Consider the following 114,511-nt stretch of genomic DNA (forward strand, 5'->3'; position numbering starts at 1 on the left):
GGTGATTGGTTTGTATTTATGAACTAGCTGAATTAGCTAGAAATATCCTTGTTGTAAGAAAGGTATTATAATTCCTTACTAATAATATTGATATACATTTGCTCAATAAAAAGCGAATTTTTTGGTATTTTTTACCGTTTATCATCAAATATTTTCCTTTTGTCTTTATTTTTTAGAGAGAAATGACATTTTTCTATTATGTCTAGTCGATGAGCAGTTAAACGTAACAGCTCAAATTTAGCCAACAAAAATTGCTTATAGAGTTTTATGATGGAGATATTTACTAGACTTATCAGTCTTAAAGATGATATATAGTTGTAAGATGAAAAATGTTGTCACTTCTAAATTTGCCATATAAGCACAAATTCAGTCAGCTTTTTTAATCCCATTTGTCTCTATACAGAACCTTGTATAGGGGCGATTTCAGTTTTACGTCAGCGTTCGTAATCCTCTTATCCGTTGTGATATGACGTGACGCTGACGTAAGTAAATATGATCCCCAGTTTTATCCTAAGGAAGAGATGTATGAGTATCAGTCAGGCCATCGAAAAAATCGAAGCACGTTATGCGCATCAGCCAGAGTTTATTCAAGCAGTAAAAGAGGTGGCGATTACGATTCAACCTTTATACGATGCTCATCCTGAATATAGTGCATTGAAAGTATTTGAGCGTTTGGTGGAGCCTGATCGGGTATTTGGTTTTCGTGTTAATTGGGAGGATGATAAAGGCGACGTACAAGTCAATCGTGGCTGGCGTGTGCAGTTCTGTAATGCTTTAGGCCCTTATAAAGGTGGTCTTAGATTTCATCCTACCGTCAATCAGTCGGTACTAAAGTTCTTAGGCTTTGAGCAAATTTTCAAAAATGCGCTAACTGGCTTGCCTATTGGTGGCGGTAAAGGCGGGTCAGATTTTGATCCTAAAGGCAAAACAGATAGCGAGATTCGCCGTTTTTGCTACGCCTTTATGCGTGAGCTACATCATTACGTGAGCAAAGACATGGATGTGCCTGCTGGTGACATCGGCGTCGGTGGTCGAGAAGTCAGCTACATGTTTGCGATGTATAAAAATTTAACACGCGAATCAACAGGTGTTATCACTGGTAAAGGCGTGGGCTTCGGTGGTAGCTTGATGCGTACAGAAGCGACCGGCTATGGTGCGGTATATTTCTTAGAAAATATGCTTCTCGCCCAAAATGACACGCTCAAAGGCAAAAAGGTGCTGATATCAGGGGCAGGTAATGTCTCATTACATGCTGCTGAAAAAGTGAATGCACTTGGTGGTATGGCAATAACGGTTTCTGATTCACAAGGGACTTTGCACGATGAAAAAGGCCTTAATCAAGAAAAAATAGATTGGCTCAAAAAGCAAAAACAGCATAATAAACCATTGGCAGAGTATGTTGACGTCTATGGTGGAGAGTGGTTTGCTAAACAAAAACCGTGGCAGTTTAAAGCTGATATTGCGATTCCATGCGCCACTCAAAACGAAGTCAATGAAGCTGATGCCAAGCTATTGGTTGAAAATGGTGTCAAGTACGTGGTCGAAGGCGCTAATATGCCGCTCACTGCTGAAGCGATTGATTATATCCGTTTGCACCGAGTCCATTATGCACCTGGCAAAGCAGCCAATGCTGGCGGGGTTGCAGTATCTGCGCTTGAAATGTCGCAAAACTCTGTCCGTCAATATCAAACCTTTGAGCAAGTCGACGAGCGTCTAAAAGGTATTATGAAAGATATCCACGACAGTGCTGCGAACGCTTCAGAACAATATGGTCAAACTGACAATGGTTATGTCGATTATATGGCTGGTGCCAATATGGTTGGCTTCAAACGTGTGGCTGATGCGTTGGTCGCTTTTGGTATTTTGAACTAGTCTTACTTATAAGTGGTAAACAAGCCTTAGTGGTTGGTTAATATGGACAAATAGCGAAGCCCCAATCACTGAATGGTTGGGGCTTTTTTAATGGAGATAAATCAAGATGAGTTATAGTCAGTTCAGAATAATATCGATATATTACTCGTTATAGTCAAAGAACTCTAAAATGGGTACAAGGCAGCCGACTGTAGATTGTACAAGTAGTACACCTAAGGAGGGTAACGCCGTAGCGGTTTAGTAGTTCACCGACTATAGATGCGACTGGTATAAATTTTCCTTGCTTGCTGCTATCACAGAGGCTACGAAAAATTCATCCCAGCCGCACTATCTCTGTTTTAAAGTAAACTCACTCTAGCTATACCATCTCGCGCCATTTCCCTTGAATCATAATGCCTTGGATAGGATTTAGTCCCATCTGATAGGCCAAATCAGCAGGACGGGCAATATCCCATAGCGCTAAGTCAGCATCACAGCCCACTTCTATTTTACCTTTATTAGGTAGCCCTAACGCCTGTGCTGCATAAACGGTTGAGCCTGCTAATACTTCTTCAGGTGTCAGATAAAATAACGTACAGCCCATATTCATCGTTAATAAAAGCGACGTTAACGGTGAGGTGCCAGGATTACAGTCAGTTGAAATTGCTATAGGAACTTGGTGCTTACGTAATGCCTCAATCGGCGGCAACTTGGTGTCACGTAGCGTATAAAACGCCCCTGGCAATATCACAGCAACGGTATTGCTAGCCGCCATTTTTTTAATATCTTCTTCTGATAAGTGCTCTAGATGGTCGCTCGATAGTCCTTTATATTCAGCAACCAAAGCACTTCCACCTATATCAGATAGCTGCTCAGAGTGCAGTTTGACGGGAAGATCTAATGAACGCGCTACCTCAAAAACACGCCTAATTTGCTCAGTATTAAAGGCGATGTTTTCGCAAAATCCGTCGACTGCATCAACCAAGCCTTCTGCATGAAGAATAGGTAGCCATTCGCAAACTTGCTCGATATAGTCATCCGAGCGGTCCTGCATGTGAGACTTGTATTCGGGCGGCAAGGCATGCGCTGCTAAATAAGTGGTGCTCACATGAATGTCATATTTTTTGCCCAGTTGGCGAGCGACCGTGAGCATTTTGCGTTCAGTGTCTAAGTCCAAGCCATAGCCAGACTTGATTTCGATACTGGTGACGCCTTCTTTCATGAGCGCGAGTAAACGTTTTTCACTTTGTGCAAATAGCGATTCAATACTGGCGGCGCGGGTGGCACTAACTGTCGCGACGATACCGCCGCCTTGTGCCGCGATGTCTTGATAGCTAGCGCCTTGTAAACGCGCTTCGAATTCGTTGCTACGGTTACCACCATAGACGATATGCGTATGACAGTCGATGAGTCCGGGAGTTATCCATTTGCCATCGACGTCTGTAATTTGATATTTTTGATAATGCGGCAAATGAGCAGTAATTTGCTCCTGTGCACCAATCCAAGAAATTTTGTCACTTTTAATACCGATAGCCGCGTTAAGTAACTGGCCATATGGGATGCTATCAGCGTGCTCATTTGTATCACCACCTGCATCAATACCAAAACCATGCTGCGCTGAAAACGTCGCAATATTTGCATTGATAATAACGTGATCAAACGATGTCATAGTGGACTCGTTTAGTGCCTGCTCTACAGGACTTTTCGATACGGAGTTTTTTGATGTATGCATAATATGCTCCTGATTGTTGTGAAGTCAGCGATCTTTGTTGGTAAGATCTAGGCGCTAAGTAAGTGCTGCTCTACAATGGTGGCTAGTAAGCGAGCAGCAACTTTGCAGCTACGACTGTCAATATCAAAAGTAGGGTTAATCTCAGCAATGTCTGCCATTTTCACTTTGCCTGATGCCATGATGGTTTTGACCATGCGCTCAACGAAACCCAACTCAATGCCAAAGGCGGCAGGTGCGCTCACACCCGGAACGACACTAGATGGCAAGCAGTCCATATCGATGGTTAAGTACACGATATCGACCTGACCTACAAAGCTTTTGACCCGCTCAGCAAGTGTATCCCAAGGCTGATAATGACAGTCTTCATCACTAATAACCTGTACGCCCAATTGTTCAGCGCGATCAAAAAGCGCCGCCGTATTAGAAAAGCGACTGACGCCAATACAGCAATAATGAAAGGACTGACCATGTGTGTCAAGATGCTCGGCAATTTGGCGAAACGGCGTCCCAGAGGTCGCAACATCCGACTGACGAATATCAAGATGGGCATCAAAATTAATAATCCCGATAGTAGGTGTGACATTGGCATTTTTCGTATTTTCTAAGGCCTGCCACAACCCTAAAAAGCTACCATAAGAAATGGCATGACCGCCACCAAGTCCGATGGGTAGACCACATTGCTTGACGATAGTGCTCACTGCATCGGCATATTTGATCTGAGCTTGCTCAAGGGTGCTCTCGGCAAAGCCATCATTATCATCACAATGAATGTCACCAGCATCACCCAATAAGGTTGATAATTGACCGTCAAAACGTTGTTGTAAATCAGCGATGACTGGCAGCGTAGCAAAAGCTCGACGAATCAGTGGCGGTGCTGCTCTTGCTCCTACGCGCCCTTGGTTGCGTCTGACGCCTTGATCACAGGCAAAGCCAATTAGCCCAATATTTTGATTCTCGTATGGCTGAGCAAGCTGATACCAATAGCGAGCACGTGCAGTCTCAAACGGCTCAGCGCGCCCTGTCCACTGAGTCATATCAGCAGGTGTATGGCTAATGCGTGTGGTATTCGGTGCTGTTGTTATCGCTATTGTCATCGCTGCTCTCCGCACATTAATCTTTATTTAGACTCGTACCAGTCGCTGCGTAGTGACTGCCAATGTTCAGCAAGTGTACCGTCTAATACCAACTGCTTAGCTGCTTCGATATCAGGGGCTAGGTAGCGGTCTTTATCATAAAAAGTCACTTGCTCACGTAGTTTTCGATGCGCCACAGTCAACGGCTCTGATGTCTCTAATCCGCGATGAAAATCAATCCCTTGACCGGCAGCCAATAGCTCAATACCGATGATAGTGGCAGTATTCTGTGCCATCTCATATAGGCGTCTTGCGCAATAGGTCGCCATTGATACATGGTCTTCTTGATTGGCAGAAGTTGGGATACTGTCGACACTGCCTGGGTGAGCGATAGATTTATTCTCTGATGCCAGTGCGGCTGCGGTTACATGGGCGATCATAAAGCCTGAGTTCACCCCAGCGTTATCAACCAAGAATGGTGGCAGACCACCTGACAAAGTCGCATCAATTAGCAAGGCCACACGGCGCTCAGACATAGATCCAATCTCGGCGATTGCCAAGGCTAAAATATCAGCGGCAAAAGCAACTGGCTCAGCATGGAAGTTACCACCTGATATGGCGACAGGGCCATCCTCGTTATTAAAGATAAGTGGGTTGTCGGTCACCGCATTGGATTCGATTAATAAGGTTTTGCCTGCTTGATTGATGATATCAAGACAGGCACCCATGACCTGTGGCTGGCAGCGTAGGCAGTAAGGGTCTTGCACTCTGTCATCTTGCTCACCGTCATGTGAGGCGCGAATAGCACTGCCTTTGATTAATTGACGATGTGCTTTAGCGATTTCGATTTGACCATGATGACCACGTACTTCATGAATACGCGCATCAAATGGTGAATCTGATCCTTTAGCCGCATCAATTGATAGTGAGCCTACAATGGTGGCGGTCTCAAGTAAGTCACGCGCTAAGAAATAACCACGTAATGCTAGCGCAGTTGAGACTTGCGTACCGTTGATAAGTGCAAGGCCTTCTTTAGCTGCAAGAGTAATAGGTACAAGTCCATGCTGTGCTAAGGCATCAGCAGCAGGCACTTTTTTACCCGCAACAAAGACATCACCTTCACCCACCATCGCAAGTGTCATATGTGATAATGGCGCTAAGTCACCAGAGGCACCAACTGAACCTTTGGCTGGGATATTTGGTGTGATTTGGTTGTTGATTAAGGCAAGTAGACTATCTACTACCTCGCGACGTACGCCAGAGACACCTTGAGCCAAACTGGCAACTTTCATCACCATAATCAGTCGCACGACGCTATCTGGTAACGCTTCACCAGTGCCCACAGAGTGAGAAACGATTAGGTTGCGTTGAAGTAGTTCAAGTTGGTCGTCACTGATACGCGTCTTTGCTAAGAGGCCAAAACCAGTATTGATACCATAAGCGCTTTTATCTCGCGCAATGATGGTGCGCACATCTTCGTGTGAGGCATCTATTGCCTCATAAGCGCTCTCAGGTAGTGTAAATATGACAGGCTGCTCATAGATATCACGTAGCATCTCAAAGCTAAGCTGGCGAGGGTGTAGGGTTAGTTGTTTGATGTCGTTCATAGGGGTAATCCTAGTGTGGTAAGCCATATAGTCATTCCACTATAAAAGTATTACAGCATTAACCTCGCTTGAAGTATTTGATATACATCTACACTCGGTTGCCTTGTACTACTTTTAAATTGAATCAACTATATGGGTTATATTATTTTTGATTCGTATCTTTTTTAAAATGAAGTTGTTGAAAGGTTTTTAATCAACGAAATATCTATTATTGAGTTTGAATTTTTAGCCAATCCAGTTGAAATACATAGCCAACTGCCCAAAAGCAGCAGCCAACAAAATACTGAGTACCACACGCTCGAACCAAATAATGACCATTTTGCCAACAGAGACAGGAATCTCGGTCGCAAGCACACACGGAATCATGGCTGAGAAGAACAGCACACTGCTAATGGAAATGACCCCTGCGACATAGCGTGTCAATATGTCTGCCTCACTCAGTAGTAATGCTGGCAAGAACATCTCAGCCAATCCCGCTGACATTCCTTTGGCCGCGACAAGCGGTTCTGGTAGGCCGCCAAGCCATGTAAAGGGATAAAGCAGCAAGCCCAACGCATCGAACACGGGCGTATATTTTGCTAACAGCAATCCTGTTAAGCCGACAGCGATGATAGACGGCACGATAGCAGCGGCCATCGTTAGACCGTCGCGAAAGTTAGACCATAAGATTTGTTTGAGGTCAGTGGCACGGCGCGAAGTGGACAAGCCTAAATCAAATGCTGCTGCTAACCGTGTACCACCTTTATGATCTAAAGCGGGACGTTCGACGCTATCATCAAAAAGGCTGATGGGCGGAATACGAGCGGTAATCGCAGTGACAATAAAGGTAATTACTAGCGTAGACCAAAAGAACACATTCCAGAACTCCATCAGACCAAGCGTTTTGGCAACAATGACCATAAACGCCGCTGATACAGTCGAAAATCCAGTCGCAATAATAATGGCTTCACGCGCTGAATATTGCTTTTGCAAGTACACACGATTGGTGATGAGCAAACCAATCGAGTAGCTACCGACAAAAGAAGCCACGGCATCAATCGCTGATGAGCCTGGGGTTTTCCAAATAGGTTTCATAATTGGCTGCATGAGCACACCGACCATTTCTAGTAAGCCAAAACCAACCAAGAATGCCAATATTAACGCCCCAATCGGTACAATCATACCGACTGGTAAGGCCAACTTTTCAAACAAAAACGGCAGCATATCCTTTTCCATCATAAAGGCAGGCGCTATGTCAGCCACATACATCACTGCCAACATCAGACCGATGATCTTGAAAGTCGTCATAATCATATGAGTGATATTTTTGCGCCATGAGCCATCGATAAACGGCTTACTCACACCATAGATCATGAGTAGAAACAGTAATGTCACGGACAAGGTATGCTGCTGAGTGACCAGATAGGTTGCGCCATGATCGAACAAAATCGTGCTTTTTTCACCAATGGTAAATGGCACAAAAAACATGACCAAACCGATCGCACTGAATACGATAAGCTGTATTAAAGCAATAGGGGTGGATAGCAGTTTTTTGGACGATGTTGTTGCATTTTCATCGTTCAGACTGGATATCGTATTTTGCTCAATCATATTATCCTCCTTGATAAAATGTCGATTATGTCCTTATACCTAGCTACAGCGTATGAGGACAAGGGACAAACTATTTGATCATTGGCAGGTTTAGACCATAGTCTTTCGCTGTTTTAATCGCCAGCTCATAACCTGCATCGGCATGACGCATAACGCCAGATCCGCAGTCATTGACCAGTACTCGTGCTAAGCGTTTGGCTGCGGCATCAGTACCATCCGCGACGATGACCATGCCGGAGTGCTGCGAGTAGCCCATGCCAACGCCGCCGCCATGATGCAGTGATACCCAAGTTGCACCGCCTGCCACATTCAGCATGCCGTTTAATAGTGCCCAGTCAGATACCGCATCTGAGCCATCTTTCATGCTTTCTGTTTCGCGGTTTGGACTGGCAACAGAACCCGTATCCAAGTGATCACGACCAATGACGATCGGGCCTTTTAGCTCACCATTCTTGACCATTTCATTAAATGCCAAACCTGCTCTATCACGCTCACCAAGCCCTAGCCAGCAGATACGGGCAGGCAAGCCTTGAAACTGAATGCGCTCTTTTGCCATGTCTAACCAGCGATGGATATGTTTGTTTTCAGGGAACAGCTCTTTGATTTTTTGATCGGTCTTATAGATATCTTCTGGATCACCTGACAACGCTACCCAGCGGAATGGGCCTTTACCTTGGCAAAACAGCGGACGAATATAAGCGGGGACAAAACCTGGGAAGTTAAAGGCATCTTTGACGCCTTCATCGAAAGCGACCTGACGGATGTTGTTGCCATAATCGGTCGTTGGAATATCCATTGCTTGTAGATCTAGCATCGCCTGTACGTGTACGGCACAAGATTTAGCGGCTGCTTTGGTCAGTGCTGCATGTTGCTCTGAATCTTCTTGCGCAGCTTTCCATTCTTCTACTGTCCAGCCACTTGGCAGATAGCCATTAATCAAATCATGCGCCGAGGTTTGATCGGTGACCAAATCAGGCTTCATGCCGCCAGCGTTCGCACGCTTGACCATTTCAGGCAACATATCTGCGGCATTACCAAGTAGGGCGATAGAAACGGCTTCACCCGCATCGGTATGTTGTTTGATTAACTCGTAAGCATGGTCAAGGTTATCTGCTTGTTTATCAACATAACCAGTGCGCAAACGGAAATCAATACTAGACTGCTGACACTCGATGTTTAATGAAGTGGCCCCTGCAAAAGTAGCGGCTAGTGGCTGCGCGCCGCCCATACCGCCAAGACCAGCGGTCAGAATCCAACGACCCGCCCAGCTGCCATCATAGTGCTGACGACCTGCTTCAACGAAAGTCTCGTAAGTACCTTGGACGATGCCTTGCGTGCCGATATAAATCCAGCTACCAGCTGTCATTTGGCCATACATCATTAAGTCTTTGCGATCCAGCTCGTTGAAGTGCTCCCACGTTGCCCAGCGCGGCACAAGGTTTGAATTGGCAATCAACACGCGTGGTGCATTTTCATGCGTTTGAAACACGCCCACAGGTTTGCCTGATTGCACCAATAATGTCTCGTCATCCTCTAATTCTTTTAATGACTCTAAGATTTGATCATAGCTTTCCCAGTTACGGGCTGCACGTCCGATACCACCGTATACGACTAGGCTTTTTGGATTTTCCGCCACATCAGGATGCAAGTTGTTTTGCAGCATACGATAAGGGGCTTCGGTCAGCCAGCTTTTGCAATGTAGGGTGCTGCCAGTCGGCGCAGAGATTTCGCGGCTTTCGTCACGGCGGGTCAGCTTAGTCTCTTTGTTGGTTCCATGGTCAGTCGTCATGATCATATCCTTGTGATAGCGAATAGGGCGATACAGTAATCAAAGTAAGTGTTTTACAGTCAGGCTATAAACGCAGCAAAATATCGAGTAGATAAAGCAGATTGTTTATGCTGCTGTAAAGTTGTATATACAAATTATCAAAGATACTTTTTTCATGCAAGAAGTTTTTATAAATAACTCAATTATTTTTGTGCGCATTTTGGTAGATAGGTAGGTGTCATGTGGTTTTGCTGACGTTCATGAGGGTATCTCGTGATATTATGACGCTATTCTCATTGGTGAAACTGACGGTTAAAGGCGAACATGACAAAAATGATTCCGGCGTATCAACGTATAAAAAACGCCATATTAGACAACATTCATTCTGGTAAATGGCAAGCGGGTAACGCGATTTCGACAGAAATGGCACTGGCAGCAGAGTTTGGTGTGTCGCGAATGACGGTCAACCGCGCGCTAAAAGAGCTGAGCGAAGAGCGGGTATTAGAGCGTCGGCAGGGGTCGGGAACGTTTGTCGCGCAGCAGCAGTTCAATCATACCTTTGTAGAAGTGCGTAATATTGCACAGGATTTAAAATCTGCCAATCGCGATTATCAGGCACAAGTAATAAGTAAGCGCACGCTAACTGCCGCTATGTTGGACGATGAATTACGGCGTAAATTTGGTATTGATAAGGATGATGACCGTAATGAACACGAAGTAGCTGTTTTATACGAGGTAAAAATCATTCATTTTGCAGATGGTCAGCCTATACAGTTCGAAGAACGTTGGGTCGATGCCAAAAAAGTACCAGCGTTCATTGAGCAAGATTTTAGTGTGGTCAATACCAGTGACTATTTGATTGCCAAAAGTCCACTAGAGCGCGGCAACTATACTATTCGGGCCTTAGCGGCACTTGATGAAGTAGCAAGTGCACTACAAATTGCCCCGCAGTCACCGACACTCGTACTGCGTCGCCAGACCTATTCGGCAGGCCAAGTCGTTACTTTTGTAAAAATGTGGCATGCTGGTGATCGCTATCAGTTTTCAGGTGAATTATAGCCAGTACCTTACGTATACTCACTGATTGTGTACGTTTTTTCTGTCTAAAGTGAGATACTATATCCATAAGCTGGTATTTAATGAGCAGCAATTACTATTTATTGAATAGTAATAGGATTTGCACAAGCGTTAAAAATTCAAAAATAAACTAGAAATAGCATTGAAAAATCGCCTAAATAACCTCAAATTGGGCAGTCAAAGCCGAATATTGCAGGACAGTTTATACTGTTCTCTTGTGCCGGCTTTCCCTATTTATTAGCTTTATGCGTTTTCACTTTATTCATTCACTCTTATAAGGACGTCTTATGAAACGTCGTACTCTTTTAGCCCTTGCTGCCAGCACTATGTTCCTTGCCGCTTGTGGTCAATCTACTACCAACGAAGCCGATACCACGGCAACTGACAGCGCTGCAACAGGCGGTTCTGATTTGCTACAACGCATTAATAATGGCGGCACCATCAACGTCGGTACAGAGGGTACTTATCCTCCGTTCACGTATCATGATGAGAGTGGCAAACTAACGGGTTATGACGTCGAAGTGACGCGCGCAGTGGCGGAAAAACTGGGCGTAGAAGTTGAATTCAAAGAAACCCAGTGGGATGCGATGCTGGCAGGTTTGGATTCAAAACGCTTTGATATGGTGGCCAACCAAGTCAGCTTGACGACGCCTGAGCGCTTAGCTAAGTACGATAAGGCTCAAGCTTATAGTTGGTCGGGCGCGGTTGTATTGGCACCAACGGACGATAATCGTTATAGCTCGTGGGAAGGTCTAAAAGGTCTACGTACGGCGCAATCACTCAGCAGTAACTATGGTGAACTTGCAGAGCGTTACGGTGCAGAGATTGTCCCTGTGGATGGCATGGCACAAGCAATCCAGTTGGTCAAACAAGACCGTGCTGACTTTACGATGAATGATAACCTTGCAATATTAGATTATCTAAAAAAATTCCCAGACAGCGCGCTTGAGATTAAATTGGTTGCTCCTGCTAGTGAGCAGACTGGTTCAGGATTAGTCTTGATTAAAGGCGATGATGCTGTTGTAGCAAAATTAAATGAAGCAATGGCTGAGCTACAAGCTGATGGTACGTTGACCAAGCTTAGTCAAGATTTCTTCGGTGCTGATATAAGTCAACAAAAATAATGCTAGCTTCTATAACCTCATGGATAGCTGAATTGCTGGCATTGTTGCCATTCATGGATCCGGATCGGGCGCAGATTGTCATCAATTCATTTTGGCCGATGCTCAAAGGCGGTATCTATTATTCGATACCGCTAGCATTGATCTCATTTGCGATTGGTATGGCGATTGCGTTGACAGTGGCGCTGATTCGTATCATTCCGCGTGCCAGCTGGTTCCATGAGATTGTCTACAGGCTTGCTCGTATTTATGTATCCGCGATTCGCGGTACGCCGATGCTGGTACAGTTGTTTATCATCTTTTACGGACTGCCTAGTGTTGGACTGAAGCTTGATCCGTTTCCTTCCGCGATTATTGCCTTTTCGCTGAATATTGGTGCTTATGCATCAGAGACGGTGCGCGCCTCTATTTTGTCCATCCCAAAAGGACAGTGGGAAGCAGGATCGACCGTTGGCTTGACGTATCTACAGACTTTCCGCCATGTTATTTTACCGCAAGCACTACGAGTGTCGGTGCCGCCGTTGTCTAATACCTTTATCAGTTTGGTAAAAGACACGTCGCTTGCATCATTGGTGCTCGTCACTGAGCTGTTTAAACAAGCGCAGATTATCACGGCTCGTAACTATGAGTTTATGCTGGTCTACACAGAGGCAGCAGTGATTTATTGGGGTATTTGTTTATTCTTGACCTTTATCCAAGGCAAGCTTGAAACTAGGCTTGATCGTTACGTGGCGAAATAGCGCCAGATAGCGATAGGTTAGTATGACATTGCTTACTGACCTATTGCAGGATAGCTTTAGCATCATCAGTACAACAGGAACCTTTATGATTCAAGTCACCAATATTCACAAGGCCTTTGGCGGCAATCAAGTGCTCAAAGGCATTGATTTGACCATCGAAAAAGGCAAAGTGGTCGTGATATTAGGACCATCTGGGTCAGGTAAAACGACTTTTTTACGTTGTCTTAATGCGTTGGAAATTCCAGATCAAGGCGTGATTGCCTTTGACGATGACAGTCTTACGGTCGATTTTGCCACTAAACCTAAGAAAAAAACCTTGCTCGCACTGCAACGTAAGTCAGGTATGGTTTTTCAGTCTTATAATTTGTTTCCACATAAGACAGCCATTGAGAATTTAATGCTTGGACCGACTGTGGTGCAAGGACAAAGTAAAGCGCAAGCCCGCGAGCAGGCGGTGGTCTTGCTGGAGAAAGTTGGTCTGTCAGATAAAGCCGATCTGTATCCGTTTCAGCTATCTGGTGGTCAACAGCAGCGTATTGGTATTGCTCGTGCGCTGGCTATCGAACCGTCATTACTGTTATTCGATGAGCCAACGTCCGCGCTTGATCCAGAGCTGGTTCAAGATGTATTAGAAACCATGAAGCAGCTGGCCTCTGAGGGTTGGACGATGGTTGTGGTGACGCACGAGATTAACTTTGCCCGTGATGTTGCCGATCATGTGGTCTTAATCGAAGATGGTGTGGTCGTCGAAGAAGGCAGTGCCGAGCAGTTGTTTGAGCTGTCAACGCATCCACGTACGCAGGCATTTTTACAGCGTATCGAAAAGCAATAGAGCTAGAGTGCTGTGTTTTGACTATAAAGTGAAGGTCTGAGCCATATGAAGCCCTAAGCAATACATAGCTGTGAGTGTTAAAAAGCCCCAATCATGTTGTCATGGTTGGAGCTTTTTTTTATAAAAATATCAAAAAATTTATACCTGTTGCCGTTTTTTAAACCAACGTGGTACGCGAGTCGCAGTACCGTTTAGCATGGCATTCAATAAAGCGGCCAATAGAATGAGTATCACGCCCACATACTGAATCAATGATAGGGGTTGATGTAGTAAGATGGTCGCAAGGGCAATCGCGGTCAACGGCTCAAAAATAGTAAAAACGGATGCACGAGAGGCAGGCAGTTTCTCCAGTGCTTTCATATACAGGCCAAATGGCACGACAGTTCCTAGCAAAGACAGCCCTAACACATAGCCCCAAGTCGTGAGCGGTAGGGTCAGTAATTTTTCATACGTATTATAAGTTTCTGGCAAAAATAGCAGCACACCTGCACTAATAATAATAGAGGTAAAAAACACCAATGGGGCAGGGTGAGCGTGATGCATCGCGCGTTTGCCAAGCACGCCGTATAGGGAGTAGGACATGCCTGCCAATAGCCCAAGCACGATACCCCAGTTGACTTGCGCCTGCTCGCCTAGCATGGTTAAGCCCACGCCAAACACCGCCATTAGTGACAGCAGTGCTGATTTTCGCGTAATAGACTCATTGAGCAAAAAGGCTGAAAACAGTAAACTAAACACGGGCGCAGTGTACAGCAGCGCGACAGCAGGACCTGCGCCCACATAGCTGACGGCAAAAAAATAGCAGATGGACATGCTAAGCACACCTATTAGTGACTGAAGTGCCAGTCCTAACCAGTGTTTTGGGCGCAGCTTAATCAGATCAGGCCATAATTTAGGGAGCATGGCCAATATAATAAAAGCGGCCGTGACGATACGTAATATGGTCACTTGCCAGCCGCTAAAACCGATTTGATTGAGATAGGTAGAAAATATACCCAACGTGCCCCAGCAGATAGCTGCGGTGATGATTTGAATGATGCCTATCCATGACTTTGGTGATGGCACTGCGGTATCCATGTTCGCCATATCGTTTTCTTATTATTATCTGAATGATACAATCTTTTGCAAGATTACCCGTGGTTCAAACGTGCCAAGTAACACTGAACAAACAAAAGACAGCCTTATTATAAGCTGTCTTTTGTTTATTATTTGAGTCTATCATGAAAATATTACTGAGTCGCTCAAAAACATTAAGTCGTGTTGAAATAGGCGATAGGACACGCCCTAATCAATCCACAAAAACCACGCTTGCTCTCGGGTACTATTTTGCTGAATAAAGCACACTTTTTCAGCTTGGGTTCTGGGCTGATGTGAGACATCTGCGCCGCAGTCTTTTGAGCGCTGCTTTATCCACGCTTGCTGCTCTAGCTTTAAGTCGTCTGCCATCTGTGTGCCATAGAGGCGTCTGACCGCCTGCCGTGTATTATTGTAGCCACTATTTAACGTTTGGTCGGAGGTTTTGTACATCGTATCAATCAGTTTGGCTTGCGAGGCCAATGGCAAATACGTGCTGTTTTCTGTGTAGAGAAAAGTATCGCTATCGGTTGTCCAGTTACTGGTTATGTAGAGCTCATTATTTAAGGGATCTATAAATCCATTGAAGTCTTCACCCTTAAACGTATAGCCTTGAAACCCACAAGGGGTCACGCCATCGTTACACACACTATGCTTGGTTTTGGCAGGATACAGCTTAACGGGATAAGGCGTGTTGCGGAATCTTTTGCCCGCCAGCTTTGTTTGAAGCAAGAGCCCTACGTGAGGGGCAACCAGTAGCATATTGTCACAAGTCACGCTTCCTTCTGCACAGTCTTCATAGAGATTCAGGCGCTGACCTTGAACGTCCATGCCCAATATAAAGTTTGCCTCGATAGGGGCTACTGCTGAGCTCATAACAGCCACTAGCATCAGGCTAGCAAACACCGTCATACGTATAAATGTTCGCTTTATATTTGGGGCTGTGATAGACATGATGGATTTATACCTGCATTAAAAAGTTACTCAATAGACGCTTAGCACCTTCAGTCGCAAACGACTCTGGGTGAAACTGTACGCCTTGGATTGGATAGTCTTTGTGTGCCAGTCCCATAATCTCATCACCTGTCAGCGCTGACTCGTCAAAGCTCAATTCAGAACGACTGTCATTGGCGACCACAGATGTGATTGTGAGGCAGCTTGGTATGGTATCAGCCTTTACGATGAGTGAGTGGTAGCGCATGATTTCAAGCTCTTGAGGCAGATCTTTATAGATGCCTAAGCCATTATGGCGAATGGAGGAGACCTTGCCATGCATCGGCACGCTTGCCCGTACCACGTCACCGCCGAACACATGCGCGATGCCTTGCATGCCGAGGCACACACCCAATAACGGCGTCGTTTTACCCATCACTTCGATGACCTCAGCACAAATGCCAAAGTAGGCAGGATCATCGGGTGAGCCTGGGCCAGGTGAGATGATGATTCTATCGAGATTCATCGCCTGCACATCTGCTAGAGTGATCTCATTGTTGCGTTTGACGATGACGCTGGCTTCTTTATCATCGCCTAAGGTTTGCAAAATCTCGCCCACATATTGGTAGAGATTAAAGGTAAACGAGTCGTAGTTATCAATAATTAAAACATTCATGGGGCATAAACTCTTTTGTAAAATATAGCTGGGTAAAATATAGTCAATGTACGAATTACGGCTGGTATAAACTACAGCGACATAAAGCTGTCTAATACGACTTTCATCGCAGACAGTTTGCGCTGAATCTCTAGATACTCATCTGCTGGGTTTGAGTCATAGACGTTGCCGCCGCAAGTTTGGGCATAAGCCGACTCGCCGCTGATAAACAGACTGCGAATAGGAATGGCAAAGATACAATCACCATTGAAATTGAACGAGCCTAATGCGCCGCCATAAGCACCGCGTCCGTCTGGCTCTAGCTCATTGATGACCTTGATAGCTTCAACTTTTGGCGCACCAGACAATGTGCCGGCAGGGAAGTTGCTGGCAAGGGCGCTAAACATATCCTCATCAGGGTGCAGGATACCAACGATTTCAGAGGAGATGTGCTGTACGTGAGAGAAGCGTTTGATGTCCATCAGGCTACGGACTTTTACCGTACCAAATCGAGCCACACGGCCAATATCGTTACGATGTAAGTCGACTAGCATATTGTGCTCGGCAATTTCTTTATCATCGTTGAGCAGTGCGCGGGCAAGCTTACGGTCTTCGATCACATCGACCCCGCGTTTGGCTGTTCCTGCAAGCGGATAGGTTTCCATTTCACCTTGGCGCAAGCGGAATAGCAGCTCAGGGGAGGCGCCAATGATGCACTGCTGAGCAAATTTCATAAAATACATGTGCGGTGACGGATTGACAGCACGCAGCTTTTCATAAATGGGCATCTTGTCGCCAGCGATACGATACTTAGACTTAAAGCCTACCTCACACTGAAAGATACGCCCAGCGATGATGTCCTCTTTGACCTGCATGACGACATTGGCATGCTCTTCTTGGCTCATGCCATCACCTAAGAACTCAACCATCGGCGGCTCATAGCTCGGTACAGGAGTATCAAGCAAGGCTTTGATTTGCTCTATTCGGTTTTCTTGCTGAGCAGTCGGGTAATAAAAATAGAAGATTTCCCCCGTCATTTTATCTAGTGTCAATCCATCTAAATACACACCAAACTTAAATGGCTCAAAATCTTCGCTGGCTTTTGCATTAAGGCTAGGCTCAAAGAAGTTCACGCAGTCATAACCCAAATAACCGACCAGACCGCCACTTTGATCGCGGGCGATGACATGTTGTGGCGTTATTTCGCGCAGCAGCTGGTAAGGGTTGTCAGTTTGATAGTGGCTGGTTTCAGCGGTTTTATTATCGGTAATGGCAAGCGTGTTGCGGTCTAATGCCGCTATGGTCGTGACAGGATCAAAACCTATCGCATGATGGCGTGAGATATGGCTGTCTTCGCCCAATGATTCGAGCAAATAGCAGGTATCAAAAGCGCTCTCGATGCGTTTGAATAACGCAAAGAAATCAATATCTTGCGTGAGCTTAATACGCTTTGGTTTGCTCGGAATATCAATAGGAGCAGGCTTGGTCTGTATGCGAGTAATAGAGGTCATAACAAAGTCCGAAATTCATCAAATGTGTGTCGATTAATAAGTAAGAAAGTAGCAATTAAAAAGGTGGATAGTGCTGAAATAAGTGGCTTAAGAGCGACTTCTATGAGTGGTCAGTAACGCACTCACGTCATGGCTTTGCTTGGCCTTGGCACCGCGAGAGACAGTTGCGATACCAACGCCTAGCTGCTCAGAGATATCACGTTGCGTGATGCCGCGATCAAGCAAATCAAAAATCCGAATACGGTTGGCGATGTCGTGCTGCTCTTTATCCGTCAGCAGTGCACTGAGCAGCTTGTCAATATCTGAGCTATCAGTACAGTTCGTCAAATGTTTCACTAAGCTTTGATAAGGATCGGTAGTCATAATAGGTAATCTTAGCCAAAGAAAATAGATAGGTCGCTCTCAAGCAATTTTTCGCTGAGGACTATCTTGTTTCAGTATTCTAGTACAGTAGTACAAGAAAAACAAGTGCTAGCCCATATCGTTATTATTGATCAAGACACGCCCTAGTTGATCTTTCATCAATGCTAAATCAGCCGTGCTTATAGCCCTGCATACCTTTGTATTTGTAATTATCAAAGCATCTCATTGTATATTCGTGCTTGATCAGAATTATTCATGCAAATTTTTATATTAATTATTGCCAAATTGTTAATACTTCGTTATTATGCCTCTCATTATTTAAACGCTAATAATTATCATTAACATTAATAATGTTATTCGTACGATGAGTCAAGTGTTTTAAAGTATTAAATCTTCTGATAGGCACTATTTCAAAGGTTATCTAACGACCTTTGAAAATAATTCTAAAAATTCTAATTTCTGATAGTCAATAAAGTGAGTGTGTTATGCGCGAAGTAAAGTTATCTAGTCAATTGACGGTATTGTCAATGGGTGTCGCAGCAGTATTATGGACGCAAGCTGCCAGTGCCGCAACGGCAGCAGATATGCCAAATACGACGTTACAGACTATCACCGTAACAGCGAATAGCTCAGTACGTAACGCTGTACAAGAAGACTCTGTTTATATAGATGACTATACGCCAGCGGCACAAGCCAGCCACTTGAGCGATTTTCTGGACGTTGTGCCAGGAGTAAGCGTGGGCGGTACATCATCGGTCAACCAACGTATTCGTGTACGTGGTCTTGATGATACTAATTTAAAAGTAACGATTGATGGCGCACGTCAAGAAGGCGCGTTGTTCTACCATATGGGTGATGTCACCATCGATCCAGATCTGCTAAAACAAGCAGAGGTATCAGTCGGTAATAACTCAGTGACGCTAGGCAATGATGCTATCGGCGGTGCGGTTGCTTTTGAGACAGTTGACGCGGCAGATTTACTCAAGCCTGGTCAAAAAGTAGGTGCTAAGCTTCATACGGGTTATGCTAGCAACAATGATGAACTGCTAACCTCAGCCACTGTTTATGGTACGCCAACAGAAAATATTGATTTACTGGCTTATTATGGCAAGCGTGATGCCAATGCTGGCGAAGACGGCAAAGGCCGTGACATTCAAACAAAAGACAGCGAAGGCGAAAATATCCTATTGAAAGCTGGTGCTTATGTCGGTAGTGATCATCATGTAGGTGCTAGTTTCAGCCGTACCGAAAACAAAGGCAAGTTCCCATTACGTCCAGATTTTCCTGCTGGTGGCTGGAACCCAATCATTCCGCAGGAAGTCAAACGCGATACCTACGCGCTTGACTATGCCTATAGTCCTGCCAACCAGTTGGTCAATGTAGACGCCAATGTCTATCAGACCAGCACGCAGATTTTGCGTAACTCTGATGGCGAGCCTGGGTTTGAGTTTGATGCAGAAGTAAAAACCACAGGCGGCAAAGTACAAAACACCAGTATCATCGATAGCAGTATCATCAATGGTGTGCCAGGGGTTCATAAGTTAATCGCTGGGGTTGAACATTACAAAAAAGAATCTGAGATGACACGCGACTTTGGTAACACCAGTACCGATGAAGCGACCAATACCTCAGTCTATCTAGAAGACCAATGGCAAATGGGTAAGCTTAGCTTAACGCCAGGTGTCCGTTATGACCGTTATGAGTCTCCAGAGTATGTATCTGCTGGCAAGACTTATGACAATGTCGTTGGCGCATTAGCTGCTAGTTATGAGATTGCACCACGTACCCAAGTATTTGCGAGCTATACTCAGTTGTTTAATGGTCCAGACCTTAGCCAAACGATCTTCAATACCAATGGCGCTGATACCTATGTCAATGATGACCTAAAAGCAGAAGAAGGCGGCAATGCAGAAGTCGGTATTGCCACAACTTTGCGCGGGCTGACCATGGCTGACGACTCTCTTAAATTAAGTGCCAAATACTTTGAAACCAATATCGAAAACCATATTGAGTTTGTACGTGCAGGCGGCCGCAGAACTGGTATGAATTGTATAACCGGGCAACTAGGTACAAGCGCTGCCCCTGAATCCTGCCAAGGCGTCATTAATAATGACGAAGATTTCAAAATCAAAGGGGTCGAGCTATCAGCAGACTATCGAGCAGATGACTTTAACATGGGTCTAAGCTACGCTCGTGCACGCAGCAAAGGCGAAGATACCGACTATAATATCTCGTCAGTGAGCGGTAGTAGCTCTGAGTCTGGTGACAAATACATGGTCAACCTTGGTTATGCACCAACCAATACCACCGAGCTTGGCTGGCGCAGTACATATGTTGCTTCAGTCATGCCTAACACTGGTGGCGATGATGTCAAAAAACCAAACTACGACGTTCATGATATCTTTATGAGCTATACACCTACTCAAGTTAAAGGCCTAAAAGCCACGCTTGGGGTGTATAACCTATTTGATGAGACTTATGCGAGCCACGCCTCACGTAACAACGCTTCAGATGACAATTACACAGATTTTAAAATGGGACGTAATATCAAAACGTCTTTAACCTATCAGTTCTAATCTTATTGTCACTTGATGATAGATGAAAGGGCCAGCTGTCTGTATAGGATAGCTGGCTTTTTTATGGTCAGTAAACGGTGAAGTATGTGATAGCAATTATAATTTTTTTAAATACCAATAACCAATGAATAAAGAAACCAGACCAATGATTTCACTTAACCCTCGTCAAGCCTGCCTTTGGATTCACCGTTATACGGGGCTTGCCATGGCAGCATTTTTAATTATCGCCAGTATTACTGGCACGTTATTGGCATTTCATGACGAGCTGGACGATGTGTTCAATCATAAACTAGCTCAGGTCGACGTCCAAGAGACACCGCAACTGCCTATCGCCACGCTTCATGATAGAGTCATCAGTGCCTATCCAGAACATACCTTTTCTAGCATGCCAACGTCGATAGCGGCAGATAGGTCGGCAGTATTTTCGGTAGATAGAGCCCGAGGCAAGGCTGCTCAAAACCAACCGAAAGCACCGTTTCAAGAAGTTTATGTGAACCCCTATGACGGTAATATTATTGGAACCCGTGATAAAGACCAATGGGCATTGCACAATACCATGTGGAAAGTTTTCTGGTTGCACCGCGATTTATTACTTGGCGATATCGGCAAATGGGTATTAGGTATCGTGTCTGTCGTTTGGACCATTAACTGCTTTATCGGCTTTTACTTAACGTTTCCGAGAGCAGTTAAAAAGAAAAACGCGCAAAAAAAATCATCTTCTAAAAAACGCGCATCCTTTCTCAAGCGTTGGTTACCAGCGTGGAAAATTCGTACCAAGAGTAATCTGTTTAAACTGAATTATGACTTGCACCATGCCTTTGGATTGTGGCTTTGGGGCATGTTATTTGTCATTGCTTGGTCAAGTGTCGGATTTAATTTAAAATCCGTCTATCAGCCAGTGATGCAAGCGGTGGTCGGACTGACCCCAAGAGAGGGAAAACCTGCCAAACCTGAGCCGAATAAAATAGCAGAACAAAACAGTCGTGCAGATGGGAGTGTACATTCAAATACGGGGGTCAATAATCGCTCAAACGATGTGGATGTAATCACTCGTGTGGTGAATAAGACCAATAGCATTGCCTATTTAAGCGCACAAGCCGATAGTGCAGCGCAACAGAACGGCGTGTCTGTGCAGCAGCTGCTAGGTATTCGCTGGGTCGAAGAAGACAAGCAGTGGCAGATGCGCTTTCAAACGGATAAAGATATCGGTACGCACGGTGGCGCGTCATCTATTACTGTTGATGCGGCAACAGGTAACGTCGAGCGCGTCAATTTTGGCTATCAAAACTCATCATTTGGCAGCAAAGCTGATCAATGGCTATCGACCTTGCATATGGGGCAGATCGGTCAAGGTTGGGGACATCGGCTATATCAAATATTTTTAGCAATGATTGGACTGGCTGTAGCAGTATTATCAGGGACTGGTGTTTATCTGTGGTGGAAAGGTCGTCAAAGTCAATTAAAGGCGCTGCAAAAAGGCATGCCCTAGTTATCATTTTAATTGCAAAAATATGGTGTATGCTATCGAGACAGTAAAAATGAAGTAAGCAAACGTCTCACCTAGCATGACATTTCTATGCCAGCTATTATTTTCGTCATAGTTTTTTGTATAATCTACTGAAGAAATATCTTGAGTAAAATCCATAGGAATAACGACTAATCTTAGAGCATACAAAGTGAAACCTAACCAGGTTAGGGTATTTGCTATGTCTTTATCTACAGCGGAAGACAGGCACAGACAAAAGCTCACGATTAAAAACAATATTGATAGATTTTTATAGTTTATCCATCGATTATTCAATAGAGCTTTATGCATCGACAATTCCTTTTTTCGTTTGCAAAATTCTGTACTTAAACCGCATCAACAATCACGGGACGACCTTGATGGTTTAGCACGGTCACATCGACATTGTACAATTCTTTCATGGTCTCTTGCGTAATGACATCGACTGGCTGACCAACAGCCATCACTTGTCCTTCTTTCATTGTGACCACCGTATCGGCGAATTGTGCGGCTTGATTGATATCATGTAAGACAATCACTACGGTCTTCTGCTGACTGTGGCTTAGCTCTCGCAGTTCTCGCATCAGGCGACCAGCGTGATACATGTCCAAATTATTTAGCGGCTCATCAAGCAGTAGATAGGGCGTATCTTGGCAAACAATCATAGCAATCAGTACGCGCTGGCGCTGTCCACCTGATAAGGTCGATAAGAAACGGTCGGCCAACAGCTCAAGCTCAAATCGCTCAATAATCTCTTGTACCTTCTGCTGATCATCAGCCGTCGGCTGCCCTTGATGATAAGGGTAGCGCCCAAACATCAGCAGCTCATGTACACGCAATCGTCCTTGCACTTGGTTATCTTGTCCAAGCATTGCCACCGTTTTGGACAAGGTTTTCGCATGACAGCTAACAATATCATGCGCGCCGAAACTGACTTGTCCCGACTGTAGCGGTTGCAGGCGTGACATAACTGAAAACAAGGTGGATTTACCCGCCCCATTGGGGCCAATTAGAGCAATAATCTGTGCGCTTGGCAAGGACAGCGTAATGTCATGCAAGATTTGTTGCTTGCCGATATGGTGCGAGATATTATTGAGTTGAATCATAATGAGTCTTATCTTAAAATTTTTTATGTGTATCTAAATTAATAGTGTCAGCTAAGTGGTCATAACGAACGACGTTGAGACATAAAGATCAATGCTAAGAACATTAAACCGCCAGCTAGCTCTATCACTACTGACAATACGCCTGCCATGTCGAGCACTTGCTCAAAGATAGTCTGACCGAGTACCAAGCAAATCATAGCGACCAGACTGACCAATATCAGCCGCTCGCTGTGGTACATATGACGGGCGATACGATTGGTCAATGCACATACCAATAAGCCAAAGAACGTCACAGGGCCAACCAACGCAGTAGCGGTGGCGACTAGCACAGCAATGACCGTTAATAGCCCAAATGCGAGACGTTGATAATGAATACCAAGGTTAATAGCTTGTGATTTACCGAGCATCAATACATCACATTGATAGCGCCAGCGCCAAACAAATATCGCAGTGATAGCACAGATAAATAGGCTGATACCCAGTAGCTGAGGGTTGACTGTGTTGAACTGTGCATAGCTGGCAGATTGCACCACCACAAAATCATCAGGATTAATCAGTCGTGCAATGAGTGCAGACAAGCTGCGAAATAACACACCAAAGATAACGCCCACCAATATCAAGCGTGTCAAATCCTGACTGCTTTTTGAAAATAGCAGCTTAAATAACAATAATGACGCGCCAAACATCAAGACAATTTCAAGTGTGAATTTGGCAAGAGGGTCGATACTGGTAAAGCTAATCGCGCCTAAAAAGAAGACCAATAAGCTTTGCAATAGAACATAGAGTGAATCAAAGCCTAACAAGGAAGGCGTGAGAATAGGGTTGTGCGTTAAGGTTTGAAACAGTAGTGTCGACACCCCGATAGCATAGCCGACCACCATTAACGCCAGCAGTTTTTTGCCACGTAATGGCAAGGCAAAGTCCCAATGTCCGTTAACGTTGAGTGTCAAAAATAGCAGCATCGAGATGACCAAGATAGCGGTGGCAATCGACTTTGGATGATTGACGATCCATGCCCAAAGTTGCGCCAGACGACTCTGCCAAGCCGTGGCAGTAGCCGTATTTTCTAAGGTACTGTTTTCCAAAGCACTGTTTTTCAAAGTGCTATCTTCTAAGGCACTGCTTTCTATCGAGCTGTATTTTGTTGTATTGGTTTTAGCCATGGTCATTTTTTCAGAGCGAGGCGTAGACGGTGAAAACATACGCGAATCCTGTAGTATCAAGCATAAATATCAAGCTTATCGATCAGCCGGAGCGCGCAATAGTAGCCATAAAAATAGCACCGTACCAACCACGCCAAACACTGTAGCGACGGGCACTTCAAATGGATAGCGAATCGAGCGCCCGATAATATCGCACAGCAGCACAGCCGAGGCACCAAGTAACGCGACTGCTGGCAAGCTACGACGTAACTTATCTCCCATCAGTCGGCTGACGATATTGGGCACGACTAAACCGATAAAAGGAATCATCCCAACCGTGACCACGACGACAGCACTCATCATCGCGACCATGCCGACACCAAGCCAAGTGACCTGCCGTTTACTAATACCTAAGTTCAGTGCGATATTATCGCCCAATCCTACGATGGTGAGCTTATCAGCAATGATATAAGCCAACACACACAGGCCACCTGTTAGCCATAGCAACTCATATCGACCGGCTAACACGCCAGAAAAATCACCAAACTGCCAAACACTGAGCATCTGCAATGACTCAGTCTGATAAGCGATAAAGGTTGTCACTGCTTCGAGAATGCCACCAAAGACAATACCGATTAGTGGAATCATCAAAAAATCAGTCGGTGGAATCCGATGAATCAGCAGCATAAACAGCATCATGCCAAATACTGCTGCGACGGTCGCCACACCCATTTTAATAATGAGTGCACTTGCAGGAAACAGCAGACTAACCACCAGCAAGCCGAGCGCAGCACTTTGAGTTGCACCCACCATGGATGGCTCTACAAAGCGGTTTTTTAGCACCACTTGAATAATCATCCCAGCAACTGCCATCGAGATACCAGTCAAGATAATCGCAATAGTGCGGGGGAGTCGGCTGACTAAAAAAAGCGAGCTATCAGAGTTGGCGCTATGATTGATAAGGCTGTGTAGAAAACCGGACCATGAAAAGTCAGCCACACCAATCGATAAGCTCAATAACACCAAAAGCCCCATAATAATGAGGCTTGCTGTATTAATTAACCACGGTGGTATGACGGCACGTCGATGTTTAGAATTGAGACTGTTGCCAGTGCTTCTTTTCCAACTTGATGTTGCCGCTGGCAAAGAAGTATTAGCTTTAACGCTGGCATGAGCGCGAGAGGAAAATAACGACATAACGTCTACTGGCTTATTAGTATTTGATTAAAAATATGGCTTGTATGGTCATCGCTTTTATTTCGCGTTAGCGAAGGCTGTTTTAATCGTCGTTAAATCCTGCATCCACTGATAATAACCGCCAAAGGCAAGATATGAGTCTGGGCTAAGATAAACCACTTGCTGCTTACTCCACGCAGTGGTTTGCGCAACCAATGGATTGTCTAACACGGCTTTGGCACCAGCGCCATCTTCCCCAATGGCGGCACTGCGATCGATGACGAATAGCCAATCTGGATTGGTTTTTTGGATGTATTCAAATGAAATTGGCTGACCGTGGCGCGCGTCGGCAATTTGGTCATCTGCCATTGGAATATCAAGCACAGTATGGATAAAGCCATAGCGCGATTTATCACCATAGGCAGACAGCTTATTGCCATTGACCATGACCACTAAGCCCTTGCCTTTATCTTTGGTTAGTGTTTTGGTTTCATCAATGAGCCCGTCGATATTGCCTTGCAGTTTCGCTGCTTGTTCACTTTTGCCAAACAATGCGCCTAAATCGGCCAAGCGGCGTTTACTTGACTCATAAATATTGGCCGTATCGATAGACATGTCTAACGTCGGGGCAATGCTAGAGAGCTCGTCATATTTTTCAGCCATGCGTGAGCCGACCAAAATCGCTTGCGGCTGCATCGCGTTCAACGCTTCAAGATCTGGCTCAAATACGGTGCCGACTGTCTTTGGTTCAGGCTGTGTTTTAGACTGTAAATTGTCTAATTTTAGACCACTTGGCATGCCATCGACTGCCACATCTAACGCAGCCAAATCCTGCATCAACGTCATATCATAGACCACCAGCGGCGATGGATTCATCGCCAAATCGACAGTGCCTTTTACCGTGTCGACCGTTATTTTCTCAACAGAGACAGCATCATTATTGGCAACATTTAATGACTCATCAGCAGTTTCATTTTCAGTTTTAGCATTTGTAGGCTCAGAGTCGTTAGACTCAGGTGAGCTACAGCCTGCCACACTGACAGTCGCTACGAATGCGGTCATCATAGCAGTCAGTAAAGGACGTTTAAAAAAAGGGGCCGGAGAACGGTTAGAAAGTAAAGCAATAGACATAAATAACTCGGTATATCAGCTGGTTGGACAACGTGTAAATAAAATGATTGGACATATGAAAATAAAGAGAGCTTATCTAGCGTGATGCTCCACGCCATACAATGCTCGACGGTATTGCTTTAAAGGTCATGTTTTTTTATTGATTGTTTTTTACGCTTAAATATAGAGACGCTTATCTTATTAAGACAAGCCCTAATATCTTGAAAATTTTTATATTATAAGATGGGCAATCAATCAATGGCTGTGATAAATTAATTGAGACTCATTATCAATACAAATGATAATGAGTTTTATTAACGTTTCTGTGCTTATTGATTTTGACTGCCACAACACAATAAGTTTCGATAGCGATATTCGAGATAGGATAGCCGAATGACTAAGCAGATTTTTCTTTTCAAATAAGGCAAATTATTGGTTCAGCATTTGCCTGATAAGCAAATCATTATAAATTTATTATTGATAATAGTTATCGTTTGCATTATTATCTACGCCATTCTACCTCGGTTAATTAATATTAGGGTGTTATGAGTTCAACGGATTTAGACGCGCCACCACTCAAATTGATACTCGCGGCTATTATTATAGTGGTGGGCTTGCACGTGCTGACAGCAGTCGCATTAGTGGCGATCAAGACTCCTGAGATAAAAGTTGAACCAGAAAAAGACACGCCACCTATCGAGATCGAGATGGTGACGTTACCGGCTGAAACGAAAGAGCCAGAGGTTGCGATGGATACTGCTGAGCCTGTAAAACCTATACAGCCACAGCCACAGCCACAGCCTAGGTCTGTCGCTACCACTAAACCTAAAATAGTGAAAGAATCTCAGCCGCTAGCGAAGACTAAGCCAGCTGTCAAACCAGTGGTAACATCAGAAAAGCCTAATTTGAAGCCTAAAACGAAGGCGCAACCTGATACAACCAAGGCTGTGGAAAAAGAACCTTTTAAACATGAAGTAAAACGGCAAGAGTCGATATTAACAGCTCAAGCAGATGCTTTAGCTGCTGATAACAACCGTAAGATATTGGCAGCACAAGCTGAAAAAGCCGCGCAAGAAGCCCAACAATTAGCAGATGCCAAAGCTGCCCGAGAGGCTCAAGCCGAAGCGGATGCCAAAAAAGCAGCAAAAGCGGCCGCAGAAGCCGCTGCTCGTGCAAAAGCACAGGCCGCTGCTGCCGCAAGTAATACTCCTGTGAACTTCACAGCGACCAATGCCAATTGGGCGTCACGACCGAATTTTAGTTTTCCGACTAGTGCTGCACGTAGAGCTAGGTCAGGTGATAAATTGACTGTCGTTTTAGTGTTGCGAGTAAATAAGCAGGGCGGGATTGATAATGTACGCGTTGCTCAATCTTCTGGTAATAGATTATTAGATCAAGCTGCACAAAAACAAGCTGACTCTGGCAAGTTTAAGCCCTTTACCGAAGCTGGTGTGCCAGTAGTAGGCAACGTGACCTTGCCGATTGAATATGTCGTTCCTTGACCATAAGCATTTTGACTCATTATTTATATATGGCACTAATGTCGTCGCTGTCATCTGCATAGATTCATTAGCTGCAGCGAGACCAGATAATAAAACAATACTCTAAGGAGTCTAATATGGACTTTATGCAATACTGGCAAATCAGCGACATGGTGACAAAAACTTTGTTCTTTTTGTTGCTGGCTTTATCTATCCTCTCTTGGGTGACTGGCATTATTCGTGTGCTACAAAGCCGCAAATTGGCCGTCAATGTTGCAGATGATTTGAGTCAGCAGATTCAGATAAAACAGGCCGAGGTGATAGCTGCAGATGCCTCTACTCGCCGTGTGGTTACTGAGCAGACCTTACTAAAGCATATTGGTCGTTATCGCTTTGCCAGCGAGCGTGGATTGCCTATCCTTGGGACGACGGCAGCGATTGCGCCGTTTATTGGCTTGTTTGGGACGGTATGGGGTATTTTCCATGCACTGCATAATATTGGTATGAGTGGGCAAGCGGGCTTGGGACAAGTGGCAGGACCAGTTGGTGAGGCACTTATTATGACAGGTTTGGGGATTGCCGTGGCGATTCCAGCGGTGGTGTTTTATAACCTTGCAGTGCGTATCAACCGCCGTGTGATGTATCACGCCAACGACAGAGCGCATGACTTATTGGCACATTCTGCCGAGATGGTAGTCACACAGCAGCCCTCAATAGACAGCAAGTCTACCGTTGCCCAAGATCCATTGGCAAAAAGTACGCACTCAAACGCAGCAGATGCTCAGCAAGTGACGCATTATCAGAGTTCAGCCGCGTCGCAGCCTTAATAATTATCCATTGATGAAACAGTCCGTTAGGCGAGAGCCAAGCGAGCTGTATTGCGAATAACCAAATGTATTGAGAGTGATTATGGCATTTCAATTGGGCGATGATGATAGTCAAAGTATGAATGAGATGAACCTCATTCCGCTTATCGACATCATGCTGGTATTGATGATTATATTTCTATTGACGGCGACCGTCTTGAATCCGACGGTGCCATTAGAGTTGCCGAAGACCAGTGCCGAGATCAATGAAACACCGCCAGAGGCTATTCAAATCAGCATTGATAAAGACGCAGGGATATTTTGGGACAGCGATGCGATTAGCATGGAGGAGCTAGAGGCACGGTTACAACAGCAAAGTGCCGCAGGTAAAGATCCTTCTGTACAATTGCGTGCTGACAAAGACAGTAAGTACGACACTGTCGCTCAAGTGCTCGCCGCTGCCAGTCAAGCTGGTCTTAGTAAAATAGCTTTTGTTAACGAATAAAGTAATTTGCCGTGCCTAATACCGTGCTTATATTAAGAAGCTTATCAGTAAAATTAGCAGGCTGAGCGATATAAAAATAACCAAGATAATAATAAGAATAATTAAAATAATAAACTTTTTTCAACCTCGCTAGGGTAACCTTGCGAGGTTTCCTTTTATAACAGACTTTCTTTAACGATGACTGTCTCAATCTCAATAAATTTTTGAAGAGGTAAAAGCTTCAGATGGATTCGATTGTATTACCAGCCATACCGATATGGACGATAACCGAAGCCTAAGTGTCCATAGCCATATGGATAGGGCGTGCGTAGGTAATCAAGATCACGCTGGCGAATATAGTAGTAGCGTCCTTGAGAGTAAGCTTCTTCCAACTTCTCGATGCCCTCAAGGGGACAGACAGGCTGCCAGTCATAGCCTTCGCGACCAATCTTGTAAGCATTGAGTTCAGTGCAGTAGGTCTTCAGGCCTTGCTGTCGACCTTGTTCCCATTGAATGCGGTTGGGGCTAGCACCGCCGACGCTGGCGCATTGATTGGTATATTGACCAAAGTATGCGCCCGAGCGTCCACGGATGCCATCGGTGTAGCCGACTTCTTGCCAATTGCTGCTTTGGCACTGCTGCGGTGTGAGACTTTGGGTCGTGGCACAGCCTGACAGGGTGAATAATGCGGCGCTCATCAGCGAAAAGACGATACTGGTTTTACTCATGAATTTATTCGTCAGTTTGCTGGCTAAAAGAGCGGTTGATGAGTTTGACTCAATAAGATAATTCATAATAAACCTGCGCGCGTCTAAAATTATGGTTTATCATAGCACTTTTTGCTGCGTACAACTTTTTGTATCTTGTTATTAAACTTATTTTTTTGCGTACTAACTGATTGATATGCCAGTATAAATAGTAGGATTGCTGGGTGAAATGCATTTGCCAATCGAGTGCCAATCGAGTGCCAATCAAATGGCAATCACCTGATTATCGACTAATCCCTTTATGAGCCCTGCTTGATTTTTTATGGTTCGTGCTTATTATAAGGACGGGTATGACAAATCACTGGTCAGTCCGTTACTCGTTAATAGGTTTTATGATAGATCAGGTCGAATGTATCGCCTCAGCAGTATTTTAATTCAGCTAAAGGTCAGGTTGTTATGGGAATATGGATTGTCATCGCCATTGTACTATTTGTACTAGGGAGTATGATGGCGCTCAAACCGAGCGGTATCGATCAGCGCTTGGATCATTTACGCATGACCGCCCGTCGCTTACAGTTGAACCCAAAACTGATCGCTTGTCCGGATTGGATCAGGGGCAAAGACAATGAATATGGTCGCGGGATGCTTGGTCAGTATGGCTTGGTGCTAGATAATGTCAAACTGCCGCTAACCCGTTATCAGGTCATAGATGGATGCTGGCGACCAGATAGCAATGCAAACAGCAACGCAAATCCTGCAGACAAAAATGCGAGTGGCAGTAGTAATGGCAATACGCCACCTCAAACCAATTTTAGCTTGGATAAAGTGCCGCTAGCATTGCCAGCCAGTATTGAGCCGTTTGTAAAGGCCTTGTTAATCAAGTCCAATAGCATTGTTATTTACTGGGAAGATATCGCCTATGTGCGCCCAGTGACAAACCCTAATTATCAGCAAAAAATGATTGAGGCAGACTTACTAGTACTAAAAGCACAGCTTGAAGCGTGGGCGTTACAGATGCAAAAAAATCGCAAGAACTAGTAAATCGTTTTTTAGTCTCCATTAATGAGCAATAGGCAAGCAGTTTTGCGATGCCCCAGTTATTTACAGTTGACAGCTCAGCGCCTAGCAGTGTAACGTCTTTGTATCTTTATTGCTGTTTTATGACTCGTATTGGCGTCGTTGCTTGCTTTATACCTTTTTATATCGGCAGCTATTATTACAATAAATCGTTGATCTATGATGATCAGCTTCCATAAATTGCCGTGCTGCTGAATTTAACCTTACTTTTAAACTACTTATATTATGGTGTCGTCAAATATGGCAAAAACCACAACTAAAAAAAGTCCAGCTCCTGTCTCTGACAGCTCCAAAGGTAAGTCTTTGGTGATTGTCGAGTCACCAGCCAAGGCGAAAACGATCAATAAATATCTCGGCAATGACTTCGTTGTTCGCTCGAGTATCGGACACGTACGCGATTTACCCGTCGGTGCGAGTAAAAGCGCGAAGAAGCCAGCGACTAGCAAAAAAGATGACAGTCTGAGCAAGGAAGAAAAAGCGCAGCAAGCATTGGTACGTCGCATGGGTATCGACCCTGAACATGACTGGGCAGCAGTGTATGAAGTACTGCCAAACAAAACCAAAGTCATTAAAGAGCTCAAAGCCTTAGCCAAAGACGCTGACAAAATCTATCTGGCAACGGATATGGATAGAGAAGGGGAAGCCATCGCTTGGCATCTCAAAGAAGTCATTGGCGGCGCTGATAGCAAGTATGAGCGCGTAGTCTTTAACGAGATTACCAAAACCGCCATTCAAAATGCCTTTAAGCAGCCCTCAAAACTCGATATCGATCGCGTCAATGCCCAGCAAGCACGCCGCTTTTTGGATCGCGTCGTTGGTTTTATGATATCGCCATTATTGTGGCAAAAGGTTGCTCGTGGTCTGTCAGCAGGGCGTGTACAGTCGGTCGCCATGCGTTTGGTGGTCGAGCGTGAGCATGAAATTCGCGCCTTTATCCCAGAAGAGTACTGGCAGATTCATGCTGATACTCACGTCGCCAGCAGTAAAAAAGACGCTGAACAAATTGCCATTCGTCTAGAGGCAACCAAGCAAGGTGGTAAAACGCTAAAGCTCGTCAATAAAGAGCAGACGGATAAAGTCTTAGAAGTGCTTAACGCCAACGACTTTATCGTCAAAGAGCGTGAAGAAAAGCCAACACAATCACGTCCGAGTGCGCCATTTATTACCTCGACATTGCAACAAGCAGCCAGTACACGATTGGGATTTTCGGTTAAGAAAACCATGATTTTGGCGCAGCGTTTATACGAAGCCGGTCATATTACCTATATGCGTACCGATTCGACCTTTTTATCTGGCGATGCACTTGCCGCTGTCCGTGGCTATATCGAAGACAGCTATGGCGCGAAGTATGTACCAGAAAAGCCTAACTTCTATGGCAATAAGCAAGGCGCACAAGAGGCGCATGAGGCGATTCGTCCGTCTAATGTCAATATGAAATCGACACAGCTGAAAGGTGTTGAGCGTGATGCCATCCGTCTGTATGAGTTGATTTGGCGTCAGTTTGTGGCTTGTCAGATGCTGCCAGCAAAGTATCTGTCAGTGAACTTGTTTGTTGGCGCTGACGATGTCGAGTTAAAAGCGCGTGGTCGTACGTTAGTGTTTGACGGCTATACCAAAGTCATGCCGCCGGCGAAGACCGATGATACCTTGTTACCTGATGTCAAAAAAGGCGATAAGTTAACGCTAGACAAGCTTGATCCAAGCCAACACTTTACCAAGCCTGCACCGCGCTATACCGAGGCAAGCTTAGTCAAAGAGCTTGAGAAAAAAGGCATCGGTCGTCCATCGACTTATGCTTCTATCATCTCAACCATTCAAGATCGCGGTTATGTGAAGCTTGAAAACAAGCGTTTATTTGCCGAAAAAATGGGCGATATCGTTACTGATAGACTGACGGCAAGTTTCCCAGATTTGATGGATTATACCTTTACCGCCGCGCTTGAAGACAAGCTTGATCATGTGGCAGAAGGCGATACAGACTGGAAAGATGTCCTCGATAATTTTTACGGTGACTTCAAAACCACGCTTGATCGTGCTAAAGAAAAAGACGGCATGCGTCCAAATGATCCGACCGATGTACCAGACGTCCACTGCGATATTTGCGATCGTCCGATGCAGTTACGTACAGGTTCTACGGGTGTCTTCTTAGGTTGTACGGGTTATAATTTACCACCGAAAGAGCGCTGTAAAGGCACCAAGAACTTAATGCCAGTCGAAGCTTTCGCCAATCTCGATGATGCCGAAGGTGAAGAGGACGAAGCAGCCGAAGTCAAAGATTTGATGGAGAAAAAACGCTGCCCGAAATGTGGCACCGCAATGAACGGCTATATCGTGGATGGTGGTCTTAAGCTACACATCTGCGGTAACAACCCTGATTGCGATGGCTATATTTTAGAAGAAGGTAAGTTCGAAGTACCGGGTTCGGATGCACCGACCATCGATTGTAATAAATGTGATGGGCAGATGGAGCTGAAGACAGGACGCTTTGGTCCATACTTCGCTTGTCAAAAACGTGACAATACTCGTAAAGTATTAAAAACAGGCGAAGCAGCACCACCGCGCATGGATCCTATTCACTTGCCAGAGCTAAAATCGGTCAAGCATGAAGACTATTTCATTTTGCGTGAAGGCGCAGCTGGGATGTTCTTGGCAGCATCTAAGTTCCCGAAAGTAAGGGAGACACGTGCACCCAAGCTCGCTGAGCTAAGAGAAATCAAAGATAAGATGGAAGACAAATTCCAGTATCTGTTTGCAGGGCCAGACGAAGATCCTGAAGGTAATGCAACGATTCTACGTTGGTCACGTAAGAAAAAAGAGCAGTATATCGGCTCTGAGAAAAACGGCAAAGCCACGCGTTGGGGTGTGTACTGGCGCAAAGGCGAGTGGGTAGAAGAGTAATCCTTTTTTACCTTTAGGCTTTGTACCTCCATCTTGCCATCGTAATATTTTAAGTCATAAAAAAACCTCTTAGATTATCTAAGAGGTTTTTTCTATGCTGTCAATAAACTCTAAATGTTATTAGTTCTTTTCGATGATACCACAAGCGATACGGTCGCCTGCATTACCTGCTGGCTGACTAGTATAGTCATCAGTACCACCATGAACGATAAAGGCTAGGCGATTAACGCTGTATTTACCCGCTTCTGTTGCCGCGATTTTTTTGTTCACATAATTAATAGTAGCAACACCATTCTCATTTGCCGTTAGGTTTGGCAAATCACCTGCATGACCATTCATATCATCAGGGTTAGAGTGTGGCTTGTTGTCCGGATTAAAGTGACCACCTGCCGCTTTACCCATAACATCGCAGCTACCAGTTTCATGAATATGTAGGGCAACAGTCTGACCCGGTGTCAGGTTCATTAACTTACCGTAGACCTGTACACCACCATCGACTGGGCGTAAGAAAACTTGTCCAACTTCCGTTTTATTCGCGTCTGTTGTTTTAAGCGCTGATTTCAGCACAGGTTGATTCAGTGGATTGCCAGTCTTTAATTGACCTTCTGTACTTTGGCAACCAGTCATAGCTAGAGCAGAACCACATAATAGAGCGCTTGCAAGAATTACTTTTTTCATCGTCTTCTCCGTTTATTTAAATAGTCTTTCAAATGTTTATATTTATAATCGTTACTGGTTTTGTTACAACATTCGTTGATGTCGCAATCAGTATAGCCAAGGGCTTGTCATAGATATTCATTAAAAGCGCAACAATCGGTTAATAAATGTAAGTATCGTATGGGTTTGAAAGTGTATTAAGGTATTTTCTTTGCCTCGTTTTGCCAGACCAAGGTTTCGCCTGTTGCCATCGTTTGCAATAAATTATAGCGGGGCATATCAGTCTGATTATCTGCTGTTGATGGTATTGATTGTGAAAGTTGCAAACTTAGCGTTAGCTGACTGCTACTATCACGCATTAAATCAAACAAAGCGGACTCGATTCTATTACCTGTCTCACCGCAGCCCATTACGGTACTAATAATAGTGCCGACTTTGAAGGTATTATCATTGAGTAAAAAATAAGGTGCGCGCGAGTCATTACATCCTGAACTAAAGAATGCGTATTGATTGTCAGGCCAACTCTCGAAGCTCGCTGAAATAGGATGGTCAGGGTGATAAAAATTGCCCAAAGGTTTTCTGGTTAATTCCCCTTTTTCATCATAAGTATTACTGACGGCGCTGACCAGTTGCCAATCGAAGCGCTCCAATAACTCGCTATTGATGGGTAATCCAGTGGGAGATGCTAATGGTTTGGCTGAGCCTGCAGAAATTAAGTGGTTAATATCTTCATTTTTATCCGTTTGAAGGGTGGATGTGGTAGCCGTGGACTGACAACCTACTACACCGAAGACTCCAAATAGGCTGGCAAGAATAAATGGGCGAGCTTTATTGAGTAGAAACATTAAGTTAGTCCTTTATCAAAGCATTGAAAAGTGAATAGAGCGTTAAGGTTTTTTCTTTGCCTCATTTTTCCAAATTAATGTCTCGCCAGAATCTAAGGTTTGGGTGAGTAAGTAGCTTGGCTCTGAATGCTCTGTGGTTGTCTTTACCTTATTATCCGCGTTCGTTAAGATCAGTCGACTCGTGCTATAGGTCATCATACGTCGAAGCTGTAATTCGATATCATCAACAGCATCGCCACAGCTCATCATTGTGGAAGGAAAGCCGCCAGTAAGTAAACTTTGATTTACAGAGAGGGCATAAGGCCCACCAACGCCGTTGCAGCCAACAGATACACCAAAGCTTTGACCGTATATACCTGATTGAAAGCCATTTTGTTTGTCACTCTCATCGCCACTATAGTTATTCAAACTATAGGAAAGCATAATAGGCTTTTCTGTTGGCGTAAATTCGCTCAAGACTGCGCCTGCTTTGTCCGTCACTTGTACCAGCTGCCAGCGATAGCGCTCTAATAATTCATTGGTGAGTGCTATGCCAGCTACGGGGTGTTCAGGTTTGGGCGTGCCCGAAAAGATAAGAGTTTGTCTCTTACTGGTCTTTAAAGCGAGCTGTTTTTCTACGGTTTTATTAACCTGTACGGATTGAGGCAGTGCGGGATTAAATATAAAATTTGTTCCTGCGTAGCGCCCAAAAGTCATATTTAGTAGATGTGCTGTATCGCTAGGGATGATTGTATTACCACGCCAGTCTTGGGTGGTTGCTTGATATATCGAAGTGCAGTCAGCAGCCGTGACTGGTGATTTAGCTGTATCTTGTACTGATGCATCTGTATAAGGATAAGGCAAGGGCAACCACATATCAAAAGTCACGAGATATCGGTAACAGCCGTCATCGAAGGTTAATAGGTCTGGGCGAACGTGCATAGTTAGGGGTGGCTGAAGAGTGAGACCTATGAGTTTATCATCACCATCACTGACATGCGTTAATTGCCAGTCGTAGTTGGTGATGGTTTGCAACAGTCTGGGTTTTAGTGTGGTCGCTGACCAGTTTTTATCGTCAATGATGGGGCTGGCTTGTGCTGAATGATTGATACTTTTGGTTTGGCAGCCTAACAAAGCGAGGGGTAGTAATGTGCTTATTACAACTAGAGGCATCCTTAAGTGATTTAACATTGTACTTTCCTAATTGATAAACATTTGTATAAAATATAGCATAGGATTTTAGAGAGATTGTTGTTTATTATTGCCAAAAAAAAGCCGCCCATCATTACGATGAGCGGCTCTTTAATTTGTAAGACTGGATTAGTAATTGATCAGATTAGCTATGCAGTGCTTTGCCTGAGGTTTTATCAACCGTCACTTTAGCAGGTTTAAGCGGCACTGGCATACTCACCAACGCAACTTTTAATATCTCATCAATTGTTGCGACTGGCTGAATAGTCAGGCCTTCTTTGACGTTATCAGGGATATCGGCCAAATCACGCTCATTGGTCGCTGGAATCAACACATGCTTGATACCACCGCGATGTGCCGCAAGTAGTTTCTCTTTGAGACCACCGATACGTAGGATTTTTCCTCGTAAAGTGATTTCACCTGTCATCGCAATATCTGGACGAATCGCAATACCTGTTAATGCAGATACGAGTGCCGTAGTTAATGCACCACCAGCTGATGGGCCATCTTTTGGCGTAGCGCCTTCAGGCATATGCACGTGGACATCCGTGGTTTTGAACGTCTCGTAATCAATCCCTAAGCTGTCACCGCGAGCACGAACCACACTCATGGCAGCACGAATCGACTCTTTCATGACATCGCCGAGCGAACCCGTAAAGCTAAGCTCGCCTTTGCCTTTCATGGCGACTGCTTCGATAGTGAGTAATTCACCACCGACTTGTGTCCAAGCTAGACCAGTGATACGACCAATCTCAGGCTCTTCTTCAGCCAGACCATAGTCATATTGATGGACACCAAGATAGTCATCGATGTTTTTGTCATCGACCACGATTAGCTCACGCTCTGCTTTTTTCGGAGCACGCGCGCCATGGCTTTCAACTGAACCGCGAACAACTTTGCGGCAGATTTTATTCACTTCACGCTCAAGGTTACGGACACCTGCTTCACGTGTGTAGCTACGAACGATACTGTGTAGCGCTGCTTCGACAATCTCAATCTCGCCTTCTTTGAGACCGTTATTCTTAATCGCTTTTGGCACCAAATATTTCTGTGCGATATTTACTTTTTCTTCTTCGGTATAACCCGGTAAGCGGATAACTTCCATCCGATCAAGAAGCGCCGCTGGAATATCCATGCTGTTTGCCGTACAGATAAACATCACTTGCGACAAGTCTAAGTCCATATCTAAATAATGGTCGTTGAACGTATCGTTCTGTGAGGGATCTAACACTTCAAGCAACGCTGATGCTGGATCACCGCGGAAGTCTTGCGCCATCTTATCGATTTCATCTAATAAGAATAGCGGATTTTTGACTTCAACTTTGGCCAGTGATTGAACGATTTTACCCGGCATCGCACCGATATAGGTACGGCGATGACCACGAATTTCCGCTTCATCGCGCACGCCGCCAAGCGCCATACGCACGAACTTACGACCAGTGGCACGCGCAATCGACTCACCTAGTGAAGTTTTACCCACACCTGGAGGACCCACGAGACATAGAATTGGGCCACGAAGTTTTTTCACGCGTGATTGCACGGCGAGATATTCTAAGATGCGGTCTTTCACATCTTGTAAGCCGTAATGGTCTTCGTCTAATACCGTCTTAGCTTTGTCTAAATTGATCGAAACTTTGGTCGTCGCATTCCACGGCGTGTCCAAAATCCACTCAATGTAGTTGCGTACGACTGACGATTCACTCGATGCAGGTGGCATCATCTTGAGCTTCTTAAACTCTTGCTCTGCTTTTTTGCGTACATCTTCTGGCAGGTCAGCATCTTCTAAGCGCTGCTCAAGCTCGGCGACATCGTCTTCACCATCGAACGCGCCGTCATTCATATCTGACAGCTCGTTTTTGATGGCTTTCATTTTTTCATTTAAGAAGTATTCGCGCTGATTCTCTTCCATTTGCTGACGGACAGCTTCTTGGATATCTTGTTCGATATTTTGTTCAGCACTTTGTTTGACCAAATATTCGGTCAAGGTATTGATATGTGTCTTGATATCGTCTTTTTCTAAGAACGACTGTTTGATATCAAGATCCATCGACACACGAGTTGAGATGAAGTAGACCAACTCAAGTAAGTCGTCGATGCGTTTCGCCACACGCGTTAGCTCACGCGCATTACGCAGACGCGCATCAGCATAGCTTTCAAATAGCGTGGTCAACGCTTGAATGGTATTTTTTTGCTGGCTTTCATCCATACTGACATCGAGGTCAGCACGTTCAAATTTCGCCATCAATAACGTGTCGCGATCTTCTATATTGTCAACGCGCGCACGATACTGACCTTCGATCAATACCTTGATACAATTTTCATCGCTATCGTGCGGCATGGTACTGACGATGCGGCACACAGTACCGTATTGATACAAGTTGTCTTGATCAATGTCTTCGGTCAGTGAGTCTTTTTGCGCCACGACCAGTACTTTATTGCCATACTCAGCCTGTGCCAGCTCGACCGCTTTGACCGATGGCGCACGACCTACGAACAAGGCAATTTGCATATGTGGATAGACGACCACATCACGCAGTGCCAATAACGGTAAGTAGGTGTCGTCTTCAACGCTGTCTTTAGCATCGTCGTCTTCACTAGTGTTGTCTTCACTATCGTCATCTTTGACAGTGGTTTCAGTATTGTCAGAGGCTGTCTCTAACTCGCTTTCTGACGCATGACTAGACAAAGTGTCTGGCTGGTTATCATCAGCAATAGTAGATGAAACGTCGACATCTATGTCGATATTGTCTTGGGCTATTTTATGTTCACTCATATATTTTTCCTCGTTCACCAGACTTGTAAAGTCAAGTTCGTGGTTCATGTTTAGATAAATGGTGCTCACAGATAAAATTGCAAGGCTTGTACTCAAACTCACCTGCTTAACTGTGCAAAATATTTATATCTGGCTGAATATAGAGCGTCATACGGTTATGAGCTTTATGCGTTGCTGGTGAGAATCTGTATATCGAAAGTAACCATACAAGAATCATAGAAAGCAGTCATAACAGATGCTTGTAGATCAGTTATAAATAGCATCTATCAAATATCTATTGGGGTCTACGCATAGGTTTTATAGGCAAAATAAGGTAAACTGTCGCGCGTCTTAAACGGTGTGTTTTAGAGTAGAGCGCTTTATAGACACATTCGAGAAAAAGCGTTTTTGAGACGATGGCGATATCCATACATTATGAGATATCAATAAGTTTAAATTGAACCAAAGCAAATAGAATACGAGGCAACACATGGCAATCAATGCGGTACTGCTGGCAGTCATCATCATGTTGGGGCTGTCACTTGCGCGAGTGCACGTGGTGCTCAGTTTATTAATTGGTGCGCTGGCTGGTGGATTAATAGCGGGTCTTGGTATCACTGATACGCTCAATGCGTTTCAAGAAGGTATTCGTAATGGGGCGCAGATTGCACTGTCATATGCGTTACTTGGGGCGTTTGCAGTCGCAATTGCTCATTCGGGCTTGCCACAATCACTGGCAGGATCGGTCATCAAGCGCATTGATGCAGGTGGCACCAGTGGCATGATTAAGTACATGTTGTTTGCAGGCCTCATTACCATGAGCTGCTTCAGCCAAAACTTAATCCCTATTCATATTGCCTTTATTCCTCTGTTAGTGCCGCCATTGTTATTGGCCTTTAACCGCATGCAGATTGACAGACGCCTGATTGCTTGTTTAATCACTTTTGGCTTGGTCACCACCTATATGTTTATCCCATATGGCTTTGGTGATATCTACCTTAATCAAATCATGCTAAAAAACGTCGGTGAGGCGGGCATTGATATCGCTAATATTTCTGTGGTCAAGGCCATGGCGATTCCTGCACTTGGTATGCTCATTGGTTTGCTGGTTGCCGTATTTATCAGCTACCGTAAACCACGTGCATATCAGCAGATTGCGATAGATCAGCAAGCGCATGATGCCGTAGTAGAAGGCGATGCATTAAGTAAAACTGCCGCTGGCGCACAGTCGCAAAGCAAGCTAAAAACGCTGGTTGCGCTAGCTGCTATCGTGACTGCTTTTGTCGTACAACTTTATACCGATTCGCTATTGCTTGGCTCAATGTTTGGCTTTGGTGTGTTTATGGCGACCGGCGTGGTGAAGTGGCGTGATGCTGATGGCGTCTTTAATGACGGTATCAAGTTGATGGCGATGATTGGCTTTATTATGATTACTGCGCAGGGTTTTGCAGAAGTCATGAAAGCGACGGGTGAGATTGCGCCACTGATTGATGGGGCAACCAACTTGTTTGCCGGTAATAAAGCCATTGCCGCTTTTGTCATGCTTGGAATTGGTTTGGTCGTAACGATGGGTATTGGCTCATCATTCTCGACTATTCCGATTATTGCTGCGATTTATGTGCCGCTATGTATCTCGTTAGGATTTTCGCCATTGGCAACCGTTGCAATTATCGGTACAGCTGGCGCGCTGGGTGATGCGGGTTCGCCTGCGTCAGATTCGACGTTGGGGCCAACTTCTGGTCTAAACATCGACGGACAACATGACCATATTAAAGACAGCGTAATCCCCACTTTTATTCACTATAATATTCCGCTACTGGCCTTTGGTTGGATTGCAGCGATGGTGTTATAGTAAATTATTTGAATGATTGGGTCTGATATAAAGGGCGAGTATAGCTATAAGCTATACTCGCCTTTTTTAGTTTTTATCGATTACTGAATCGATGCGAAATTCAATAATCTTCATCGAAATCTTTTATCTCACCATTCAAGCTACTCAAAAACGCATCGCTTTGCACGAGCAACTCATTTAAGCGTTCTTCATTGACCAGCCGTGTCATCTCATCAGAGCTAAACGGTTGCTCTTGACTGTAGTAACGTAGCTCTCTAGCATCCTCATTGCCTAATGTTTGCAAATACTCATCCACATGTTCAGCGCTAGAGTCTTTTTCAAACTGTTTATCATCTTTCATTAAAACCACCTTATGCCGCTTGGCGTGATTAGGCCATCTAATGGCACATCCCACGGCTGACGCGCTAATTGTTCAACTACCTGAAAATCATAACACCAGCCTATTTTTAATGGTTTTTTCGCCCATGAACGATAGCTTTGTCCAAGTGTCGTGTCATAAAATCCACCACCCATTCCCATCCGATTACCGTTTAAATCTACCGCCACCAGTGGACAAATAATTACATCCAATTCTGACACCCATAGCAGGGCGCGGCTGTGATTTTGCTTCATGCCTAGCTGATGAATCCGTGTCGGAAGATTAATAAGCTTTGAGTGATAAACAGGGACAAAACGCAATCGTTTATCATTAGTGCCATCGCTGGTACGCCCAAGCGAGCCGACAACTGGTAAGTAAGGTAAATAGCCTAAGCGTTGACACCAATCAAGTAGTGGCTGGGTAGGTAGCTCGCCAAAGCCATCGTAATATAAGCCAATACGTGCGTTTTGTGGTAAGCGCTGTTGTAGTTTGCTCAAATGCAAGCTCGCTGCTTGTCCCATACTCCTACGCGCGCCATCACTTAACTGTCGACGCTGGCGAGTAAAGTGTCGTCTGGGCGGGTTGCTAACGGCTGATTCCTCTGACGCTGCGTTTTTTGGTTCAGGATGCATATCTATACTATCCGCTAGTTTGTGAGTTTGATGATGACAGCTGCTTTTAGACGTTAGCAATGGCTATTTGTCAATATTCAACGGGTCGTAGTCATGCTATCATAACGCCACTTTACATCGTATTCTCCTTTATGTGCAGCAGCTGTTGCACTTTTTATCGTTCAGTTATTTAACAACAAACCAGTAAAGAGGGTAGTTATGTCGACACAGAATCAGGCAACTCGTACCGAAAAAGACACCATGGGTAACGTAGAAGTCCCAGCTGACGCTTATTGGGGTGCGCAAACCCAGCGTAGCCGTGAGAACTTCAAAATCGGTGGTGAGACGTTGCCGCGTCCAATGATTGAAGCGATGGCACTGGTCAAAAAAGCCGCTGCAATCACCAATGCTAGCCTTGAGCGTATCGAAGATGACAAACGCGATCTCATCGTGCAAGCTGCTGACGAAATCATTAATGGTGGTCTAACGGATCAGTTCCCATTGGTTGTATGGCAGACGGGTTCTGGTACGCAGTCAAACATGAACATGAACGAAGTATTGGCTAACCGTGCCAATGAAATCGCTGGTTCTGAGCGCGGTAGCTACACGCCAATTCACCCAAATGACCATGTAAACCATGCACAGTCTACCAACGACAGCTTCCCAACAGCGATTCGTGTGGCTGCTGCTCGTCAGATCAACAGCTTATTGATCCCTGCGGTAAAAGCACTACGCGACACATTAGCGGCTAAGGCCAAAGAATTCGATAGCATCGTAAAAATCGGTCGTACGCATTTACAAGACGCCACGCCATTGACCCTAGGCCAAGAGTTTAGCGGCTATGTTAGTCAACTTGATCACTCATTGGTACGTATTGATAATGCGTTACAAGGTCTATATGAATTACCACTAGGTGGTACTGCAGTTGGTACTGGTCTAAACGCGCATCCTGATTATGCAGTAACTGCTGCTGAGCAATTAGCGACATTGACTGGCTTGCCATTCGTCACCTCACCAAACAAATTTGAAGCACTAGCGGCTCGTGATGCAGAAGTATTTGCGTCAGGCGCACTAAAGACCCTAGCGGCTAGCTTGAACAAAATCGCTAACGACGTACGTTGGTTGGCATCAGGTCCTCGTTGTGGTCTAGGCGAATTGACGATTCCTGAAAATGAGCCAGGCTCATCTATCATGCCGGGTAAAGTAAACCCAACTCAGTCAGAAGCATTGACGATGGTTGTTGCTCAAGTCATGGGTAACGATGTGACGATCAGCATGGCGGGCGCATCAGGTAACTTTGAGCTAAACGTTTATAAGCCAGTTATCGCGTTTAACTTATTGCAATCTATCAAGCTGTTGGGTGATGGCTGTAACAGCTTCAATGAAAACTGTGCCGTTGGCATCGAGCCTGTAAAAGATAAAATCGATGACTTCTTGCACAACTCATTGATGCTAGTGACTGCATTGAACCGTCATGTTGGTTATGAGAATGCAGCGAAAATCGCTAAGACTGCTTATAAAGAAAATAAAACGTTGAAGCAAGTTGCGGTTGAGCTAGAGCTATTAACTGAAGCGCAGTTCGATGAGTGGGTTATTCCTGCTGATATGGTAAATCCTAAGTAAGCAGTAGACTAAATAATGACCTGCTACGGTGTCAGACTTGCTTAATGTACGACAAGTACAATTTGCCACTCGTTTTTCTGGCAGCAGCAGCATATTTGTTCCACTTAGAATTTATAAATAAAAAAGACCTTGTCACTTCTTATAAGGGAATGTGACAAGGTCTTTTTTGGTTTATATTTAAGTAGGCGCTGCTCATGTAGCAATGCCAAAGTATATATATCTAATGGGTAAGCAAGGCGATGCTTTCTATGATTCAGGTTTTATCGTTGATATTTATCGATTATCGATATACAATATAGTGATACGTTAGACTTTGAATATTTGAATAATAGAGGGTATCGATACTCGCATGACAGTTGACTTCAAATGTAAGGATACCCAAACGCTCTTCTCTACTGGTAAAACGCGGCGATGGTCTGCTATTAAAAAAGTTGCAGAGCGTAAACTTTTACTTTTGGATAATGCAACAACACTCGAAGATTTAAAAGCACCACCTGGTAATCGCTTAGAAGCTTTGAGTGGCGACAGAGAAGGTCAACATAGTATTCGAATTAATTCACAATGGCGATTATGTTTTGTCTGGACAGAGCAAGGCGCTACAGATGTAGAAATTATCGACTACTATTAATTTGACTGAACCATAAAAGATAGAGAGAACACTATGATTAAAAACGGTATGCGTCCTATCCATCCAGGTGAAGTATTGCAAGAAGACTTTCTTGAGCCGCTTGGTATGAGTGCCAATGCACTAGCAAATAAACTTGGCGTGACACCCGCACGTATTAGTGAAATTGTACGAGAAAAACGAGGTATTACGGCAGACACAGCACTGCGCCTAGCAAAATATTTTGGTGGTAGTGCTCAGTTTTGGCTAAATCTACAATCCACTTATGAGCTGCGTGTGGTTGAAACTGATAGCCTTCAGTTTTTAGACGATATTGAACCTATTGAATACGCTTAATATCCGTGTTGTGGCTACAAGAATTCAGCGAAAATCGCTAAAACTGCTGATAAAGAAAATAAAACTTTGAAGCAAGTTGCGGTTGAGTTAGGAATTGCTAACTGAAGCGCAGTTTGATGAGTGGGTCATCCCTGCTGATATGGTAAATCCTAAGTAAGCAGTAGACCAAATAATGACCTGCTACGGTGTCAGACTCGCTTGATGTACGACAGGTACAATTTGCCACTCGTTTTTCTGGCAGCAGCAGCATATTTGTTCCACTTAGAATTTATAAATAAAAAGACCTTGCCATATGACAAGGTCTTTTTTGTTTTTTGAGCTGGCTCTGTCCTTTGTTTATGTAAGTCAGTAAAATGTGCAATAATCCAAATTTGTAGACGCTTTCAGTCATTTAGGCGAAATAATTATGTATAAGAATTTACCGAATATATGTTATGAGTGTGGATCTACACTAGATAAAGAGAGCCTAACGAAGGAGCACGTACCTCCTAAATCTTTTTTTCCTAAAAGTGATAGAGACTCTTTGATAACTGTGCCCGCATGCGTAAAACACAATGGCGGTAAATCTGATGATGATGAGTATTTTTTTCAAATTATATGCATGCAAATCCAAGCTAATGAAAAAGGACAAGATATTGCTACAAACAAAGCTGTAAGGGGTGTATTAAGAAATAGAAAGATAACTAAAGGCCTAGCTAGTAATGCCACTCAAGTCTATATTGATGAAGATAGAACGGGACAACTCAAACCTACCTTCGCATTCAAATTCGATGACGAAAAATTAGATAATAGTATATCCTCTATTTGTAAAGCATTATACTATTACGAGTTTCATAAAGTTTTTATTGGTGACATCAAAACTTACTATGAATTTCAAATATCACTTGATGAAGACTCAATAAAGCAGAATCAGGAGTTTGAAAAAATCAGGCATTTAATAAATAAAAACTTTTCTAACATCGAAAAAAAGGGTAAAAATCAAGATGTTTTCTACTATCAGGTAATGGAGATACCTAAAGGTTTAGAGTTCTCTCTTGCTATTAGACTCTGCTTTTATGGAGGTGTGGGTATCGTTGCACTTTTGAAAAAAGAGCCAAAATTCAAATTTAATGCATTTATGAGCGCATTAATTAAAATGTAATAATGATCATCTTTATAAATACTTGAGCTGTATCTGACAGCTTTTACAGTCAAGTTAATTCAGCCAAATCATCCACAAAAAAAGCCAAGCAATATGCTCGGCTTTTTCATATCAACAATCTAAGCTCAACTAGAACTTATAAAGCAAACCAAGCGTCGTTGCCGCTTCAGTACGTGAGTCGACCATTGGGCTGTCGTATTGCTCAGTCGGCAGATAACTTAGGCTTTGACTGGCGAATCCTGCCCAACGCTCATTGAAATCGTAGTTGGCACTAATATTGATATAAGGATTTAAGCTCGAATTAGATTTATAAGCAGCAACGCCCGTTTCTGCTGATTCTTCTTCACTAACGCCATAATAGTATTCATTGTAGTCAGCATCATAATACTCAAAGCCAATGCTTGGATAGACCGTTAGCTTGTCTTTAGTAATTCTGGCAAGGTAGGTCAAGCGTGCCGTGTTACCACCACTACGATCTAGCACGTCAGCGCCTATTTGAGCACGGAAGCCGCCGACAGGTGTACGGCGCTGATAGCTAAGCCCTGCTTCTGCTGACGACTTACGTTCATCAAGACCTTGAAGCGCGCCATTGGCATCATCAGGATCAAACTCGCTGCCCGCGAGCTTGGCATAAGCAGAAAGCTGATTCACACCATCATTGATTAGATATGCACCCGCTTGAGCACCGCGCACATAAAACTTATTGTTGTCATAAAATGCACCCGGCAGCACCCGCACTTCGGTGCTGTCTTCTAGATCATAGGCTGACTTGACCGCCATGACGTTAACGCCAACGCTTAGCTCAGCATCTGGATCAGCCGGTAAGTTTTTATTAAAAAAGGCGGCATTTGACATGCTGGCAACACTAAATAGGGTAGTAGCTATTAAGGTGTTGAGCAAGGTGCGCGTAGAGATAGTGGGTAGCACTGAAGATTTAAACATAATCAAGTCTCGTAAGTAGGTAAAAATAGCCGGATAACAATAGAGGAATAAGGAAAGCCAAAATCAGATGTCTGTTTTTGTGAGCCGTTTAATGATCATAGATAAGTGTCAGCATTTACTCAACAGCTTTTAGCACTTGCACTATCTGCTGATGAATATCTTGCCACCACCAGACAAAGCCAATGCTTATGAGCAACATCACCAGCCATGGCAATAGTTGCCAAATGAAGGCGGGTTTGACCGCTGTTTTTTGCTCGATTGTTTCTTGATCGATAATGTGGATACGATTAGCGTTCATATTTATAGGTAAGTTTACACCAGTGTCGTCATCAAAATGAGCATTATTATCCAAATCAACGTTGCTTATCGCTGACTGATTGATATAGCTGGTTTGGTAATCATTTTGGGTGGTTTGAGTATTAGCTTGATAAGGGCTCTGGTTGATAGCGACTGTCTGCATGATGGCTGCCATACGCTGACGATGGACGATTCCGATTGCCAGTGCAATGATCAATCCAGTAACCGCACCACCAATATGACCAGCATTGTCAATGCCCGGAACAGCAAAGCCATACACCAAGTTGATGCCCATAATAAGTATCAGGCTCTTTAAATTGAGCACTAAGCCATTGACCGATATTTTAAACACAGCAGCTATTAATAATGCCGCACCGATACCCATGATACCGCCAGAGGCACCAGCCGATATTCCTGGCTGTCCGGTTCCTTCCAAAATACCTTGCCACGTCACATAGCTGTTAAGTAAATTGCCACCGATGGCTGCCAATAAAAACAACGCCAAAAACTTAGCAGAGCCAAACATCGGCTCGGCAACTTGTCCAAAGAAATACATAGCAAAGCCATTAAACAATAAATGCATGAGGCCAATATGCAAAAACGCACTGCTCACCAATCGCCATGGATCGTCGCCCATGGTAAAAGGCAAGGCATTAGCGCCCCATTTAAGCAATGCCTCAGTCGATGGATTATTGGCATCGACGCCTGTCAGCACCTGCATGATGAATAGTCCAATAAAGCTGACTAAGAGCAGGGTAGTCACGGGTGCTGTTTTTAAAAGCTGTTGAATGGTCATAAAAGCTAACTATCAATTCAAAAGGTGACGTAGAGTATAAAGGGTATGATCGGATCATGTCAGTCAATGGCATGTTATTAGCGATATCAAAAACTCATATGACGCTTTATAAGTAAATGCATCTTATAGGCTTTCAATATTAATGTCTTATGTCTTGTGCCTCATAAACATTTTAGTGTTGATGCGTCATGACGCAGTGTTACTTGGTGACGGGATAGTAATTATCCTATGGCAGATACTATGACGCCAGCAGCTGCTGTAAGTCCATGACTGAAAACGGATAATCCAGACGCTGCGTCTTTGTCAGTAGCACCGGAATGCTAGTGGCAAATTCCATCATTAGCGATTCATCAAAGTCGGCGATATCGACATACTGGTAGGTAAGTGGCTGTACTGCTTGAAACTGAGTCAGCAGCTGCGTCGCCACGTCACATAAGTGACAGCCGGTCGTTCCAAGTAACCACCATTGATCAATATTTTCAGTGTTCCCAAGATCAGTGCGTGCTGCAATAACACGGTTCCGTAATGTTTTTATACTATTATCATTATGCATGTTTCTACTCTTATTGTATGCCTTCAAAATGCTTGTTTAGCGTTTTTAAGCCGACACATCAATGTGGCTTAGCGGTTATGACATGATAAAGAAGTGGGGTAAATAATGACAGCGATTGTGAGATTAGGTAAGATGAGCTGCTGTTTATGATTATCAATTTTATCTTATTACCTCTTTAACCACTCGGATATCGCGCATGGCAAGTTTTGGCACATTCATTAAACGACTGTTATTGGCAATTATGTTATTGGTCGTCGCATTCCATATTTTAATAGTTGGGCTACTATTAATCTGGAAAACACAGCCGATTAATAACAGTATGTTTATGTTGACGCATCGCTTAACTGGCGGCACGGTCACTCAGACGTGGGCTGAATACGATGCTATCGCCAAGTCAGCCAAGCAAGCAGCGATCGTGAGTGAAGACTCGACGTTTAGTCAGCACAGTGGCTTTGATTTTAAAGGCATCAAAGCGGCGCAAAAGAAAAACGAAGAGACAGGCAAGATGTCGGCTGGCGGCTCGACCATCACTCAGCAGCTGGCCAAAAATCTATTTTTAACGTCGCATCGCTCTTATGTTCGTAAAGGCGAAGAGGCCATTATCACCGTGATGATTGAAACACTATGGGATAAGCAACGTATTATGACCGCTTATCTTAATGTTGCCGAGTTTGGCAATGGCATCTATGGTATTGACGCAGCAGCGCACCACTATTTTGACAAGTCTGCGGCCAATTTGAATCGAGACGAATCAGCACTGCTCATTGCGATGCTCACCAATCCAAAGTATTACGAAGATAATCAAGGTGACAGACGCTTACGTAACAAGCAGCGTATTATTAAAAAACGTATGAAGAATGCAGTATTGCCGCAAGCGTCTTAATCGACATGTGCTAGTGGTTTGCTGAATGATAAATACAATTATAAATAGCACGATAAACGAATGACATGATCAATAGTCACGTGGCTGCAATGATAGGACGTCACTATTATTAAATTCACTATTATGAATGCCACTATATACACTATAGATAAGTCAATATAAAAAGGATACAGCGAGGCTGGGATAATTTTTTGCAGCCTCTGTCGGCGTAGGCACAGCAAGCAAGAAAAATTTGTACCAGCCTCATACGATAATATCGTGTATCTACTTTATTCAGTATGGACTATATATAAGCATCAAAATATATAAGCGTCAAAATAAAGATTTTCAAATAAGTTAGAAATAAAAAAGATAGCTGATGACAGTAAAGACAAATTACTCATTGATGATAAATTGATAACGACAGGGGAATAGCGGTATGGCAGATATGAATAATCAGAACGACAGTGTCATGACTAACGACAATACCGATGTTAACGACCTGAATATGCACCAAATGACCCAGCTTAACGCAGCCGATAGCGAAACAGAATCTAGAACAGAACAGCTTAGCCAGCAGCTGACTGACATTGCATGGCAGCGCTCAGAAGATGGCAGCTATTCGCCCAGTAGTTATATCAATCGTGATTTGTCCTTATTGCAGTTTCATCTGCGGGTCTTAGCGCAATCCGCCAGTCCTCACCATCCGCTACTTGAGCGCTTATTTTTCTTAATTATTTTTTCATCTAACCTCGACGAGTTTTTTGAGATTCGTGTCGCGGGTATCATGCAAAAGCTCAATATAGGTGACGTATCGACCAGTGCTCATGGGATGCGTCCTAGTGAAGTGCTAAACGAGATATCCGTTATCACGCATGATGCCATCGCTGAGCAGTATCGTATTCTTAACGAAGACATCTTGCCTGCACTCGCCAAAGAAGACATTCGATATCTAAAACGCGATGAGCTGAATACTGAGCAATCGGCATGGATGAAGCGCTATTTTACAGAACAAGTCTCACCAGTGCTGACACCCATTAGCATTGATCCTGCGCATCCGTTTCCGAGGTTGGTAAATAAAAGCCTCAACTTTATTGCTACATTAGAGGGCAAAGATGCCTTTGGTCGCGATATCAATCTTGCGATTGTCCCAGCGCCACGTAGCCTGCCACGGGTCATTCGTCTGCCAGATGAGCTGACTGGTGGTAAAGAGCACCATGTCATGCTGTCCGCCATCATTCACGAGCACATCGGTGAGCTGTTCCCGGGTATGCAAGTGACAGGCTGCCATCAGTTCCGCCTCACGCGCAATGCTGATTTGGACTTAGCAGATGATGTCGAGGATATTGCCAAGGCATTAGAAGGCGAGCTTGAAAACCGCCGCTTTGGCGACAAAGTACGGCTTGAGGTGACGACTGACTGCCCAACACCGATTAGCGATTATCTTCTCAATGAGTTTGAGCTACATGACAATCAGCTGTACCGTGTCAATGGTCCTGTGAACTTAACGCGCTTGCTGTTTGACTTTAATATACCCAAGCTGCGCTACGAGCCTTTTACCCATATTGTGCCAAAACCCTTTCGCCGTGAGCTAGACAAGCTTGATAAAAGCACCAGTATATTTTCTGCCATGCGCAAAGGCGATGTCTTGGTACATCATCCCTTTCATGCGTTTTCACCGATTATCAATCTACTTTGGGAAGCGGCCAGTGACCCTAAAGTATTGGCGATTAAACAAACGCTGTACCGATCAGGCACCAATTCAGAAATCGTCAAGGCGCTGGCTGCTGCTGCCCGCAATGGCAAAGAAGTCACGGCTGTCATCGAACTACGTGCCCGTTTTGATGAAGCGTCCAATATCGCTGTCGCCAATTTTTTACAAGAGGCTGGGGCAGTGGTGGTTTACGGGATCGTCGGCTACAAGACCCATGCCAAGCTGATGCTCATCGTGCGCCGCGAAGACGACCGCATTCGCCGTTATGTGCATCTCGGCACCGGTAATTATCACGCAGCCAATGCCAAAGTCTATACCGACTATGGCTTGTTTAGCGCTGACCCTGATATCTCAGAAGATGTACATAAAATTTTCCAAGAACTGACAGGCATGGGTAAACCTGCCAATCTAAAAAAACTGTTGCATGCACCATTTACATTGCACGAAAAGTTAATGAGCTTTATCGATGATGAAATTACTCATGCCAAAGCAGGCAAGCGCGCACATATTATTATCAAAGTGAATGCTTTGACCGAACGTCGTCTGATTGACAAGTTGTATGATGCGTCGCAGGCAGGTGTCAAAATAGAATTGATTTTGCGCTCCATGTGCTGTCTGCGTCCACAAGTAAAAGGCCTATCTGAAAACATCACCGTACGCTCAGTCATCGGGCGCTTTTTGGAGCACACGCGCGTTTATTACTTTTATAATGATGGCGATGAGCGCTTGTATTGTGGCAGTGCTGACTGGATGGATCGCAATCTATTCCATCGTGTCGAAGTCGCTTTTCCGATTGAAGATAAAAAACTGTTCAAGCAGGTTTATCAAGATGGGCTGCTCAATTATCTACAAGATAACGTCCAAGCATGGCTACTTAATGGCGATGGGGCGTGGCAGCAAAGTCAACCAGCCGCCGATGAAGCACCACATATTGCCCAAGATCATTTGCTACGGGTGATCAATCATGTCGGTGAGCCAATATAGATAAAGGTTTCGCTTATCTTGTTTATTAATGCTGTAACTTGTGACTGTCTGTGTAATGTCGCCATACGTATGACTGTCCTGTGATGGCATTAGCCCTATAAAAGCCCTATGATTTATTGAACCAAGCGCTGGCTACGACCGACGCTTGGTTTTTTTATACTCGGATAAGTTACAAACTGTCTTGTAACCTCACATTTATTCACATATTGATACGGCAGTACACTGGTGCGCTGTTGGTTGGCTTAACTATAATTGATGACAGTTCTACCGCTATTGCAAAGATATTTTTAATAAAAAATCATACTGAGATGATTGTTTTTGTAGAATGTTATTCGATTTTACAAAGGTAAGTGTAAAAAGGATGGCTGGTTTACCAAACAATGATAATAATAGGAATTGCACCATGAGTAACACTAACAACGATACTTCAGACATTAAAAAAGCAGCTAATCAGGCAGATGATCAACAAATCGAAAAAAACTTAAATGAAGATAAAAAGGTAGATGCTCCTGAAGAGCTGAGCAAAGAAGAGCAAACTTCTTTTATTAACGATGAGCTACGGACAGATAAATAAGCAGCAGTTTGAAAGATATCAATAACAACGATATCAGTGACTATGTTCAATGAAGAATTAACACCATAAACGCGAGGGACACGCTATGACAGTCAATACAAAACCAAATAATAAAGAGAAAGTATTGGTCGATGATCCCGTAGCATCGGAACCGCAAAACACTAGAGAAAATACCAAAGACAGTTTTGAAGGTCGTAAACATGAAGCTGATATCGATGGACCACAGCAGGATTCACAGGAGACAGACGAGATATATTCTGACCCACGTGAAGAAGAGCACTTACCAGCAGGTGGCAAAAACGTGGCGGATCTCAATGCTCATGATTTGAGCAAAAGTAACAACACCTAGTATTTGCATGACTGCTTGGTATTTTCTATTAATTAAAACGCTGACATTATTCGTTGGCCTCCTAACACGATAAGGACATGACTATGCAACCGCAAGATCCTGCGCTAAGTAGAACCGCAATTGATGATACTAATGTTGAGGCAATGCATAAAGAACCCGTCAACGACCATGACGTCGTCGAAAGCCATACCAATCAAAACAAAGGGACTGATACTTTAAAAGAAGAGATTGTTGATTCAGAACATGTGAATGACGATGACAATCCTGCACGCCAGCCTGACCGCCGTGATCAACAAGGCAGCAGTCCGTTTGATGACAATGTTAACGAAGACACCGTGGGCAGTGAAGCGCCAAAAAGTGAAGGCATCACAGACATGAATAGATATGCCAATATTGACAATGCACAAACTCGCGTCTTAAACCCAGACGAAAAAGACTGAAAATCTGATTTTAGCTAGAGCGTGTTGAATGTTAGACCACGGCAATGACTGATCAAAGCTTGAGTTGGACAATATGAGTTAGAAAATAATTATTGTAATAATAACTATTATAACAAGGAGTGGTGATGAATAACTCAAATGATAGGGCTGACACCGATAACCTTAAGCTCAAAGATGCGGATGATAATAATGGTATCGTCCCTGATAATGCATTACAAAAGGCAAATCCAGCCGCTGCAGAACAAGCGACTGACGATCATGATCCGCATAATGTCGCGAAAAATCACAAACAGTACGACAGTCCGCTTATGGAAGATAAGAAATAGTCATAACTGACTATTATATTCTGTACAGACAAATAAAAAAGCTAACGCTAGGCATGGTTTAAGACGCTAGTGTTGGCTTTTTTATGCGATCGATATGGGTACTTTTATATAGCGCTTATTTAACAAAATCTGTCAGCTTAAACGCTAAGCAGGGGTGCCGCTGTGAAAGCGCAGCTCAGTATCAGGACTGGATATCAACTCTGCTTCTACTTCTTTGAAGAATGCGACACGCTCATCGATATCGTCATCAGATAGCGATTGTGCCAATGCCAAATAATCTTCGAAATGTCGGCTTTCTGACTTCAATAAGTAGCGATAGTATTTTGCCAAACGCTCATCGTCGATGACGTCAGAAAGCGCAGCAAAGCGCTCGCAAGAGCGTGCTTCGATAAACGCACCAATGATGAGCACGTCGACCATCGCTGCTGGCTCATGAGTACGCTTGTGCTTGAGCAACCCTTTGGCATAACGCCCCGCACTCAGATATCTCCACTCTTGCCCGCGCTCATGCATGATGCCGAGCACTTGCTCATAATGCAGCATCTCTTCACGTATCAGTTGTGCCAATTTGCGCTGCAAATCATACGAGAACTCATAGCGGAATAATAAATTCATCGCTGTACCAGCCGCTTTTTTTTCGCAGTTGGCATGATCTTGAATGATTAATGGCACATCCGCAGTAGCCGCATCTACCCACGCCTGGGTGGTTCGTGATCCCAAAAATTCATAAACAGCGGATAGGTCGACCTTAATAGGGGTGCGCAGTTGTGCGATATCGGCACTCTCTTTTTCTATACGGTCTTTTTCTACACTGTTTTCTTCTATATTGTCTTTGTCTATAACGTCTTCTACACGGTTGTGGGAAGCAACGTCGTCTTTGCTGTTGCTGGGTTTCATACTTTCTTTATTCATAGTCTTTGCCATAGTGGAATGTTAAACACTTCTTAATCAAATATTAAAAGTTAAATAGATAACCGTTGAGCATAAATAGAGGCTGTAATGATTACTTACAGTTTATACTGAACGTATAACGGCCTAGCTCTAAAGTATGGATTAATGCCCCTAGAGTAGATGGCTCATAGAGTATCATTATTATACAGCCTAAGTATTTACTTAGTGAATGGCGTTTCCTTGTTTATTTTATTATTTGATAGTAGGATGAGATTTTGCTTTTCAGGCATTTTGTCTTACTATTGATTATCATTTAGTAGCGGCTAATGCGCATTATATCAACTGCCAATCCTGTATCAAAACACAAGATTTATAGACTAAGACTTCTTAAAGACGGTCCAAAAATTATAGATGCTACATTAACCAGATGTTGCATCAAACAGGTTTTGCACTAACCAGATATCATATGAGCAGCTGCCCGATTATAGCTGACAGTACATACTGTTATGTTTGCTATTTATCCACTGTAAAGCAAACTAGGCATAAATGCTGCAAGGGCACACATTTTCCAACCATTAGAGTAGCAACCTAGCATTAACACACCTCACGAACAGATAAGGATAACAATATGAGCCAGTCTTCTAACGCCAACCGTGTTCAAAAAGGCATTCTTGCCATCGACCAGCAGATGTATGACTTTATTGAAAACGAAGTGCTGCCGAAAGTCGGTGTTGATTCAGAAAGTTATTGGTCAGGTTTTGAAAAAGTCATCAAAGAGTTTACTCCACGTAATAAAGCGCTGCTTGCGACTCGTGACAAGATTCAAGCGCAGATTGATCAGTGGCATCTAGATAATCCTGCAAAAGATGGCGAAATAGATTATCCAGCCTACAAGACTTTCTTAAAAGAGATTGGCTATCTGTTACCAGAAGGCGATGATTTTAAAGTTAGCACGCAAAACGTTGATGATGAGATTGCTCATATCGCAGGGCCACAGCTGGTCGTGCCAGTCCGAAATGCTCGCTACGCACTCAATGCGACGAACGCTCGTTGGGGCAGCTTATACGATGCTTTGTATGGTACTGATGTCATTAGTGATGATAATGGCCAAGAAGCGAAAGGCGGCTATAATCCGACTCGCGGTGCGGCAGTTGTCGCCTATGCCAAAGCATTTTTAGACGAGCATTTTGCCTTAGCGTCAGGCTCGTATAACGATGTGACCGGATTTAAAGTGGTCGATGGCAAACTTGAAATCGTCCAAGGCGATAGCAGCACTGAGCTAAAAGATACCGCCAAATTTGTTGGTTTCGTTGGTGAGGCTGAATCTCCTACTGGTATTTTATTAAAAAATAACGGCTTACATGCTGAGATTCAAATCGATGCTAATCATCCGGTCGGTAAAGATGACCCAGCAAACATCAAAGATGTGTTATTAGAATCAGCGATTACGGCGATTCAGGATTGTGAAGATTCAATCGCTGCTGTCGATGCAGAAGAAAAAGTAGAAGTATATCGCAACTGGCTGGGTCTAATGAATGGCGACTTGCAAGAAACCTTTGAAAAAGGAGGCAAGACCAGCACTCGTAAGCAAAACCCAGACCGCGAATATAACACCCCAGATGGTGGAAAGCTGATCTTACCTGGCCGTTCACTATTACTTATTCGCAATGTCGGTCACTTGATGCAAAACCCCGCAATCTTAGTAGATTTGGGTAATGGTCAAGAACAAATCTTTGAAGGTCTAATGGATGGCTTGATTACGCCACTATTGACGCTCAATGATTTGAAAGGTCAGAACGAGCTATCAAACTCACGTAAAGGCTCGATGTATATTGTGAAGCCAAAAATGCACGGCCCTGAAGAAGTCAAAATGGCCAATGACTTGTTTAACGCTTCAGAAGATTTATTAGGGCTTGAGCGCAACAGCCTTAAAATCGGCATCATGGATGAAGAGCGTCGCATGACGGTCAATCTAAAAGAAGCCATTCGCCAAGCAAAAGAGCGCGTTATCTTTATCAACACCGGCTTCTTAGATCGCACGGGCGATGAGATGCATACCAGTATGAACGCAGGCCCATTTGTCCCTAAGGGTGACATGAAATCACAAGCATGGCAGCCAGCCTACGAGCAGTGGAACGTTGATATCGGTCTGGAGACTGGCCTACAGGGTGTCGCTCAGATTGGTAAAGGCATGTGGGCGAAGCCTGATGAGATGAAAGAGATGATGGATACCAAGGCCGCTCATCCTAAGTCTGGTGCGAGTACGGCGTGGGTACCATCGCCAACGGGTGCAACCTTGCACAGCATGCACTATCATCAAGTCAACGTCGCTGATGTACAGGACAGCCTAAAATCACGTGAGCGTGCCAGTTTAGACGATATCTTGACCATTCCATTGGCGAAAGACACCAACTGGACAGACGAAGAGAAACAGCAAGAGCTTGAAAACAATGCTCAGGGCATCCTAGGTTACGTCGTACGCTGGGTAAACCAAGGCGTTGGCTGTTCTAAAGTCCCTGACATCAATGACGTTGGTCTCATGGAAGATCGTGCGACCTTGCGGATATCGAGCCAACACATTGCCAACTGGTTGCATCATAACGTCGTGAGCGAGCAACAAGTGATGGATACGATGAAGCGTATGGCAAAAGTCGTCGATGAGCAAAATGTAGGCGATAGTGACTATCAGCTAATGGCAGATAACTTTGAACACTCTTATGCGTTCAAAGCGGCTTGTGATTTGGTGTTTAAAGGTCGCGAGCAGCCAAGTGGCTATACTGAGCCACTATTGCATCAAGCGCGTCTTGACCTCAAAGCAAATGCCTAAAACGATAGGTTAAGTATCATGTTTGCTTATGTAATCTAAGTGCTATTTAAGCCTCTAGGCGTGATCAGGCCTTGATGTATCTTACCCGTTTGTGACTGTCATATGTGTCAGAAATATGACAAACAATTCTTTATGAGCGCTATTTATTTGTCAATAAGTAGCGCTTTTTTTGGGTCAATGTATCGTATTTATTACCGCCATTTAATATTATCAGTAATGATATTAATTAATGGGTATCGTATCTATTTGAGTCGATAGGGGTTTTTTCATAACGGTTCAAATATGACAAAGCATTTGTTATTCGATAGTAGATGTATCGAAAAAGCAAAAAAAAATGTTGCAAATTATGTCAAAGTTGTTATGCTTGTATTCGAAGTATGAGTTTGGTAACGGATGTTACGCAACGGAGTGATAAAGACCAAAGATTACATGGCAGTTACGTTCTAATCCCAGTCATGTGAGTCATGGTTTTTTTTGTCTTATTGTAGTAGAAATTCGCCACACTTGTTTTAGACCAATCTCGGTAGCCAGTTACACATTATATCTTTGAGGATTTGTGACGATACCATTATGGGCGCCGGCTAATCATAGCTTGCTCATTACTACAATTGTAAAGTGGAGATACCCCATGAAAAAACTACTTTTAGCTACAGCCATCGCAGCCCTATCTGTATCTGCAGCCAACGCAGCACCTACTGTTTATGGTAAAGCTTTCGTTACTGCTGACTATGTAAATGCTGAGCGTGATGGTAACGATGATCAATTCGACGTAGACAGTGATTCAGTACAAATCAACTCAAACATTTCACGCCTTGGTTTTAAAGGTTCTGAAGCAATGACTGCTAACACTGATGTTATCTATCAGTTAGAGTATGGCATTGCCATCGATGGTACTGATGACAATATTGGTCTTAAAAGCCGTGATACCTATCTTGGTCTAAATAACAAGCAATATGGTCAATTCCGCTTTGGTCGTAACTACTCAGTAACTGACTACATCAACAACGTTACTGTTACTGAAGGTTTTTGGGATAATTTAGGTGTTAGTAATCTTGATATGGAAGGCGATGTTCTTGATGCTGTAACTATGGCTGATGGCGGCCGTGTTAATGACTCTATCGTATGGATTGCCCCTAAATACAACGGCTTGCCTTTAGAGCTTGCTCTACAATACGGTGCAGACGAGCGCTTTGTAACTGACAGTGACGACCGTGACAGTGGTTATGGTGCTTCATTGATGTTTGACCAAGGTACAGGCTTCACTGCTGGTGTTGCTTACGAAAAAGACATGAGCCAAGCTGGTGATCTTTTACGTGGCAGTGCTACCGTTGATCTAGGTAAATACATGGCTTATCCAGTTATGTTAGGTGCAATGTATCAAGTAGCTGATTTCGATGGCGGCGATGAAGATGAAAAAGGTCTAATTGTAAGCGCTGAAATGGGTCTAGCTAACTTTGCTCGTCCAGCATCTGTATATGTACAGTACAATGGTACTGAAAACTTGGCTGGTTTTGATAACCGTGATTCAGATCAAGTTGTTGTAGGTGGCAAATATAACTTTAAAGACAACATGATTGCTCATGCTTATGTTGGTAACAACTCTGCTGAAGACAAGAATAGTAATACTGATCTTGACGTATTCGCACTTGGTGGCGGTCTAGAATACTTATTCTAGTATCACACTCAAGTAGATAGTACAAAAAGACTCATCCTTCGGGATGAGTTTTTTTTATGCGAAAAAAGAAAGTAGCCCTTCATTGTAATCAGTCTTAAAATAGATAGTTACAGGCATGTAAATTTTGTTCTTTCATCTTACTGTAATATTTGCTTGATAAAGTAGTGTCTAAGCCGTTCTGGTGGCTCGTTATATATCATGGTCTTGGGAGTTTGTAGCAATACCATTGTACATGCCAGTCAATCTTAGCCAATTTATCACTCAAATCGTCAAGTGGAGATACCCTTTGAAAAAATTACTTTTAGCCTCAGCAATTGCAACGCTATCAGTTTCTGCCGTTCAAGCCGCGCCAACGGTTTATGGCAAAGCATTCGTCACTGCTAACTATGTCAACGCTGAGCTTGATCGTCAGTCTATGGATCTGCCTAACGACACTATCAATATCAATGAAGACAGCAGCTCAGTACAAGTCAGCTCGCATTCTTCACGTCTAGGGTTCAAAGGGTCCGAAGCAATCACTGCTAATACCGATGTGATTTATCAATTAGAGTATGGCATCAAGATCGATGACAGCGGTAGCAGCAACATTGGTTTTAAAAGCCGTGATACCTATCTAGGTTTTAAAAATAAAGACTACGGTCAATTTCGCTTTGGTCGCAACTACTCAGTTTCAGATTACGTCAACAACGTAACCGTTAATGAAGGTTATTGGGATAATATCGGCTCAAGCTCTCTTGGTGGTGATGGTACACTGAGTGAAGCGCTTACCTTGACTGATGGTGAGCGTATTAATAATTCAATCGTATGGATTGCACCCAAATACAATGGTTTACCATTAGAGCTTGCCCTACAATACGGTGCTGATGAGTCTTTTGTCTCTGATAGCGATGATCGTGACAGTGGCTTTGGTGCTTCATTGATGTTTGATCCAGGTACTGGCTTTACTGCAGGTGTTGGTTATGACAAAGACATGAGCGTCACAGGTGAGATTCTACGTGGTAGTGCCAGTGTCGATTTGGGCAAATACATGGCTTATCCAGTGAAGCTAGGCGCGCTATACCAGCAAGTTGATTTTGATAATTCAGATGATGAAGAGAAAGGATTGGTCGTTAGTGCCGAGATGGGTCTAACTAACTTTGCTCGCCCAGCGTCTGTTTATCTTCAGTATGATAAGACTGAGAACTTGGCTGGCCTTGGTGGCAACGACTCAGACCAAATTGTATTGGGCGGTAAATATAAGTTCAAAGACAATATGATTGCTCATGCTTATATCGGTCAAAACTCTGCAGATTTAGAGAACGGTCTGCTCGTTGTTAGAAACAATGCTGATGATACCATTGACTCAGTTAAAGCTCGTGGTGATGCGGATGTATTTGCTATCGGTGGCGGTTTAGAATATAAATTCTAGCTCAATATAGTCAGTGCAATACAAAAAAGAGACAGTGTGACTGATATAAATTTTTGTAGCTTTTGTCTACGCTTGCACAGCAAGCAAGAAAAATTTGTACCAGTCACGCATTATAATGTCGTGTATCTATTTTATTTAGTATCGACTATATGCTGCATAAATACTCTGCTAAAAAACTCATCCTTCGGGGTGAGTTTTTTTATTATGCGGTTTTAATCAATAAACATTGAGCAAAAACTAAGAGTTTCGGATAGTTTGCGCTTTTGCCCTATATTTTTTGGCGTATCTTTAGTAAAATCCTTCTTTACCAATTACCGAAAGAGTACTATGACCAAGTTTATATTTGTGACCGGTGGGGTAGTGTCCTCACTAGGAAAAGGTATCACTGCTGCTTCTCTTGCCGCGATACTCGAAGCGCGCGGTGTGAACGTGACAATGACCAAGATGGATCCGTATATTAACGTCGATCCAGGTACCATGAGTCCGTTCCAGCATGGCGAAGTGTTCGTCACTGAAGATGGGGCGGAGACGGATTTAGATTTGGGTTATTATGAGCGTTTTTTACGCCACTCTAAGATGAGTAAGAGTAATAACTTTACCAGTGGTCGCATCTATCAGAACGTACTGAATAAAGAGCGCCGTGGTGAATACCTGGGCGGTACTGTGCAGGTTATCCCGCATATCACTGATGAGATTAAGAGCAAAATCCTTGCCAGTGGCGAGGGTTATGATATCGCTATTATTGAGATTGGTGGTACGGTCGGTGATATCGAGTCGCTGCCCTTTATGGAAGCGGTACGCCAGATGCAAGTAGAGCTAGGTCGCAATCGCGCCATGCTGATGCATTTGACCTTGGTACCTTATATCGCTAGTGCCGGTGAAACCAAAACCAAGCCTACCCAGCATTCGGTTAAAGAGCTTCGTTCTATTGGTTTACAGCCTGATGTCTTAATTTGCCGCTCTGATCATCATATCTCACAAGACAATCGCCGTAAGATTGCATTGTTTACCAATGTCGAAGAACGCGCGGTCATCATGTGTGAAGATGCGCAAAGTATTTATCAAATACCGCGCACCCTTTATGAGCAAGATCTTGATGATTTGATTTGTGAGCGCTTTGGTTTGGATGTGCCTGAAGCAGATTTGAGCGATTGGGACAAAGTCGTTGAAGCCCAGCTCAATCCTGAATCAACGGTCACCGTAGCGATGGTCGGCAAATACGTCGAGCTGCCTGATGCGTACAAATCAATTAACGAAGCATTATTACATGCTGGTATCACTCATAAAGTAGATGTGAAAATTGATTATATCGATGCCGAACGTTTGGAAGGCGACGATGTTTTATTTGCACAGCTTAATGATGCCGATGCTATCTTAGTGCCCGGTGGCTTTGGTGAGCGCGGTACCATGGGTAAAATGAAAGCCATTACTTATGCTCGCGAAAACAACGTGCCATATTTGGGTATTTGCCTTGGTATGCAGTTGGCCGTTATCGAATACGCACGTAATGTGATGAATATCGATGCCAACTCTTCTGAGTTCGATCGCAAGACTGCTGAGCCAATTATTGGTCTGATCACTGAATGGTTAGATGAGCGCGGCGAGCTACAGATTCGCAGTGACGACTCGGACCTTGGTGGCACCATGCGTTTAGGCGCACAGCAAGCCGAGCTGGTCGCTGGTAGCAAGCTGAGCCAAATCTATGGCGCTAGCAATATCACTGAGCGTCATCGCCATCGTTATGAGATGAACAATCGTTATATCGAGCCATTAGAGCAAGCAGGCATGACGATATCGGGTTATTCTGCCAAGCAGCATTTGGTTGAGTCGGTTGAGATTAGCGAGCATCCATGGTTTGTTGCCGTACAGTTCCATCCTGAATTTACCAGCTCGCCACGTGGTGGTCATCCACTATTTAACAGCTTTGTGAAAGCCGCAAAAAATCATAGCGAAACAAAGTAATCGTTAAAATGTGAAGTGTTGTGAAATATAGTGTGAAAGCGTTATTTTCACCAAAAAAGACTGATCTACGGATTGGTCTTTTTTTTGCTTAATTTGACGGGTGATAATGGTTTTTTAGATATTTTCCTGAGCGATAATATCTAATTACGCTTGGACACTTTTTTTAATTGGGCTATCGGTTACAATATGGGATAGACGTGTTGATAACAATAATGAGGACAAGGGTTTCATGGAAAATCTATTAACAGCGCAATCACATATTCAGCTTAAGGCTCCGAGTAATAACACCATTAATATTGGTAACGATCAGCCCTTTGTGCTGTTCGGTGGTATGAATGTCTTAGAGTCCAAAGAATTAGCGTTCGAAATTGCTGAGCAGTATGTCGAGATTTGTCAGCGTTTGGGCATCGGCTATGTGTTCAAGGCCAGTTTTGACAAGGCCAATCGCTCAAGCCTGCATTCGTATCGAGGTCCAGGTCTAGAGAAGGGTATCGATTGGCTGGGACAAATTAAAGAAAAGTTCCAAGTGCCGATTATTACTGATGTGCATGAGCCATATCAAGCAGCGCCCGTCGCTGAAGTTGCCGATATTATCCAATTGCCCGCTTTTTTATCGCGTCAGACTGACTTGGTGCATGCGATGGCGAAGACAGATGCGATTATTAATATCAAAAAAGCGCAGTTTTTAGCACCGCATGAGATGCGCCATATCGTCAATAAATGCCTCGAAGGTGGTAATGACAAGCTGATACTCTGTGAGCGCGGTAGTGCTTTTGGTTATAATAATTTGGTCGTCGATATGCTGGGCTTTGACACCATGAAGCAGATGGACATACCGGTATTTTTTGATGTCACTCATAGTTTGCAGCAGCCGGGTGGTCGTAGTGATAGCGCTGGTGGACGCCGTGAGCAAATCACGACACTTGCACGTGCCGGTATGGCAACTGGATTGGCAGGGTTGTTTTTAGAAGCGCATCCAAACCCAGAAACCGCAAAATGTGATGGTCCGTGCGCCTTGAGACTGAGTCAGTTAGAGCCATTTTTACGTCAGCTTAAGCAAGTTGATGATCTCGTTAAAGGCTTTGAGATATTAGATACTCATTAATAGTATAGATTATAAGAGAGTAAGATAATGGCCATACAAGTTGCACAAGTCAGCATCGAAAATATCGATGACGCTGAAGGTCTTGATAGCTTGATGACTGCGCTAAAAAATATTACAGGAGTCACTGCGATTGAGCTTGATCCTGATAATGACGTTGCAACCGTGCGCTATGATGATACCGATACCAGTATTCACGCCTTAACTGCCGCGATTAGCATGGTCGATTATGTTACCCAACCGTTTCCTATCGATTCACCGCAAAATCCACATCATGATGACTAAGGCTTATGAACGATTGCTATTATAAATTGACTGATTAGCATCATTTACGTTTTTATTAATAAATTATCTGCTCATTAATAAAGTAACAACCAAACAGTCTTGTTACTGAGGGTGATAGCGCTTATGCTTGTTTAGTGTAGCTTTGATAAACTTTAAAAGGTAAATATTAAAGAACAGCTATCAAGGCTATTTTTCACTAATAAAAATAAGGAGCCTACCATGGCAAACCAGACACGTATTATTAAAATCGAAGGCATGACTTGTGGTGGTTGTGTGGCTAGTGTCCATAACGCTACCGCCGATATTGATGGGCTAGATGATATCAGTATCGAGCTTGCAGACAATCAAGCAACGGTCACTTTTGATGATAGCAAAACCAGTGCAGAAGTCATTGCATCAGCTATCGATGACGCTGGCTTTGATGCCACCGTTGCTAACGCTTAATCTTATCCATTTGTATAAAAAACCGGCTATCATGGCTGGTTTTTTAATGGTTAAAAATTATTGATAGTAGCGTCAAAATATAGAGTTATCCTTTTCAATACAGCTGAAGAAGTCAAAGAAATTGAAGAATTTGAATGACTACCAATCATGACCATTTAGGATCATTATTTAGCATTATTGCCATTACTGATGATAATAGCATGCTAATTATTCGATTCGATTACAGTGATATTCAATAGCAGAATGTTTTACTTGTTTGACTTAGATGTCCCCTCCACTGGGTTGTTGTTTTAGCTCAGACGACCTTATAACGCCATAACGCATAAACGCCATACCGAGTTTTATTTATGAATGATTCTACCCAAACTGACAATCATAACGCCTACGATGTAGAAACTGACATTCAATCCAATACGCCGCTCGCGCCGCAGCGTGCGCACTTGCAGTTGGCTATTGATGGTATGACGTGTCAGGCCTGTGCCTCGCGAATTGAAAAGGTGCTCAATAAAAAGCCGTCGGTATACGAGGTGAGTGTGAATTTCGCTGGCGAGACCGCGAATGTCGATTATGATCCGACCCAGACGACGCCTGAGCAAGTCACAGAATGGGTAAATAAAACTGGTTTCGTTGCCAACTTGCAGGCAGCTGATAGTTTGTTTGCCCAAACGGATAAAGACGCGGCGACTCAGTACCCATGGCGATTGATTGGTTTGTGGCTATGTTTGCTGCCGTTTTTAGTTGGTATGGCAGGTATGCTGACAGGTTTTGGTATGGCGTGGATGCCACCGGTTTGGATTCAGTTTGTCCTAGCGACGATTGTACAATTTGGCTTGGCATTACCGTTCTACAAGAGCGCTTGGGCATCCATCAAAGGTGGTCTTGCTAATATGGATGTGCTGGTCGTCATTGGTACGGTAACTATATGGGCGTATTCAACATATCTGTGGCTGACGCATGGCGATGGTACGTTAAATAGCCTGCTACAAAGTGGTCACGCTGGTGGTCATGGGACTGGCAATAGCCCTGCTGTGTATTTTGAAGCTGGGGTGATGGTTATTGCTTTTGTGCGAACGGGTAAATATTTAGAAGAACGTACCAAAAAACACAGCCTTAACAGTATTGATTTATTATTGTCTTTAACGCCTGATGAAGTTGAACAGCAGCAGCCAAATGGTGATTTTCATAATGTGGCTCTTAAAGACGTGCAAGTGGGTGATATTTTGCGTGCCAAACAAGGTAGCCGTGTGGCAACGGATGGGGTAGTCATCGAAGGTAGTGGCTGGTGTGTGGAGAGTCATTTAACGGGTGAGTCAGTACCTCTCAAAAAAGAAGAGGGTAATAGTCTGTTAGCAGGCGCTTTAGTCGAAAACGGCAGCTTACTATATCGCGTCAATGCTAAAGGCAGTGATACAAAGCTGGGTGATATGGTACAAGCCCTCAGCGATGCGCAAGGCTCAAAAGCCGACTTGGCGCGTCTAGCTGATCGAGTCACGGCTATTTTTGTACCAGTGGTAGTAACGATTGCTCTAGTCACCTTTGGGGTCACATGGTGGCTAACAGGTATGGTTGATACCGCCTTGATGCATGCCGTATCGGTATTGGTTATTGCTTGCCCTTGTGCACTTGGCTTAGCCACGCCAGCGGCTATCATGGCTGGTATGGGGGTCGCTGCGCGTCATGGTGTATGGTTCAAAGATGCCCAAAGCCTAGAAGCTGCAGGTAATATTGATACGGTCGTGCTCGATAAAACGGGTACATTGACTATTGGTAAACCGACTATCGTCGATAAGGTGATGGTTGATAAGTCGCTTGCTGTGGATGATGTATTACAAATTGCCGCCAGCGTCGAGGCGCATGCCAGCCATCCGTTAGCCACCGCGTTAATAAATACTGCCAGAGACCGTAATCTGCCACTAATGAATGTTACGGATATTAGTGTCGTTAAAGGCGCTGGCATACAAGCGAACATTGAAGGTTTAGGGGTGGTAAAAGTTGGCACTGCAGAGTTTGCTAATTTAACGCTACCAAAGCTGATGCCAAAGGTATGGCAAATCGCCAGTACCGTTGCCATTAGTATTAATGATGAAGCCTTAGGTGCTTTTGCTTTAGCTGATGATTTAAAAGCCGATACCCCTCAGGCCATTACTGCGCTGCAAGATGCTGGTATCAATGTCATTTTGATGAGTGGTGATAAGCAATCCGTCGTCGATCATGTCGCAGGGCAGCTGGGTATCAAGCAAGCTTATGGCAAGATGAGTCCGCGCGATAAAGCGAGCCAAATCGCCTTGTTGCAAACAGCTGGTCACAAAGTCGCAATGGCAGGTGATGGCGTCAATGATGCGCCAGCGATGGCAACCGCTGATGCCAGTTTTGCGATGTTTGAAGGCACAGATGTTGCCCAGCATAGTGCTTCTGCCCGTTTGATGGGCGAGTCGCTGATGCATATCGATGCCGCGCAAAAAATTGCGCAAGCCACGCTACGCAATATTAAGCAGAATCTGTTTTTTGCCTTTATTTATAATTGCCTTGGCATTCCGCTTGCCGCTTTTGGTTTTTTAAATCCTATGATTGCCGCCGCTGCGATGGCGCTTAGCTCTATTTCTGTATTAATGAATGCGCTACGTCTAACCCGATTCAAAACGGAGGTGGAACTTGATAACACGGTATCTGCCTCTCAGACTAAAGCGGAACGTCCAACAAAAGCATAAGAGTCATTTTATTTTTGATATCAGCTACTGAGACAAATTGATAATTAATATTTGGCTATCTATGTGTGGTTTTATGACCGCCAGTCGATGTAAGATAAGGGAAGTTTGATAAAATTTATGCTATGATGCCAACCACTATAGCTGACGGTTAAAGTACTAAACAAACCCTGAAGCCTGCTCAAAACTAGCCGATTATATCAGTAGAAAAATCTGGTCTAGGTATAGGGCTATATGATATTTTGCTTTATCTTTTTTGTATTCTAGTTGCCGTTATTTATCCCACAAACTTGGCATGACCAAAGGAATTAACAGACATTATGTACGCTGAAGAAACCACCAACGTTGCCGCAATTAAAGACATTCGTGCTCGTGAGATTTTAGACTCGCGCGGTAACCCAACGATTGAAGTCGATGTTATCTTAGCTGACGGTACTGTCGGCCGTGCTGCTGCCCCAAGTGGCGCGTCTACTGGCTCACGTGAAGCACTTGAGCTACGTGATGGCGACAAAAACCGCTATATGGGCAAAGGTGTCAAAAAAGCCGTTGCCAACGTCAATAGCCAGATTCGCAGTGCGTTGATGGATAAAGAGGTCACCGAGCAGCAAGGTATCGATGATGCCATGATTGCGCTAGATGGTACAGAAAACAAAGACAGCCTTGGTGCCAATGCGATGCTAGCGGTGTCCCTTGCCACTGCAAAAGCCGCTGCCAAGTCACAAAGTTTGCCACTACATCAATACATCGCCAATTTGCGCAACCAGACGTCGTTGACCATGCCTGTACCCATGATGAACATCTTAAATGGTGGCGAGCATGCGGATAACACAATTGATATCCAAGAGTTTATGATTGAGCCAGTTGGTTTCACCAGCTTCTCAGAAGCATTACGTGCTGGCACGGAAATTTTCCACAGTCTAAAGTCCGTCCTAAAATCACAAGGCTTGAGCACAGCGGTTGGTGATGAAGGCGGCTTTGCTCCGAACCTACGTAGTAACGAAGAAGCTATCACCGTTATCATGCAAGCGATCGAGCAAGTTGGCTACAAAGCAGGCGAAGACATTCATCTTGCATTAGATTGTGCGGCTAGTGAATTTTATAAAGACGGTCAATATATCTTGGCAGGCGAGGGCAATAAAGCTTTTGATAGCCAAGGATTTTCAGACTATCTAGTCGGGTTGGCGCGTCAATATCCTATTATTTCTATCGAAGACGGTCTTGATGAATCGGATTGGGATGGTTGGAAATACTTAACTGAGCAGATTGGTGATAAAGTCCAATTGGTTGGTGATGATTTATTTGTGACCAATCCTGCTATCTTACAAGAAGGTATTGATAAGCATATTGCCAACGCGATTTTGATTAAATTCAACCAAATCGGTACCTTGTCAGAAACGCTAGATGCGATTTATTTGGCGAAGAAAAATGGTTATGCAACGATTATCTCGCATCGTTCAGGTGAAACTGAAGACAGCACCATTGCAGATTTAGCCGTTGGTACTGCTGCTGGTCAGATAAAAACTGGCTCACTATGCCGTTCGGATCGCGTGGCGAAATACAATCAGCTATTACGTATCGAGCAACAAGTACGTGCAAGCTACCGTGGTCGCGAAGAGTTTATCGGTCTACGTGGCTAATTAGCTAAGGTTAGGTTAGCTAAGGTTAGGCAATATGTCATTTTTGATATATTGTCTAGCAAGCTTAGCTGGTATTTATTTTATTATCTCTCTATCGTTTGGCCTATCACATGAAATACTTTAGCCAATTTATACTACTTGCTTTAGCCGTTGCGGTGCTGTTAGGACTGCAATATCAATATTGGCTGGGTGAAAATGGGCGCTTTGAGCATAATAAACTACTGACTCAGACTGAAGAGCAGCAACGCTTAAATGACAATCAAGTGGCCGCAAATAACTTATTACGTACTGACGTCTATGATCTAAAAAATGGACTTGAGGCAGTAGAAGAGCATGCGCGTTTAGACTTAGGTTTGATTAAGCCAAATGAGACGTTTGTCCAAGTATCAACCGCACCAACGACGCACAGTCGCTACTAATTTTTAACGCCATCGTAATGAGTGTTCATTGATAACGATGGCTTTGCTTTTCTCGAAACCGCTATTACTCCTCCTCTTAATACTCATGCCTTCCCAGCCATATCATCATGCAAGCAAACCCTAATTACTACTTTATGAACGCCACCTTATGAATACCACACTTAATATACATGCCATGATCGTCGCTGCTGGTCGCGGTAATCGTTTTGGTGCCTCTATCGCCAAGCAATATACTATGCTGCAAGGGCAGACCTTGCTACAGCACAGTGTGGCACGGCTTGGATGTAGTGCTTATATTGATAAATGTTTGTTGGTCGTCGCATCAGATGACACTACGGCACAGACATTGAGCTTTGAGCTTCCAATACACTATACTATTGGCGGCGCTGAGCGCTGGCAGTCTGTACAGGCGGGGGTAGAGGCGATCGTTAATACAGGTGCGGATGACTCAGACTTGGTGCTCATTCATGATGCTGCGCGTCCAGCAGTTCCAACTCATGATATTGAACAAGTCATTGAAGCGGCAATGCTTGAGCCTTATGGCGCTATCTTAGCGACCCCTGTTGCTGACACTCTAAAGAAATCCTACAAGCAATCCAGCGCTCACTCTGAGCTTATGCGTGATTCTCTAAACGTAAACAAAGACACGTCTAGCGCTTATGTTAAACAAACGATTGATCGGAGTAATATGTGGCAAGCCCAAACGCCGCAAGTATTCCGTTTAGGACAGCTAAGACAAGTATTGAAGCATGTGGCTGAACACAAACTCGATATCACCGATGAAGCCAGTGCATTTGAATACTTAGCACTGCCTATTCGTCTAGTGACTGGCAGTCGCCAAAACATCAAGCTCACCTATCCTGATGACGCTATCTTGCTCGCAGCGATTCTTAAAGCCCAGTCTTAGGGCATATCCTCAATTTGAAAAACCGCTATCTTAAAGCCTAGTTATTTTGATAAATATCAAAAAAATCTTCTCTTGATTGGCTTACCTTCACTACTTGTTATTAGTCCAAATCATTATGCTGGCATATTGATGAGTTTGCATAACGCGGCAAGTGATATTGTCATAAGTAGCATTCTGTACCAATCTTACAATCTAAATGAGGGTTCTATCATTAACTGATCACGTTTTTTTATCATTAACTTCCCGTCATATTATCTCCTTATGCTACCAATATTAAAAAATCATACCCTACATTCTCATTATGAATGAATATATTATATTATTTAGTATTACTACTTAATGATGTAATATAAACATATATTGATTTGATGACTAAACTAGCCTATGATGTAACCAACTTAATACAATTAATATAAACATTTATAAAATCAATAATATACCAAGTCAATTCGATGTTTTCGAAAGTCTTGTCTCTATGTTTTTTCTAAAGTTAGTATGGTTGTCTTAGCTACATTTACCTGAAAATAGGGGAAGCTGATTGTCAACAATCAATGATTCGACAAATCCAGTAACGACAGATCTCTGCCAACTTGTGTATTTGAGCCGCATCACGTCGACTGGTCTATCAAACGCCAGTACACTGAACGATATCGCAGAAGTCGCCAGCAAACATAATAAAGCTGATAATATTACGGGTATTCTTTGCTACGGCAATGGTTACTTTTTACAGTGTGTGGAAGGTAGTGAGCAAGCGTTAACTAATCTCAAAAATCGCTTGATAATGGATGATCGACATAAAGACTTAATCATTTTAGATTTTTCAGCACTGGAAGATCGTCGTTTCGCTGGTTGGTCACTGCGCTCGATTACTCTTGAGCGCTGGATGATTAAAGAGCCTAAGCTTAAGAAGTTTATGCCGTTTAAGCCTTATGCGTGGAGCACTGACGAATGGACGGAGTTTTTAGATATCTTGCAAGGTTATTATGAAAAGCATGTCAGCACAGGCGAAACTGACAGTCAGCCGATACAATATAGCACCTTAGGTTTAACCTTAAGTAAAGTTGTCGGACAGCACCAAGCCTTTTTCTTGATTCAGACCGTATTGGGCGCGCTCATTATATTGACACTACTTTGGTTTATGTTATCGGATAAGATTTTTTAGATTATTATTACTTTTTAAAACATCATAAATAAAGCGCTCATACAAAAAAGCCAGCAATGATTGCTGGCTTTTTTGCGATAGAAATTTGATAAGTCCCTTTTTTATAAGAATACACAGACATAAAAAAAGTCCAGTCACAATATATTGTGACTGGACTTTTTGATGGAACGCTTATCAGTCTTGTCTGATGCTTTGTAGCAAAAGTGCTAATAAGTGACGCCAAATAGTGGCGTCCCCAGGGGGATTCGAACCCCCGTTACCGCCGTGAAAGGGCGGTGTCCTAGGCCTCTAGACGATGGGGACTAGTAACACAACACCTCAGCTGCTTTCACCATTTATGCCGAAGTGGTGCGTATTTTAATGGCGTCTGCGCTTGCTGTCAAGCCTTTTTCTTCGTCTTTTTAATATTAAGTATCTTTTTTTGAGCGCACGGCGTGGATGTAAGTCATTACTTTTTAAATGATGGCGAATCCATAGAGACGTGCAAGCACTAATAGTTAAGGCGAGCAGCATATAGCCGATGATGGTGCCCCATAACTTAAGTTGTGGATCCATAATAAAGTCCCTCCTATTACGCCTTAACAGCAGCAGTGCTACTAATAGCAGCTATCAAGGCAGTGTGAGCAACTTAGACCATCTATAGGATATAACAGCGTCGTTTGGGAGTGAAATAGTGGCAAGCAAGTAAGCTACTAAGTCCCTTTAATAGTACTACATAAAGTCAGGAAGGTTTGTCAACTTACTGAAAGTGGTATCAATCATATCCCTATTGATTGTCAAATCAAGATGTCCAAGATGTCAAAGTCATCAAGTATTATAAATAGCACTATTACGTATGGTTGGCAACACAGGATATGTGACTTATGTATTATCGCTATCGCCCGATTCTTCTTTAGTGTCCTCATTATGCATCGCATTGGCCAGCATAGGATAATGGTTAAGTACATGACAGAATAGCTCGGCTGTTTTTTGGGTGTCATATAGTGCGGAGTGGGCATTTTTGCCGTCAAACTCAAGCCCTGCTGCTTTACAAGCGCGTGCCAGCACTGTCTGACCGAAGGCAAGCGCTGATAGGGTCACTGTGTCAAAGACTGAAAAATTATGGAATGGGTTGTGGCTTTTACTGTTGGTACGTAGCACGGCTGCATTTAGAAACCCTAAATCAAAATGTGCATTGTGTCCAATCAAGACACATTGACGGCAGTCTTCAGCACGGCGGACTTCTTTTAAGCCTTTAAAAATTCGGCGTAGTGCGGTTTTTTCATCTTCGGCAATGGCTTTACGCATCGGATTGTTGGGATCAATACCAGTAAAAGCAAGCGCGCTTGGCTCAAGATTCGCGCCTTCAAAGGGCTCGATATGAGCATTGAATGCCTCACCAGGATAAAACACACCTTGCTCATTGAGTAATACAGGAATGCAGGCAATTTCTAGCAAAGCATCCGTTTGCGCATTAAAACCTGCTGTCTCCACATCGACGACGACAGGCAGAAACTTGCGAAAACGGTCTTTCAAACCCATAGGCGCTTGCTCGTCTGCTGCGGTGTCTTTGATGTGAATAGTGGACGCGACATTGAGGCTAGTATCTACATTGCTTGATGGGTTGTCGTTCGGTAAGGCGGCATCGTTTTTAGTGGTCATATAAGGTTAAATCGCTTTTATCAGTCGTATTGTTATATTGAATTAGAAATGAGTATCCTATGAAATCAACCGCTCCTTCAGTACAAAGGTATTATTGATATCATAGGATAAAATAAAGAGGTTACTTTATAAGCACCATGTTTTATAAGTACTGTTTTTTATAAGTGCTATGCTTTACAAGTACTATGCTTTGATAGACCAAGGCAGCGTCTCGCCCGCCATAAGCGGGGTCAATGATGAGCCATCAAAATAAGGGTAGCCTGCGGGTACTTGCATAGGCGTTTTGATTAGGGTAATCGTGCTTTCATTGACTGGCAAGCCATAGAATTGAGCACCAAAGCGACTCGCAAACCCCTCTAACTTGTCTATTTTGCCAACACTATCAAAAGCGGTGGCATACAAAGGCAAAGCAGTTGCCGCACTATAGCAGCCAGCGCAGCCGCAAGCCGCTTCTTTTTTATCTGTTGCATGTGGGGCAGAGTCAGTGCCCAAGAAGAACTTTGGATTGCCACTGGTGGCGACATCTAATAAGACCTTTTGATGGCTTTCACGCTTGAGGATAGGCAAACAATAAAAATGTGGTTTGATGCCACCAACCAACAGATGGTTACGGTTAAACATTAAATGCTGCGGCGTAATGGTAGCGGCGACTTGGTTGCCCTGCGCCAATACAAAGTCGGCAGCATCACTGGTGGTAATATGCTCCATGACAATTTTCATGGTCGGAAATTTTGCGATAAGTTGGGCCATCACCTCATCCAAAAAGCGCTTTTCGCGATCAAAAATATCCACATGATCTTGCGTCACTTCACCATGCAATAGCAGGGGTAGGTTGTATTTTTCTAATGCTTCAAAGACATCCACGCAGGCATTGATATCAGTGACACCATCTGCAGAATTGGTCGTGGCACCAGCAGGGTAAAGCTTGACTGCTTGGACGAAACCCGATTGTGCTGCCATTTCGATATCTTTTGCCGTCGTTTTATCCGTTAAGTATAATGTCATGCGCGGGTCAAATGCAGCTTTGCGCTCAGCAGCCAAATCACTGGCTTGTAAATGCTGCATGATACGCGCACGATAGGCGCGCGCATCGTCGACGTTTTTGACCGGAGGCACTAAGTTTGGCATACAAATAACACGGTTAAAGCTACTGGCTGCATGCGGTACGGTAGTGGCTAATGCGCTATCATCACGAAGGTGAATATGCCAATCATCTGGCTGAAGGATGGTCAACTCTCTAATCGAATCAGTCATAATGTCGTCGCGCTCTGTATCATATTATTGGAGAATAAATAGGAATGATGCTATGTGGCTATAATAACAGATTTGTCGACGCGACTAAATAAGCGACTAAATAAGCGATTAGATATACGGCAAAATATCTGTACATCATCCATGGGTCATTGTTCAATCATCAGAATAAAGAAAGGATTATTCTGCAAATAATGCAGTGATATGATAGAGAGATTGACACCAAAAGCTAGCGCCTAGTGGCAGTTACACTTTTGCCGATAGTAAATATGATGTACACTGAGCAAGCAATGTATCTTTTGATTGATTCTTAGCGTCTTTTACCCTTAGCATAGTCCACACAGTCCATTCTCATAATAGGAGTTATTCATGGCTCAGCTTGATCCAAAAAATATTAATAAAATCGTACTGGCATATTCAGGCGGTCTTGATACCTCAATCATCGCTAAATGGCTACAAGAAACCTATGACGCCGAAGTGATTACCTTTACCGCTGATATCGGTCAGGGCGAAGAAGTTGAGCCGGCGCGTGCCAAAGCGAAAGCCATGGGTATCAAGCATATTCATATCGAAGATTTGCGTGAAGAGTTTGCTCGTGACTATGTGTTCCCGATGTTCCGCGCCAATGCCATCTATGAAGGCGAGTACTTACTTGGTACTTCTATCGCGCGCCCACTAATTGCTAAACGCTTGGTTGAAATTGCTAAAGAACACAACGCCGATGCCATCAGTCATGGTGCGACCGGTAAAGGCAACGACCAAGTACGTTTCGAGCTTGGTGCGGTTGCCTTGTCGCCAGATGTTGTCACCATTGCGCCTTGGCGTGAGTGGGATTTATCGAGCCGTGAAAGCTTGATGGAATATGCCAAAGAGCATGATATTGCCATCGATTATGCAGGCAACAAGAAAAAATCTCCGTACTCGATGGATGCCAACTTACTGCATATCTCTTATGAAGGCGGCATCTTGGAAGATCCATATGCCGAAGCAGAAGATGACATGTGGCGCTGGTCAGTCAGCCCAGAGCAAGCCCCTGATGAAGCCCAGTATCTAGAACTAGAATACAAACAAGGTGACATCGTTGCTATCGATGGTGAAGCGCTTAAGCCGTATGAAGTGATGATTAAGCTAAATGAGATTGGTGGCAAGCATGGTATCGGACGTTTAGATATCGTAGAGAACCGTTATGTAGGCATGAAGTCACGTGGCTGCTATGAGACGCCAGCAGGTAACATTATGCTAAAAGCACATCGCGGTATTGAGTCGCTAACGCTAGACCGTGAAGCTGCGCATCTAAAGGATGAGCTGATGCCGCGCTATGCAAAAATCATTTATAACGGCTATTGGTTCAGCCCTGAGCGTATGATGCTACAGGCGTTGATTGACAAATCACAAGAGTATGTCAACGGTACCGTTCGCGTGAAACTATATAAAGGTGCTGTGAGTGTCGTCGGTCGTAAATCAGACGATTCACTATTTGATGAAAAAATTGCTACTTTTGAAGATGATGCTGGTGCGTATGATCAAAAAGATGCCGAAGGTTTCATTCGTTTGAACGGATTACGTTTGGCAATCGAAGCCAGCCGTGGTCGTGATTTATCTAAGTAAGTTTTTTGGCTACTTATAGCCAATTAGGAACTTAGATCGCACAACAAAAAAGAGACTCTATGTTGATAGGGTCTCTTTTTTTATGGCTGCTTTTTTATGACTATCCGTGTCTACTCAGTTTTTGCAGTGTCTGCAATAACAGGCTCATCATCGTCTACTTTTACGATGGCCACATCTTGCTGCTGACGTTCTTCGAGGAGGTCTTGCTCTATGACCTCTTCTGTTGCAAGGATGGCACCATCAGATTTTTGGCTTTGATATTTGAGAGTGGCGAGCGCACCAAGAATACCGATGACGACAAGAATGATGAGAATAACAGGGTTTTTCCATAGCGGTGTTGAGGTCTCATACTCAATCGGTTTTTCACTGATCGTTGCCGGTGTGTTGTCGTTATTGCCACCGATCAGCCCCAAGCTAACCAATGGCGGTTTCGGGGGATTGGCAGGTTCAGAGTTTACGCGCAGACGGTTTCGGCTGAGATAGATATCCGAGATTTTAGCCAGCTGTAACAACCAGCGTTGGTGAGGTAACGCAATTGCCTGCATTTCTACAAACACCAACATATCGTTGTGACGGCCTTGCTGCAAATTATCAGGTGAGCGCCCGATGGCTTTTAGGTAGTTGCCAGTTGCCAATTGCATGTCTTGCACAGGATCATGATTTTCAGGTTTGAATGCCGTCAGCTCGTACCAGTAAGTATCAAAAGCTGGCGGGGCGCTTGGCAGCTGTTCCATGTTTAATAAATGTGGTTCTGTGCTATCTTGTGCATTTGGGGCGTTTTCGGCTGCTAAAGTGTTTGTCTCAATTGCTGCAAAACGTGTTGCGGATAAAAACTGTGGTTGTAGTGCAAACCACTTATTAATTTCATCATTATCGAGTTGACTGTATTCTGCCAAGATAGCCAGCTCACGGAGTACAATTACACACAAAGCGGTGAGTAAAATTTGTGCTTGTTGCGTCGTTGCATCAATCTTCTCAGCGATATGTTCGCTTGCCTTTATGACACGGGCATTATCGCTAAATACAGCATCTGCTGCATCGTGACGATGGTACATTGTGGCGCTAATGGTTGCAAAGTTCATTGAGTTATACTGTCGTAACTCTTTAACAGCACTACGACTAAATAGCTTTTTGCTGACTGATTGTCCCTGATAACGCTGCTGATAGGCGAGAAGCGCACTTACGATGGCTTGTAGACTGGCATCCATCCCTAAGCGAGCTTGTGGTAGAGAGAGCTGTGCAGCATCGGCCAAAAGTGACAGCATCGGCTGGGTATCATGATATAAAAAATCATACATCGACACACGTGTCGGTGAAATAGTCGTCATAATCTGCTAGCATCAAAAAGTGTGCCCCTATATTACGGTGCCAAATGTCTTGATACAATCCCTTGATAATAGAAATTTTCAATCATTTTGCTAATAACCTTGATAGTAATCTGATGAATGACTGATAGTCGGAAGCATTTATGACCAATAATAAGACGCTTGATAAACAACTCGTGATTAATATCGCTGAGCAAACATTAACGATGTACCAGCAGCAGACTGAGGTTGTGAGATACGTAGTCTCCACTGCAAAGAATGGTATTGGTAGTCAGCAGGATAGTGGTTGCACGCCGCTCGGGAAGCACGTGGTGGCAGAAAAAATAGGTGGGAGTGAGCCTATGAATGCTGTATTTGTCGGGCGTGTACCGACAGGCGAGATATACGATGCAAATCTTGGTGAGCTACATCCCAAGCGCGACTGGATACTGAGCCGTATTCTTTGGTTGAGCGGTCTCGAAGAAGGGTTAAACAAAGGTAGCAATAGCCAAGGTGGTTGCGATACTTATCAGCGCTATATCTATATTCATGGCACACCAGATACTGAATCAATGAGCATCCCGTTATCTCATGGCTGTATCCGTATGCGTAATAAAGATGTTGTAGAATTATTTGAGCAAGTGGAAGAGGGTATGCCCGTTACGATCGTTGCTGAATAGGTCGTGTTGCGTACAAATTTAGCCATGGCGCTGATAGACACTATTTAAATACGATAAAAAAATACAGCCTGTTATACAACAAGCTGTATTTTTTATGGAACGTTCTTATTTTATGAGAGTAGTGTCCGTCTTAAAAATAATATTACTACTACCAAAACGTTGAGCTGTCCGCAAATTTTGCTAAACGTGCGTCAATATGACTTTGGTCATCAGTCAGTATGGCTGCAAACCAACCCGCGCCATATAAAGCATTAGCATCTGTTGTTAATTTTAGATTGTAGAGCTGTTGATATTGATTATCATCGTTCAGTTGTTCTAACGCTTTTTGCGCTTTTATCAGCCGTTTTAGCCAACGTTTGGTTTTCTTCTTAGCTTTTTTCTTACTTAGTAAAGGTACGGAGAATTCACTGATGTAACGCAAATCTCTTAACTGATTGAGCAACTCGCTTTCAGGTTGGTCATTATCAGCGATGTCTTCGTCTACATCATCGCTCATAAGCTCGGTAACACTTACTTCGTCAGTTTTTTTATTGGTTTTAAGGCATTTTTTATATTGTTTGGAGAGGACTTTTTCCATCTTGTCGCGGGCAAGCTGATCAGTCTGAGGTTCAATGCTTGGGTCGCTCATGGTAAAGGCAATCAGCTCTAGCAAGGTTATTTGAAAATCATTAGCTTGCAGCGTATTAATGGGTGTAATTTTAATATTTTCGATATCTGTCGTCCAGTCAACGGCAGGCGCGCCACATGCTTGTAGCTCAGGTTCGATCTGTGCATTGATATAAGAAAGCTGATAATAATCGCTAAGTAAGTTCGCAGTTTGATTAAGTATCGGCAGCCATTCAGGGTTAATTTCATCGGAGAAGTCGACAAATGCTTTCAAAGCAGTACGCAAGCGATCAATACCAATCCGTAATTGTAAAGTATGATTATCATCTATGCTGCCAGCGACGATAGCACTACTATTTGGTAGTATCTGTAATAAGCAATTGTGTACTACCGCACGTATAAAGGCAGGTGCACTGCTGTCTTTGTCTATTTGCAATTGACTTAGGTTTGCGTTGACTGCAGGACTGTGGCTCTGCTCATTAATAAGTAAGCCGCCATTTTCGGCTTTGGTGACGGTAGATAGACACAGCTTATAGCGCTTGCACCATGTTTTGGCAGTCGTAAATAGAAAATCTAAATCTCCTGACACCAATTCAAACTCTATTTCTCGAATGGCTTTGCGCCGAGTTTCATCAGTACCATGAATAATTTCTCCCTGATCATAAGCCATTTCGATACCATTATCGGTTTCATCCTCATTACTTTCTGTTAGCAACCGCGTAGTGCGCTCGACGTCAGTAACATAAAGTCGTGTTAGCGTCTTTGTTAGCTTTTTGAGTTTAAAATCAGCCAGTGCCTCAGCGATTGGAGTGTCTTCATATATTGTCAAATCAGGCATCAGCTCATTCTTATCGAGCATCGCTTGTACCTGTTCATTATCCAATACAACATTATGCTCTAAGCGCGCCGCAATCCCATCACCACCCGCTTTGATAGTCTGTACCCATGTATCACCTTCTTTGCGAATGCGCAGGCCGATACTTGCTTGTGCAAGCTGCTGGTCAGGCGTATCGTAATAGTGTGCCGCCAGTTGCAGTACTTGTGACGATTTAACGTGCGTTTGACGCATCAAACCTTTTAACCGCGATTCTGGCACCAAAAACTTCAGCTCTATTTCTTGCATCGTATTTTCCTAGTCAGGTAATCAAATTTCGATAATCATAGTCAGGTATTAGTGGTTCGATAATTATAGTTCGAGAATCATAGTCAACTAACTAACATCGTATGAAAGCTGCCTCACAATGACAAGTGAAATTTTGACAGTTTGCATGCGTTTTATGCTTAGCAATATACTTTTGGCAAATAATCATTATAATCAAGGCAAGGAATTAAACAAAAGTAAGATAAAATGGAGTTACAGCGATGAAAACGAGACTAAAAAAGACAGAGGCTTTCTCTGTAAGGCAAACCTTTAAATCAAACACGTCAGCATCGGATTACAGTGACTCCATCTTCCAAACTGCAAACTGGGTTAAAGTATGTAGCGTTATAGCCTTGACTGCTATTATCGCTAGTGGCTGCAGTCAACAAAATGAGGAATATGAATCAGAACAAAGTAGCGCTGAGACCGAATATGTGGCTACGGAACAAGCGATTGAAGAGATAGCGGATCAGGGTGCTGATATATCAGATACCAATAATGAAGACTCACCTAAGTTACAAGTACAAAACCTATCTAATGATAGTGAGCAAACCCTTAATAGCCAAGCGGCTGATATCAAAATAGCGGGTAAGACCTTACTTATCAACGCGGCAGCTGACTTTAAAGTAGAGGATGTGGTAGAGAGTAGTAGCGCTATTGAAAGTTTAACCTATCAGCAAAAGGGTTACGTTGCATCAAGTCATATTAGCAATCGAGAGCGCGATAATCGTGGTTTTGTGCAAGGGGATAATAATATTGTTTTGACAACCTATTATCGACAAGCTGAGATGACCGTACGTATCCCTAGACAAAACGTGAACAAGTTCCTAAAACAAGTACAGCAGCAAGTGGCTTTTTTAAATGAGCAAGAGTTCTCAGCTCAAGACGTCACTTTGGATATATATCGTGAGCAACTGGCAAGTAAGCTCAATAGCGATATGGCAAAGGATCTCAGTCAAGAACGGCTTGATAGCAAAAATGATAAAGATCAAACCAGTAATGTCGATACGATCACCGCCACCTATGCGGCTCGGCAACAGCAGGAATATGCGCAGTTAGAGCAAATGAATATTGCGGATAGAGTGAAATACAGTACGATCAACTTAACCTTTACGCAACCAGATATTAGCTATAAAGAAACGACGCAAAATATAGATCTACTGATAGAAGCTGAACGTCCAAGCTTTAGCACACAAGTGGGTCAGGCATTCAAAGAGGGTTGGGAGATGTTAAGAGAAGTCGCCATCACTTTGATTAGACTATGGTGGCTTGCCGTATTAGTAGGGGTGTTTTATATGGTTTATAGACTTATAAAAACACTGTATCGCACATTTCGTAGAAGTACTAGGCGTATGAACCACGCCAAGCTCAACGCAAAACGTAGGTCTGATATAAAAGCTAAGGGCAATAGCCATACTGATGACCGCCATTCTAACGATTAAAGCGCGTTTTCTATCGAGAGTCAGTTTTTGAGATGCTTGTTATTCAACTGAGTTTTTGATTGTATTCTTTCTAATGGGTAACATCTGCCCATAAAAAAGCCGCCCTACATGATGTAGGGCGGCTTTTTCTATAACTTTTACTGATAAAAACTACTTACAAAGTGTCGGTGATTAGAACTGGTTCATTGTGTTCTTGCCGCCGCCAGCTTTCAGAGCATTATCGCCTGAGAAGATTTCTTTGTGATCATCGCCAAGGTCAGAACCTGCCATTGCTTGGTGCTTAACACAAGAGATGCCTTCACGGATTTCTTTACGTTGTACGCCAGCAGCATAAGCAAGCATACCTTCTTCACCGAAGTAGCCTTTAGCAAGTTCATGAACGCTAAGAGCAGTCGTGTGGTAAGTCGGTAGAGTGATTAAGTGATGGAATACACCAGCTTCACGTGACGCGTCTTTTTGGAAGTTTTTAGCCGCTTCATCAGCTGCTGCATCCAATTCAGTACCGTCATAATCAGCGCTCATCAAGTCATTCTTGTTGTATGCTGAAACGTCTTTACCAGCTTCTTCCCACTCTGCAATAACTTGCTTACGAAAGTTTAGCGTCCAGTTGAACGATGGGCTGTTGTTATAAACCAGCTTCGCTTTTGGTTGCTCTTCTTTAATACGATCAACCATCATTTTGATGTGTTCAACGTTTGGCGTAGGCGTTTCGATCCATAGTAGATCAGCACCGTTTTCTAGAGCAGTTACGCAATCAAGTACAACGCGATCGATATTGGTGTCTTCACGGAACTGATATAAGCCGTTTTGCAAGCGAACAGGGCGTACTAGTTTGCCGTTGTGCTTAAGCAAGCTGTCGTTTTCTAGAGCATCTTCTAGCGTTACTTCTTCCATTTCGATAAAATCGATATATTTAGAAGCAAGATCGCCTGGCTCATTTGATACTGGGATTTTTTGCGTAAGTGACGCGCCTTCAGAATCAGTACGAGCAACGATAACACCGTCTTCAACACCAAGCTCTAAGAATGCATAACGAATAGCATTGATTTTTGAGATGAAGTCTTCATGCGGTACAGTTACTTTACCAGCCTGATGACCACATTGCTTAGCATCAGATACTTGGTTTTCAACCTGAATAGCACAAGCACCAGCTTCAATCATTTGCTTAGTTAGCAAGTAAGTCGCTTCTTCGTTACCAAAACCAGCATCGATATCAGCAATGATTGGCACAACATGCGAATCAAAGTTTTCGATTTTTTCTAGAATGGCTGAGGTGTCTTGACCCGCTTCTTCAGCAGCGTTTAGCTCACGGAAATAGTCATTCAATACTTTAGCATCAGCTTGACGTAAGAACGTATAGATCTCTGCGATTAGCTTAGGTACTGACGTTTTTTCGTGCATTGATTGATCAGGCAAAGGACCAAACTCAGAGCGTAATGCTGCTACCATCCAACCTGATAGATAGATGTAAGTTTTAGCAGTAGTACCAAAGTATTTTTTCTTAGCATACATCGTTTGTTGTGCAACAAAACCGTGCCAAGCACCTAGAGACTGAGTGTACTGAGACGTATCGTTGTCATAGTCTTCCATGTCTTGGCGCATGATTTTTGCAGTATACTTTGCAATATCTAAACCGGTTTTGAAGCGGTTTTGTGCCATCATACGTGCAGCATCAGTTTCGCTGATATTTTGCCAGTTACCGTGTTTTTGCTTTAATTCACGTACTAGATCGATCGCTGACTTATAAACAGTTGACATATATAGTCTCCTTGGTGGGGTGTAAAAACGATAAAAATTAAGTGATAAAAAATGATTACGACTGTCTGTTATTAAAAGAAATAAAATAAGATTTTATTAACGTTATCGACATCTAATAAGAATGGACATCACTAAAAAGGATGGATGGTTATATTCGCCAAAAATAAATGTCTATCAAACGTAGCTCCACTTACCCTAAACAAACCTATCTATAAACACAAGGAATTTGCTGAACTCAGCAGTTGACAAATTATCTGGTACAGGGCGATAGCTTTGCGCTCACTCAGTATGTTTTATAGACTGCCAAAACAATTATAGAGTTGTGATTTCATAATTGGCGATGAGAGGTGTTACAATAATCAATGATGCTGTCGTCCAAAAAATATAATCGTCTAAAAGTTAATTTAGTAGTATTGATGGTCAATTCATTATGTTTTTCTATCGATATAGACCATTAAAATATAGTGTTTGTCAGTCAGGCTTATAATCAGCATCTCAACCGACAGTTTCTTGCTTACATGATGACTTGTCTGTGTCACTTACTATAACTGCCTTACCAAGATTTATCTAATTTATGATAGTTATCTTGGGTATTTTATTTAGTTATAATATATAAAAAACAATGTCTTATGACTGCTGGTTTGCGTTATAATTGGCAAATACTAGAAAATCTTAATCAAAAAAACAACGATATTGTGCGGTTCTAGAGAATAAATCTCTATGACAGCATTAAAAATACCAATATTTAAAATGGTATTTATTCTAAGGCAAAGAGAAATATATATGAATTTGCAGCGGGTTGATTTAAATTTATTGGTACATTTAGATGTATTGTTACGAGAAAAAAACGTGACACGTGCTGCCGAGCAGCTTGGCATTACTCAACCTGCTATGAGCAATATTTTACGGCGTTTACGTAAACTATTTAACGATCCATTACTGGTACGTTCCTCAGAAGGCATGACGCCAACCGAGCGCGCGCTTGAGCTACAGCCCCGTATCCGCGAGATATTGGCTGACTTGACCCAAGTTCTAGAGCCACGTACCGAATTTCGCCCTTATAGTACCTCACGTGTCTTTCGTATCATGACCTCAGACTATGCAGAGGCGACCTTAGTACCCAAACTGGTAAAAGCATTACGGTCTGAAGCACCCAATGTCATCTTGGATTTCTTGACGCCATCTGATGTCTCTTATCGCGATATGGAGCAGGGGCGCGTGGATTTGGCCATCAACCGCTTTAATGAAATACCACAAAGCTTTCATCAAGTGCTCGTGTGGCGTGATACTTTTAGCTGTTTGTTGTCTTCTGACAGCCCTTATGCCAACCGCTTCAATCTCAAAAATTATCTAAAAGCGCAGCACGTTTGGGTGTCCAAAACAGGGATGGGTGTAGGGTTTGGGGTCAACCCAGAAAAATCTGGCGGGTTGGGTTCTATCGATCAAGCACTGCAACGTTTGGGACAAAAGCGCCAAATCAGCGTTTTTACCCGTCATTACCAAATGCCGGCTATGCTGGCGGCCAATAAAGATTTGATCGCGACATTGCCCACCCGTGTGGCAAAAATGCAGGCCAACAACGACAGTATAAAGATGGAAGAACCACCATTTTTTATCCCTGAGTTTGAGCTAACCATGGCGTGGTCACCTTTATTACAGCATCATCCAGCACATAGATGGTTGCGCCAGCTTATCATGCATGTGGCACGTCAAATCGTTGACGAAGAAGAAAATCCACCGCAAGATATTCCCATTATTAATCATTTGTTTTAATTGGTTTTTAAGCAATTATGCAATTAATATAGTCAGTTATTGAACTCCTCAGAATACCGTCATCGAGCTCGTATTTAGTACAGACCATGAACCAGCCTTACAATTAGGCTGGTTTTTTTGTTTAGTTTTTCTAAAAATTATTATTCAATATTTAATTATTTATTAATAAGATAGTCACACTATTAACATCTTCAACACACTTCACAATATATTGTAAAACTCTTCGCTGATTACCTTGTTATTATAGCTGCAGATGGAAGACGACTTACCGACATGTCGTTCTATCAGCGTGACAACTAAATAATTACAAGTCACGACTACACTAAAAGTCACGACTATACTAAATATATAAAATTCAAATATATAAAACCAAATAACAAGGGCAGCAATTATGTCAGACATTACTACTATCAACCCAACCACGGGCGAAGAGATCAAAAATTACGATTACATGAGCACGGATGAGGTCAATAAAATTGTTAATGCCTCACACAATGCGTTTTTAGAATGGCGCAAGGTGAGTCACGAAGAGCGTGGTCGTGCCATCAAATCTATCGGTGATAAGCTGATGGAATATAAAGAAGAGCTGTCTAAGCTAATGACCGAAGAGCGTGGCAAGCTTTATAGCCAGAGCTTACAAGAGTTGGATCTGTGTAAAGCAATCTGTGACTATACGGCTGAAAATGGTGTTGCTTCTTTAGCGGACGATGTACGTGATATCGAAGGCATGAAAAAAGGTATCGTTTCATATCAGCCTATCGGTATTATCTACGGTATGCAGCCTTGGAATTTCCCAGCATATCAGGTATTTCGCTATACCATTGCCAACTTGATGGCAGGTAACAGTATTTTGCTAAAGCATGCGTCTAACGTGACGGGTTCAGGCCTATTGATAGAGAAAATACTTCACGAATCTGACTTGCCAAGCGATTTGTTCCGCACTATTATCATTGATCATGATCAATCAGAAGCGTTGATTGGACACGACAAAGTACGCGGTGTGACATTGACTGGTAGTGACTCAGCAGGTGCTATTGTTGGACAACAAGCTGCTAAAGCGATCAAAAAGGCTGTACTAGAGCTTGGCTCAAATGATGCATTTATCGTATTAGAAGATGCTGATATAGAAGTGGCAGTAGAAACTTGTGCTCAAGCTCGCTTGATTAACAACGGTGAAACTTGTGTGGCTGCCAAACGCTTCATCGTCGTCGATAGCGTGTATGATGAATTCCGTAAGCGCATCGTCGAAAAGTTTGAAGGCACAAAAGCTGGTGACCCAATGGATGACAGTTCAGACATCGGTCCTCTAGCACGTATAGATCTACGAGAGCAGCTCCACGATCAAGTAGAAAAGAGTGTGGCTAAAGGTGCAACCATCGCTGTTGGTGGTACAGTTCCTGAAGGTAAAGGCAGTTTCTACCCAGCAACCATTCTAGAAAATGTGCAAAAAGGTCAGCCTGCATATGACGACGAATTGTTTGGTCCTGTCGCGTCACTCATTCGTGCCAAAGACGAAGAAGATGCTATGCGTATTGCCAACGACAGTCGCTACGGTTTAGGTGGTGCTATCTTCTCTAAAGATGAAGAGAAAGCCATTCGTTTAGCACGTGAGCAATTCGACACAGGTATGATTTACATCAATGGTTACGGTCTTGCCAATCCTGCACTGCCTTTTGGCGGCGTGAAAAACTCAGGTTATGGTCGTGAGCACGGTGGCTTTGGTGTGAAAGAGTTCGTCAACATCAAAGGTGTTCATGTATTTTAAGAATGCATACCAACATGCTTATGATCATTTATATTTTTAAAATATAAATGATCGTTAGATAAAAAAAGCCCAGTTACTCGTTATGAGTGACTGGGCTTTTTATCGTGTTATAGTCAGTGAAAAGCAATATCGATACATCACGTACTGCTGATATCAATTTTTCTTGCTTGCTGTGCCTGTGCAGACAGAGGCTGCAAAAAATTAATATCAGCAGTAGCGTAGCGTTTTTGGGGTATTTTGACCATATATAAATTGCGTTATAAAAAAATGACTCAGAAAACTGAGTTTTTTATACGTCTATAAATAGTTGTAGAGGCAACGCTGGCAAGTAAGTTGTGGCCTTTGACGAGATGTTGTCCACTTCCAGCGATAACACATTTTTTGCTAACAGTAAAATCGTCCACGGCAGTAGCTGGTGTTCAAGCTTCTGTACCCGTGACTGTAAGCTTTCTGCTGTGTCATTGATATTGACGTTCAATACCGCTTGGGTTAACACTTGACCTGCATCAAGCTCAGCGGTGACGACATGGATACTACAGCCATGATGACGTTCACCCGCTTGCAACACTCGTTGATGAGTATCTAACCCCTTATAAACAGGCAGCAGAGAAGGGTGAAGATTGATCATCGGTGCTGGCGCATTATCGATAAATGAGCCGCTCAGCACTCGCATAAATCCAGCCAAAACAATTAAGTCAGGTTGCCACGCCGTTAATTGGGCACTAGCATGGCTCTCAAAGGTTTTAATAGCCATGCGCTTACCGCTATCAGTGTGCGATAACACAGCGGCAGGTATGTTGGCTTGCTCAGCACGCTTGATAGCGTAGGCATCTTCACGGTTGCTGATGATACCTACTATTTCAATCGGTAGCGCGCCTGCTTGCATCGCATCTATTAAGATTTGTAGATTGCTACCACTACCTGATACTAGCACGGCAATACGTAACGGCTTGATGGGTTGGCTTGATTGATCAAGGGACATTAACGGTATACCACTGCGTCGGCTTCACGATTGATCATCTCACCCAGTTTCCAAGCATTCTCACCAGCATCATTTAATGTTTCAATTGCCTTGTCAGCGTGCTCTTTAGGTACGACAATCACAAAGCCTACGCCGCAGTTAAAGGTGCGGTACATCTCACTTTGCTCAATATTACCTTGGGTTTGCAACCAAGTGAACAGCTCTGAAAACTGCCAGCTATTGGTGTCGATGCTAGCGGCTAGCGTTTCAGGCAATACACGCGGTAAGTTATCCGTTAAGCCACCACCAGTAATATGCGACATAGCATGGAGGGCTGAGCTGCCAAGGGTATCTTGTAGGGCTTTAATGGCTTTGACATAGATGCGTGTCGGTGCCATCAGCGCGTCTTGAATAGATTGACCGTCTAACTGCTCATTGCTGCTAGTGACATCAATACCGCTGACTTCGATGACTTTACGCACTAGTGAGTAGCCATTAGAATGCGCGCCACTTGAGGCAAGAGCGATTAAAACATCGCCTTCTGCGACATTTTCGCCAGTGATGACTTCCGCTTCTTCGACCACGCCCACACAAAATCCAGCAAGATCGTAATCATCGTCTTGATACATGCCTGGCATCTCAGCGGTTTCGCCACCGATAAGTGCACAATTAGCCAGCTTACAGCCTTCGCCAATACCAGTGACGACAGTCGCCGCTACGTCAACATCAAGCTTGCCTGTTGCATAGTAATCTAAAAAGAATAAAGGCTCAGCACCGCACACCAATAAATCGTTGACACACATCGCTACCAAGTCGATGCCGATCGTCTCATGACGATTCAGCTGTAAGGCAAGCTTGAGCTTGGTACCGACACCGTCAGTACCAGAGACTAATAAAGGTGAGGTGTAACCTGTTGGAATACGGCACAATGCGCCAAAACCACCCAACCCACCCACGACTTCAGGACGAGTCGTGGCTTTTGCTACGGACTTGATTCGCTGCACCAATGCATCACCTGCATCGATATCAACGCCGGCATCTTTGTAGCTTAACGAAGGCTTGTCACTCATAGTCATCTCACAGTTGGGGAATATAATTAGAATTAAAAGGTAAAGTAATTGATTATGCAAAAATCAAGGTTATAAGGTTTGAAGATAGTGGGCGCATTATACCTAATAATAGACCTCACTCGCAAAGCAACTTGCCAATATTCGGCTAAGATTAAAGATAAGCGGTAAATTAAACGCTAAGAAACAAAAAATGACTGCTTTTTTTATCTACTCTGCGATAATAAAGTACTTAGAATCAAAGCACTTAGAATTTATAGACGTAAAGATAACCAGACAGTTATTTGGTAGCAATAAAATTGCCTTTTTAACGCTAAGTTATCGATATCAGTTTACTTGTAGGATAGCCCTTAATGATCAACCAATCGATTGACCCTTTTTTTCGGCGTTTATTTATCGTCGTCGCGCTTATCATCACCTTCGTTTTGCTGTATTTAATGCTACCAGTCATTCTGCCGTTCGTTTTTGCTTTTGTGCTCGCTTACTTATTCAATCCGCTGGTCAAGCGTCTCTCGAAATACATCAAACGCTGGATAGCCATTATTATTGTCTATTCTACCATTACCTTGGGGATGGTACTGCTGCTTTGGTGGTTGATACCAACATTGTGGCATCAGCTACAAGCGGCTTGGGAATATTTGCCTAAAGTGTTGAGCTGGTACAATGAAGTAGTACGCCAGTGGTTGATCGCCAATACTAATATCCGCTTGCCCCTACTAGAAGCGAAGGGCGTTTCTGAAACGTTGGTTGAATACCTGCAAACGCACTATAAGTTCTCTGATGCCAGCTCGATGATGAGTCAAGTGCTTGCTTCGAGTATGAGTTTTATCAATAATGCAGGATTGATTGTTTTAGTGCCCATTTTGACCTTTTATTTCTTGTTCAATTGGGACAAACGCCTGCAGATGTGGAAGATGGCGATTCCAGCACCATACTGCAAAAAAGTCATTGGTATTGCCCAAGAGTGTGATCGGGCATTGATGGCGTTTATCAAAGGTCAGCTGTTGGTGATGGTCTTATTGGGTGCCATTTATGCCGTACAGCTACAACTTATTGGGCTGGAGCTAGGTCTTATTATCGGGATGGTGGCTGGTATCGCCAGCTTCGTACCTTATCTGGGCTTTGGTATTGGTTTTATCGCGGCAATTATCGCTTGTTTGTTCCAATTCGGCTTAAATTGGACATATCTGTCATTGATCGTTGGTGCATTTTTAGTGGGACAAGCCGCAGAGGGCTATATCCTACAGCCTTTATTATTAGGTGATAAGATTGGATTGTCACCATTATGGGTCATATTCGCGGTACTAGCTGGCGCGAGCCTATTGGGTTTCGTTGGTATGCTTATCGCGCTACCAGTATCCGCGGTCATTAACGTATTATTCCGCCATTTGTACAGTTATTATCTCTCTACAGATTTTTATAAAGGTCGGAAGCAGTTGGTGTTATTTAAAAAATAATGAACATCTTGTCATTGAAAGTTGATAAATTTATTAGATAATAAGCATGAAATTTGGGCTTGATGGATGATGACTGACAAAGCTTAGTAAGTAAAAGACTTGTCAGTCATTTTGCAAATATGTTATATATAGGCGCAGTAGTAGCGGTAATAGCCGTTACTATGATGGTTTTGATAAGCGTCGTCAGTTTTGATAATTGTCAGGTTAAACTAAGCTCGATTGAAACTTCAAATCTGTTTAAGCGTTTTTGATTAAGCCTGTTTAAAAGTTACCGAACCTTTTTCCTTTTCTACCTATTGCGCTACGCAAACCGAGTTGATGATTCATGGCAGAAGCCCAGCTAAGTCTCAATCTGGACATTAAGCATGATGCGAGTCTCAGTGACTTTGCCGGTCCCGGTTGGATGTCGATTATTGATGCAGTGCGGCAGCTACATGTCGGCCTGATTGGCCAGTTGTACCTGTTTGGCAGCCCCGCTACTGGCAAATCCCATTTACTATCCGCTATTTGTGAGTCTTTCATTGAGATGGACAAATCCGCGATTTGTTTGTCACTCAACGAATTGATTCATGCCGATGTCCACGTGCTCTCATCTTTAGAGAACTTTGATCTTATCGCAATCGATGATTTGGAAGTGCTGGAGCAGAGCAGTCAATGGCAAGAAGCCTTATTCCATTTGATCAATCGCAGCCGTGAAGGTCAGCGCCAGTTATTATTTGCCGCCAATAAATCTGCCACTGACTTACCGTTTCAGCTGACAGACCTGCTCACTCGTTTGGCACAAGCGCCTACTTTTAAAGTACCAAATGGTCACGATCTTGCTGACCGTCAAGCCTTGTTGCAGTCTATCTTGCGTCGTCGCGGTTGGCAGTTTGATGAGCGTATTATCGATTATCTACTTACCGAAGGGCCGCATCGTATCGGTGCCATGATGGAGGTGCTCAATTACATCCAGCCGATGTTCTCAAACCTAGGGCGTAGTAATATCTCTAAGGCGGTAATCAGTGATGCTTTGCGTACGATTGATGAGCAAACGCTAGCGGCGGAGCTTGCAGATATTGCCCAAGAAACGCAAGTGGACAATGATGCCGCCAGTCAAGACCAACATACGATGCCACTCGATTTTTAATATTCAAAATGTAATTCATTTTATTCAAAATACCGCTGTTATCAATGCCTTTATTATCAATGGAACCACTTATGAAAACCAATGCTTCTTTACTAAAAAAACTGACCATCAGCACCTTACTAATTAGTGCAGGATCGGTGTCTATGCTCTCACATGCTGCTGTTACTTTGCTCGTCGATGACTATATCAAGGTGACCGCCATTAATGGTCAAGAAGTTCAACAGAGTGCCTTTCAGCCATTGACCAAAAAATTCACTTTGCAGCCTGGTCAGCACGCTATCACCGCGAAATATGACCGACTGTATCAGTTACCTCGCGACGAACATGATTATCTGCGTTCAGGAAATATTAGCGTGACAGCAGAGTTGGCAGACAATCAGACATACCGCTTGACCATGCCCAATCAACCAGAAAAATATGAAGCAGCCAAAGAGTATGCGGATCAACCAACCCTCGCAGTGCAGCAGAACAATACTATTGTCGCTAGTCAAAAAAGCATTGCAAACAACGACGGTGGTTTATTTGCTGGATTGGGCAAAGCGATAGGCGGTGTATTTGGTGGTAGCACTGATGCAGAATTACAAAACCAGCGTGCGATTGCGGCTATTGGTCAGCCATCAGTTACTGCCCAAAGCAACGTCAGCATAGCGCCAACGGCTCCTGTTAGACAGGCTACGAGTGTGAATACCTCTACCAACACGTTAGATGCATTTATGCAGGTTTGGCTACAAGCAACCCCTGCAGAGCGCGAAAAAATGCGTCAGTGGATTCAACAGTAAATCAATACTCTATAAAGTATTGATAATAATAAAAAATTATTGATAATAAAAAAGCACCCATATCGGGTGCTTTTTATTGTTCTACATTCGACTATTATTTAAATTATCGTGATCTGATGGTTATTAACCCAAAAAAGCGTTGTACATCCAGATCAGCTTTTCTTGCTCTTGCACATAGGCATCTACGAGGTCAGCGGTGCCTTGATCTTCACTTTCTGCTGCCAACGCTGATACTTTACGTTGCTCTACAATCAGCTCTTGTAGGCCAGTTACTACGCCTTTCACACAAGTATTGCCATCTTTGACGTTTTTGTCTTCTTTGATACTCGTATGCTGAGTAAAGTCGCTATACGCGTGGAGTGGGGTACCACCTAACGTCAAGATACGCTCAGCGATTTCATCGATTTGTACTTGTAGGCTGGTATACAGCGCTTCAAACTGTGGGTGCAAAGTAAAGAAATGCTCACCTTTGACATTCCAGTGGTAACCACGGACGTTGATATAGAACATGTGATAGCTTGATAGTAAGCTATTAAGCTCAGTGATTACAGCGCTCATATCTGCTTTTTCTAGGCCGATTTGGTTAGTAGCGTTATTAGAGTTACTCATAATATTATCCTTATAGTGTGAGTGTTGTTATACGGGATTAAATAAAGAAGAGTAGTGGTTCTAGCCAATCAATATATAAAATATATCAATGTAAGCTCTATCTCTTCCTTTGATGCTTATAATAATAGCAAACTATTATTAATAAGTTAAATTTAATAAATGTAATTTTACGATTGGTTTTATAAAACCAACAATAACTTTCTCAACCATGCATACCAATGCTAAAGAGACCTGACTGTCATTATGCTGGTGGCTGCAAGTTTTCAGGGTTTAGACCTTTAGAAGGAATCACTTCTTGCAAATGCTGACGTACCGTATCAATAGGAAATTTTTGTGCTTGTAGACGTTTAGGGACAATCTGACTGCCTTGTTGACCTTTCATCTCAAACATCATAAAGATATAGTCGTCTGTTTCATCCCAGCTTTTGATAGCAGTCCAAGGTATAACGGCTTGTTGAGTGTTGCTCGCGCGCATTTGCATGCCACGCATTTGTGAGTTTTTCATCATATCAGGTTGATTGACGGGCATTGCCATCACTAAGCCATGCTTTTGTACACCCAACTTCATCTGGCGCATTTCATCTGGCATCTCTTGATCCGCCACTTGTTTTTCAAACTCTCTTTTGACGTACCATTTAAAACCTAAAGTGCGAACCAACAGATAGACCACTACTGAAACCAACATGACCCAAAAGATAATCGTGGAATAGCCGGTGACAAAGATTAACCCTGCAATGGCTAGTACCACCACCACCGCCATAATGATCCACTCTTTGGTCTTTAAACTTGATAGACCAAATGAAGGGCTGGCACTGGCAAACAGTTCATACTGTGCTTGGTGAAATTCAGCCTCAGTCAGGTTTAAGGCGACAGGTTGGAGCGTGTAAGGATACAGAGCCATAAAGGTTTCTCAAATACTTGTGTTAAAAGTGTTGGATTTAAATCGCCAAAGTGGAGCAGCTATGCGGTACTTGGCTGAAAATGTAAGAAAGGTATGCGCTTATCTTACCGAAAAGTATTCCTAAATGAAACATATAAGCAGGTCTGTTCGCTGATAGACGCGATATTAATGGCATTTATAGAGAGGGGCGAGGCTTATTGGGTGAGCTGAACGTTAGGCCATGTATTTAAGACAAATGTGATTTTCTGTAGACAATAAAAGTAATAGATGAGAACTTAGTCAAAAGTAGCCAAAACATGGTCAAATCTGCTGCGTCTTGGTATTATAGCGTCTACAAGATATATTGATGCAAAACATAGCGGCGCAGGCATTAAGCAATTATTATATTAATAATATTTTTAACCCTTTTACTCACCTTTAGTGTTACAGGCAACTACTATGATTGATCCGAAACTCTTACGCGGCGATTTAAACGACCTACAACAGCAGCTAGCCACTCGTGGTTATGCACTCGATATAGATTTTTGGCAAACGGTTGAGTCAGAGCGTAAATCTTTGCAGATCAAGACTGAAGAATTGCAGTCGCGCCGTAATGCGGGTGCTAAGCAAGTAGGCGCGCTAAAAAAATCGGGCGAAGACGCCAGTGAGCTATTGGCTGAGATGCAAAGTGTCAGCGGTGAGATTAAAGCTGCTGAAGATGAATTGCGCACTTTGCAAGAACGCATCACCAAAGCTGGCATGCAAATCCCTAATATTCCAGCAGCTGATGTGCCAGTGGGTACGTCAGAAGATGATAATGTAGAAGTGCGCAAGTGGGGCACGCCGCGTACGTTTGATTTTGAGATTCAAGATCACACTTATATTGGCGAGACACTTGGTATGCTAGACTTTGAAGCGGCGACCAAGCTGACTGGTAGTCGCTTTAATGTGCTAAAAGGACAGTTGGCACAGATGCATCGCGCACTGATTCAGTTTATGCTGAATACCCATACCATGAAGTACGGCTACCTTGAAACGTACGTGCCTTATATTGTGAATTCAGACAGCCTCAAAGGTACAGGGCAGCTGCCTAAGTTTGAAGATGATTTGTTTAAGCTAAAAAACCATACTAATAACGAAGACATGGATTTTTATTTGATTCCAACTGCTGAAGTGCCAATGACCAACTTGGTACGTGGCGAGCGATTGGACATTAGCGAGCTACCACTTAAGTTTACCGCGCACACGCCTTGTTTCCGTAGTGAGGCAGGCTCTCATGGTCGTGATACTCGTGGTCTGATCCGTCAGCATCAGTTTGAAAAAGTTGAGATGGTCAATATTGCCACGGCTGAGCAGTCTGATGAGTTGCTAGAAGCCATGACCGGACAAGCCGAATATATCTTGCAGCAGTTGAACCTGCCATACCGCACGGTGCAGTTATGTACGGGTGATATGGGCTTTGCCGCACAAAAGACTTATGACATCGAAGTATGGTTACCGAGCCAAGATACGTACCGCGAAATCTCAAGTTGCTCTAACTGTGGTGACTTCCAAGCGCGCCGCATGGGCACACGTGTCAAAGATGGTAAGCAAACTAGCTTGGCTCATACTTTGAACGGTTCAGGCTTGGCTGTTGGTCGTACACTATTGGCAGTCATGGAAAACCATCAAAACGCAGATGGTAGCATCACGATTCCAGAAGTATTGCGTCCGTTTATGGGCGGTGCTGAGACTATTTCAGTTTAAATGGTTATTTTGCTGTAATGATTTACAACGTATTACTATGGGTATTTTGATAAAATTGATATAAGTTACTGTGAAATACTCACCGCTAAGCCATGCCATTTTTTGGCGTGACTTGCATCAAATATGTTAATATTGCACTTTAATTTTATAGCCAACACGGTAAGGGCGCATTTTGCGTCCTTATTTTATTACCCTTTGAGTAAACTCTCCTCTTATCAGCCATACCCCTCATTTGAATATTAGGACACTCTATGCCAGCTCCAATTAGCGAACGTAAATTAGCCAATGCCATTCGTGTACTGTCGTTTGACGCGGTACAAAAAGCCAACTCTGGACATCCAGGTGCTCCGATGGGCATGGCTGATATTGCTGAAGTTCTGTGGCGCAAGTTTTTGAAGCACAACCCAACCGATCCACAGTGGCACAACCGTGATCGCTTTGTCTTATCGAACGGTCATGGCTCAATGCTTATTTACTCATTGCTGCATTTATCTGGCTATGACGTCAGCGTTGATGACCTGAAAGGTTTCCGTCAGTTGCATTCAAAAACGCCAGGTCACCCTGAGCTTGGCTATACACCAGGTGTCGAGACAACTACTGGTCCACTAGGGCAAGGTATTGCTAATGCCGTTGGTTTTGCAATTGCAGAAAAAACTTTAGCCGCGCAGTTCAATCGTGACGGCCATAACATCGTAGACCATAATACCTATGCATTCTTAGGCGATGGTTGCTTGATGGAAGGTATCAGTCATGAAGTTTGCTCATTGGCTGGCACGTTAGGTCTTGGTAAGCTGGTCTTCTTCTATGATGACAATGGCATCTCTATCGATGGTAACGTCGAAGGTTGGTTCACTGATGATACGCAAGCGCGTTTTGAGTCTTATGGCTGGCAAGTTATCAAAGTAGATGGTCATGATGCTGAAGCAATCACTCAAGCAACTGAGCAAGCGCTTAAAGAGACTGCTAAACCAAGTCTTCTGATTTGCAAAACCACGATTGGTGCTGGTAGCCCGAACAAACAGGGTCTAGCAGCCAGTCATGGTGCACCACTTGGTGATGACGAAATCGCCTTGACTCGTGATGCATTGTCTTGGAAGCATGCTCCATTTGAATTAGATGACGAAATCTATGAAGCGTGGAATGCTAAAGCCAAAGGCGACGTACAACAGAAAAACTGGGAAGCTGACTTTGACGCGTACAAAAAAGCCTATCCTGAACTGGCATCTGAATTGTTACGCCGTTTAAATGGTGATTTGCCTGCTGACTTTGATAGCCAAGCACAAGCCTATATTAAGCAAACGCAAGAAGCGGGCGGCGATGTTGCTAGCCGTAAAGCCAGTCAAAATGCCATCAATACTTTGCAGCCATTATTGCCAGAATTGCTAGGCGGCTCAGCGGATTTAGCTGGCTCAAACCTAACGCTATTCAAAGGCGCTAAAGGTATCGAAAAAGATGCTGACGGCAACTATATCTATTACGGCGTACGTGAGTTCGGCATGACCGCGATTGCCAATGGTATCGCATTGCATGGCGGCTTTATCCCTTACGTAGCAACCTTCCTGATGTTTATGGAATACGCACGTAACGCGGTACGCATGGGCGCATTGATGAAACAGCGCGTTATCCATGTCTATACGCATGACTCTATCGGTCTGGGTGAAGATGGCCCAACGCATCAGCCAGTTGAGCAATTGACTAGCCTACGTACCACGCCAAATCTACGCACATGGCGTCCGTGTGATGCGACTGAATCTGCAAGCGCTTGGGTAGAAGCAATCAAATCAGAAAACAACCCATCAGCATTGATCTTTAGCCGTCAGAGCTTGCCACATCAAGCACGTGATAGCGAGCAAGTAGCGAACATCACCAAAGGCGGTTATGTACTGGCGAAAGAGCAAGGCGAGCTACAAGCCATCATCATCGCTACTGGTTCAGAAGTTGGCCTAGCGATGGAAGCGTATGAAGCGTTGAGCGCAAATGGTGTTGGCGTCCGTGTAGTGTCTATGCCATGTGCTGAGATTTTCGTTGAGCAAGATACTAGCTATCGTGAAGCCGTATTGCCTGCCAATATCCGTGCCCGCGTAGCAGTCGAAGCGGCTCATGTAGATTACTGGTATAAGTTCGTTGGTCTAGATGGCAAAGTCATCGGTATGACCACTTATGGCGAATCTGCTCCTGCAGATCAGTTATACAAAGAGTTTGGTATTACGACTGATGCTGTGGTTGAAGCTGTGAATAGTTTGGTGTAACAAACCTAATTTAATTAGTGTTTAAAAAAGAGCTGCCGGAGAAATCTGGTAGCTCTTTTTTATTTCTTGTAGCCAATTAATGCATTAACTTGTATCATCTAACTAAACTAAAGTCTTATTTAGGTATGTCCATGATTAAAGAGCTAGTTAAGGATATAAGTTACGACAAAATAACCCTCAATCAGGCTTTAACTAGAGCTAAGTTAGTAGCTTATAAAATTGATAACAATGATTTCATCAGTTGGATAAATAAAGAGCTTAACGGATATGATGATTTAGACATTGTTCCTGAATATCGAAAGTTTTATTGTGAAATGTTTGCTAAAGTGCAAAGCTCGTTCTATGGAAGCAAAAATGTTCCTATAGATTTAACGGAGATTGATGAAAGAATTGACGGAAATCTATACACTTATGTTCACACGGCAGGAATATCAAATATAGAACAAAATGTAATAGATGCTAAAGATGCAAACGAACAATATGGTTATATTGACTTTCCTATTGAAATCGTAAGAGATGTAGTAAGAATATTCCAAAGAGATGACATTATAGCTGTAAGAAGAAGAATAGTTTTTGGTAGATTACATAATATCTTAAACATGACCAAACAAACGCTTTTAGATACATTGCTTGAATTAAATAAAGCTTTTCCAAATTTAGAAGATGAATATATGAACGATGATAAAAAAGATACAGCGAGTCAGATAATTACTAATATCTATGGTAATAATGCAAGTTCGAACGTTGGTGTGGGACAAAATTTCACTCAAGGTATTAGCAATAGTTATACAGCAAAAGTGGAGCAAGTTCTGAATGATTTAAGACAGCTAGGTGTTCCAAATGAAGATATTAACGAATTAGAAAATATTATAAATAGTGAACCTGATAAAAGTAAACTTGGTACTAAGTTTCTTGCTTGGTCATCAGCGCTCATGACAAAAGCTGTCGAAAAAGGTATAGATGTCAAAGTACCTGAAGTTTTAGATGTAATCCAAAGTCTTATGTCCTAGTAAGCTATATTTGTATATAAATTTTTTTAAGGGATTATTCGATTGAATACTTTAATAAGTAATATGCTAGCAAAAAAAGAAAAAGAGCTTATCTATACAGATTTAATAAAGAATAGAAAAGAGTACTCCGAAACATGGGAGGTGGATGCTAAACATTTTTTTGAAAATTCTTATTATGATTGGATGGCTGAAGGTGTTGCTGAATCTAAAAATATTTTAGAGATTGGTTGTGGTGCTGGATATTCAACTTTAGCTTTACTCAATAATAACCATAAAGTAATTTCTATTGAAGAAAATAGTTTCTGTATTGACAAGACAGAAAAGTTATTGAAAAGCAAAGGTTTTAATGTAGCTAAAATAAATAATAGGGAGGTTTACAAAACTTCACCGCAGTCTAGATATATATTAGAGTATAAAAATATCGCTAAAGAATTGGGAGAATACGATGTCATTCTAGTTCAAGGAGATATTATAAATGATCCAAAATTTATAAGATGGTTAACAGAAGATAGTGCTTTTAGCATAGACGCAGTTGTTTGCTGGTTACTAGGAACACATGGCTCTAGAGGTAGCAATCAAGTATTTGATTTGTCTCAAGTTCAAGAATCTAGTACAGCAAGAATCCATACACAAAATATAATTTATGAACTTTGTGATGAAATATTAAAAGAAAATGATTATTTGCATATTGTCGATAGGGTTATAGATGTTGATAATGTGGATATTGTTGAGAGTGTTTCTATGAACCATGAAGGTCAAGCTTCAACGAGTAAAATGAAGGTTTTAGGAGTAAAGAAAATGATTTATGAGGAGGCTACCAAAGGTATGAGTATGAATATTAGAGAATCTACGAAAGATTCAAAAATGATTGATAGAAAAGGTATTTATAATTGCTGTGATAAATTGTTTGTATCAGTCCTTTCTCAAAAAGTGATTAATAACTTATAGTTAAATCGTTTTAAGAAGCTCAGTATTTAAAATAGAGCCAAATCATGTCCCTAAAATCCAGCTTTAAAGGTTTCCTAGGCGAGACCGTTATCAACGTCGCCATGTGGTTAAAACTAGAAAAAAACGTCTACCACCGATTAAACGGTATCACCTTACCACGAGCTAATGGCGGCAGTACCCAAATTGATCATATCATCGTTTCTGTATACGGCATCTTCGTCATCGAAACCAAAAATTATAAAGGCTGGATATATGGTAGCGAGAAGCAAAGACAGTGGACACAAGCTTTCCCGAATGGAAGTAAATTCAAATTCCAAAACCCACTGCGCCAAAACTACTTGCACATCAAGACGCTCGCAGATTTACTAGGGTTAGAGCTGAGCTATTTTCACTCGATGATTGCTTTCATCGGTGAGTGTGAGCTAAAAACCCGTGATGAGCTACCCGAACACGTATTGACGAGTGGTATGGCGTCTTATGTGAAGAAAAAGCAGGATGAAATATTGACTGAAGAAGAGGTTAAGTCCATCGTTGAGCAGATTAATAGTAATAGATTTAGTAAATCTTGGCGCACCAATCGAGAGCATAAAGCCTATCTAAAAGACAAGCATAGCAATCCAAGCAAGAATACAAACAAGCAGCCTAGCGGTAACGCTAATGACAAAAAAGTTGCTAAAACTACTAATAAGCCTGTACCTGAGCCGATCGTAAAAGAAACCGCTAAACGAGCCACGCTGAGAAGCAAAGAAGTGTTGCAATGGTCGGGTCAGACTGAGATTGAATCTAGCGAGTTACTAACGGACAGTCTGAATACTCAGCAGACAAATACATCACATACCAGTATATCGCATGATATGGCTGATAAGATGTTTCTCACGCCGTTTGAAGTTGTAGAGCCTGAGCCACAGGTGGAAGCACCTGCAATATTTGAGGCGACAAACCCTACTGCTAATTTCGTCCAAGCGCCAACTTGCCCGAAATGTAACAGCGAAATGGTTGAACGCACTGCAAAAAAAGGCGTACGCCAAGGACAATCCTTTTATGGGTGCGCGCAGTTTCCTAAGTGCCGAGGTGTGGTTAATATTGATTAGGTGTTAGTTCACTTACCCATATATTTCTTCCAAACGCAAACAAGCAACCAATCGACCATCCCATTCACGTAGTTGTGGCTCTACTTCGCTGCATTGCGACTTGGCATACGGGCAGCGTTTGTGTAGGGCGCAGCCAGTTGGTGGATTGAGCGGGCTTGGCAACTCGCCTTGTAGCGTCAAATCATTTTTATGGCCATTTACTGTTGGTGCGGCCGCCAATAGAGCAATGGTATACGGATGTTTTGGCGCGTTATAAATTGCTTCTTTCGGCCCGTGCTCGACCGCTTGACCTAAATACATCACCATCACATCATCAGCGACGTGGCGTACGACCGATAAGTTGTGCGAGATAAAAACGTAAGCGGTACGATACTCATCCTGCAAATCCATAAATAAATTTAAGACTTGCGCCTGAATGGAGACATCGAGTGCGGAAGTAGGTTCATCAGCGACGACAATTTTAGGGTTGAGCATCATCGCGCGGGCGAGGGCAATCCGTTGGCGCTGACCACCAGAAAACATATGAGGATAGCGGCCAGCATGCTCGGGACGTAGACCAACATTTCTCATCATCTCGTTGATTTTGTCACGCTTCTCTTCTTTAGACAGTTTGGTATGGATATCTAATGGTTCAGTCAATTGATAGCCAATAGTATGGCGCGGGTTGAGGCTACCATAAGGGTTTTGGAATACCATTTGAATTTCGGTACGCAACTCTTTGAGCGCCTTTCTACTATAGTCAGTGGTGCCTTCATCATTGATAAATAGCTGACCATGAGTGGGCTCTTCGATCAGCGTTAGCTGGCGGGCAAGCGTGGATTTACCGCAGCCTGATTCGCCAACGACGGCTAGCGTCTTGCCAGCTTCAAGCTCGAATGAGATACCATTGAGGGCTTTAACATAGGCTTTTGCCTTGCCCAAGCCTTGAGATACGGGGTAATGCTTGTGTAGATTGTCTGCTTTTAGGACCACTTTATTACTCATACTTGTGTCTCCAAAGTAGCAGCGTGAGAGATAGGGTTGCGAGAAGAAGGATCAGAATGAATACAACGCACCTTGCCAGTAGGCGTGTCTAATATGGGCGGTGGTACTTCGCAAGCGGACTCTTTGTACGGGCAGCGAGGAGACAATAAGCAACCGCTTGGGCGATCGTATTGGCTGGGCACGACTCCGGGTAAACTGTTCAATCGATCTTGACCGATAGCCAGTTCAGGAATCGCTTGCAGCAATGCCTCGGTATAAGGGTGAGCAGGTTTTTGAAAAATCTCCGGCACGGTACTGGTTTCGACCACTTGTCCGGCATACATGACCGCGACATCACGTGAGTTCTGTGCGACCAAACCCAAATCGTGAGTAATAAGCACCATCGCCATTTGTTTTTCGCGTTGTAATCGGTTGAGCAAGTCCATGATTTGCGCTTGTACCGTGACATCAAGAGCAGTGGTTGGTTCATCTGCGATGAGTAGTTTTGGCTCACAAGCAATTGCCATCGCGATCATGACCCGTTGACTCATACCACCTGATAGCTGATGCGGATAGACCTTGAGTCGGTTTCTCGCATCGGGCATTTCGACCAATTCTAAGAGTTCTAATATACGCGTCTGTACGGCTGACCCTCGCAAACCAAGATGCTTGCGTAGTACTTCACCCAGCTGCATCTCAACCGTAAAGCTTGGGTTTAGGCAAGACATCGCATTTTGAAAAATCATGGAGATGTCTTTACCAATGATGCCGCGCTTCTCTTTGGCAGGCATGCTAAGCATGTCTTTGTTATCAAACATCACTCGCTGAGCGCGAACGGTTGCAGAGGGTGGCAACAGTCCCATCAGTGCCATCATAGTGACGGATTTGCCTGAGCCAGATTCACCCACCACGGCGATAACCTCGCCTTGTGTGATTTTCAATGACACATCATCGACGGCACGAAAAGCACGCACCCCTTGACCAAAAGTGACCGACAGGTTTTCGATATCTAACAATAATGGTGATTCTTTCGTGGATGCGCCATTCATAGAAGTGTGGGTGGTAGGCGTTTTAATTAATGGTTCAGTCATCTTAGGTCACCTGCTTCAGTTTAGGGTCTAGCGCATCGCGTAAGCCATCACCAGTCAAGTTAATCGACAGGGCAGCCAAGAAAATAGCGACACCCGGCCAAATGGCTAGCCAAACATTACTTTGAATATATTGACGTGCCGTACCGAGCATCGCACCCCATTCGGCATCAGGTGGCTGTACGCCAAAGCCTAAGAAACCGATCGCGCCTGCTTCTAAAATAGCAGAAGAGAAAATCATCGTCGCTTGTACGATGAGCGGCGCCATACAGTTGGGTAGAATGGTCACAAACAATAACCTGAGCACACCAGCACCCATCACTTGCGAGGCAACAAAGTACTCACGTTGTAGCTCTACCATCGCAGTGGCACGTGTCAGCCGAATAAATGGTGGCGTACAGACCAGTGCGATTGTAATAATCGTATTGGTCATAGAAGGGCCTAAGATAGCGGCAATGATGATCGCCAATAGTAAGCTCGGATAAGACATTAAGATATCATTGACTAGCATGACGGCTTTGCCCCATACCTTTGGCCAAAATGCAGCACTAAGTCCTAATGAAATACCAACGATCATAGCCAAAGTCGTGGCGCTTAGACCGATAAATAGGGAATAACGCGCACCATACATCACTCGAGACAAGGTATCTCGTCCAGCATCATCCGTACCTAGCCAAAACATCGTATTACCGCCATCCAGAAAGGCAGGTGGCAATTGCTCTTGACCAGTAAACAATTCATAAGGATCGTGAGGAGCAATAGCGGGCGCGAGTATGGCAATAAGTACCATCAATGCCAATACGATAAAACCAAGTACCGCGCCTTTGTTACGGCAAAACGTCGATAAAAATAGTTGCCAAGACGAGGGCGGTGTCATGGCTGTAAGGTCAACATCAGAGGGAAGAACAGAAGGCTTCATGAGCATTTCCTACAGTGACTAGTGCTTTGCTAATATTTAAAGTTTTAGTGTTTTAGCCTTAATAAGTATTAAGCATTTGCTAAAAAATCACTCAAAACCATACAAACAACAATAGCCACTATTTATAATATGAGTATTTATTAATGTGAAATTAAGAAGTATGTCGAATACGCGGATTGATCAGACCATACAAAATATCAATAAATAAACTAACCAAAATCAAGGCAGTGGCGACCAGTAAAATACCGTTCTGTACAATAGGGTAATCACGAGTGAAAAATCCATCAAGTAGCCAATTACCAACGCCTGGCCAACTAAAGATAGTCTCGGTAATAATGGCACCTGCGAGTAATGTCGCCATCTGTAGACCAACTACGGTAACCACGGTAATCAAGGCATTGCGCATCACGTGTACCAAAATTACGCGGCTTGGTGATAAGCCTTTGGCTCTAGCCGTACGTACGTAATCCTCATCTAATACCTCTAGCATCGCAGAGCGTGTCATACGCGCAATCATTGCTAGTGGAATGGTCGATAAAGCAATGGAAGGTAAGATAAAGTGCTTGACCACGTTCCAAAATGCGCCAGGTTCTCCCGAGCTTAGCGAGCCGAGCAGCCATGATCCATACAATGGCTGGACATCTAAAAACTGCGCCACAGATATCACCCCAGCAACGGGCAGTAGACCTAAGTAGTGGGCAAATATACCTGTCAGGATAGGGCCTAATAAATAGATGGGCATAGAGTACCCTGCCAGCGCCCCTGACATGAGGGTGTAATCAATCCACGTGCCACGGCGTAGCGCGGCAAAGATGCCTAAGCTCACACCAATGACGCTAGCAATGACGATGGCGCACAACGCCAGCTCTAAAGTGGGTACAAAATGGGCAAAGAAATCTTGTAATACGGGGGTTCGAGTACGGAAGGACTCACCAAAATCACCTGTTAAGATACCGGTCAAGTAATCCCAATATTGGACGATGAGAGGTTTGTCTAATCCTAGCCTTTCTAGGGCACGAGCATGTAGCTCTGGATCAACCATACGCTCACCCATCATAATCTCGACGGCATCTCCAGGTACGAGACGAATCAGAGTAAAGGTTGATAGCGTTAAGCCAAGATAGACAGGAATGAGAATGGCAATACGACGCAGAATATAAAGTAGCATGGGCTGCTCAATAGTTGTGGTTCAATGATGAGAGTGTTGGTAGTGATGAGAGTGTCGGTGACAGAACGCTTAACGAAGCGCTTAACTCATATGAGTTCGGCTGGAGCAGAGTATCTGACCCAGCCGAATATAAATGAATCGTATATGTCGTACCGAAATTAATCAGTTAAGATTATTCGACTTTCACACCATCGAAACGTATTGAGCCAAGCGGGCTAATCTTATAATCAACTACGTTTGGGGCGGTGAATACCGTCACGACTGAATGCGCCATCGTCGTCCAAGGTAGCTGCTCTTTGAATATTTGCTGAGCTTGCTCATACTCATTGATGCGTTCGTCTTGATTGTTGATCTGACGAGCGTTGGTCACTAAATTATCAAAGTCTTTATTACACCAGCGCGAATAGTTGTTTCCGCCGACAGCGTCACAAGACAATAATGAACCCAGCCAGTTGTCAGGATCACCATTGTCACCCGTCCAACCCGCTAGAATCACATCAGGCTCGCCTTTAGCAGCGCGCTTTAGATACTCACCCCATTCATAAGTCACAAGATTGGTATCAACACCAATCTTAGCCCAATCTGCTTGGAGCATTTCAGCCATGAGTTTGGCATTAGGGTTGTAAGGTCGTTGAACTGGCATATACCATAGATTGATAGCCAGATTGTCTGCACCGGCTTCTTTGATAAGGGCTTTTGCTTTTTCAACGTCATAAGGCGCATCTTTGAGGGATTTGTCGTAGCCCCACTGCGTTGGCGGCATAGGATTGGTCGCTTTGAGACCTTCGCTCTGATAGACCGCATTGATAATAGCGTCTTTATTGATGGCCATATCTAATGCTTGACGGACTTTTAGATCACTAAGCTTAGGTTTTTCCACGTTGTAGCCGACGTAGCCGACGTTGAAGCCAGGCTGATCAAGGACTGTGGCTTTGCCTGATTTTTTGACAGATTCAATTTCGGCAGGTTTTGGATAAGCAGATACATGACACTCGCCTGCTTGCACTTTTTGAGCACGAACCGCTGAATCTTTGGTGATAACGAAGACCAGATTGTCGATATGGATGTCGTCTTTGTTCCAATAGTCTGGGTTTTTGGTATAACGAATTTGCGCATCTTTTTGATAGGAAGTAAAGACGAAAGGTCCAGTACCCACTGGCTTGGTATTAATATCAGCGGCATTGCCATCAGCCATTAGTTTGTTGGCGTATTCAGCAGAGTTGATATAAGCAAAGGGCATCGCTAAGTTTTGTAAAAACGGTGCATTGGTCTCGCTGAGCGTAATTTTGACAGTATAATCATCAACCTTTTCGATATTGGAGATGATATCAGGCAGTCCCATGCCGACAGAATATGGGAATTCAGCAGGATAGGCCTTGTTAAAGTCAAAGTCTGGGTTGGTTATGCGTTCTAGGGTGAAGAGAATGTCATCTGCATTAAAATCTCGGGTAGCAGTAAAGTAATCAGTCTTACCAAATTTGACGCCTTTACGCAGATTGAAGGTGTAAGTCTTGCCATCTTCGCTAACATCCCAGCTTTCGGCTAAGGCTGGTTGAATTTCGGTACCCGCTCTTTTGAATTCTACCAAGCCGTTGTAGATGGGGAAGGCGCTCGCATCAAAATCAGTGCCTGACGTATACTGTGCCGGATCGAAACCAGCGGGGCTACCTTCTGAGCAATAGAGCAGCGTTTTAGCTGCTTTGGCATCTGAGCTGGCAGCAGAGTCATCGGTGTTTTTGTTGTCTCCACTACAGGCACTAATACCCAAGGCAAGCGTCGTCAACATCGTAAGTTTGAAGAGTGAGTTCTGCATTATTACATCCTATGTAATGATAAATAGCCGCCAATATAGTTATAGTTTCGCTTTCGAACCATAAATATAACTGACGAGCTTCTAATTCCCTTTAGAATAGTATTTATATAATATTTTCAGTATACAAAATAAAAAATGAATGAGGTTGTATTCGCCTGAATTCAGATTGCAAAAAATACCAATATAAATAAGTCGTTTAAATATACTCTTTTAAACAGTGGTAACGCAAGCCATCTCTAAGATAATTTTGATAGAAAATGTACCGTTTTAATATCTTTATTTCCGAATGTACTAGGGCGTGTCCTCATTTTTAAAATGAGGACACGCCCTAGCCCTAATACCCTAATACCCACTGAATTTAGCAATCTAACGCAGCTTGTCGATTTTTTCGACATTCTAAAGCTAGAACATAGACTGCTAATATAGAATGGCCTAAATAAGTCCTAAAAATAACGACGAAAAAATATGAGCCGCATTTTTATACAATTAGCTTATTCTTATTTTATCGAATATAAAGTTTTAAATAGATAAGCTTGTTAAAGAAAAGCAGCCATAATAAGCTGCTTATCCCATTCCATCCCATCCTAACGTATTTTATGACGCGGCTAGCTCAATATGATGATGATTGGCTTTTATAAGGTCTGCTAATTTTTCAGCAATCATAATCGTTGGTGCATTGGTATTGGCGCTAATCAAGGTCGGCATCACAGACGCATCAATAACCCGTAATCCGCTTACGCCGCGCACTTTTAATTCTAAATCGACAACAGAGTCGTCATCTGAACCCATACGGCAGGTACCTATAGGATGATAGATGGTATCTGACTTATTACGGATATAACCGAGCATGCCGTCCTTTTCAATATAAGGAGCAGGGTAGTCTTCAGTGATATATTTGGCGATGGGTGATTCTTGCATGATGGCGCGCGTACGCTCAGCGCCCGCCACCATATACTCTACATCTTTTGGATGCGAGAGATAGTTTGGATCAATCAATACCGCGTCTGAGGGATTGGCAGAGTCAAGCCTGACGGTACCGCGGCTTTCAGGGCGTAGATAACAGGTATGACAAGAAACGGCAAAACCACGTCTAAGATCACGTCCATGTTCAATTACGCGAGAGATGACAAAATGTAGCTGAGTATTTGGCCATTCTTGTGGGTCGTCACCGACACTAAAGAACGCGCCTGCTTCTGCATAATTGGTAGATAACAGACCTGTGCCATCTTTTCTCCATTGACGAATGCTTTTGGTCAAGGTTGAAATAGTCGCCATACCAAGACCGATGACATCAGTGGTATTGACTTCGTAATCAAAAACGACGTCTAAATGATCTTGTAAGTTACCGCCAACGTCGGGTGCATCGACCACCACCTCGATGCCATGAGACTGCAAATGTTCAGCAGGACCAATGCCCGATAGCATCAAGACTTTAGGGGAGCCAAAGGCACCGCCTGACAGTATGACCTCTTGGTGCGCCATCACACTATGCTCGACACCGTCTTTTTCGTACGCCACCCCGACGGCTTGTTTTTCTTCAAAGATGACGCGGTTGGCTTGCGCATGAGTAATGACCGTTAAGTTCGGGCGATTTTGGACGGGATGTAGATAGGCGGCTGCGGCAGAGCAGCGTTGCCCTTGTTTTTCTCCGTGGAAATGGGTGACTTGATAGAGACCTGCACCGTCTTGTTTTTTGCCGTTAAAGTCATCATTTTTATCTAAACCATTGGCAATGGCAGCTTCTACAAAGGCTTTTGAGATATCGCGTGGACTTAGTAAATCACTGACATGAAGTGGTCCACTATCACCATGCAGCTCGTCGCTACCATGGATATTGTTTTCTGCTTTAATAAAGTAGGGCAGTACATCATCAAAACCCCAGCCTGTACAACCTTGCTCGACCCAGCGTTCATAATCAAGCGCACTGCCACGGGTATAAATCATGGCATTGATAGCGGAGGAGCCGCCCAAACATTGACCGCGCGGTTGAAAGCCACGTCGGTTATTAAGGTGTTCTTGAGGGGTAGTGTGAAAGCACCAATTGTTTAATTTTAGCGGCTTGCCCGGTACCATTAAAATCAGTCCAGCAGGTACACGAACTGCCAAGTCTTTGCCGTCACCACCGTACTCTAATAAGCAAACACTGATATCTGGGTTTTCTGTGAGACGGCTGGCGAGCACACAGCCTGCTGAACCGCCACCAACGATGACGTAATCAAAATTTTTGTCAAATTCCATTTTATATTCCTTATAGCATCCATGCTAATTAAAACGCGCACATTAAAGTAGGGTACGCTTTACAATATCTATTATTTTGCTGAAATAATAAAATAAAAATGACTCTGCGGTATCTATTTGCGTAAGCACTATAGAACAGACTGGCTTAAGGATATTAAGTTCATCGTTTAGAGTTTACTCCGTCTGATTTTGTACCGAACGCCCTTATACCGTACAGACTTCTGAGCGTACGATAAAGCGTTTACCTTCAGGTATTTCTAGCGAAAAGCTGGCACCGCGTCCGTTCACAACATCAATGGTCAGATCGGTATGTTGCCATAGGTTATATTGTGCTTTGCCCATATAAAATGGACAACCAACCAGCTCACTGACGAGGACGTCTTGTCCACCCACTTTAAATTCGCCCAATGGATAGCACATGGGCGAGCTGCCATCACAGCAGCCACCCGATTGATGGAACATCAGCTCGCCATGCTTAGATTTTAGCAATTCAATTAATGCTTTGCAGGATTCTGTCGCCGTGACTTTCATAACTAACTCCTTGTAACTTATGAATAGCTCATTCTTATCGATACTTTTGATTCTTATCGAGACTTCATTAAAGCAAAAATGCAACCTACCTTGCGACAGATTGCATTGATTTATTTAGAAAACAACCAAAGACTGATTTAAAAGAAACCCATCGCTTTAGGACTGTATGAAACCAGCATGTTTTTGGTCTGCTGATAATGATCGAGCATCATTAGATGGTTTTCACGACCAATACCTGACTGTTTGTAGCCACCAAACGCTGAATGCGCAGGATAGAGGTGATAGCAATTCGTCCAAACGCGACCGGCTTTGATGCCACGACCGAAACGATATGCACGAGTGCCGTTACGTGTCCAGACACCAGCACCTAGGCCATATAAGGTATCATTGGCGAGCGCCATCGCTTCTTCATCGTCTTTAAAGGTAGTGACAGCAAGCACAGGACCAAAGATTTCTTCTTGGAACACGCGCATGTCGTTGGTGCCTTCAAAGATGGTTGGCTGTACATAATAACCGTTTGCCATGTCGCCATCATGTTTGGCAAGTTCGCCACCGACTAAGACTTTGGCACCTTCTTTTTTACCGATATCGAGGTAAGATAAGATTTTTTCTAGCTGATCTGAGCTGGCTTGAGCACCAATCATGGTGTCGGTATCGAGCGGGTTACCCATTTTGATGGCTTTAACGCGGGCGATACAACGTTTCATAAATTCATCATAGATGCTTTCATGTACGAGCGCGCGTGATGGGCAAGTACAAACTTCGCCTTGGTTCAGCGCAAACATCACCAAACCCTCGACGGCTTTGTCTAAGAAGTCATCGTCTTCGTCCATGATATCGGCAAAGAAGATGTTTGGACTTTTACCGCCCAGCTCTAGCGTTACTGGAATGATATTTTCACTGGCGTATTGCATGATTAAGCGACCAGTGGTGGTCTCACCCGTAAAGGACACTTTATCGATACGTGGATTAGAAGCAATTGGCTTACCAGCTTCTACACCGAAGCCATTAATGACGTTCAGTACGCCTTTAGGCAGAATGTCCGCCGCGCCTATTATGTCAAGCATGTATAAAACAGACGCAGGGGTTTGCTCGGCAGGCTTTAGGACGACACAGTTACCCGCTGCAAGTGCAGGCGCAATTTTCCAAATCGCCATTAGAATAGGGAAGTTCCACGGGATGATTTGACCGACGACGCCAAGTGGCTCATGAAAATGATAGGCAACGGTATCTTCATCAATTTGGCTAATGCCGCCTTCTTGTGCGCGAATCACACCAGCGAAGTAACGCAAATGGTCGATGGCGATTGGAATATCTGCGGCGAGGGTTTCACGTACGGGTTTGCCGTTCTCATAGCTCTCGGCGATAGCGATAGCCTCTAAATTGGCTTCGATACCATCGGCAAGTTTGAGCAACATATTAGAGCGTTCAGTGACGCTGGTTTTGCCCCATGCGTCTTTGGCAGCATGAGCGGCATCTAGGGCAGCTTCAACATCTGCTTCTTTAGAGCGTGCGATTTGACAGAAGGTTTTACCATCGATTGGACTTGAGTTATCAAAATATTCGCCATCGATGGGGGCTACCCATTCACCATTGATAAAGTTGTCGTATTTTTCGCGGAATTGGACGGGACTGTTTTCAGTATTGGGATAAGCGTATAACATTAACCACTCCTTGTTGTGTATTATGGCTATTTAAAATAGGGTTACTTAAAGTATAGTCAGGTGAAGCGTATAGTCACATGAAGATAAATACTTGGTCTTCCTGAACAAGTTATCACCCTATCGTACTGAGCTTTGGTGCGGAACGATAATGACTTTTTATAATGATATATTTTGTATCATATAACTTTAAGTTATGTGATATGTAACGGTTAAAGTGGTTCGCAAAGCGAATGCAGCTGTTATAATTGTTGCCATCTATTTTGGCTTGCTATCTCGGCTTGCTAGGGTTCTTTACTTAGACGTGGCAGCTTTCTTTTTCTATACTTCATTTTTTATGCTCTTCTTCTTATTACTATTCATTTAATTGGTTTGGATCTATGCGTCAATCTTCTGCTCTTGATATCCTAAAAACAGGTCAAAACGTCTTTTTGACTGGCTCAGCAGGTTCAGGTAAAACCTATACTCTCAACCAGTACATCGACTATCTTCGTGCGCGACGTGTGCCGGTTGCCGTCACCGCGAGTACGGGCATTGCTGCCACTCACATGAATGGTACGACGATTCATAGTTGGTCGGGTATTGGTATCAAAGATGAGTTGTCTGATCGCGACTTGAGCAATTTAGCGCGTAAGCAATTTTTAGCAGACCGATTAAAAGATACTGCGGTATTGGTCATCGATGAGATATCGATGCTGCACGCCAAGCAGATCAATTTGGTCAGCCAAGTACTCAAACATGTACGCAAAAATGACAAAGCGTTTGGTGGTATTCAAGTGGTGGTAGCGGGCGACTTTTTTCAGTTACCGCCGATTGGCAGTAAAGGTGAGAGCAATCGTGAAAAGTTTGCTTTTATGTCGGAAGCGTGGCTCGATGCTAAGTTCCATATCTGCTATTTGTCTGAGCAACATCGGCAGGTCAGCGACGCCGCCAATGGCGGGCTTGATTTAGACGATATTCTTAACCAAATCCGTCGTCAGGAAGTGACCTTTGAGGCGATTGCTGCGTTAGAAGCCACCTATGATCAAAGCGTCGATATCAAGCGCACTCGTCTCTATACACACAATCTCAACGTCAATAAAATTAATGACAAAGAGCTTGCCGCGCTAGATGGAGAGATGATGCGCTTTGAGGCGACTGCGACAGGCGATAGTAAGCTGGTTGAGACCCTAAAAAAGACGGTGCGTACCCAAGATGAGCTGATTCTCAAAGTGGGCGCAAAGGTGATGTTTATCAAAAATAATGCTGAGCTTGGTGTCTCTAACGGAACGATGGGTGAGCTGATTGGTTTTGCTGCTGTTAAAATCGATGAGAGCAAGGACAGCAGTGAGGCGTTAATCGAAGATGATAGTAGTGACGAGACTAATGAAGACAATGCTAATGAAGATGATGCCGTCGAAAATACCGCTAAAGGTAAAAAGAGTGCTGCTCAAAAAGATAAAGAAAAACCAAAAACCAAAAAACCAACCACGCAAAAAATGCCAGTGGTTAGGCTTAACTCAGGCCGTGAAGTCATCGCCGAGCCTGAAGAATGGATGATCGAAGATGAAACCGGTGATGTGCTGGCAAGCTATGAGCAAGTACCGCTCTGTCTAGCATGGGCGATTACGATTCACAAATCGCAAGGCATGACCCTCGATGCGGCAGAAATTGACTTATCACGTACCTTTGAGCTTGGGCAGGGCTATGTGGCACTGTCACGACTCAAATCGCTGTCGGGCTTGCAACTGCTGGGTATGAATGACATGAGCTTGCAACTTGATCCGTTGGCACGTGGGGCAGATAAGCGGTTTTTGGTACTGTCTGACGAAGCCGATGCCAATTATGCGATGCTAGATGAAGAGAGCATGCAGCAGGCACATGAAAAATTCACCTTGAAGTCAGGGGGTACATTGAGTAAGTCGGTGATTGATGCCTATGCCACTCTACAAAAAAAGCGCCGCGAACAACAGCATGCGAAGCTCGATAAAAAACAGAAGCTTGGCAATCAGGTCTCTGATAAGTCAGACAGCACCTTACTTGCGACCAGAGTGTTGTTAGAAGAGAGCTTGACCATTGCAGAAATCTCGCAAGCGCGTCAGCTGTCACAATCAACCATCATGCGTCATATTGGCGATCTAAAGGCACAAGATCCAAGCCTCGCCTGCGATCATCTGCGCCCAGAGGATGAGGTGATGACAGCCGTTGGTAATGCCTATGTCGCCATCAAGGTTGCCAATAATCCGAACGATTTTAATGATGATGGTAGTATCAAACTGCGTCCGATATTTGATCATCTTAAACAAAGTATCGACTACAATACCATTCGCTTAGCGCTGATTTTTATCACGCCATAACGTCTATTAAGCTTTGATAGGTAGCAGCCATCAAAACAAAGCACGTTCAAGGTAACAGCTCTCCGATCCTGCAGCCCTTTATAAAATAGCGATAACTTGTTATGCCTGATTTTTCTAGCGCCACTTATCAATTGACCTCTGACCCGATAGCAGCGAGCTATCGTACCACGGGTGAGCACGCGCAGCCACTGAGAGTCGCTATCAATGGCTTTGGTCGTATAGGGCGCAATGTACTTCGCGCTTTGCTAGAGCGCTTTGAAGTGCTAGGCCGTGCCATTCATGTGGTGGCGATTAACGATTTAGCGCCAGCCGACATACTCCTTCATTTGTTAAAATTTGACAGCACGCACGGTCGCCTCAGTCGACTGGGCGTCAATGCTGAGCTTGTAGAGAGTGGTGCAGATGATGCTAGCAAGACTCAGCTTTGCCTTACCAAGAACAATCTGACTTACTGCATCAATATGCTATCAGAGCCTGATCCACAAAACCTACCTTGGCAGGCGCTGGGTGTCGATGTGGTGCTAGAATGTACTGGACACTTTCGCTCTTATGAGCAAGCAACGCTACATATCGACGCTGGCGCGCAGCAAGTGATTATCGGTGCCGCGCCATTCGATGATGTGGATGCCTGTATCGTTATGGGTGTGAATACGGAGGCATTAACGCTTGAGCTACCGATTATATCGAGCGTCTCTTGTACCACGCAGGCATTGGTGCCGCTCATTGATACCCTTGATAAGGCGTTTGGCGTGACGTCTGCCATGATGACAGAGATTCATGCGGTCACCGCTGATCAGACCGTACTAGATCAGGCGCACCGTGACCCAAGACGGGCGCGCGCGTCCGGCTACAACATTATTCCGACCACCTCTAGCAGTATCGCTGCGACAGAGCGGGTGCTACCAGCGATGGTAGGCAAGATAAATGGACATTCGATACGCGTGCCGACCATCGATGTGGCAGCAATAGATGTCACTTTTGTGTTTGATACACCAGACGTCAGTATTGAATCAATTCGTGAGGTACTCAAATCGGCCAGTCAGGCACATTTGCATGACATCATGGCTTATACCGAAGAACCACTGGTATCCAGCGATTTTATCCATCAAACTGAATCGCTGATTATTGATGGGCAACAGCTGATGCAAGTGGGCGGGCAATACAAGGTTTTTGCGTGGTATGACAACGAATGGGGATATGCCAATAGACTGCTAGATATGTGTTTGCATCTGGCATCTCATAAAAAACCTATCGTTAATTCTATATAAAGGAGTGGCAGCGTTAACCTCGCTTGAAGTATGACTTATACCTCTGCACTCAGTTGCCTTAACTCTCTTTTAAACTGAATCAACGATAGCATCAAAATAATTTAAATTCGTTCAATTAATTGCTTGCATTCTCATGTTATATCGCTATAATATTGCACCAATGGAGACGTGGCAGAGTGGTTGAATGCACCGGTCTTGAAAACCGACAAGGGTTTGTAGCCCTTCGAGAGTTCGAATCTCTCCGTCTCCTCCAAATTCGAAAGCCGCAATTATTATTAATGATTGCGGCTTTTTTTGTTGCATTTTTATTTTATATCGTTATAATGATCCACCAATGGAGACGTGGCAGAGTGGTTGAATGCACCGGTCTTGAAAACCGACAAGGGTTTGTAGCCCTTCGAGAGTT

General features: G+C 43.6%; 93 protein-coding genes, 2 tRNA genes and 1 pseudogene. 52 read left to right on the forward strand and 44 right to left on the reverse strand.

Going from position 1 to position 114,511, the window contains the following annotated elements; genetic code table 11:
• Positions 1-525: 525 nt before the first annotated feature.
• A complete protein-coding gene (gene gdhA / locus AAEY72_RS09520) occupies positions 526-1,872 on the forward strand; it encodes an NADP-specific glutamate dehydrogenase (protein ID WP_352310334.1) in 1,347 nt (448 codons plus the stop codon).
• Positions 1,873-2,230: 358 nt separating this feature from the next.
• Here gdhA and hutI read toward each other — a convergent pair whose 3' ends face one another.
• From hutI to hutU, 5 genes are all read right to left on the reverse strand, one after another.
• The gene (gene hutI / locus AAEY72_RS09525; RefSeq protein WP_352310335.1) at positions 2,231-3,583 is read right to left on the reverse strand and encodes an imidazolonepropionase; all 1,353 of its coding nucleotides are present in this window, start codon (positions 3,581-3,583) and stop codon (positions 2,231-2,233) included.
• A gap of 47 nt (positions 3,584-3,630) precedes the next feature.
• Positions 3,631-4,677 carry a formimidoylglutamase gene (gene hutG / locus AAEY72_RS09530; RefSeq protein WP_352310336.1) on the reverse strand — a complete coding sequence of 349 codons (1,047 nt, stop codon included), beginning with the start codon at positions 4,675-4,677 and terminating at the stop codon, positions 3,631-3,633.
• A gap of 23 nt (positions 4,678-4,700) precedes the next feature.
• Positions 4,701-6,263 (reverse strand): histidine ammonia-lyase, encoded by a 1,563-nt coding sequence (gene hutH / locus AAEY72_RS09535; RefSeq protein ID WP_352310337.1) that lies wholly within the window; start codon positions 6,261-6,263, stop codon positions 4,701-4,703.
• Between the two features lie 225 nt (positions 6,264-6,488).
• Positions 6,489-7,853, reverse strand: coding sequence for a YjiH family protein (locus tag AAEY72_RS09540; protein WP_352310338.1), 1,365 nt, complete (start codon positions 7,851-7,853; stop codon positions 6,489-6,491).
• Positions 7,854-7,923: 70 nt separating this feature from the next.
• The gene (gene hutU, locus AAEY72_RS09545; protein WP_352310339.1) at positions 7,924-9,642 is read right to left on the reverse strand and encodes a urocanate hydratase; all 1,719 of its coding nucleotides are present in this window, start codon (positions 9,640-9,642) and stop codon (positions 7,924-7,926) included.
• Between the two features lie 312 nt (positions 9,643-9,954).
• Between hutU and hutC the strand changes: the two genes are divergently transcribed.
• From hutC to AAEY72_RS09565, 4 genes are all read left to right on the forward strand, one after another.
• The gene (gene hutC, locus AAEY72_RS09550; protein ID WP_352310399.1) at positions 9,955-10,680 is read left to right on the forward strand and encodes a histidine utilization transcriptional repressor HutC; all 726 of its coding nucleotides are present in this window, start codon (positions 9,955-9,957) and stop codon (positions 10,678-10,680) included.
• Between the two features lie 305 nt (positions 10,681-10,985).
• Positions 10,986-11,822, forward strand: coding sequence for an amino acid ABC transporter substrate-binding protein (locus tag AAEY72_RS09555; RefSeq protein WP_010201058.1), 837 nt, complete (start codon positions 10,986-10,988; stop codon positions 11,820-11,822).
• On the forward strand, positions 11,822-12,559 hold the full coding sequence (locus AAEY72_RS09560) for an amino acid ABC transporter permease (protein ID WP_275691767.1): 738 nt from the start codon (positions 11,822-11,824) through the stop codon (positions 12,557-12,559). Before AAEY72_RS09555 ends, AAEY72_RS09560 begins: the two co-directional genes overlap by 1 nt.
• A gap of 85 nt (positions 12,560-12,644) precedes the next feature.
• Positions 12,645-13,391 carry an amino acid ABC transporter ATP-binding protein gene (locus AAEY72_RS09565; RefSeq protein WP_352310400.1) on the forward strand — a complete coding sequence of 249 codons (747 nt, stop codon included), beginning with the start codon at positions 12,645-12,647 and terminating at the stop codon, positions 13,389-13,391.
• Between the two features lie 138 nt (positions 13,392-13,529).
• Here AAEY72_RS09565 and AAEY72_RS09570 read toward each other — a convergent pair whose 3' ends face one another.
• From AAEY72_RS09570 to AAEY72_RS09590, 5 genes are all read right to left on the reverse strand, one after another.
• On the reverse strand, positions 13,530-14,477 hold the full coding sequence (locus AAEY72_RS09570; RefSeq protein WP_352310340.1) for a DMT family transporter: 948 nt from the start codon (positions 14,475-14,477) through the stop codon (positions 13,530-13,532).
• Between the two features lie 198 nt (positions 14,478-14,675).
• Positions 14,676-15,341, reverse strand: coding sequence for a lysozyme inhibitor LprI family protein (locus tag AAEY72_RS09575; protein WP_352310341.1), 666 nt, complete (start codon positions 15,339-15,341; stop codon positions 14,676-14,678).
• Positions 15,342-15,426: 85 nt separating this feature from the next.
• A complete protein-coding gene (locus AAEY72_RS09580; RefSeq protein WP_352310342.1) occupies positions 15,427-16,074 on the reverse strand; it encodes an anthranilate synthase component II in 648 nt (215 codons plus the stop codon).
• A 71-nt stretch (positions 16,075-16,145) separates the two neighbouring features.
• Positions 16,146-17,564 carry an anthranilate synthase component I family protein gene (locus AAEY72_RS09585; RefSeq protein WP_352310343.1) on the reverse strand — a complete coding sequence of 473 codons (1,419 nt, stop codon included), beginning with the start codon at positions 17,562-17,564 and terminating at the stop codon, positions 16,146-16,148.
• 87 nt (positions 17,565-17,651) lie between these two features.
• Positions 17,652-17,927, reverse strand: coding sequence for a Trp family transcriptional regulator (locus tag AAEY72_RS09590; protein WP_194619191.1), 276 nt, complete (start codon positions 17,925-17,927; stop codon positions 17,652-17,654).
• A gap of 485 nt (positions 17,928-18,412) precedes the next feature.
• On the opposite strand from AAEY72_RS09590, the gene AAEY72_RS09595 reads away from it, so the two are divergent.
• Together AAEY72_RS09595 and AAEY72_RS09600 are read left to right on the forward strand one after the other, a co-directional pair.
• Positions 18,413-20,503: a TonB-dependent receptor domain-containing protein gene (locus AAEY72_RS09595; RefSeq protein WP_352310344.1), complete on the forward strand. Its 2,091-nt coding sequence runs from the start codon at positions 18,413-18,415 to the stop codon at positions 20,501-20,503.
• Positions 20,504-20,648: 145 nt separating this feature from the next.
• The gene (locus AAEY72_RS09600; protein ID WP_352310345.1) at positions 20,649-21,992 is read left to right on the forward strand and encodes a PepSY-associated TM helix domain-containing protein; all 1,344 of its coding nucleotides are present in this window, start codon (positions 20,649-20,651) and stop codon (positions 21,990-21,992) included.
• Between the two features lie 362 nt (positions 21,993-22,354).
• Here AAEY72_RS09600 and AAEY72_RS09605 read toward each other — a convergent pair whose 3' ends face one another.
• The 4 genes from AAEY72_RS09605 to AAEY72_RS09620 are packed head-to-tail and all read right to left on the reverse strand — an operon-like array spanning position 22,355 to position 26,562.
• Positions 22,355-23,113 (reverse strand): iron ABC transporter ATP-binding protein, encoded by a 759-nt coding sequence (locus tag AAEY72_RS09605; RefSeq protein WP_352310346.1) that lies wholly within the window; start codon positions 23,111-23,113, stop codon positions 22,355-22,357.
• A gap of 59 nt (positions 23,114-23,172) precedes the next feature.
• Positions 23,173-24,315, reverse strand: a complete 1,143-nt coding sequence (locus AAEY72_RS09610; RefSeq protein ID WP_352310347.1) for an iron chelate uptake ABC transporter family permease subunit — start codon at positions 24,313-24,315, stop codon at positions 23,173-23,175.
• Between the two features lie 36 nt (positions 24,316-24,351).
• Complete coding sequence (locus AAEY72_RS09615) at positions 24,352-25,452, reverse strand: ABC transporter permease (RefSeq protein ID WP_352310348.1); 1,101 nt, start codon at positions 25,450-25,452, stop codon at positions 24,352-24,354.
• Positions 25,453-25,509: 57 nt separating this feature from the next.
• Positions 25,510-26,562: a siderophore ABC transporter substrate-binding protein gene (locus AAEY72_RS09620; RefSeq protein ID WP_352310349.1), complete on the reverse strand. Its 1,053-nt coding sequence runs from the start codon at positions 26,560-26,562 to the stop codon at positions 25,510-25,512.
• A gap of 524 nt (positions 26,563-27,086) precedes the next feature.
• Between AAEY72_RS09620 and AAEY72_RS09625 the strand changes: the two genes are divergently transcribed.
• From AAEY72_RS09625 to AAEY72_RS09635, 3 genes are all read left to right on the forward strand, one after another.
• Positions 27,087-28,043 (forward strand): energy transducer TonB, encoded by a 957-nt coding sequence (locus tag AAEY72_RS09625; protein ID WP_352310350.1) that lies wholly within the window; start codon positions 27,087-27,089, stop codon positions 28,041-28,043.
• A 116-nt stretch (positions 28,044-28,159) separates the two neighbouring features.
• Entirely contained in the window at positions 28,160-28,849 is a 690-nt protein-coding gene (locus tag AAEY72_RS09630) for a MotA/TolQ/ExbB proton channel family protein (protein WP_352310351.1), read from the forward strand.
• An 82-nt stretch (positions 28,850-28,931) separates the two neighbouring features.
• Entirely contained in the window at positions 28,932-29,333 is a 402-nt protein-coding gene (locus AAEY72_RS09635) for an ExbD/TolR family protein (protein ID WP_240215331.1), read from the forward strand.
• A 239-nt stretch (positions 29,334-29,572) separates the two neighbouring features.
• Here AAEY72_RS09635 and AAEY72_RS09640 read toward each other — a convergent pair whose 3' ends face one another.
• A complete protein-coding gene (locus tag AAEY72_RS09640) occupies positions 29,573-30,040 on the reverse strand; it encodes a DUF2799 domain-containing protein (RefSeq protein ID WP_352310352.1) in 468 nt (155 codons plus the stop codon).
• Between the two features lie 435 nt (positions 30,041-30,475).
• Here AAEY72_RS09640 and AAEY72_RS09645 point away from each other — a divergent pair, with 435 nt between their 5' ends.
• Positions 30,476-31,057 (forward strand): hypothetical protein, encoded by a 582-nt coding sequence (locus AAEY72_RS09645; protein ID WP_189580033.1) that lies wholly within the window; start codon positions 30,476-30,478, stop codon positions 31,055-31,057.
• Between the two features lie 279 nt (positions 31,058-31,336).
• Positions 31,337-33,994 (forward strand): type I DNA topoisomerase, encoded by a 2,658-nt coding sequence (gene topA, locus AAEY72_RS09650; protein WP_352310353.1) that lies wholly within the window; start codon positions 31,337-31,339, stop codon positions 33,992-33,994.
• Positions 33,995-34,114: 120 nt separating this feature from the next.
• Here topA and AAEY72_RS09655 read toward each other — a convergent pair whose 3' ends face one another.
• The 4 genes from AAEY72_RS09655 to lon all read right to left on the reverse strand — a co-directional run bounded on the left by AAEY72_RS09655 (position 34,115) and on the right by lon (position 39,439).
• Complete coding sequence (locus AAEY72_RS09655) at positions 34,115-34,672, reverse strand: superoxide dismutase family protein (protein ID WP_210540262.1); 558 nt, start codon at positions 34,670-34,672, stop codon at positions 34,115-34,117.
• Positions 34,673-34,848: 176 nt separating this feature from the next.
• Positions 34,849-35,496 carry an META domain-containing protein gene (locus tag AAEY72_RS09660; protein ID WP_352310354.1) on the reverse strand — a complete coding sequence of 216 codons (648 nt, stop codon included), beginning with the start codon at positions 35,494-35,496 and terminating at the stop codon, positions 34,849-34,851.
• 42 nt (positions 35,497-35,538) lie between these two features.
• Complete coding sequence (locus AAEY72_RS09665) at positions 35,539-36,666, reverse strand: META domain-containing protein (protein WP_352310355.1); 1,128 nt, start codon at positions 36,664-36,666, stop codon at positions 35,539-35,541.
• 145 nt (positions 36,667-36,811) lie between these two features.
• Positions 36,812-39,439 carry an endopeptidase La gene (lon, locus tag AAEY72_RS09670; protein ID WP_352310356.1) on the reverse strand — a complete coding sequence of 876 codons (2,628 nt, stop codon included), beginning with the start codon at positions 39,437-39,439 and terminating at the stop codon, positions 36,812-36,814.
• 469 nt (positions 39,440-39,908) lie between these two features.
• Between lon and AAEY72_RS09675 the strand changes: the two genes are divergently transcribed.
• Positions 39,909-41,270, forward strand: a complete 1,362-nt coding sequence (locus tag AAEY72_RS09675; protein ID WP_352310357.1) for a Na+/H+ antiporter family protein — start codon at positions 39,909-39,911, stop codon at positions 41,268-41,270.
• A gap of 100 nt (positions 41,271-41,370) precedes the next feature.
• Here the strand turns inward: AAEY72_RS09675 and AAEY72_RS09680 are convergent, their stop codons facing one another.
• Together AAEY72_RS09680 and AAEY72_RS09685 are read right to left on the reverse strand one after the other, a co-directional pair.
• Entirely contained in the window at positions 41,371-41,610 is a 240-nt protein-coding gene (locus AAEY72_RS09680) for a hypothetical protein (protein WP_352310358.1), read from the reverse strand.
• Positions 41,610-42,260 carry a 5-formyltetrahydrofolate cyclo-ligase gene (locus AAEY72_RS09685; protein ID WP_352310359.1) on the reverse strand — a complete coding sequence of 217 codons (651 nt, stop codon included), beginning with the start codon at positions 42,258-42,260 and terminating at the stop codon, positions 41,610-41,612. Before AAEY72_RS09685 ends, AAEY72_RS09680 begins: the two co-directional genes overlap by 1 nt.
• Positions 42,261-42,458: 198 nt before the next feature.
• On the opposite strand from AAEY72_RS09685, the gene fumC reads away from it, so the two are divergent.
• From fumC to AAEY72_RS09710, 5 genes and pseudogenes are all read left to right on the forward strand, one after another.
• Entirely contained in the window at positions 42,459-43,862 is a 1,404-nt protein-coding gene (fumC, locus tag AAEY72_RS09690) for a class II fumarate hydratase (protein WP_197134523.1), read from the forward strand.
• A 349-nt stretch (positions 43,863-44,211) separates the two neighbouring features.
• Positions 44,212-44,490 carry a type II toxin-antitoxin system RelE/ParE family toxin gene (locus AAEY72_RS09695; RefSeq protein ID WP_352310360.1) on the forward strand — a complete coding sequence of 93 codons (279 nt, stop codon included), beginning with the start codon at positions 44,212-44,214 and terminating at the stop codon, positions 44,488-44,490.
• Between the two features lie 33 nt (positions 44,491-44,523).
• Positions 44,524-44,823, forward strand: a complete 300-nt coding sequence (locus AAEY72_RS09700) for a HigA family addiction module antitoxin (protein WP_010196319.1) — start codon at positions 44,524-44,526, stop codon at positions 44,821-44,823.
• Positions 44,824-44,826: 3 nt separating this feature from the next.
• Positions 44,827-44,980, forward strand: a pseudogene (locus AAEY72_RS09705) (class II fumarate hydratase); the annotation flags it as partial.
• A 249-nt stretch (positions 44,981-45,229) separates the two neighbouring features.
• Positions 45,230-45,964 carry an HNH endonuclease gene (locus AAEY72_RS09710; RefSeq protein ID WP_352310361.1) on the forward strand — a complete coding sequence of 245 codons (735 nt, stop codon included), beginning with the start codon at positions 45,230-45,232 and terminating at the stop codon, positions 45,962-45,964.
• Positions 45,965-46,093: 129 nt separating this feature from the next.
• Here AAEY72_RS09710 and AAEY72_RS09715 read toward each other — a convergent pair whose 3' ends face one another.
• The 3 genes from AAEY72_RS09715 to AAEY72_RS09725 form a co-directional block, all read right to left on the reverse strand.
• Positions 46,094-46,906: a MipA/OmpV family protein gene (locus AAEY72_RS09715; RefSeq protein WP_352310362.1), complete on the reverse strand. Its 813-nt coding sequence runs from the start codon at positions 46,904-46,906 to the stop codon at positions 46,094-46,096.
• 115 nt (positions 46,907-47,021) lie between these two features.
• A complete protein-coding gene (locus AAEY72_RS09720; protein WP_352310363.1) occupies positions 47,022-47,999 on the reverse strand; it encodes a rhomboid family intramembrane serine protease in 978 nt (325 codons plus the stop codon).
• A gap of 238 nt (positions 48,000-48,237) precedes the next feature.
• Entirely contained in the window at positions 48,238-48,552 is a 315-nt protein-coding gene (locus AAEY72_RS09725; RefSeq protein ID WP_352310364.1) for a glutaredoxin family protein, read from the reverse strand.
• A gap of 196 nt (positions 48,553-48,748) precedes the next feature.
• Here AAEY72_RS09725 and mtgA point away from each other — a divergent pair, with 196 nt between their 5' ends.
• From mtgA to AAEY72_RS09755, 6 genes are all read left to right on the forward strand, one after another.
• Positions 48,749-49,435, forward strand: coding sequence for a monofunctional biosynthetic peptidoglycan transglycosylase (gene mtgA / locus AAEY72_RS09730; RefSeq protein ID WP_010196335.1), 687 nt, complete (start codon positions 48,749-48,751; stop codon positions 49,433-49,435).
• Positions 49,436-49,922: 487 nt separating this feature from the next.
• A complete protein-coding gene (gene ppk1 / locus AAEY72_RS09735; protein WP_352310401.1) occupies positions 49,923-52,112 on the forward strand; it encodes a polyphosphate kinase 1 in 2,190 nt (729 codons plus the stop codon).
• 403 nt (positions 52,113-52,515) lie between these two features.
• A complete protein-coding gene (locus AAEY72_RS09740; protein WP_352310365.1) occupies positions 52,516-52,686 on the forward strand; it encodes a hypothetical protein in 171 nt (56 codons plus the stop codon).
• 85 nt (positions 52,687-52,771) lie between these two features.
• The gene (locus AAEY72_RS09745; protein ID WP_352310366.1) at positions 52,772-53,035 is read left to right on the forward strand and encodes a hypothetical protein; all 264 of its coding nucleotides are present in this window, start codon (positions 52,772-52,774) and stop codon (positions 53,033-53,035) included.
• Between the two features lie 83 nt (positions 53,036-53,118).
• Positions 53,119-53,475 carry a hypothetical protein gene (locus AAEY72_RS09750; protein WP_352310367.1) on the forward strand — a complete coding sequence of 119 codons (357 nt, stop codon included), beginning with the start codon at positions 53,119-53,121 and terminating at the stop codon, positions 53,473-53,475.
• Between the two features lie 125 nt (positions 53,476-53,600).
• Positions 53,601-53,801, forward strand: coding sequence for a hypothetical protein (locus tag AAEY72_RS09755; protein ID WP_352310368.1), 201 nt, complete (start codon positions 53,601-53,603; stop codon positions 53,799-53,801).
• A gap of 144 nt (positions 53,802-53,945) precedes the next feature.
• Here the strand turns inward: AAEY72_RS09755 and AAEY72_RS09760 are convergent, their stop codons facing one another.
• Positions 53,946-54,713: a MiaE family protein gene (locus AAEY72_RS09760; RefSeq protein ID WP_352310369.1), complete on the reverse strand. Its 768-nt coding sequence runs from the start codon at positions 54,711-54,713 to the stop codon at positions 53,946-53,948.
• Positions 54,714-55,320: 607 nt separating this feature from the next.
• On the opposite strand from AAEY72_RS09760, the gene AAEY72_RS09765 reads away from it, so the two are divergent.
• The 12 genes from AAEY72_RS09765 to AAEY72_RS09820 all read left to right on the forward strand — a co-directional run bounded on the left by AAEY72_RS09765 (position 55,321) and on the right by AAEY72_RS09820 (position 71,225).
• On the forward strand, positions 55,321-57,519 hold the full coding sequence (locus AAEY72_RS09765; RefSeq protein ID WP_352310370.1) for a malate synthase G: 2,199 nt from the start codon (positions 55,321-55,323) through the stop codon (positions 57,517-57,519).
• Between the two features lie 628 nt (positions 57,520-58,147).
• Positions 58,148-59,194, forward strand: a complete 1,047-nt coding sequence (locus tag AAEY72_RS09770; protein ID WP_194619139.1) for a porin — start codon at positions 58,148-58,150, stop codon at positions 59,192-59,194.
• A gap of 286 nt (positions 59,195-59,480) precedes the next feature.
• Complete coding sequence (locus AAEY72_RS09775) at positions 59,481-60,602, forward strand: porin (RefSeq protein WP_210540236.1); 1,122 nt, start codon at positions 59,481-59,483, stop codon at positions 60,600-60,602.
• A 327-nt stretch (positions 60,603-60,929) separates the two neighbouring features.
• The gene (pyrG, locus tag AAEY72_RS09780; protein WP_352310371.1) at positions 60,930-62,564 is read left to right on the forward strand and encodes a CTP synthase; all 1,635 of its coding nucleotides are present in this window, start codon (positions 60,930-60,932) and stop codon (positions 62,562-62,564) included.
• Between the two features lie 229 nt (positions 62,565-62,793).
• Positions 62,794-63,669, forward strand: coding sequence for a 3-deoxy-8-phosphooctulonate synthase (gene kdsA / locus AAEY72_RS09785; protein WP_352310372.1), 876 nt, complete (start codon positions 62,794-62,796; stop codon positions 63,667-63,669).
• Positions 63,670-63,696: 27 nt separating this feature from the next.
• Entirely contained in the window at positions 63,697-63,951 is a 255-nt protein-coding gene (locus AAEY72_RS09790) for a heavy-metal-associated domain-containing protein (RefSeq protein ID WP_189580128.1), read from the forward strand.
• Positions 63,952-64,170: 219 nt separating this feature from the next.
• Positions 64,171-64,395, forward strand: coding sequence for a heavy-metal-associated domain-containing protein (locus AAEY72_RS09795; RefSeq protein ID WP_352310373.1), 225 nt, complete (start codon positions 64,171-64,173; stop codon positions 64,393-64,395).
• Positions 64,396-64,742: 347 nt separating this feature from the next.
• Positions 64,743-67,103, forward strand: coding sequence for a heavy metal translocating P-type ATPase (locus AAEY72_RS09800; RefSeq protein WP_352310374.1), 2,361 nt, complete (start codon positions 64,743-64,745; stop codon positions 67,101-67,103).
• A gap of 317 nt (positions 67,104-67,420) precedes the next feature.
• Positions 67,421-68,737, forward strand: coding sequence for a phosphopyruvate hydratase (gene eno / locus AAEY72_RS09805; RefSeq protein WP_194619129.1), 1,317 nt, complete (start codon positions 67,421-67,423; stop codon positions 68,735-68,737).
• A 110-nt stretch (positions 68,738-68,847) separates the two neighbouring features.
• Positions 68,848-69,156 (forward strand): FtsB family cell division protein, encoded by a 309-nt coding sequence (locus AAEY72_RS09810; protein ID WP_352310375.1) that lies wholly within the window; start codon positions 68,848-68,850, stop codon positions 69,154-69,156.
• Positions 69,157-69,304: 148 nt separating this feature from the next.
• The gene (ispD, locus tag AAEY72_RS09815) at positions 69,305-70,063 is read left to right on the forward strand and encodes a 2-C-methyl-D-erythritol 4-phosphate cytidylyltransferase (RefSeq protein WP_352310376.1); all 759 of its coding nucleotides are present in this window, start codon (positions 69,305-69,307) and stop codon (positions 70,061-70,063) included.
• Positions 70,064-70,601: 538 nt separating this feature from the next.
• The gene (locus AAEY72_RS09820; protein WP_352310377.1) at positions 70,602-71,225 is read left to right on the forward strand and encodes a BLUF domain-containing protein; all 624 of its coding nucleotides are present in this window, start codon (positions 70,602-70,604) and stop codon (positions 71,223-71,225) included.
• Between the two features lie 227 nt (positions 71,226-71,452).
• Here AAEY72_RS09820 and AAEY72_RS09825 read toward each other — a convergent pair.
• The 4 genes from AAEY72_RS09825 to pyrC all read right to left on the reverse strand — a co-directional run bounded on the left by AAEY72_RS09825 (position 71,453) and on the right by pyrC (position 74,120).
• A tRNA-Glu gene (locus tag AAEY72_RS09825) sits at positions 71,453-71,528 on the reverse strand.
• Between the two features lie 54 nt (positions 71,529-71,582).
• On the reverse strand, positions 71,583-71,780 hold the full coding sequence (locus tag AAEY72_RS09830) for a hypothetical protein (RefSeq protein ID WP_141629673.1): 198 nt from the start codon (positions 71,778-71,780) through the stop codon (positions 71,583-71,585).
• A gap of 306 nt (positions 71,781-72,086) precedes the next feature.
• Entirely contained in the window at positions 72,087-72,746 is a 660-nt protein-coding gene (rnt, locus tag AAEY72_RS09835; protein ID WP_352310402.1) for a ribonuclease T, read from the reverse strand.
• 303 nt (positions 72,747-73,049) lie between these two features.
• Entirely contained in the window at positions 73,050-74,120 is a 1,071-nt protein-coding gene (pyrC, locus tag AAEY72_RS09840) for a dihydroorotase (RefSeq protein ID WP_352310378.1), read from the reverse strand.
• 366 nt (positions 74,121-74,486) lie between these two features.
• Between pyrC and AAEY72_RS09845 the strand changes: the two genes are divergently transcribed.
• Positions 74,487-75,725: an argininosuccinate synthase gene (locus tag AAEY72_RS09845; RefSeq protein ID WP_352310379.1), complete on the forward strand. Its 1,239-nt coding sequence runs from the start codon at positions 74,487-74,489 to the stop codon at positions 75,723-75,725.
• Between the two features lie 110 nt (positions 75,726-75,835).
• Here AAEY72_RS09845 and AAEY72_RS09850 read toward each other — a convergent pair whose 3' ends face one another.
• Positions 75,836-77,053, reverse strand: a complete 1,218-nt coding sequence (locus AAEY72_RS09850) for a hypothetical protein (RefSeq protein ID WP_352310380.1) — start codon at positions 77,051-77,053, stop codon at positions 75,836-75,838.
• Between the two features lie 140 nt (positions 77,054-77,193).
• On the opposite strand from AAEY72_RS09850, the gene AAEY72_RS09855 reads away from it, so the two are divergent.
• Entirely contained in the window at positions 77,194-77,709 is a 516-nt protein-coding gene (locus AAEY72_RS09855; protein WP_352310381.1) for a L,D-transpeptidase family protein, read from the forward strand.
• Positions 77,710-77,857: 148 nt separating this feature from the next.
• Here AAEY72_RS09855 and AAEY72_RS09860 read toward each other — a convergent pair whose 3' ends face one another.
• The gene (locus tag AAEY72_RS09860; protein WP_352310382.1) at positions 77,858-79,438 is read right to left on the reverse strand and encodes a CYTH and CHAD domain-containing protein; all 1,581 of its coding nucleotides are present in this window, start codon (positions 79,436-79,438) and stop codon (positions 77,858-77,860) included.
• 239 nt (positions 79,439-79,677) lie between these two features.
• On the opposite strand from AAEY72_RS09860, the gene AAEY72_RS09865 reads away from it, so the two are divergent.
• A complete protein-coding gene (locus AAEY72_RS09865) occupies positions 79,678-80,898 on the forward strand; it encodes a DUF4349 domain-containing protein (protein WP_352310383.1) in 1,221 nt (406 codons plus the stop codon).
• A 171-nt stretch (positions 80,899-81,069) separates the two neighbouring features.
• Here the strand turns inward: AAEY72_RS09865 and AAEY72_RS09870 are convergent, their stop codons facing one another.
• A complete protein-coding gene (locus AAEY72_RS09870; RefSeq protein WP_189580155.1) occupies positions 81,070-82,656 on the reverse strand; it encodes an isocitrate lyase in 1,587 nt (528 codons plus the stop codon).
• A 783-nt stretch (positions 82,657-83,439) separates the two neighbouring features.
• Between AAEY72_RS09870 and AAEY72_RS09875 the strand changes: the two genes are divergently transcribed.
• Positions 83,440-84,429 (forward strand): LysR family transcriptional regulator, encoded by a 990-nt coding sequence (locus tag AAEY72_RS09875; RefSeq protein WP_010196381.1) that lies wholly within the window; start codon positions 83,440-83,442, stop codon positions 84,427-84,429.
• A gap of 391 nt (positions 84,430-84,820) precedes the next feature.
• Entirely contained in the window at positions 84,821-86,194 is a 1,374-nt protein-coding gene (locus AAEY72_RS09880; protein WP_352310384.1) for an NAD-dependent succinate-semialdehyde dehydrogenase, read from the forward strand.
• A 289-nt stretch (positions 86,195-86,483) separates the two neighbouring features.
• Here the strand turns inward: AAEY72_RS09880 and purN are convergent, their stop codons facing one another.
• Together purN and purM are read right to left on the reverse strand one after the other, a co-directional pair.
• Complete coding sequence (gene purN / locus AAEY72_RS09885; RefSeq protein WP_352310385.1) at positions 86,484-87,176, reverse strand: phosphoribosylglycinamide formyltransferase; 693 nt, start codon at positions 87,174-87,176, stop codon at positions 86,484-86,486.
• Positions 87,176-88,225: a phosphoribosylformylglycinamidine cyclo-ligase gene (purM, locus tag AAEY72_RS09890; RefSeq protein WP_210540210.1), complete on the reverse strand. Its 1,050-nt coding sequence runs from the start codon at positions 88,223-88,225 to the stop codon at positions 87,176-87,178. Before purM ends, purN begins: the two co-directional genes overlap by 1 nt.
• A gap of 350 nt (positions 88,226-88,575) precedes the next feature.
• On the opposite strand from purM, the gene AAEY72_RS09895 reads away from it, so the two are divergent.
• The 3 genes from AAEY72_RS09895 (at position 88,576) to AAEY72_RS09905 (ending at position 91,587) form a co-directional block, all read left to right on the forward strand.
• The gene (locus AAEY72_RS09895) at positions 88,576-89,679 is read left to right on the forward strand and encodes an AI-2E family transporter (protein WP_010196390.1); all 1,104 of its coding nucleotides are present in this window, start codon (positions 88,576-88,578) and stop codon (positions 89,677-89,679) included.
• A 325-nt stretch (positions 89,680-90,004) separates the two neighbouring features.
• Positions 90,005-90,808 (forward strand): DnaA regulatory inactivator Hda, encoded by an 804-nt coding sequence (gene hda, locus AAEY72_RS09900; RefSeq protein WP_010196392.1) that lies wholly within the window; start codon positions 90,005-90,007, stop codon positions 90,806-90,808.
• Positions 90,809-90,879: 71 nt separating this feature from the next.
• Positions 90,880-91,587 (forward strand): DUF2057 family protein, encoded by a 708-nt coding sequence (locus AAEY72_RS09905; protein WP_189580170.1) that lies wholly within the window; start codon positions 90,880-90,882, stop codon positions 91,585-91,587.
• A gap of 123 nt (positions 91,588-91,710) precedes the next feature.
• Here the strand turns inward: AAEY72_RS09905 and AAEY72_RS09910 are convergent, their stop codons facing one another.
• Together AAEY72_RS09910 and AAEY72_RS09915 are read right to left on the reverse strand one after the other, a co-directional pair.
• Positions 91,711-92,196: a Dps family protein gene (locus tag AAEY72_RS09910; protein WP_189580173.1), complete on the reverse strand. Its 486-nt coding sequence runs from the start codon at positions 92,194-92,196 to the stop codon at positions 91,711-91,713.
• A 241-nt stretch (positions 92,197-92,437) separates the two neighbouring features.
• A complete protein-coding gene (locus AAEY72_RS09915; protein ID WP_240215358.1) occupies positions 92,438-93,097 on the reverse strand; it encodes a YcxB family protein in 660 nt (219 codons plus the stop codon).
• A 438-nt stretch (positions 93,098-93,535) separates the two neighbouring features.
• Between AAEY72_RS09915 and serS the strand changes: the two genes are divergently transcribed.
• The 5 genes from serS to AAEY72_RS09940 all read left to right on the forward strand — a co-directional run bounded on the left by serS (position 93,536) and on the right by AAEY72_RS09940 (position 100,120).
• The gene (serS, locus tag AAEY72_RS09920) at positions 93,536-94,822 is read left to right on the forward strand and encodes a serine--tRNA ligase (RefSeq protein WP_352310386.1); all 1,287 of its coding nucleotides are present in this window, start codon (positions 93,536-93,538) and stop codon (positions 94,820-94,822) included.
• Positions 94,823-95,073: 251 nt separating this feature from the next.
• Positions 95,074-97,071, forward strand: a complete 1,998-nt coding sequence (tkt, locus tag AAEY72_RS09925) for a transketolase (RefSeq protein ID WP_352310387.1) — start codon at positions 95,074-95,076, stop codon at positions 97,069-97,071.
• A 131-nt stretch (positions 97,072-97,202) separates the two neighbouring features.
• Entirely contained in the window at positions 97,203-98,081 is an 879-nt protein-coding gene (locus AAEY72_RS09930) for an AbiTii domain-containing protein (protein ID WP_352310388.1), read from the forward strand.
• Between the two features lie 42 nt (positions 98,082-98,123).
• Positions 98,124-99,029 carry a class I SAM-dependent methyltransferase gene (locus tag AAEY72_RS09935; protein ID WP_352310389.1) on the forward strand — a complete coding sequence of 302 codons (906 nt, stop codon included), beginning with the start codon at positions 98,124-98,126 and terminating at the stop codon, positions 99,027-99,029.
• A gap of 44 nt (positions 99,030-99,073) precedes the next feature.
• A complete protein-coding gene (locus AAEY72_RS09940) occupies positions 99,074-100,120 on the forward strand; it encodes an NERD domain-containing protein (RefSeq protein ID WP_352310390.1) in 1,047 nt (348 codons plus the stop codon).
• A 12-nt stretch (positions 100,121-100,132) separates the two neighbouring features.
• Here the strand turns inward: AAEY72_RS09940 and AAEY72_RS09945 are convergent, their stop codons facing one another.
• The 8 genes from AAEY72_RS09945 to exaC form a co-directional block, all read right to left on the reverse strand.
• Positions 100,133-101,104 (reverse strand): peptide ABC transporter ATP-binding protein, encoded by a 972-nt coding sequence (locus AAEY72_RS09945; protein ID WP_352310391.1) that lies wholly within the window; start codon positions 101,102-101,104, stop codon positions 100,133-100,135.
• Positions 101,101-102,174 (reverse strand): ABC transporter ATP-binding protein, encoded by a 1,074-nt coding sequence (locus tag AAEY72_RS09950; RefSeq protein ID WP_352310392.1) that lies wholly within the window; start codon positions 102,172-102,174, stop codon positions 101,101-101,103. Before AAEY72_RS09950 ends, AAEY72_RS09945 begins: the two co-directional genes overlap by 4 nt.
• A 1-nt stretch (position 102,175) precedes the next feature.
• Positions 102,176-103,090: an ABC transporter permease gene (locus AAEY72_RS09955; protein ID WP_352310393.1), complete on the reverse strand. Its 915-nt coding sequence runs from the start codon at positions 103,088-103,090 to the stop codon at positions 102,176-102,178.
• A gap of 151 nt (positions 103,091-103,241) precedes the next feature.
• On the reverse strand, positions 103,242-104,258 hold the full coding sequence (locus AAEY72_RS09960) for an ABC transporter permease (RefSeq protein ID WP_352310394.1): 1,017 nt from the start codon (positions 104,256-104,258) through the stop codon (positions 103,242-103,244).
• Between the two features lie 172 nt (positions 104,259-104,430).
• Entirely contained in the window at positions 104,431-106,071 is a 1,641-nt protein-coding gene (locus tag AAEY72_RS09965) for an ABC transporter substrate-binding protein (RefSeq protein ID WP_352310395.1), read from the reverse strand.
• Between the two features lie 594 nt (positions 106,072-106,665).
• Entirely contained in the window at positions 106,666-108,309 is a 1,644-nt protein-coding gene (locus AAEY72_RS09970; protein ID WP_352310396.1) for a GMC family oxidoreductase, read from the reverse strand.
• 204 nt (positions 108,310-108,513) lie between these two features.
• Complete coding sequence (locus AAEY72_RS09975; RefSeq protein ID WP_010196433.1) at positions 108,514-108,840, reverse strand: DUF779 domain-containing protein; 327 nt, start codon at positions 108,838-108,840, stop codon at positions 108,514-108,516.
• 137 nt (positions 108,841-108,977) lie between these two features.
• A complete protein-coding gene (gene exaC, locus AAEY72_RS09980; RefSeq protein WP_010196435.1) occupies positions 108,978-110,504 on the reverse strand; it encodes an acetaldehyde dehydrogenase ExaC in 1,527 nt (508 codons plus the stop codon).
• A gap of 377 nt (positions 110,505-110,881) precedes the next feature.
• Between exaC and AAEY72_RS09985 the strand changes: the two genes are divergently transcribed.
• From AAEY72_RS09985 to AAEY72_RS09995, 3 genes are all read left to right on the forward strand, one after another.
• Positions 110,882-112,837 carry a DEAD/DEAH box helicase gene (locus tag AAEY72_RS09985; protein ID WP_352310397.1) on the forward strand — a complete coding sequence of 652 codons (1,956 nt, stop codon included), beginning with the start codon at positions 110,882-110,884 and terminating at the stop codon, positions 112,835-112,837.
• A 101-nt stretch (positions 112,838-112,938) separates the two neighbouring features.
• Positions 112,939-114,105 carry a type I glyceraldehyde-3-phosphate dehydrogenase gene (locus AAEY72_RS09990; RefSeq protein WP_352310398.1) on the forward strand — a complete coding sequence of 389 codons (1,167 nt, stop codon included), beginning with the start codon at positions 112,939-112,941 and terminating at the stop codon, positions 114,103-114,105.
• Between the two features lie 162 nt (positions 114,106-114,267).
• Positions 114,268-114,358 (forward strand) — tRNA-Ser (locus AAEY72_RS09995).
• The last annotated feature ends 153 nt before the right edge of the window (positions 114,359-114,511 follow it).

Origin of the sequence: Psychrobacter sp. W2-37-MNA-CIBAN-0211 (genome assembly GCF_040309405.1) — a bacterium.
GTDB lineage: Bacteria > Pseudomonadota > Gammaproteobacteria > Pseudomonadales > Moraxellaceae > Psychrobacter > Psychrobacter glaciei.

Bases quoted from the DNA above. Each gene is read 5' to 3' on its own strand.
- AAEY72_RS09715 (WP_352310362.1), bottom strand. From the start codon at position 46,906: ATGTTTAAATCTTCAGTGCTACCCACTATCTCTACGCGCACCTTGCTC.
- AAEY72_RS09745 (WP_352310366.1), top strand. From the start codon at position 52,772: ATGACAGTCAATACAAAACCAAATAATAAAGAGAAAGTATTGGTCGAT.
- rnt (WP_352310402.1), bottom strand. From the start codon at position 72,746: ATGGGTTTGAAAGACCGTTTTCGCAAGTTTCTGCCTGTCGTCGTCGAT.
- AAEY72_RS09675 (WP_352310357.1), top strand. From the start codon at position 39,909: ATGGCAATCAATGCGGTACTGCTGGCAGTCATCATCATGTTGGGGCTG.
- AAEY72_RS09655 (WP_210540262.1), bottom strand. From the start codon at position 34,672: ATGAAAAAAGTAATTCTTGCAAGCGCTCTATTATGTGGTTCTGCTCTA.
- AAEY72_RS09985 (WP_352310397.1), top strand. From the start codon at position 110,882: ATGCGTCAATCTTCTGCTCTTGATATCCTAAAAACAGGTCAAAACGTC.
- eno (WP_194619129.1), top strand. From the start codon at position 67,421: ATGTACGCTGAAGAAACCACCAACGTTGCCGCAATTAAAGACATTCGT.
- AAEY72_RS09960 (WP_352310394.1), bottom strand. From the start codon at position 104,258: ATGCTACTTTATATTCTGCGTCGTATTGCCATTCTCATTCCTGTCTAT.
- mtgA (WP_010196335.1), top strand. From the start codon at position 48,749: ATGGCAAGTTTTGGCACATTCATTAAACGACTGTTATTGGCAATTATG.
- AAEY72_RS09580 (WP_352310342.1), bottom strand. From the start codon at position 16,074: ATGAATGTTTTAATTATTGATAACTACGACTCGTTTACCTTTAATCTC.
- kdsA (WP_352310372.1), top strand. From the start codon at position 62,794: ATGGAAAATCTATTAACAGCGCAATCACATATTCAGCTTAAGGCTCCG.
- AAEY72_RS09955 (WP_352310393.1), bottom strand. From the start codon at position 103,090: ATGAAGCCTTCTGTTCTTCCCTCTGATGTTGACCTTACAGCCATGACA.
- AAEY72_RS09680 (WP_352310358.1), bottom strand. From the start codon at position 41,610: ATGAAAGATGATAAACAGTTTGAAAAAGACTCTAGCGCTGAACATGTG.
- AAEY72_RS09760 (WP_352310369.1), bottom strand. From the start codon at position 54,713: ATGAATAAAGAAAGTATGAAACCCAGCAACAGCAAAGACGACGTTGCT.
- hutC (WP_352310399.1), top strand. From the start codon at position 9,955: ATGATTCCGGCGTATCAACGTATAAAAAACGCCATATTAGACAACATT.
- AAEY72_RS09575 (WP_352310341.1), bottom strand. From the start codon at position 15,341: ATGAGCTCAGCAGTAGCCCCTATCGAGGCAAACTTTATATTGGGCATG.
- AAEY72_RS09695 (WP_352310360.1), top strand. From the start codon at position 44,212: ATGACAGTTGACTTCAAATGTAAGGATACCCAAACGCTCTTCTCTACT.
- AAEY72_RS09640 (WP_352310352.1), bottom strand. From the start codon at position 30,040: ATGAGTAAAACCAGTATCGTCTTTTCGCTGATGAGCGCCGCATTATTC.
- serS (WP_352310386.1), top strand. From the start codon at position 93,536: ATGATTGATCCGAAACTCTTACGCGGCGATTTAAACGACCTACAACAG.
- pyrC (WP_352310378.1), bottom strand. From the start codon at position 74,120: ATGACTGATTCGATTAGAGAGTTGACCATCCTTCAGCCAGATGATTGG.
- AAEY72_RS09950 (WP_352310392.1), bottom strand. From the start codon at position 102,174: ATGACTGAACCATTAATTAAAACGCCTACCACCCACACTTCTATGAAT.
- AAEY72_RS09800 (WP_352310374.1), top strand. From the start codon at position 64,743: ATGAATGATTCTACCCAAACTGACAATCATAACGCCTACGATGTAGAA.
- ppk1 (WP_352310401.1), top strand. From the start codon at position 49,923: ATGCACCAAATGACCCAGCTTAACGCAGCCGATAGCGAAACAGAATCT.
- AAEY72_RS09685 (WP_352310359.1), bottom strand. From the start codon at position 42,260: ATGCATCCTGAACCAAAAAACGCAGCGTCAGAGGAATCAGCCGTTAGC.
- hutI (WP_352310335.1), bottom strand. From the start codon at position 3,583: ATGCATACATCAAAAAACTCCGTATCGAAAAGTCCTGTAGAGCAGGCA.
- AAEY72_RS09865 (WP_352310383.1), top strand. From the start codon at position 79,678: ATGAAAACGAGACTAAAAAAGACAGAGGCTTTCTCTGTAAGGCAAACC.
- AAEY72_RS09870 (WP_189580155.1), bottom strand. From the start codon at position 82,656: ATGTCAACTGTTTATAAGTCAGCGATCGATCTAGTACGTGAATTAAAG.
- AAEY72_RS09830 (WP_141629673.1), bottom strand. From the start codon at position 71,780: ATGGATCCACAACTTAAGTTATGGGGCACCATCATCGGCTATATGCTG.
- AAEY72_RS09855 (WP_352310381.1), top strand. From the start codon at position 77,194: ATGACCAATAATAAGACGCTTGATAAACAACTCGTGATTAATATCGCT.
- tkt (WP_352310387.1), top strand. From the start codon at position 95,074: ATGCCAGCTCCAATTAGCGAACGTAAATTAGCCAATGCCATTCGTGTA.
- AAEY72_RS09570 (WP_352310340.1), bottom strand. From the start codon at position 14,477: ATGGCGAACATGGATACCGCAGTGCCATCACCAAAGTCATGGATAGGC.
- AAEY72_RS09615 (WP_352310348.1), bottom strand. From the start codon at position 25,452: ATGTCGTTATTTTCCTCTCGCGCTCATGCCAGCGTTAAAGCTAATACT.
- AAEY72_RS09810 (WP_352310375.1), top strand. From the start codon at position 68,848: ATGAAATACTTTAGCCAATTTATACTACTTGCTTTAGCCGTTGCGGTG.
- AAEY72_RS09625 (WP_352310350.1), top strand. From the start codon at position 27,087: ATGAGTTCAACGGATTTAGACGCGCCACCACTCAAATTGATACTCGCG.
- AAEY72_RS09770 (WP_194619139.1), top strand. From the start codon at position 58,148: ATGAAAAAACTACTTTTAGCTACAGCCATCGCAGCCCTATCTGTATCT.
- AAEY72_RS09600 (WP_352310345.1), top strand. From the start codon at position 20,649: ATGATTTCACTTAACCCTCGTCAAGCCTGCCTTTGGATTCACCGTTAT.
- AAEY72_RS09910 (WP_189580173.1), bottom strand. From the start codon at position 92,196: ATGAGTAACTCTAATAACGCTACTAACCAAATCGGCCTAGAAAAAGCA.
- AAEY72_RS09755 (WP_352310368.1), top strand. From the start codon at position 53,601: ATGAATAACTCAAATGATAGGGCTGACACCGATAACCTTAAGCTCAAA.
- AAEY72_RS09860 (WP_352310382.1), bottom strand. From the start codon at position 79,438: ATGCAAGAAATAGAGCTGAAGTTTTTGGTGCCAGAATCGCGGTTAAAA.
- AAEY72_RS09595 (WP_352310344.1), top strand. From the start codon at position 18,413: ATGCGCGAAGTAAAGTTATCTAGTCAATTGACGGTATTGTCAATGGGT.
- AAEY72_RS09990 (WP_352310398.1), top strand. From the start codon at position 112,939: ATGCCTGATTTTTCTAGCGCCACTTATCAATTGACCTCTGACCCGATA.
- fumC (WP_197134523.1), top strand. From the start codon at position 42,459: ATGTCGACACAGAATCAGGCAACTCGTACCGAAAAAGACACCATGGGT.
- AAEY72_RS09945 (WP_352310391.1), bottom strand. From the start codon at position 101,104: ATGAGTAATAAAGTGGTCCTAAAAGCAGACAATCTACACAAGCATTAC.
- AAEY72_RS09720 (WP_352310363.1), bottom strand. From the start codon at position 47,999: ATGACCATTCAACAGCTTTTAAAAACAGCACCCGTGACTACCCTGCTC.
- AAEY72_RS09710 (WP_352310361.1), top strand. From the start codon at position 45,230: ATGTATAAGAATTTACCGAATATATGTTATGAGTGTGGATCTACACTA.
- AAEY72_RS09630 (WP_352310351.1), top strand. From the start codon at position 28,160: ATGGACTTTATGCAATACTGGCAAATCAGCGACATGGTGACAAAAACT.
- AAEY72_RS09790 (WP_189580128.1), top strand. From the start codon at position 63,697: ATGGCCATACAAGTTGCACAAGTCAGCATCGAAAATATCGATGACGCT.
- AAEY72_RS09605 (WP_352310346.1), bottom strand. From the start codon at position 23,113: ATGATTCAACTCAATAATATCTCGCACCATATCGGCAAGCAACAAATC.
- gdhA (WP_352310334.1), top strand. From the start codon at position 526: ATGAGTATCAGTCAGGCCATCGAAAAAATCGAAGCACGTTATGCGCAT.
- AAEY72_RS09610 (WP_352310347.1), bottom strand. From the start codon at position 24,315: ATGTTTTCACCGTCTACGCCTCGCTCTGAAAAAATGACCATGGCTAAA.
- pyrG (WP_352310371.1), top strand. From the start codon at position 60,930: ATGACCAAGTTTATATTTGTGACCGGTGGGGTAGTGTCCTCACTAGGA.
- AAEY72_RS09590 (WP_194619191.1), bottom strand. From the start codon at position 17,927: ATGACTACCGATCCTTATCAAAGCTTAGTGAAACATTTGACGAACTGT.
- AAEY72_RS09905 (WP_189580170.1), top strand. From the start codon at position 90,880: ATGAAAACCAATGCTTCTTTACTAAAAAAACTGACCATCAGCACCTTA.
- AAEY72_RS09565 (WP_352310400.1), top strand. From the start codon at position 12,645: ATGATTCAAGTCACCAATATTCACAAGGCCTTTGGCGGCAATCAAGTG.
- AAEY72_RS09725 (WP_352310364.1), bottom strand. From the start codon at position 48,552: ATGCATAATGATAATAGTATAAAAACATTACGGAACCGTGTTATTGCA.
- AAEY72_RS09620 (WP_352310349.1), bottom strand. From the start codon at position 26,562: ATGTCTATTGCTTTACTTTCTAACCGTTCTCCGGCCCCTTTTTTTAAA.
- lon (WP_352310356.1), bottom strand. From the start codon at position 39,439: ATGAGTGAACATAAAATAGCCCAAGACAATATCGACATAGATGTCGAC.
- AAEY72_RS09975 (WP_010196433.1), bottom strand. From the start codon at position 108,840: ATGAAAGTCACGGCGACAGAATCCTGCAAAGCATTAATTGAATTGCTA.
- AAEY72_RS09930 (WP_352310388.1), top strand. From the start codon at position 97,203: ATGATTAAAGAGCTAGTTAAGGATATAAGTTACGACAAAATAACCCTC.
- exaC (WP_010196435.1), bottom strand. From the start codon at position 110,504: ATGTTATACGCTTATCCCAATACTGAAAACAGTCCCGTCCAATTCCGC.
- AAEY72_RS09665 (WP_352310355.1), bottom strand. From the start codon at position 36,666: ATGTTAAATCACTTAAGGATGCCTCTAGTTGTAATAAGCACATTACTA.
- AAEY72_RS09555 (WP_010201058.1), top strand. From the start codon at position 10,986: ATGAAACGTCGTACTCTTTTAGCCCTTGCTGCCAGCACTATGTTCCTT.
- AAEY72_RS09970 (WP_352310396.1), bottom strand. From the start codon at position 108,309: ATGGAATTTGACAAAAATTTTGATTACGTCATCGTTGGTGGCGGTTCA.
- hutU (WP_352310339.1), bottom strand. From the start codon at position 9,642: ATGACGACTGACCATGGAACCAACAAAGAGACTAAGCTGACCCGCCGT.
- AAEY72_RS09940 (WP_352310390.1), top strand. From the start codon at position 99,074: ATGTCCCTAAAATCCAGCTTTAAAGGTTTCCTAGGCGAGACCGTTATC.
- AAEY72_RS09635 (WP_240215331.1), top strand. From the start codon at position 28,932: ATGGCATTTCAATTGGGCGATGATGATAGTCAAAGTATGAATGAGATG.
- purM (WP_210540210.1), bottom strand. From the start codon at position 88,225: ATGAGTGACAAGCCTTCGTTAAGCTACAAAGATGCCGGCGTTGATATC.
- AAEY72_RS09880 (WP_352310384.1), top strand. From the start codon at position 84,821: ATGTCAGACATTACTACTATCAACCCAACCACGGGCGAAGAGATCAAA.
- AAEY72_RS09765 (WP_352310370.1), top strand. From the start codon at position 55,321: ATGAGCCAGTCTTCTAACGCCAACCGTGTTCAAAAAGGCATTCTTGCC.
- AAEY72_RS09540 (WP_352310338.1), bottom strand. From the start codon at position 7,853: ATGATTGAGCAAAATACGATATCCAGTCTGAACGATGAAAATGCAACA.
- AAEY72_RS09560 (WP_275691767.1), top strand. From the start codon at position 11,822: ATGCTAGCTTCTATAACCTCATGGATAGCTGAATTGCTGGCATTGTTG.
- AAEY72_RS09740 (WP_352310365.1), top strand. From the start codon at position 52,516: ATGAGTAACACTAACAACGATACTTCAGACATTAAAAAAGCAGCTAAT.
- AAEY72_RS09875 (WP_010196381.1), top strand. From the start codon at position 83,440: ATGAATTTGCAGCGGGTTGATTTAAATTTATTGGTACATTTAGATGTA.
- AAEY72_RS09845 (WP_352310379.1), top strand. From the start codon at position 74,487: ATGGCTCAGCTTGATCCAAAAAATATTAATAAAATCGTACTGGCATAT.
- hutH (WP_352310337.1), bottom strand. From the start codon at position 6,263: ATGAACGACATCAAACAACTAACCCTACACCCTCGCCAGCTTAGCTTT.
- AAEY72_RS09645 (WP_189580033.1), top strand. From the start codon at position 30,476: ATGGGAATATGGATTGTCATCGCCATTGTACTATTTGTACTAGGGAGT.
- AAEY72_RS09895 (WP_010196390.1), top strand. From the start codon at position 88,576: ATGATCAACCAATCGATTGACCCTTTTTTTCGGCGTTTATTTATCGTC.
- AAEY72_RS09585 (WP_352310343.1), bottom strand. From the start codon at position 17,564: ATGACCTCTATTACTCGCATACAGACCAAGCCTGCTCCTATTGATATT.
- hutG (WP_352310336.1), bottom strand. From the start codon at position 4,677: ATGACAATAGCGATAACAACAGCACCGAATACCACACGCATTAGCCAT.
- ispD (WP_352310376.1), top strand. From the start codon at position 69,305: ATGAATACCACACTTAATATACATGCCATGATCGTCGCTGCTGGTCGC.
- hda (WP_010196392.1), top strand. From the start codon at position 90,005: ATGGCAGAAGCCCAGCTAAGTCTCAATCTGGACATTAAGCATGATGCG.
- AAEY72_RS09915 (WP_240215358.1), bottom strand. From the start codon at position 93,097: ATGGCTCTGTATCCTTACACGCTCCAACCTGTCGCCTTAAACCTGACT.
- AAEY72_RS09700 (WP_010196319.1), top strand. From the start codon at position 44,524: ATGATTAAAAACGGTATGCGTCCTATCCATCCAGGTGAAGTATTGCAA.
- AAEY72_RS09850 (WP_352310380.1), bottom strand. From the start codon at position 77,053: ATGACGACTATTTCACCGACACGTGTGTCGATGTATGATTTTTTATAT.
- AAEY72_RS09965 (WP_352310395.1), bottom strand. From the start codon at position 106,071: ATGCAGAACTCACTCTTCAAACTTACGATGTTGACGACGCTTGCCTTG.
- AAEY72_RS09750 (WP_352310367.1), top strand. From the start codon at position 53,119: ATGCAACCGCAAGATCCTGCGCTAAGTAGAACCGCAATTGATGATACT.
- AAEY72_RS09660 (WP_352310354.1), bottom strand. From the start codon at position 35,496: ATGTTTCTACTCAATAAAGCTCGCCCATTTATTCTTGCCAGCCTATTT.
- purN (WP_352310385.1), bottom strand. From the start codon at position 87,176: ATGTCCCTTGATCAATCAAGCCAACCCATCAAGCCGTTACGTATTGCC.
- AAEY72_RS09795 (WP_352310373.1), top strand. From the start codon at position 64,171: ATGGCAAACCAGACACGTATTATTAAAATCGAAGGCATGACTTGTGGT.
- topA (WP_352310353.1), top strand. From the start codon at position 31,337: ATGGCAAAAACCACAACTAAAAAAAGTCCAGCTCCTGTCTCTGACAGC.